The sequence below is a fragment of the Marinobacter sp. genome, assembly GCF_033722735.1.
GTDB lineage: Bacteria > Pseudomonadota > Gammaproteobacteria > Pseudomonadales > Oleiphilaceae > Marinobacter.
This window is the reverse complement of the sequence record NZ_JAWVYN010000014.1, coordinates 1-104119: the sequence shown is the minus strand read 5'-3', so window position 1 is coordinate 104119 and position 104119 is coordinate 1. Positions and strand designations below refer to the sequence as shown.

Sequence of the window (104119 nt, the reverse complement as noted above, 5' to 3'; positions counted from 1 at the left end):
GTTCTGCTGGCGCTGCGCCCGGTTCAGCCCGGATTGACTGGGGGCGGAGCGAATCCGTCGGGCCAGGGTAATGGACCAGGGGATCCCCAGGCGCCGGCTGAGCTTCTCGGCGATGTCCTCGGCCTGGTTGAAGCCCCGGCGACGTTGTCGGCTGCGGTGCATCGGGCTGGGGACCAGGAGGTGCGGGCGGCGTTCCGGGCGGGCGGCCAGCTCCTGGTCGATGTGATCGACAAAACAGCGTATCAGGGCGTGCCCCAGGCTGAGCTGCCGGTGGTACTTGTAGCGGCCAATCATCTGGTCAACCGGGAAGCGGTAGGTCCAGGGCGCGATGGTCGCGCTGAACGGGGGCAGATCGGCCTGGCATTCCCCGCACAGGGAGTCCGGAGGTGCCGACAACGGCAACGGCAGGGCGCATCGGCAACAGCCGTGGTGATTGGCGGGCAAATCCCGCCGGCAGGCCTGGCATAACCCGCCGGCGGCGCTCGGGACTGAGCAGGCAACGCAGAGGGTGTGGCGGTCGATGGCGCTGTTAACCTTTGGTGTAAATTGGGTTGACAGCGAGAGCAGTCCCTTTATCATTTGTCTCCATCCATGAATCCGGGCGGCGGCATCCGTTGCCCCGAATGTTCAAAACGTTAACAGGACCCTCACATGACCGCCACCGCCACCGCCATCCGCCACGACTGGACCGTTGCAGAAGTTCGCGCGCTGCTGGAGATGCCGTTCAACGACCTGGTGTTCAAGGCCCAGAGCGTGCACCGGGAGCATTTCGACCCCAACGAGGTACAGGTGTCCACCCTGCTGTCCATCAAGACCGGTGCCTGTCCCGAGGACTGCAAGTACTGTCCCCAGAGCGGCCACTACAACACCGGCCTGGAGAAGGAAAAGCTGCTGGAGATTGAGAAGGTGGTGGCCGAGGCCCGCGCGGCGAAAGAGAAAGGGGCCTCCCGCTTCTGCATGGGCGCCGCCTGGCGCAGTCCGGCCAAGAAGGATATGCCGTACGTGCTGGACATGGTGAAACGGGTCAAGTCCCTGGGCCTGGAAACCTGCATGACCCTGGGCATGCTGAATGAAGACCAGGCCGGGGAGCTCGCCGAAGCCGGGCTGGACTACTACAACCACAACCTGGATACCTCCGAGAAATACTACAACCACATCATCACTACCCGTACCTACCAGGACCGGCTGGACACCCTGGACAACGTCCGCAAGGCCGGGATGAAGGTGTGCTGTGGCGGCATCATGGGCATGGGCGAAGACCTGAGTGACCGGGCGGGCCTGTTGGTGCAGCTGGCGAACCTGCCCCAGCATCCGGAGAGCGTGCCGGTGAATATGCTGGTGAAAGTGGAGGGCACGCCGCTGGATCAGGTCGACGACCTGGATCCGTTCGATTTTGTTCGCACCATCGCCGTGGCGCGGATTCTGATGCCGGCCTCCCACGTACGGCTGTCCGCCGGCCGTGAAAACATGAACGATCAGATGCAGGCCCTGTGCTTCCTGGCCGGCGCCAACTCCATTTTCTACGGGGAAAAGCTGCTGACCACGGCCAACCCGGAAGCCGACCATGACCGGCAGCTGTTCAAGCGTCTGGGCATCCGTCCCGAGCAGCGGGAACAGAGCCATACCGAAGAAGAGCAGGTGGAAGCCCTGGCGGAAGCAGTGGAGTATGAGCAGACCCGGCACATGTTCTACGACGCCACCCGCGAATCCGCCTGAGGGAGCTGACTTGCGCGATTTTGCTGGCGAGCTGGAAGCGCGTCAACGGGCTGGCCTGTATCGCACCCGTCGATTGGTGGAGGGCCCCCAGCAGCCGGCGCTCACCGCCGACGGCAAGCCGGTGTTGGCGTTCTGTAGCAACGACTACCTGGGCTTGGCCAGTCACCCGTCGGTGACGGCGGCGCTCACCGCTGCTGCGGCTGATGTCGGCGTGGGCGGCGGCGCCTCGCACCTGATCTGCGGACATCATGAGGCCCACCATCGCCTGGAACAACGGCTTGCCGATTTCACCGGCCGCAGCGCCGCGCTGTTCTTTTCCACCGGTTATATGGCCAACCTGGGTGTGATCTCGGCCCTGGCGGGCCGGGGCGACACCATTTTCTCCGATCGGCTCAATCATGCCTCCATCATCGATGGCTGTATTCTCAGTCGCGCCCGGGTGCAGCGTTACCCCCATAACAATGTCGAGGCCCTGGCGGACCGGCTGGCCAGCACCGCCGGCCACAAACTGGTGGTCACCGACGGGGTCTTCAGCATGGACGGCGACCTCGCACCGCTCAGAGAGCTCTCACGGCTCTGCCGGCAACACGACGCCCTGCTGGTGGTGGATGACGCCCACGGTGTTGGCGTGCTGGGGAGTCGCGGTGGCGGCAGCCTGGAACACCTGGGGTTGTCTGAGGACGAGGTGCCGCTGCTGATTGGCACGCTGGGTAAGGCGGTTGGCACCAGTGGGGCCTTTGTTGCCGGCCCCGAGCTGATGATCGACTACCTGGTCCAGAAGGCCCGGACCTACATCTACACCACCGCCATGCCGCCGGCCCTGGCGGCGGCCACCTGCGCCTCGCTGGACCTGATCGACGCGGAGCCCGAGCGACGCGACCACCTGCGGCACCTGATCCGCCGGTTCCGCGAGGAGGCCCAGGCCCTGGGCTACCCGCTGATGCCGTCGCAGACCCCCATCCAGCCGATCATGGTGGGGGACAACTGGGCGGCGCTGGAACTCAGTCGACGGCTGGAAGAGCAGGGCCTGCTGGTCACGGCCATTCGGCCACCCACGGTTCCGGAGGGCGAGGCGCGCCTGCGGGTGACGCTGAGCGCCGCCCATACCGATGCCGATCTGGACCGCCTGCTGGAAGGCCTGGTCAACTGCACGGATTTGCTTCAGGAGTGACGGTTTGAGCCAGGTTGAGCGCGCATTGCCTATCGTACTGGTTGCTGGCTGGGGCGTTCCCGCCGAGATGCTGTCCGGTTTGTTCGACGGGTGGCCATCGCCGGTGCATCTTGTCAGTCTGGACGCAGAGTTGGTGGGCGATAGTCCCGATGTCGAGACCCTGGCCGCCCGGCTCACCGACCGATATACCGAACCGGCCCTCTGGGTCGGCTGGTCGCTGGGAGGCCAGGTAGCCATGGCCGCCGCAGACCGGGCCCCCGACCGTGTGCAGGGCGTCCTTACCCTGTGCAGTTTTCCGCGTTTCGTCGCCACGGCCGATTGGCCCTATGGCATGGCGCAGGCGCAGTTTCAGCGATTCAGCGAGGACCTGCAGCGGGATGCCCGCCGGTGCCGACAGCGTTTCCTCACGCTCCAGGCGCTGGGGGACCCTGACGAGCTGGAGGCCAAGCGGGCGCTCAGGCCCTGGCTTCGAAATGAGGCTGGGTTTACCCCGCCGGTGTTGCAGCGGACTCTCGATTGGCTGGCCCACACCGATCAGCGTCGGCTCTGGCAGTCCCTGGAGCTGCCGGTGCTTCATCTTTGGGGGGAGTGCGACCGGGTGGTGAGCGGGGCGATGGCCGGGGTGCCGGTATCGTCGTCAGCCCGTGTGGCACGGGTTGCCGGGCTTACCCATTGGCCACGGGGGCATGCCCTGGATCGCTGTCGCCAGGCTTTGGTCCGATTTGTCGAACAGTGTCAGGAGGTGGCGTGATGGCGTTGGTTTCGCAATCGGATCCAATTCCCACTCCGGATTCGCCGGAGCCCATTGCCAGCAAGCGGGCCGTTGCCCGGGATTTCGGTGGCGCCTCTGCATCCTATGACAGTGCTGCGCGCCTGCAGAGGCATATGGGCACGCGACTGCTTGAGATGTGCCGTGGTGTGGCACCGGGGCACCTGCTGGATCTGGGGTGTGGTACCGGGCAGTTTGCCGAAGACCTGCAGGCCAGGTTCCCCGGCGCCAGGCTCACCGGGGCGGATCTGTCCGAGGCGATGGTGCGTTACGCGGGTGAGCACCGGCCGGCGGCGGCAGGCTGGCTGGTGGCAGATGCGGAGCAGTTGCCGCTGGCGGATCGGAGTTTGGACCTGGTGTTCAGCAACCTGATGATCCAATGGTGTGCCGATCCCCGGCCGGTGCTGTCGGAATGCTTGCGTGTCCTCAAGCCCGGCGGCCAGTTGGTGTGTTCCACCCTGGTGGCAGGAACCCTGCGGGAACTGGTCCAGGCCTGGCAGCGGGCGGATCCCGGCCAGGACCACGTCAACCGGTTCGAGCGGGCTGCCGATCTGGAGGGCATGGCGGCGGAGGTCTGTCCCGCACTCACCCTGAATTACGAGACGGTGACCCTGGACTACGACTCGCCGTTGCAGTTACTCGCCGAACTCAAGGCCCTGGGCGCGCAATACAAGGGGGAGGGGCGTCGCAGAACCGTGACGGCGCCCGGGCGAATTCGCCGGCTCTGCCAGGCGTACCCGTTGGAGCAGGGGCGGGTGTATGCCCGATATGAAGCGGCCTATATCCGCTGCCGCAAACCGATTGAATGAATGACTACACAGGCTGACAGAGAAGGCTTAGCTAGATGGCAAAAAAGACCTATTTCGTGACCGGCACCGACACCGGCGTGGGCAAGACCCTGGTGTCGGCGGCGATTCTGGAAGCGGCGAAAGTGGCAGGGCTGCGAACCCTGGCCATGAAACCCGTCGCCTCCGGTTGCGAGGACACCGACGACGGTTTGCGTAACGAAGACGCCGTGATGCTGATGGGAGCCATGACCGAGTCCCTCAGCTACGACCAGGTAAACCCCATTGCCCTCAAACCGGCCATTGCCCCCCATGTCGCTGCGGCCCAGCAGGAGCGTGTGCTTGGCGCAGAACGTCTGGCCGGTTTCTGTCGGGGCCTTCAGATGCGCCCCGGCGACCTGATGCTGGTGGAGGGTGCCGGTGGCTGGCGGGTGCCGCTGAACGATCGTGAAACCTATGCCCGGGTCCCCCAGTTGCTGGAAATGCCGGTGATTCTGGTGGTGCCGCTGCGGTTGGGCTGCATCAACCATGCGATGCTGACGGCTGAGGCCATTCGCAACGACGGCCTGAAGCTTGCGGGTTGGGTGGCCAACCGGCCGGATGCGGAAGCCATGAGTTGCGAGGGGGATACCCTGAATTATCTGATGGCGCACCTGGGGGCGCCCTGCCTGGGCGTGTTGCCCTGGCAACCCACGCCAGATCCCGGTGTGCTGGCAGAAGACATCCGGGTGGATGTTTTGATTGAAAATTGACCAGTAATGTGGCTTAATCAAGTCAAGTATTTGTCACTCGTGTGGTCATCGCCATGATTAACAACACCCTCGCAATCGGTATCCAGGGCATGCAGGACGGCATGCTGGGGATGGAAAATGCTGCCCGCAAAATTGCCCGCGGCGGTGTTGACGGTCCCCAGGGGGCGGCCACTGGTCGTGCCCCGCTGGTGGAGCCGATCATCGACCTGAAGCTCTATCAGCGCAGTGTGGAAGCCTCAGCCCAGGTGGTTAAGACTGCCGATGAGACCCTCGGTACCCTCCTCGATCTTATGGCCTGACGGGGCGATCCCGCCGGTCTGTCCCTGGTCCGTCCCCGAAGCATGAGGCGCATCGGGTCATGATGATCTCTCCTTCCATCCATCCTTCGCTCCCCTCGACGGCTGCCAAGGCCGGTGACGAATCGGCTTCCCCTCGCGACAGTACCGCCGCTACCCGTCGCCAGGAACAGGCGGAGTTGCAGGAGCTGGCCCGACTCAAAGCGCGGGACCGGGAAGTGCGGGCCCATGAGCAGGCTCATCAGTCGGTGGGTGGTCAATACGCCAGCGCTCCCAGCTACACCTACCAGCGTGGCCCGGACGGGGTGCAGTACGCGGTCGGTGGCGAGGTCAATATCGATATCGCGCCGGTTGCCGACAACCCACAGGCGACTATCGACAAGATGCGCACCGTCCGCGCGGCGGCATTGGCGCCGGCCGAGCCGTCCGGGCAGGACCGGGCGGTTGCCGCCGAGGCCATGCAGTTGATGATGCAGGCCCAGCAGGAGCTGGCCCAGGATCGGGAGGGCCTGAATCAACGGGAGAACGGGGACCCGTCCCGTGAACCCGGCGGCCTGGCAGCTTACCGTACGGTTTCTGGCCTGTCCGATCCGGACGCCGGAACTTCCTCCGATCCCTTCTTGACAATCGCTTAAAATCAATCGCTTAGCTTTCTAGATCGGTCCCGCAGTGACATTGCGATCGGAAACCGTTGCACTTGGCAACACAAAATTTGAATCCCGTGCTTGACAGATCTGTGCCTACAAACGTATGTTTCAAACACTTGTTTAACTGACGCCGCCGGTAGGTTATCGCCTGGCGTCTGAGCAAACCCAAAGGCAGAGTGCTGCGAGCTTGACCGCAGACCTAACCGATAAGCTGAGGTGGATTCCATGCCTGAATACAAAGCGCCCCTGCGTGACATCAAATTCGTAATGAGTGAGCTGCTGGACAGTGAGCAGCACTACGCCAATCTGGAAGGTGCCGAAGACGCGACTCCGGATATGGTCGACGCCATTATTGGAGAAGGTGCCAAATTCTGTGAACAGGTTCTTTCCCCTCTGAACGCGGTTGGCGACCAGGAAGGCTGTAAGCTGACCGACGAAGGCGTGACCACTCCGAAGGGCTTCAAAGAGGCCTACCAGCAGTACGTTGAAGGCGGCTGGCCTTCCATGACTGCCGATCCCAACTACGGCGGCCAGGGCCTGCCCAGCTCCATCGGCATCGTCATGAGCGAAATGGTGGGTACTTCCAACTGGTCCTGGGGCATGTATCCCGGCCTGAGCCACGGCGCCACCAACACCGTTGAGGCCCACGGTACCGAAGAGCAGAAGCAGACCTACCTCACCAAGCTGATCAGCGGCGAGTGGACCGGCACCATGTGTCTGACCGAGCCGCACTGTGGTTCCGACCTGGGCATCCTGCGCACCAAGGCTGAGCCCAATGCCGACGGCTCCTACAGCATTACCGGTACCAAGATCTTCATCTCCGCCGGTGACCACGACATGGCCGAGAACATCGTTCACGTCGTTCTCGCACGTCTGCCGGGTGCTCCGGAAGGCACCAAGGGCATCTCCCTGTTCATCGTACCGAAGCGCCTGCCGAACGAAGACGGCTCTGCCGGCGAAGCCAATGCCGTATCCTGTGGCTCCCTGGAGCACAAAATGGGCATCCACGGCAACGCCACCTGTGTGATGAACTTCGACGGTGCCAAGGGCTGGCTGATCGGACCTGAGAACAAAGGTCTGAACTGCATGTTCACCTTCATGAACACCGCCCGTATCGGTACCGCCATCCAGGGCCTGGGCGCTGCCGAGCTCGGCTTCCAGGGCTCCCTGGCGTACGCCAAGGACCGTCTGGCCATGCGCTCCCTGAGCGGTCCGAAGAACCCGGAAGGCCCGGCTGATCCGATCATCGTTCACCCGGACGTGCGTCGCATGCTGCTGACCCAGAAGGCGGTGTCCGAGGCAGCCCGTGCCCTGGTTTACCTGGCGGCTCAGCAGGCCGACATTGTCCATCAGGGCAAGACCGAGGAAGACAAGCAGACGGCGGATGCCATGCTGGGCTTCCTGACCCCGATCGCCAAGGCGTTCCTGACCGAGATCGGTTTCGAGTCCGCCAACCTGGGTATGCAGGTATTCGGTGGCCACGGCTTCATCAGCGAGTGGGGCATGGAGCAGAACGTTCGTGACGCCCGCATCGGCATGATCTACGAGGGTACCACCGGTATCCAGGCCCTCGACCTGCTGGGTCGTAAGGTTCTGATGAGCCAGGGCGAATCCCTGAAGCAGTTCACCAAGCAGGTTCACGTGTTCTGCAAGGAAAATGCAGACAACGAGCAGCTGAAGGAGTTCATCGAGCCGCTGCAGGCGATGAACAAGGAATGGGGCGACCTGACCATGAAGATTGGCATGAACGCGATGAAGAATCGTGATGAGGTCGGTGCCGCTTCCGTCGATTACCTGATGTACTCCGGCTACGCCGTGTTCGCCTACCTGTGGGCCCGCATGGCCAAGGTGGCTCTCGACGCCATGGCTGAAGGCACCACCGAGGAGGCCTTCTACAACGCCAAGGTTCAGACCGCGCGCTTCTTCTACAAGCGCATGCTGCCGCGGGCCAAGTCCCACGCCGAAATGGCGCTGGCCGGCGCGGATAGCCTGATGGATATTCAGGAAGATGCCTTCGCCTTCTAAGGTGAGTCTCAGGCACAAGGAAAAAGCCCGCTCCTAACGATGCGGGCTTTTTTTGGTTATTGGTCTGGTTTTCTTGCAGAGTTGCGGTGAGAGGAACCGGGCCTCGGTTGTCCGTGAGCCGGCAGCAAAAATTGGGTAGAATACGCGGCTACAATAATGATCAATATTCTCGGGCACACAGCTGAAGGGTGCACCAGATTACCGGTAGCGCCGTATTTGTTAGAGATTGAATTCTGGAGAGAAATAGATGGCTGATTATCAGGCGCCTTTGCGTGACATGCGTTTTGTCCTTAACGAAGTATTCGATGCGCCCGCGGTGTGGGCTTCCATGCCCCGGCTGGCTGAAAACGTGGATCCGGATACTGCCGACGCTATCCTGGAAGAAGCCGGCAAGATCACCAGTGGCGTGCTGGCGCCGCTGAACCGCGAGGCCGACGAGCAGGGCTGCCAGTGGAACGATGGCGAAGTCACCTCACCGGAAGGCTTCAAGGAAGCCTACCAGACCATCGTGGAAGGCGGCTGGAATGGCCTGGGTGGTAACCCGGAGTTTGGCGGCATGGGCATGCCCAAGATGCTGGTGGCCCAGTTCGAGGAAATGATGCAGGGTGCCAACATGGCATTTGGTCTGGCCCCGATGCTGACCGCCGGTGCCTGCCTGTCACTGAATGCCCATGGCAGCCAGGAGCTGAAGGAAAAATACCTGCCCAACATGTATGCCGGTGTCTGGTCCGGTGCCATGGACCTGACCGAGCCTCACGCCGGTACCGATCTGGGGATCATTCGCACCAAGGCCGAGCCCAACGAGGACGGTTCCTACAACGTCACCGGAACCAAGATCTTCATCACCTGGGGCGAGCACGACATGGCGGAGAACATCATCCACCTGGTGCTGGCCAAGCTTCCGGACGCTCCGGCGGGCCCCAAGGGTATCTCCCTGTTCCTGGTACCCAAGTTCCTGGTGAACGAAGACGGATCCCTGGGTGAGCGCAACAGCTTCAGCTGTGGTTCCATCGAGAAGAAGATGGGGATCAAGGCCTCCGCCACCTGTGTCATGAACTTCGACGGTGCCAAGGGCTGGCTGGTGGGCGAGCCCAACAAGGGGCTGGCGGCGATGTTCACCATGATGAACTACGAGCGTCTGGGGGTGGGCATCCAGGGCATCGGTGCTGCGGAGGCTTCCCTGCAGAGTGCCCGCGAGTATGCCCTGGAGCGGACCCAAAGCCGTGCACCAAGCGGCCCCCGCCAGAAGGACAAGTCGGCCGATCCGATCATCGTGCACCCCGACGTGCGTCGCATGCTGTTGACCATGAAGGGCTATGTGGAGGGCGGTCGTGCTTTCTCCACCTACGTGGCCCAGTGGCTGGATATCTCCAAGTACTCGGACGATGAGGAGCAGCGAAAGCACGCCGAAGGCATGGTGGCCCTGTTGACACCGGTAGCCAAGGCCTTCCTCACCGACCGCGGTCTGGATACCTGTATCCTTGGCCAGCAGGTGTTTGGTGGTCATGGCTTCATCCGCGAATGGGGCCAGGAGCAGCTGGTACGGGATTGCCGGATCACCCAGATCTACGAAGGCACCAACGGTATCCAGGCGCTGGACCTGATGGGGCGGAAAGTCGTGGCCAACCAGGGCAAGCTGTTTGAACTGTTTGCCGCGGACGTTGCCAAGTTCATCGAGGACAACAGCAACGACCAGGCCTTGCGTCCGTACCTGGAATCCCTGTCCGCCGCGCTGGAGCGTCTGTCCGACGTGACCGAAGATGTGTTGAGGCAGGCTGCGGAAACCCCCGACGCCATCGGCGCCGCCTCCGTGGATTACCTGGACCTGTTCGGCCTGACAGCCGTGGCCTACATGTGGGCCCGGATGGTCAAGGTGGCCGCGCCCAAGGCGGACGGCGACACGTCCGGTTTCTACACTGGCAAGCTGAAGACTGCGCGTTTCTACTTCGACCGCCTGCTGCCGAAGACCGTGTCCCTGGCTGAAGGGATTCGCAGTGGCAGTGATGCCATGATGGCACTGACCGACGACGAATTCTGAGGCGTCGGTGACCCATGGGGCAGGGTGAACAGGCCTGCCCCTGGATAGTGAAAAGTCGGGCCTTGGCCCGACTTTTTTTATGGGGGAATGTTGGTTTCCGGTATGGCCGACAAGGAGTCGGCGGGGATTGGTCGTGGCTGGAGCGCTAGAGCTGGGCCATCCGGGTTGGCTCCTGGATAAAGGGGTTAGGGTTGCCCTGCAGCTCGAGGATCCGTTGGTGGCGGGTCAGTTCGCCATCGTCCGGCGGGTCCAGCTCGCTCCAGTCCCGAAACACGCTGACCGCGCCCAGCCAGGGCAGGTCGTAGGTGCTCACCATATACGCCACCGTCCGGGCGACGTCGCCCTTGATCCGCTGTGGCGGCTCGATGAATTGGGTGCTTTGGCGAATGCCGCAGTCCCCCTGGGGGCTGGAACTGGCCAGTTGCTCAAACTTGGCATTTCGACGACGCATCTCGACACGGCTCTGTACCGGCACGATGTTGTGCAGGTCAGAGGCAATCTGCCGGTAACGGTCGTCTTTCTCACACTGGCGCGGCGTACCGCAGCGCAAGGCGTTGCGCACGTGGGCAAGCGGGTAAACATAGCCTTCGGAAATCAGGAAGCCTTTGCGGTCAAAGGCCTTGTTGCAGAAGAAGGTGTTCCCGCCGTTCACGTACAGTTCGCCCCAGAACTGTTGCTCGACCGTCTGGTCGGGATCGCTAAAGCGGTTGTTTTGACCGATAACCAGTGCTGGCATCAGCAGGAGGAGTGACACGACAATGAGCAAGTGTTTGTGTTTCATGGCCCTCTTTATACCCCGCAAACTGCTCTCTTGCAGCGGCTAATCGGGCCCCCCTGCAGTTCGTGTTGAACTGCACATACTGGATTGGATCGTACCGACTAGCCTCCCTGCAAAGATGACGCGTGGTTCATTTATGACTCAGTATGGCACACGCGTGCGCTGGCCCGCGTATCGGTTTGTAACCAATGGCAAAGGCGCGGGACCTACTTCAGCCGATCACGTAATTTCTCGTAGCGATCGCGCAGCTCGGTTCCCACTTTGTGAGCGGATTCACGAGCCTCCTGGGTGGCTTCGCTGGCGTCGTGAAGAATGCGGTCCAGCCGCTGGCGGAACCGTTCCCATTCAGCCTCCAGGTCGTCCCATTCGTCCCGGACATCTTCCCGGGCAAGGTGCAGCTGCACGCGGGCCTCGTCGCGGTACTGGCGTACTTTCTCAGCAATTTTTTTCAGGTCTTCTTGCAAATTCATAGCAACCTCCAACTCCATCATGGTTGGAATTTTAAGATGCTCCTTGGGGGGAATCCTTGTCAAGGGGAGGGCGTTACCGGCTCAGTTAAGACCGGTCAGCGGGTCAGGGGATTGGCGGCCATCAGATTGGCCAGGTCACGGAGGTAATGCCAGGGGGGCAGGGCGGCAAAGCCTTTGGCAGCACGGTCAATGTCGCTGCATAGCTCCAGCGCCTGGTAGAGTTGCGGCTGGCTGAGTCGTCGGGCCGCCTGTTCCAGGGCTCGGGCCCGTTGGGGCTGGCGGACTCCGCGTTGCTTGAGAAAGCCGCCGGCGGCCTCGCGGCGAGCGATGGCCCGCTGCAGTTCCAATGCCAGGTTCAGGTCGCGACTGAGGATGCTGAGCAGGCCCAGGGGGTTCTCACCCTCCTGCTCAATAAAGCCAATGATCCGGTGGGCGTTGCTGGTGTTGCCGGCAAGCAGTTCGGTCACCAGTTCAAAGACGTTGAAGCGGGCGCTGTCCTGAACGGCCTGCGCCACGGCCTCCTCATCGATGGTGTCACCCTTGCTGAACAGGGCCAGCCGCTCCAGCTCCTGGGCCGCGGCCAGCAGGTTGCCCTCCAGCCGCTCGCTCAGCATGTCCAGGGCGCCCCGGGTCAGGTTCAGGTTCTGGTTGCGGGCGCGTTGCTGTAACCAGGTGGGAAACTTGTCCGGGTCGATGGGCCAGACCGTGATGTGCACGCCCTTGTCCTGCAACAGCTTGTACCATTTTCGGCGCAGTTCGGCCGGGTCCAGCCGGGCGCTGATCAGTAGCAGGATGATGTCGTCTGGCGGCTCCGGAAGTACCCGCTCCAGGAGCTTTCGGCCGTCCCCCAGCTTGCCTGACGGCAGGTGGATTTCGATGCGTCGGCGTTCGGCAAAGAGTGACAGGGCACCAAATTCCTCGCCCACGGCGTTCCAGTCGAGCTGGTGGTCGGCGTGGTAGGTGACCCGGTCCTCGAACCCGGCGCCTCGAGCGGCGCTGCGAATCTGGTCACAGCACTCCTGGACTAGCAGAGGCTCGTCGCCGGACACCAGGTACACCGGCGCCAGGCCCTTTTTGAGCAGTTGTGGGAGCTGACCGGGCTGTGCCTTCACGGCGTCGTGCCCTGGTGTTGGTTGGCCGCGTCTGTCGCCTGTTGTTTCAGGGTATTGATGCGGGGTTCGGTCAGGGGGGTGAGGCGGAACAGGATCTGCTGTGCGAGGCGCTGGTAGAGGGTCTCCTCCACCTCCTGTTGCTCGCGTCGTTTGGCCAGCACATTGGCTTCATCGTAACGGAAGGTCTCGCTGCTGCGCACTTCCGCCTCCGCGACCAGCGGCAGATTACCGGCCGCCATGACGTCCATCCACACCCGCTGGCGCAGGTCATACTCCGCCGCCGAACCTTGCAGGGTGATCGCGCTGGCGCGCCGGCTCTGCTCGAAGCGGGTCAGCCGGAGCGTGTAGTCGGCCTGATCGCCCTGTGCCAGCTCAACGCCGCCGAGCTCGAGTTGATCTTTCACGGTGGCGCAAAGCGGAGCGGGAATGTCGTCACTGCAGGCCACCGCCAGTGGCTGGAGGGCGGCCGAAACCGGCGCCGCCCCCCGCAAGTGAAAGCCGCAAGCCGAGAGCAGGATGCTCAGGCCGACAATCGCCAGGGCGGTCGGAAGGCTGGGGCGATCGGTGGATCGCCCCATGTCAGTTGGCCACCACGTTGACCAGTTTGCCAGGCACCACGATGACCTTGCGCACGGTCTTGCCATCGGTAAAGCGGGCCACGTTCTCGTTCTCCAGCGCCAGTTTTTCCAGGGCCGCCTTGTCGATGTCGGCGGGGACCTCGGCCTTGGCGCGAACCTTGCCGTTCACCTGCAGGACCACCTGGATCTCGGTCCTGACCATGGCGCTTTCGTCGGCTTCCGGCCAGTCCGCGTCCACCACCGCCTGTTCGTGGCCCAGGGCCTGCCAGAGACTGTGGCAAATATGAGGGGCGATCGGTGACAGCAGCAGCACGGCGGTATCCAGTGCCTCCTGAATCACGGCCCGGCTTTGCGGTTGGTCGTCGTTGAGCTTGCCGATTTCGTTCATCAGCTCCATCACTGCGGCGATGGCGGTGTTGAAGGTGAGTCGCCGGCTGACGTCGTCACTGACCTTGGCGATGGTCTCGTGGGTCTTGCGACGCAGGGCCTTCTGAGCGCTGTTGAGGGCCTGGACATCCAGCGCCGGCACCTCGCCGACGGCCGTGTGTTCGCCCACCATGCGCCACAGGCGCTTGAGGAAGCGGTGGGCCCCTTCCACGCCGCTGTCGGACCACTCGAGGGACTGCTCGGGCGGGGCCGCGAACATCATGAACAGCCGGACGGTGTCGGCACCGTATTGGTCGATGATGGCCTGGGGATCGATGCCGTTGTTCTTGGACTTGGACATCTTGGTGACGCCGCCGGCAATCACCGGCTGGCCGTCCTCCTTGTGGACGGCCTTGATCACCTGACCCTTGTCGTCCCGCTCGATAGCGACGTCCGCCGGTGCGATCCAGACCTTGCCGCCCTTGTCATCCTCGCGGTAGTAGGTCTCGGCCAGTACCATGCCCTGGCACAGCAGGCGATTGAACGGTTCGGAGCTGGTGACCAGTCCCACGTCCCGCAGCAGCTTGTGGAAGAAGCGGGCGTAGAGCAGGTGCAGGATGGCGTGCTCGATGCCGCCAATGTACTGGTCCACCGGCAGCCAGTAGTTGGCGGCGGCCGGGTCCAGCATACCCTTGTCGTAGTTGGGGCTGCAGAAGCGGGCGTAGTACCAGGACGATTCCATGAAGGTATCGAAGGTGTCCGTTTCCAGCGTTGCGGGCTGGCCCTCGAAGGTGGTCTTGCACCAGTTTGGATCCGCCTTGATCGGCGACTTCACCCCATCCATTTCCACATCTTCCGGCAGCGCGACCGGCAACTGGTCGTCCGGTACCGGCCGCTCGGTGCCATCGGCCAGGGTCATCATCGGAATGGGAGCGCCCCAGTAGCGCTGACGGGACACGCCCCAGTCACGCAGCCGGTAGTTCACGGTGCGCTTGCCAATGCCCTTGGCTTCCAGGTCGTCGGCGATGGCGTCAAAGGCTTCTTCGCTGCTCAGGCCGCTGTACTTGCCGGAGGACACCAGGGTGCCCTTGTCGGTGAAGGCGGCTTCCTGGATGTCGATTTCACGGCTGTCGTTGGGGGCGATCACCTGCTTGATGGGCAGACGGTATTTGAGGGCAAATTCGTGGTCCCGCTCGTCGTGGCCGGGCACTGCCATCAGCGCACCGGTGCCATAGTCGGTGAGCACGAAATTGGCAATCCACACCGGAATCGGTTCCTGGGTGAGGGGATGGATGACCCGGAAGCCGGTATCGATGCCCAGCTTCTCCATGGTGGCCATTTCCGCTTCGGCCACCTTGTGGTGGTGGCATTCCTCGACAAACTCCGCCACTTCCCGGCTGCGTTCGGCGGCGGCCTTGGCCAGCGGGTGCTCGGCGGCAACCGCCATATAACTGACGCCCATCAGGGTATCCGGGCGGGTGGTGTAGACCGTCAGGCCGTCCTCATGGTTTTCCAGCTCGAAGGTCAGCTCGACCCCGACGGATTTGCCGATCCAGTTGCGCTGCATGGTCTTGACCTGTTCCGGCCAGTCTTCCAACTGATCGAGGTCGTTGAGCAGTTCCTCCGCGTAGTCGGTGATGCGGATGAACCACTGGGGAATCTTCTTCTGTTCCACCAGGGCGCCAGAGCGCCAGCCACGGCCATCGACCACCTGTTCGTTGGCCAGGACGGTCTGGTCCACCGGGTCCCAGTTCACGGTGGCCATCTTCTTGTACACCAGGCCTTTCTCATAGAGGCGGGCGAAAAACCACTGTTCCCAGCGGTAGTAGTCGGGATCGCAGGTGGCGAGCTCCCGGTTCCAGTCGTAGCCAAAACCCAGCTGCTTGAGCTGGTTCTTCATGTATTCGATGTTGGCCCGGGTCCACTTGGCCGGTGCGGTCTTGTTGCTGATAGCGGCGTTCTCAGCCGGCAGCCCAAAAGCATCCCAGCCCATGGGCTGCATCACGTTCTTGCCTTGCATGCGCTGGTAGCGGGAGATGACGTCGCCGATGGTGTAGTTGCGGACGTGGCCCATGTGCAGCTTGCCGCTGGGGTAGGGGAACATGGACAGGCAATAGTACTTGGGTTTGCCCGGCTCTTCCTTCACGGTGAACGTGTCGTTGTCTTCCCAGTACTTACGGGCGTTCTGTTCAACGTTGCTGGGGCTGTAGTGCTCGTCCATTCCTGCCATTACCGAAATTACCTTGTGTGGAAAAAAGAACCCTGTATCAAAAAAGATCCGCCGAGGGGCCGAACATTCTAACGTACCGGGGACGCGACAGGTAGTCTGCCAAATTTCGAAAGCTGTGCCAGACTCAAGGAAAGTGATGGCGAACCCGCACGGATCGGGTTCCATCAGGCGTTGACCCGGTTGAGGAAACGGTATGACCAAACCAGCACGCAGTCATTTGTCGGGGCAGGCCCTGTCGGTCTATGACCGGATGTTGAAAAGGGTGCAGAGTGGTCTCAGCGACGCCGAGGAGATCACCCTGGATGGTCTGAACGAGGAGATCGGCAAGGCCGTGGAAGTGGAGTACGCCCTGGAGGAGATGACCCGGGAGGAGGTGGACCTGCTGTCGGCCTACCTGAAGCGGGACCTGCAGCACCTGATGCATTTTGTGGATGAGACCGGGGAGGGCCTGGCGGAGTGGCTGCAGCTGGATATCTCACTGATCGAGCACCAGTTGGCGGATATGCTGTTCTCGGTGGCCGACAAAACCCGCCTGGATACCCTGGAGCTGAACCAGAAACTGGCCAATGACGACCTGAGCCATTACATCAGCGGTGAGGTGGCCACCGCCGGCATGTTCAAGTGCCTGAACTGCGGCCACATGAAGTGTCTCACCGCCACCAGTCACATCGAGCCCTGCGAGGCCTGCGGCTCCCACTACTATGAGCGGGTCACCAGCCGCTGGCCGAAGGAGGATTAGCGCCCGGAGGATCAGGCGTTTTTGGGGATCACCCGCTCCCGGGTAAACACGATCAGGATCGCCGCCAGGGTCAGCACCGGCCAGGAGCCGGACTGCATGTAGGGCGTATCCCCGGTGGCGGTATAGACCTCGCCACGCAGGGTGGCGCGGGTAAACTGGGGAATCGAATCGGTGATCTCCCCCCGGTGATTGATGATGGCGGTCACCCCGTTGTTGGTGCCGCGGATCATGTAGCGCCCGGTCTCCAGGGCCCGCATGCGTGCGATCTGCAGGTGCTGCAAGGGCCCGATGGAGTCGCCAAACCAGCCATCGTTGCTGATGGTGATCAGCAGTCCGGCCCCACGGGCATTGGCGGCGACGAAGTCCGGGTACGCCACCTCATAGCAGATGTAGGGCATGACCAAGGCGTCCCCCGCCCTCAGGGGCGCCTGCTGCTCCGGGCCGCGGGAGAATTCCGACATCGGCAGATCGAAGAAGCCGATCAGGCCACGCAGCCACTGTTGCAGGGGCACGTACTCGCCGAAGGGCACCAACCTTTGCTTGTGGTACATGCCATCGCCGTTGCCCAGGGCCATGATGCTGTTGTGGAAAGTGAAGTCTTCCAGGCGGTCGCTGAAGCCGTACCAGGGGATGCCGGTGATCAGGGTGCTGTCCGGCGCCAATTCGCTTTCGATGTGTTGGAAGATCGCCCCGGCCTGGTCCTGGGTCAGCGGAATGGCGGTTTCCGGCCAGAGGATCAGGTCCCGTTGCCAGTTGTCGCGGGTCAGTTCCAGATAGGTGACGATTTGTTCCTTCAGGTGGTTGGGGTCCCACTTGATCAGTTGCGGCACGTTGCCCTGCATGGTCGCCACCGACAAGGGTGAGCTGGCGAGGGTTGTCCAGTGGGTGCTCTTCAGGGCGGGGCCGGTGATCCAGGGCAGCAGGGCGACGGCAACCAGGGTGCCGGCGGCCATATGGCGCCGCTGCCGCACCAGCCAGAACAGGGCGTAGAGGCTGGCACCGCTGAACAGCACCCAGAAGGTGAGGCCGTGCACCCCGACCAGGGGCGCAAAGCCGGCCAGCGGTCCGTCCACCTGCGCGGTGCCCAGGTACAGCCAGGGAAAGCCGGTGAGCAGCCAGCCGCGCACCCAGTCCCCCAATAGCCAGACGGCGGGAAACAGCAATAAGCGCCGCACGGCGCTGTGTTTGGCGAGCTTGCCCCAGCACAGGAAGGCCAGGCCGTGGAACAGGGCCAGCCCGGTGACGAACAGCACGGTCAGCAGGATCGCCACCGGGATGGAGGTGTTGCCGTACTCGCTGATGCTGATGTAGACCCAGGACGCGCCGCTGCCAAACAGCCCAAACCCCACCAGCCAGCCGGCCCGGAACAGTCTGTTGGCGGGCAGCGGCAGGGCCAGCAGCAGGATCAGTGCGATGGACACGGGCCCCAGCCACCACCAGTTGAAGGGCGAAAAGGTGAGGGTCTGCAGGATCCCGGCCGCGACCAGCAGGAGCGGGGGCAGCCAGCGGTGCCGGGCCAGGCGGTTGTCAGGAACCACTGCGCGTCACCTGCAGCAGCCGGATCACCCGGTTATCGGCGTTGGCGATGGTGAAGGTCAGATCGTCCACGGTAACGGATTCGCCGCGCCGCGGCAGGTGGCCGAATTCCTTGAGGATGACGCCGCCGATGGTGTCGAACTCCTGTTCGTCGAGCTCGGTCTTGAAGAACTCATTGAAGTCTTCAATGGGGGTGACGGCCTTGACCGCGAAAATGCCATTGCCGCGGGCTTTGATGTGGGTTTCCTCGTCAAAGTCGTGCTCGTCTTCGATCTCGCCGACAATCTGCTCCAGCACGTCTTCGATGGTGATCAGGCCGGCCGTGCCGCCGTACTCGTCCACCACAATGGCCATGTGGTTGCGGGTTTCCTTGAATTCCTTGAGCAGCTGGTTCAACCGCTTGCTCTCCGGCACGAAGGTGGGCGGACGCAGCACCTCGCGAATCCGGTTCCAGTTCAGCTCGTTGTTCAGGGCCAGCGGGAGCAGGTCCTTGGCCAGCAGGATCCCGATCACGTCGTCCTGGCTGTCGCCGATCACCGGGAACCGGCTGTGGGCGGACTCGATGATCTCGGAGAGGAAGGCCTTGGGTTCCTGGGAGGCCTTGACGGTCACCATCTGGGAGCGGGGGATCATGATTTCCTCGACCCGCATGTCGATGACCTGCATCGCCCCTTCGATGATGCTCATGGCATCGGAATCGATGACGCTTTGCGCCTCGGCATCGCGCAGGATTTCGAGAATGTCCTCGGCGGACTCGGGTTCGTTGGAGAAAGCTTGGGATATGCGTTCCAGCCAGGACTTGCCGCCCTGGCTGCGACTCGACTGATCGTCGCTCATGAGTCTGGTTCCGTTTCCTCTGTTTCGTAAGGATTGGCGTAACCCAGCTGGTTGAGCAGCCGGATCTCGAGGCCTTCCATGACCTCGGCGTCTTCTTGCCGGATGTGGTCGTAGCCCTGCAGGTGCAGGATGCCGTGCACCACCATATGGGCCCAGTGAGCCTGGAGGGGCTTGTTCTGTCCGCGGGCTTCGGTGCGGACCACCTCCGCCGCGATCACCAGATCGCCGGCCAACGGCACCGTTATACCGGCTGGGGCCTCAAATGGGAAGGACAGCACATTGGTTGGCCCGGTTTTGTCCCGGTACTGCTGGTTCAGCCCGGCGCTCTCCTCCAGGTCCACAATGCGGATGGTTACTTCCGAGTCGTGGTCCTGCAGCCAGGCGGCGTTGGCCCAACGGCCCAGGGCGGCATCGTCCGGCAGGCCCGGCGTGTCTACCGCCCGCTGAACGTCAATGATCAGGTTGCTCATGGTGCGCCACCGCTGCCATCGTCGAAGGCATCATAGGCTTCCACGATCCGCTGCACCAACGGGTGCCGGACCACGTCCTTGGCCTCGAACCGGGTAAAGCCGATGCCCGGCACCTTGCTAAGCACGCCCACCGCATGGATCAGTCCGGAGTTCTGGCCCCGCGGCAGGTCCACCTGGGTGGTGTCGCCGGTGATCACCGCGGTCGAGCCGAAGCCAATCCGCGTCAGGAACATTTTCATCTGTTCCCGCGTTGTATTCTGACTCTCGTCGAGAATGATGAAGGCATTATTAAGGGTGCGCCCCCGCATGAAAGCCAGCGGCGCAATTTCGATCACGCTCTTCTCGATGAGTTTGGTGACCTGGTCGAAGCCCAGCATCTCATAGAGGGCGTCGTACAGTGGCCGCAGGTACGGGTCCACCTTCTGGGCCAGGTCGCCGGGGAGAAAGCCCAGCTTCTCGCCGGCTTCCACCGCCGGGCGCACCAGCAGGATGCGCTTGACCTGCTCGTCTTTCAGCGCCTCCACGGCACAGGCCACGGCTAGCCAGGTCTTGCCGGTGCCGGCCGGGCCAATGCCGAAGTTGATGTCGTGGGTGCGCATGTTGTGGACGTACTTCTGCTGGTTGCCGCCACGGGGCTTGGCCTGCAGCTTGGGAGTCTTGATGACCATCAGGCTGCCGTCATAGGGCTTGTCTTCCGGCAGCCGTTCCAGGCCGGACTCACGGATGAACAGATGCACGGTATCCGGCGCGATGTCGTCGCTGCCTTCGGTTTCCCGGTAGAGGTGGCGGATGACTTCCGAGGCGGCGGCCACATGGTCGGCTTCGCCTTCGATGCGGAAGTGATGGCCGCGCCGGCCGACCCGGACCTCGAGACGCTTCTCGATGTGTTTGAGGTGTTCATCGAACTGGCCACAGAGGGTGGCGAGCCGGCGCTGGTCTACGGGATGCAGGTCAAACTGCTTGATGTCGGTGGTATTCAATCAGTCCTCTTCGTCTTTGCTGGTGCTCCGAGGGGCGGAGTATGCATGTGAGGCGGCGACCGCCAAAGTCGGTTTCGCTCGGGGCAGAATGCGGTGTGCCATGCCCATGGTGCCGATCAGGCCCGGGCAACGCCAGGGCGGATGCGGTCCGGCGAACCCGACCGCATCCGGCGTCCAGAGGTTCGATGCTGAGCATTAGTATAGCGCTGAGTCGACCGGCACGCCCCGCAAAGAATTTGGCAATGCTTCCCGGATTTCCACATCAATGAAGTGGCCGACTACCTCGGGGTTGTCGTGGCGGAAGTTGACGATGCGGTTGTTCTCGGTGCGACCGGCGTACTCCCCCGGGTCTTTTTTCGACAGGCCGGTCACGAGGATCCGCTGGGTGGTGCCCACCATCTTGCGGCTGATGTCCATGGCCTGCTGATTGATGCGCTGCTGGAGGATGCTCAGGCGCTGCTTCTTCACCTCCATCGGGGTATCGTCCGGCAGGTCGGACGCCGGCGTGCCCGGCCGGGCGCTGTAGATGAAGCTGAAGGACACGTCGAAGCCGATGTCGTTGATCAGTTTCATGGTGTCTTCGAAGTCCCTGTCGGTCTCGCCCGGGAAGCCGACGATGAAGTCGGAGGAAAAACTGATGTCCGGCCGGATCTTGCGCAGCCGGCGCAGCTTGGACTTGTACTCCAGGGCGGTGTGGCCCCGCTTCATCTGGGCGAGGATGCGGTCGGAGCCGCTCTGCACCGGCAGGTGCAGGTGGCTGACCAGTTCCGGCACCTGTTCGTAGACGTCGATCAGCGCATCGGAGAATTCCACCGGGTGGGAGGTGGTGTAGCGGATGCGGTCAATGCCATCGACGGTGGCGATCAGCGTGATCAGTTCGGCCAGATCCATGGTGTCGCCATCGAAGGTCTCGCCCCGGTAGGCGTTGACGTTCTGGCCCAGCAGGTTGATTTCGCGCACGCCCTGGTCCGCCAGGTGGGCGACCTCGGCGATCACATCGTCCACCGGTCGGCTGACCTCCTCACCGCGGGTGTAGGGCACCACGCAGAAGGTGCAGTACTTGCTGCAGCCTTCCATGATGGAGACAAAGGCGGACGGGCCCTCGGCGCCGGGGGAGGGCAGGTTGTCGAATTTCTCGATCTCCGGGAAGGTGACATCCACCACACCCACACCATCGCCCTTGGCGCGGACTTCGGTAATCATGTCCGGCAGCCGGTGAAGGGTCTGCGGGCCGAACACCATGTCCACGTAAGGCGCCCGGTCGATGATGGCCTGACCCTCCTGGCTGGCCACGCAGCCACCCACCCCGATGATCAGGTCCGGTTTGGTCTTTTTCAGGCTTTTCCAGCGACCCAGCTGGTGGAAGACCTTCTCCTGGGCTTTTTCCCGGATGGAGCAGGTATTGAGCAGCAGGATGTCCGCCTCTTCCGGGGTATCGGTCATCTCGACTTTCTCGCCGGTGCGGAGCAGATCGGCCATGCGGGATGAATCGTACTCGTTCATCTGGCAGCCGTGGGTCTTGATGTAGAGCTTCTTGGCCATGATTCTCAATGTGCGTAGGTGAATGGTCGCGTTACCGGTTTAAGCCGGGGGCGATCGGCCAGCGAACGCACGTGCCCTCAGGCAGCTGGGGCGTGTCGCTGGCGGCTATGAAAAGCAACTGGCTATTATAACGGCCTGCTCAAACCGCAACCAGCATTTCGTCCGGTTAGTTGCCGCAAATCCCGCAGGCCAGAGGCTGTGGTATCATTGGCCGCCCTGGAAGTCACTGAGAAGTATCGCCATGACCCCGGAGCGCCTTGCCCGCATCAAGCAGATCCTGGACCGCCGGCAGCCGGACCTCACCGTGCTGACCGACCAGGTGCACAAGCCCCGCAACCTGTCGGCCATCATTCGGTCCTGCGACGCGTTTGGTCTGGCCAATATGCACGCCGTGTGGCCGAAAGAAGGCTACCGGGCGTTTCGCAAGACCGCCGGTGGCAGCTTCAACTGGGTGACCACCCATACCCATCCCACCATGACCGATGCGGTCGCCACCCTGAAGGCCCAGGGCCACAGGCTCTATGCGGCCCAACTCTCCGACCGTGCGGTGGACTACCGTGATGTCGACTACACCGTGCCCTGTACGGTGATCATGGGCAACGAGGTGGACGGCGTCAGTGCCGACGCCGCCGAGCAGGCGAACGAACACATCGTCATTCCGATGATGGGGATGGTGGAGTCGCTCAATGTCTCAGCGGCCTGCGCCATCATCCTGTCCGAGGCCCAGCGCCAGCGAAAGGCGGCGGGCCTCTACGACCGACGGCGATTGCCGGAGGACGACTACCTGAGGCTGCTGTTCTGTTGGTGCCAGCCCACGGTGAAGCGCTATTGTGATGATCGTAACCTGCCGTATCCGCCGTTTGACCCGGAGACCGGCGATCTGGTTGACGGCGTGGGGTGGATGGAAGCGGTGCGGCGGCAGCGGCATCCGCATCTGGTGGAAGAATCCTGCGAAAAAATGAGGGAAAAAATGGGGTCAGAACTGAAGTTCTGACCCCATTTTTTCCCCTGACTCTATTTTTTTACTCCCGTCCCTCCAAATACCGCTGCAACTGCTCCCGCAGCGCCTTGGGCAGCCGGGTAATGGTTAGGGCGTCCTTGTCGCGGTCGTAGTACACCGCCTGGTTGACCAGGTCGGAGGAGAACGACACGCTCATGCCGCCGCCGGAGCCGGCGATGCGTACCAGTTTCTTCACCTTGCGATGATCCGGGTGCAGTAGCCCGCTTTCCGGCAGCTCGGCGGACTGCTTGGCGAATTCCTTGAAGCGTTCCGGCTGGCTCTCGTCCAGGTAGCCCGACAGGGCCTCGATGGCCACAGGCTCTCCCAGCGCGTGCTGTTCCTTGCAGAATTCGTAGGCGCGATTACGGACCTTGCCGGCTTCTTCCGGCTCGGCGTGCTTGGCGAAGGCTTCGACGGCATCCAGGAAGGTCAGGGTCTCCTTCTCCACATCAATCTGGTTGGTGAAGCCGCACAGCTTGATGAACAGCTCGCCCGGCTCGCCGGTGCCGCGACCGTGCACCAGGGTGAGGTAGTTCTCGGCGGGGGCCTCGCCCAGCCAGTCGTCCAGTTCGATGCGCACCGCCAGGTTGAGGCGGGACAGGCTCAGCACCTCGGTGGCGTCCAGGGCCTGTTCGGCGTCGAAGCGCATGGCGCTGTCGTTCTCGACGATCAGCAGGTACACCACCTCGGAATCCGCCAGGGCCTCGTGCACGATCATCAGGTGGCCGTCATGCTCCTCCTGGCAACCGGTCAGCAGTTCCTGCCACTGGCCGAACAGTCGGTCGGTCAATGACTCAAAGCTTTGCTTGTCGTCGAGGTAGTCCTTGAGCCAGCCGCAGAAGGGGGAGTCGCCGATGTCGTCGGAAAAGCGGCCGTACTTCTTGCCGGGTTTGCTGTTGAACAGGCGCTTCATCTGCTTGTGCAGGGCCTCGTAATCCCCGCCGGGCTCTTTCAGGGGGGCTCCGCTGCGCAGATTGGCTGGCTGCCCCGGCTGGAATTGACTGGCAAAGGCGGTGCGAAGGTACTTGATGGCCATGAAAGAATTCCCTGGTTGGTATGACGGAAAAAGCCCCGGCCCGGGAGGTCTCCCTGGGGTCGGGGCTTCTATCATAGCCGTTGAGTGGGTAAAAGGGAGGGTGTGTAGCCTCGCCTATCGACTCGCCGGCTGTTATGGGCGCCGGAGGCCTAGATCCGCTGTTCCCGAAGCAGCTCCTGCACCAGCTTGCCCACGGCCGCCGGAATGTCCGCCTCGGAATCCGCCTCGGCATGGGCGGTGGCGACATCGGTACCCAGATTGACTGCGATGGCGATCAGGCCGTGGGCCATGAGCAACTGGGCGGTGCGACGACGGTCGTCGGCGTTGCTGGCGTCGTCCTCGTCCAGGACCACCGAGGTCTTGCCCTGGTCAAACAGGGCCCGCTCGACGGCCAGGGCCAGCGCCGGTGCCTGCTTGCCGTTACAGGCGATGATGGCCGGGCGCTGGGCCAGGCGTCGGCTGCGTTCCTCGCTGGTGACCGGGTCCATGGATTCGGCGCCATCGGCATTGCCGGCAATCATGCCCGCACCGATGGTGACGTTGGTCAGCCGGTCAATCACAATGAAGCTGCCGGTGGCGTGATTACGGCCATAGGCGTCGTAGGCCACCGGCTGGCTCAGGGTGAGTTCGCACAGGCCGATCTCGTTGAGCTGCAGGGCCGACGGGTCGGGCTGCTGCTCCAGGGTGTTGACGTCGGTCTGGTGGTGGATCTTCTTGACCGTACCCGACGTGAAGGTGGGGCCCAGCTTGATGTCATACAGGCGGCCGGTTTCCAGGGGGGCGTCGGTCATCCAGACGATGTTGGCGTTGAAGCGGTTGCCCACCTCGGGCTCGTCTTCGGGCTTCACCAGCATGTCGCCACGGCTGATGTCGATTTCGTCGTTCAGGGTCAGGGTGACGGCCTGGTCGATGTACGCCTCGTCCAGGTGGCCCTCGAACGAGACGACCTCCTTGACGGTGCTGGTGCGCCGGGACGGTAGCGCCATGACCTCGTCACCCGGACGGATGACGCCGGAGGCGATGGTACCGCAGAAGCCACGGAAATCGAGATTGGGGCGGTTGACGTACTGCACCGGGAAGCGGAAGTGCTCCAGGTTCTTGTCCCGGGAAACCTCCACGGTTTCCAGGATTTCCATCAGCGGCTGGCCGGAGAACCAGGGCGTGTTCTCGCTGCGGCTGACCACGTTGTCGCCCTCCAGGGCGGACATGGGCACAAACCGTACGTCTTTCAGGCCAAGCTGATCGGCGAACGCCAGGTAATCCTGCTTGATTTCCTCGAAACGCTCCTCGCTGTAATCCACCAGATCCATCTTGTTGATGGCGACCACAATGTGGCGAATGCCCAGCAGGGAGGCGATGTACGAGTGGCGACGGGTCTGGGTCATCACGCCGTGGCGGGCGTCGATCATCAGGATCGCCAGCTGCGCGGTGGAGGCGCCGGTGGCCATGTTGCGGGTGTACTGCTCGTGCCCCGGGGTGTCCGCGATGATGAACTTGCGCTTGTCGGTGGAGAAGTAGCGGTAGGCGACATCGATGGTGATGCCCTGTTCCCGCTCGGCCTGCAGGCCATCCACCAGCAGGGCCAGGTCTAGCTTCTCGCCGGTGGTGCCCATCTTGGCGCTGTCCGACTTCAGACTCGCCATGTGATCTTCGTAGATCATCTTGGTGTCGTGGAGCAGGCGGCCGATCAGGGTGGATTTGCCGTCGTCAACGCTGCCGCAGGTCAGCAGCCGCAGCAGCTCCTTGTTTTCGTGCTGTTTCAGGTAGGCCTGAATATCTTCAGCGATGAGGTCTGACTGATGTGACATGAATAAATTCCTTAGAAATAACCTTCACGCTTTTTCTGTTCCATGGAGCCGGCGGAGTCGTGGTCGATAACCCGGCCCTGACGCTCGGAACTGGTGGCCAGCAGCATTTCCTGAATGATGTCCGGCAGTGTCTTGGCTTCGGACTCGATGGCGCCGGTCAGGGGGTAGCAGCCCAGGGTGCGGAAGCGCACCGACTTCATCATCGGCTTTTCGCCTTCCTTCAGCGGCATGCGGTCATCGTCCACCATGATCAGGGTGCCGTCTCGCTCCACCACCGGTCGCTCGGCGGCGAAGTACAGCGGCACGATGTCGATGTTTTCCAGGTAGATGTACTGCCAGATGTCCAGCTCGGTCCAGTTGGACAGTGGGAACACCCGGATGCTCTCGCCCTTGTTGATCTTGCCGTTGTAGATGTTCCACAGCTCGGGGCGCTGGTTCTTGGGGTCCCAGCGGTGGTATTCGTCACGGAAGGAGTAGACCCGTTCCTTGGCGCGGGACTTCTCCTCGTCGCGGCGGGCGCCACCAAAGGCGGCGTCGAACTTGTACTTGTCCAGGGCCTGCTTCAGGGCCTGGGTCTTCATCACATCGGTGTGCTTGGCACTGCCGTGGGTGAAGGGACCAATGCCCTGTTTTACCCCGTCCTCGTTGATGTGCACGATCAGATCCAGACCGTACTTGCTGACCTGCTTGTCGCGGAATTCAATCATGTCCTTGAACTTCCACGTGGTATCGACGTGCATCAGGGGGAACGGTGGTTTCCCCGGCGCGAAGGCCTTGCGGGCAAGGTGGAGCATGACCGCCGAGTCTTTACCGATGGAGTAAAGCATGACGGGATTATCGAACTCAGCTGCCACTTCCCGAATGATGTGGATGCTTTCCGCTTCCAGCTGTTTGAGGTGAGTCAGATTGTAACTGGTCATCGTAAGGTTTTACCGATTGCCGTGGGCGTATGAATCCGGCAACTATACCAGAGTTGGGGTAGGCATAAGAAGGTGATCAACTAGAGTTTGGGGGCATAACAATATGCTCCCTGGCAACGTTTTTGTTTGACCTGGAGCGGGGGGCTGCGTGGTGGGGGAAGGCCCGGTCAGAGCCGGGGAAGGGGTTAACCCAATGACGTGGCGAGTAGGCGGCTGACGTATTGGTCCAGGTAGTCGTAGCCGTTGTCCCGGAATTCGCTGAACTGCACGCCCAGGTGAAATTCGTCCCGGGAGACCCGGCGCAGGTGCACGATGTGGCCATCGGCGCAGACGGAGACGGTCTGTGCGGCAACCACCGGCACGGCAAAGCGGGTGGACACCTGAATCCATTGACCGGGCGCCGGGGCTGTCTGGCCCGGGATCAGCTGGCGGACGGTCTCCAGGTTGCATCGCAGCATGACGCCGGTGCGGGACAGGTTGGCGGCTTCGCAGCGCAATTCCTCACCGGCCGGGTTGCTGACGGTGACTTCCAGCTCAACATCGACCCGCTGTTGGTTGCGTAGGTTGGGCTTGCTGGACGATGCTCTCATGGCAACTTGCCTGGTCAAAATTGGCTGCGATTGTATGGCCTTTCCCATGGTACAGAATCCCGGCTTGAAAACTTGGCTAAGCTCCTGAAAGTTTAGTGGTTTAAAAAATGAACAGCAAGTCATGTGTCGTGTTTGTGGTCGGCTTTGTGATGGGGTTCGTGCTTCCGGTGTCGGTGTAATGCCCGGATAAAGGTGATTTTTCATTGGGATGGCCCGGGCTGCTGCGTTAAAATGCCGCTCTATTTTTGAACAGCGTCCCTGATGAATTATGACTAACAAGCCAGATACATCCGCCACCGGCAGCGGTAAAGTCGGTTTTATCAGCCTCGGTTGTCCCAAGGCCCTGGTGGACTCCGAGCGGATCCTGACCCAGTTGCGCCAGGACGGCTACGATGTGGTGCCCACCTACGAAGACGCGGATGTGGTGGTGGTGAATACCTGTGGCTTCATCGATGCGGCCAAGCAGGAGTCGCTGGATGCCATCGGTGAGGCCATCAGCGAGAATGGCAAGGTCATCGTGACCGGGTGTATGGGGGTGGAAGAGGAACGCATTCGCGAGTCCCATCCCGGCGTGCTGGCCGTCTCCGGTCCTCATGCCTATGAGGAAGTGGTCGGAGCCGTGCATGAATACGTGCCGCCAAAGAAAGATCATGACCCCTTCGTGGATCTGATGCCCCCCCAGGGCATCAAGCTGACGCCGCGTCATTATGCCTACCTGAAGATTTCCGAAGGCTGCAACCACCGCTGTACCTTCTGCATCATTCCCTCCATGCGGGGGGATCTGGTCAGCCGTCCGATCGGGGAGGTCATGGACGAGGCCAAACGGCTGGTGGACGCCGGGGTGAAGGAGTTGCTGGTGATTTCCCAGGACACCAGCGCCTACGGCGTCGACATCAAGTACCGCACCGGCTTCTGGCAGGGGCGGCCATTGAAGACCAAGATGCAGGCGCTGTGTGAGGCGCTGGGCGAGCTGGGGGTGTGGGTGCGATTGCACTACGTCTATCCCTATCCCCACGTGGATGACGTGATTCCGCTGATGGCCGAGGGCAAGGTTCTGCCGTACCTGGATATCCCTTTCCAGCACGCCAGCCCCAAGGTGCTCAAGGCCATGAAGCGGCCCGCTCACGACAGCAAGACCCTGGAGCGCATTCGCAAGTGGCGGGAGATATGCCCGGAACTGACCATCCGCTCCACCTTTATAGTGGGCTTCCCGGGGGAGACCGAAGAAGACTTCCAGTACCTGCTGGACTGGCTGGACGAGGCCCAGCTGGACCGGGTGGGTGCGTTCAAATACAGTCCGGTGGACGGTGCCCCGGCCAACGAGCTGGACGGCGCGGTGCCGGAAGAGGTGAAAGAGGAGCGTCTGGCGCGGTTCATGGCCAAGCAGGCCGAGATCTCGGCGGCCCGGCTGCAGGCCAAAATCGGCAAGACCCTCGAGGTCCTGATCGACGAGGTGGACGAGGAGGGCGCCATTGGTCGCTCCAAGGCGGATGCGCCGGAGATCGACGGCATGGTGTATCTCAATGGCGAGACCGGGCTACAGCCCGGGCAGCTGGTGACTGCCGTGGTTGAACATGCCGATGAGCATGATTTGTGGGCAGTGCTTGCCGATTCGTAACAGCGCCAATAAAGACCGAGTCAGGGTGACCTGACTCGGCCGTTCGAGCTTCCTTAGCCTTCGAGTTTCTTCTTGAGAATCTCGGTAAACAGCTTCGGGTTGCCCTGGCCCTTCGAAGCCTTCATCAGTGGCCCCATAAAGCCGCCCATCAGCTTCTTGCGTTTCTTCTCGTCGGCTTCCTGGTACTGCTGGATCTGATCCGGCATGCCGGCCAGCACCTCATCCACCATCTTCTCCAGTTCGCCGGTGTCGGAGACCTGTTTCAGGCCCTTGGCGTCGATGATGGCGTCGACCTTGTCGTTCTCACCGGTCCACAGGGCTTCGAACACTTTCTTGGCACCGGCGGAGGAGACCGAATCGTCGGCGATGCGGACGATCAGGTCGCCCAGTTGGGCGCCGCTGATGGGCGAGTCGACCACTGCTTTGTCTTCCGCATTCAGGCGGGCGGAGAATTCGCCAAGCACCCAGTTGGCCGCCAGTTTGGCGTCCTTGCCGCGATCGGCGGCAGCCTCGAAGAACCGGGCCAGGTTGGCATCGCCACTGAGCAGGCCGGCGTCGTAGTCGTTGAGGCCATACTGCTCCTTGAACCGCGCCTTGCGGGCGTCCGGCAGTTCCGGCAGGCGGCTGCGGCACTGCTCGATAAAGGTGTCGTCGATCTCCACCGGCAGCAGGTCCGGGCAGGGGAAGTAGCGGTAGTCGTTGGCTTCTTCCTTGGTCCGCATGGAGCGGGACTCGTCCCGGTCGCCGTTGTACAGGCGGGTTTCCTGAACGATCTCGCCGCCGTCCTCCAGGATCTCCATCTGCCGCTCGATTTCGTGGGCGATGGCCTGTTCCATGAAGCGGAAGGAGTTGAGGTTCTTGGTCTCGGTGCGGGTGCCGAATTCCTCCTGGCCCTGGGGCTTGAGGGAGATGTTGACGTCGAATCGCATCGAGCCCTGGGACATGTCGCCGTCGCAGATGCCCAGTGAGGTCACCAGGCTGTGCAGCTTCTTGGCGAAGGCCACGGCCTCCTCGGCGCTGCGCATGTCCGGTTCGGTGACCACCTCAATCAGTGGGGTGCCGGCACGGTTCAGGTCGATGCCGGACATGCCATGAAAGTCCTCGTGGAGCGACTTGCCAGCATCTTCCTCCAGGTGGGCATGGTGGATGCGGATGGTCTTGGTGCTGCCGTCCGGCAGGTCGATCTCGACGTGGCCGGGGCCGACGATGGGTTGGGCCAGCTGGGTAGTCTGGTAGCCCTTGGGCAGGTCCGGGTAGAAGTAGTTCTTGCGCTCGAACACCGAGCGCCGGCCGATCTCCGCATCGATGGCCAGGCCGAACATCACCGCATAACGGAAGGCCTCCTCGTTGGGGACCGGCAGGGTGCCGGGCATGGCCAGGTCGACCGCGTTGGCCTGGGTGTTGGGCTCGGCACCGTAGGCGGTGCTGGAGCCGGAAAAGATCTTGGTCTTGGTGGCGAGCTGAACGTGGATTTCCAGCCCGATTACGACATCCCATTGCATGGTGCTTGGTCTCCTGTTTGCCCGCTTATTCCGGTGTACGCTGATGCCAGTCGGTCACTTGCTGATACTGGTGTGCCGCATTCAGCAGGCGGGCCTCGGAAAAGTAGTCGCCAATGATCTGCAGGCCCACCGGCAGGCCGTCAACCAGTCCCGCTGGCAGCGACAGTGCCGGCAGTCCCGCCAGGTTCACCGCGATGGTGAAGATGTCCTCCAGGTACATGGTGACCGGGTCGTTGGCCTTCTCGCCCGTGGCGAACGCCGGCGATGGGCAGGTGGGGCTCATCAGTACATCGACGTCCTTGAGGGCGTTGACGAAGTCCTGCTGGATCAACCGGCGCACCTTCTGGGCCTTGAGGTAGTAGGCGTCGTAGTAGCCGGCGGAGAGGGCGTAGCTGCCCACCAGGATGCGCCGTTTGACCTCCGCGCCGAAGCCTTCCTCGCGGGTGCGGGTGTACAGGTCCAGCAGATCCCGGGGATCTTCGCAGCGGTAGCCGTAGCGGACACCGTCGAAGCGGGACAGGTTGGCGGAGGCCTCCGCCGGTGCAATCACGTAGTAGGCCGCAATGGCCAGGTTGGCGTTGGGCAGGGACACTTCCTTCACCGTGGCGCCGAGTTGCTCGTATTCGGCGATGGCATCTCGGATGGTCTGCGCCATGGCCGGACTGAGCTGGTCGGTGAAGTACTCCTTGGGCAGGCCGATTTTCAGCCCCGTCAATGGCTCCTGGAGGGTGGCGGTGTAATCCGGCACGGCCCGGTCGATGCAGGTGGAGTCCTTGGCGTCGTAGCCGGCCATGACGTTAAGCATCATCGCGTTGTCTTCGGCGGTGCGGGCCATGGTGCCGGCCTGGTCCAGGCTGGAGGCGAAGGCAATCATGCCGTAGCGGGAGACCCGGCCATAGGTGGGCTTCAGGCCGGTCACGCCGCACAGGGCCGCCGGCTGGCGGATCGAGCCGCCGGTGTCGGTGGCGGTTGCTGCTGGTGCCAGGCGGGCTGCCACTGCAGCGGCAGATCCACCGGAGGAGCCGCCCGGCACCAGGTCGCTACCCCAGGGGTTGGTGGCGGCGCCAAAGTAACTGGTTTCGTTGGACGACCCCATGGCGAACTCGTCCATGTTGGTCTTGCCCAGGCAGACCGCGCCGGCGTCACGGAAGTTGGCAGTGACGGTGGCGTCGTAGGGCGGCACGAAGTTTTCCAGCATTTTCGAGGCGCAGGTGGTGCGTACGCCGTTGGTACAGAAAATGTCCTTGTGGGCAAACGGTATTCCGGTCCAGGGCGTGGCATCGCCCTGGCGGCGTCGTTCATCGGCCTTGCGGGCGTCGGCCAGCGCCTCATCCTCGCACACGGTAATGAAGCTGTTGTACTTGCTGTCTTCCTGTTTGATGCGGTCGAGGAAGTGCTGGGTCAGCTCGACGCTGGAGACCTCGCCGGCCGCCAGGTCGCGGGAAAGTTCGGCTACGGATTTGTTATGCATTGCGGGTTCCTGGAGAAACTGGGTTTAGTCAATCACTTTGGGGACCAGGTAGAGACCGGCTTCGGTGGCCGGGGCGATGGCCTGAAACGCCTCGCGCTGATTGGTCTCAGTCACTTCATCGGCGCGGAGTTTCTGCACCGCGTCCAGAGGATGCGCCATGGGCTCGGTGTTCTCGGTATTGGCGCTCTGGAGCTGATCCACCAGGTTGAGGATGTTGCCGAGGTCTTTTTCCAGCTCAGAGACCTGCTGCTCGTCCACCCGGATACGAGCCAGCATGGCAACTTTTTCGACGTCTTCGCGGGAAATGGTCACGCATTGTCTCCCAGGTAAATGAAATGTCTGTAAGGTCCGATACTTGCGCCGGGTCGAGGTGGAATGAATGGCCCACTCGCCCCGGACGGCTGATAGCGGGCCGGGCAAAGGGGGTATGGTAACAGATTCGGGGTACATCGCGAGGGGCAGTTGGCCCGCAAATTGCCTCGCCAGGCCCTCTCGCGCCTTGCCTGTGGGGGTGCTCACTGCTAAAGTTGCCGCATCATTTCTGCGACTGCACTTCTCAGGTTGAAAAAACACGAATGTTGATTAAAAAAATCCGAGGTCTATTTTCCAGCGATCTGTCCATCGACCTGGGCACCGCCAACACGCTTATCTATGTTCGCGACCGCGGCATTGTGCTGGACGAGCCGTCCGTGGTGGCCATCCGCACCAACAATGCCCAGAAGTCCGTTGCGGCGGTGGGGACCGAGGCCAAGCGGATGCTGGGGCGGACGCCTGGAAACATTACCGCCATCCGGCCGCTCAAGGATGGTGTGATCGCAGATTTCGTGGTGACCGAGAAAATGCTCCAGCATTTCATTCACAAGGTCCACGAAAACAGCTTTATTACGCCGAGCCCTCGGGTACTGGTGTGCGTGCCCAGTAAATCCACCCAGGTGGAACGCAAGGCCATTCGCGAGTCCGCGCTGGGCGCCGGGGCCCGTGAAGTGTTCCTGATTGAAGAGCCCATGGCCGCGGCCATCGGTGCCGGACTGCCGGTGGAAGAGGCCAGCGGTTCGATGATTGTGGACATTGGCGGTGGTACCACGGAAATTGCGATCATCTCCCTCAACGGCATTGTCTACGCCGAATCCGTGCGGGTGGGCGGTGACAAGTTCGACGAAGCGATCGTCACTTACGTGCGTCGCAACTACGGTAGCCTGATTGGTGACACCACCGCCGAGCGCATCAAGCACGAGATCGGCTGCGCCTATGAGGGCGTGGAGATCCGCGAGATCGACGTGCGCGGCCGTAACCTGGCCGAGGGTGTGCCCCGCGCCTTCACCCTCAACAGTGAGGAGATCCTGGACGCCCTGCAGGAATCCCTGGCGCAGATTGTCCAAACCGTGAAGAGTGCGCTGGAGCAGTCACCCCCCGAGCTGGCCTCGGACATCGCCGAGCGCGGCATTGTGCTGACCGGTGGCGGCGCCCTGCTGCGTGGCCTGGACAAGCTGATCAGCGAAGAAACCGGCCTTCCGGTGATCATCGCCGAGGATCCGCTGACCTGCGTTGCCCGGGGGGGCGGCAAGGCCCTCGAGGTCATCGACCGCAGCGGAATCGGAATGTTTTCCCCGGAGGGGTAACGGTGCTATCGGCACAATTCCCGATGCCTGCCGACCCACAGCCGCCGCAACTGTTCCGTCAGGGTGATTCGTTGACGCCACGGAACACTTGCGGCGGTTGTCGTATCTACACTGGTCAAGACGGGAGGAGGAGTTCCCATTAAGACCATTTTTGTTCAGGGGCCCATCCCCGGCTTTCGTCTGTTTCTGGTTATTGTGGTTTCGGTTGCGCTGATCGTGGCCGATGGCCGGGTGGACCAGGTGCAGGCCGTACGCAGTGCCATCGGCACTGGACTGGCTCCGGTGTACTGGCTGGGTAACGCGCCATCCCAGTTCAGTGACTGGGTCTCGGGCCTGTTCACCACCCGCGAAGACCTGCTGGAAGAGAACGACGCCCTCAAGGCCCGCCTGTTGATCCTGGAGCGGCGGGCGCTGAAGTATGCCGCGCTGGCCGCAGAGAACAACGAGCTGCGCCGGCTGATGAACTCCTCGGATGTGCTGGACGATCGGGTGATTGTGGCCGAGGTGGTCAGTGTCTCCCCGGATCCGTTTTCCCATGAGGTGGTGATTAACAAAGGCAGTCGTGACGGGGTGGAGGTCGGCCAAGCCATTCTGGATGCCACCGGTTTGATGGGGCAGGTCCAGCAGACCAGCAGCTTTACCTCCCAGGTGCTGCTGATTTCCGATAGCAGTCACGCGGTGCCGGTGGAAGTGGTGCGCAACGGCTTACGTGCCATCCTGCTGGGTAACGGCAACATCAATACCCTGGAGCTGGTTCATGTGCCGGACACCGCCGATATTCGGGAGGGCGACCTGCTGGTCAGCTCCGGCCTGGGCGGTCGCTTCCCCAAGGGCTACCCGGTGGCTGAGGTGGTCTCCATCCGCAAAGATCCCGGGGAGCCGTTCATGCAGATAGAAGCCTCGCCCAAGGCAGAGCTGAGCCGCAGTGAGATGGTGCTGGTGGTGTTCAGTCAGAACCAGCAGGCCATCCAGCAACCGTCGCAGGGGGCGGGCGAAGAGGAAGCGCCTGGGGCGCCCGCTGAGCCGGGAGGGCAGGACTAATGCTGTCGGTCATCAGTTACCCGGTCTTTGGAATCAGCATTCTGGTCGGGCTGGTGCTCAGCATCTCCCTGTTTCCCCTGGACTGGTTCGAGTTCCGGCCGGAATGGCTGGGTTTGCTGGTGTTTTACTGGACGTTCCGGGCGCCTGCCCAGTTCGGTATCCTGTTGGCGTGGTGTCTGGGGCTGCTGCTGGATGTCCTGGAGGCCACTCCGTTAGGGGTTAACGCCGTGGCCATGGCAATGATCGCGTTCCTGGTGCTGACCATTCACCAGCGCCTGCGGATGTTTCCCATGCCCCAGCAATGTGCGATGGTGTTCCTGCTGTTGGGCATCAACCAGATGCTCGTGCATTTTATCAAGCAGATGCTCGGTGCGGACGACGCCGGTTTCAGTTACCTTTGGCCGGCGCTGACCAGTGCGGTCATTTGGCCACCGCTGTGCGTGTTGCTGGACGGTCTTAATCGAAAACTGGGATAGGAAGTTCCCATGTCGTTGATTGTACTTGCTTCGGCGTCTCCCCGGCGCGCGGAGCTGCTCACCCAGATGGGGGTGGGCTATACGGTTTCTCCCGCCCACATCGATGAAACTCCCCGGCCGAACGAGGCTCCAAGTCAGTACGTCCAGCGAATGGCGCGGGAGAAGGCGCTGGCCGTTTACCGGGACGACGATGGTATTGTGGTCGGGGCGGATACCAGCGTGGTGCTTGCGGAGCGGATCCTCGGTAAACCCAACTCAGCGGCGGAGGCAGTCGCGATGCTGCAGGCGCTGTCCGGCGCCCACCATCAGGTGCTGACGGCGGTGGCCGTTGCCACCCGGGGCGAATGCCGGGTCAAGCTGGTGACCACCGACGTCAGGTTTCGGGCCCTGTCGGGGGAAGAGATCGAGGCCTATGTGGCCACCGGCGAACCCATGGACAAGGCCGGCAGCTATGGTATCCAGGGCCTGGGCGGTATATTCGTGGATCATATCCGCGGCAGTTACAGTGCGGTAGTGGGCCTGCCGCTGCAGGAGACCGCAGAGCTGCTGGCGGCGGCCGGTCTGCCGGTGTGGCAGGCCTGGCGTAGGAATGCCTGAACCAGAATGACAATAATGTGAGCAAGACTGAGAACGGAGAGACTCAATGAGCGAAGAAATCCTGATCAACGTGACACCGGTCGAAACCAGGGTAGCTCTGGTGGAGAACGGTATGCTTCAGGAAGCCTACATTGAGCGGACCAGTCGCAAGGGCATTGTTGGCAATATCTACCGGGGCAAGGTGGTGCGGGTGTTGCCGGGCATGGAAGCGGCATTCGTCGATATTGGCCTGGAGCGGGCGGCGTTTATCCACGCCTCGGATGTGGTCAACGGCCAGAGCAATGATGATGAGGCGAGCGACGCCCCCAAGACCGTACCGGATATCCGGTCGCTGCTCCGGGAAGGGCAATCGCTGGTGGTGCAGGTGACCAAAGACCCCATCGGCACCAAGGGGGCGCGCCTGACCACCCAGCTGTCGATTCCCTCCCGTTACCTGGTGTTCATGCCGGGGGTGAACCACATCGGCATTTCACAGCGGATTGAAGACGACAACGAGCGGGCTCGCCTCAAGGGCATCGTTGAGGAAGAAGCCGCTGCACAGGGCGAAATCCAGGGTGGCTACATCATTCGCACCGCAGCGGAATCGGCGCCGTCGGAAGACCTGATCGGCGACATGAAATACCTGCACCGGCTCAGTCACTCCATTCATGACCGCATCGGCCGGGTCGACGCGCCCTCGGTGGTCTACCAGGACCTGCCCCTGTTCATCAGAACCATCCGCGACCTGATCCGCCCCCAGACCGAAAAGGTCCGCATCGACAGCCGTGAAAGCCACCAGCGGGTAGTGGAGTTTGTCGAGGAGTTTGTGTCCGAGTTTGCCGACAAGGTGGAGTACTACCCCGGAGAACGGCCCATCTTCGATCTTTACAGTGTCGAGGACGAAATCCAGAAGGCGCTGAGTCGCAAGGTCCAGCTCAAGTCCGGAGGCTATGTCATCATCGATCAGACCGAGGCGATGACCACCATCGACATCAACACCGGGGCTTTCGTGGGCCACCGCAACCTGGAAGAAACGATCTTCAAGACCAACCTGGAAGCGGCTCGCGCCATCAGCCGGCAACTGCGGTTGCGTAATCTCGGCGGCATCATCATCATCGATTTCATCGACATGGAAGACAGCGAGCACCAGCGTCAGGTCCACCGGATGCTGGAAAAGATGCTGGAGCGGGATCACGCCAAAACCAAGATCACCGGCGTCTCCGAACTGGGGCTGGTGGAAATGACCCGTAAGCGCACCACCGAGAGCCTGGGGCAGGTGCTGTGCGAGCCCTGCCCGGTCTGCGATGGCCGGGGCTTCCTCAAGACCGCCGAGACCGTCTGCTACGAGATCTTCCGGGAGATCTTGCGGGTCAACCGGGCGTACGAGGCCGAGAGCTACCTGGTCATGGCGTCCCAGAGCGTGGTGGATCGCCTGCTGGATGAAGAGTCTGACAACGTTGCCGATCTTGAAACGTTCATCAGCAAGACCATTCGTTTCCAGGTTGAGCCGTTCTACAGCCAGGAACAGTACGATGTGGTATTGCTCTGAGGTGAGGCTGCAGCACCCTGGCGGAAACCATGTCCGGACGTAACCCCGTGGACACCGACGGTGGGCGCCCGCTGACGGTACTCCAGCGGCTGGCGGGCCTGGTGTGGTGGCTGGTGGTCACGGCACTGGTGTTGCTGGCGCTGTACGCCGGTCTGGGTCGTCAGGTGACCCAGAACATTGACAGCTACCGGGAACGTATCGAGCAGACCCTGTCCACCCAGCTCGGTTATGCGGTGACCATCGATTCCCTCAGCGCCCGCTGGAATTGGCTTGACCCAATCGTTGAGGCAAAAGGCATCCAGGTCCACGCCGGGCCCGACCCGTCCGCTGACCTGCTGGCGCAACTGCGTTTCCTGAATATCCGGCTTGACAGTCTGACCTCGTTGCTGCGACGGCGGGTGGTCTTCGGCGAGTTTGCCGCCGATGGCCTGGAGCTGACCCTGGTCCAGTCGGAAGACGGTCGCATCCGCCTTCAGGGCATGAAGCCGGCCGCCCCCTTGTCCCCGAACCAGCAGCCCCAGGAGGGCAACTGGTTCACCCGCGCCGGGCAGTGGGTATCCAATCCCTCGGTGCGCATTACCCGGGTGAACCTGGCGGTGCGTACCCCGGATGGCCAGCAGAAGAACATCGACATTCCCCAGTTGGACCTGAACTACACGCGGGGGCTGTTCTCCGCCTCCGGGCGGGCCATGCAGGCGGGGACCACCCAGCAACTGGCCAGTTTTACCCTGTTGGGGTTGCATTTCTTCCGCGGTGATTTCACCGGCCAGCTCCACGTTGGCGTCAGCTCTGGCCGGCTGTTCGACGGCCTGGTGGGCAATTACGGCTGGCGAGGGGTGAGCATCGAGGGATTTGATGTCGGCGGCCAGGCCTGGCTCACCTTCCGCAACGGCTTGCTGGAACAGATGACCGGCCACCTGGAGGTGCCCTTCCTGCAATTGCGGGCCCAGCAGGAGCCCCTGGCGCCGGTGGAAAACCTGGCGCTGGAATTTGGCTGGCGGGCACGGCAGCCGGTAGAACGAAACAGCCTGCTGGGCGGGGAGCTGCACCTGCGCAACATCCGCTGGCAGTGGCTGGAGGATCGGGCGGAGGGGTTCGACCTTCGCCTGACCCATCACAATCAGGCCATCAATGCCTATGCCGACGGCGTGCCCCTGGGACCTCTGGGCCGGCTGGCCGGCAGACTCGGCATCCTGCCGGAACGGGCGAGTGCGGCCCTGCAGGGTTATCAGCCCGAGGGACGCCTCGACGATCTCCGGTTAACGATCCCCACCGGCCCGGAAGGACCGGCGTTCGGATTGCTGGCCTCACTGAATGACGTGAGTGTCCAGGCCCATCGTGGCGCGCCGGAGATTACCGGTGCGGTGGGCAGGGTTTCTGCCAACCGCTACGGTGGCACCGTCGATGTCTCCGGGCCGGACATCACTCTGGGTTTTCCCCTGTTGTATGAGGACCGCTGGCACCTGAACCAGGCCCAGGCGAGGGTGTCCTGGCGAGTGGATGGGCCCTTGATCCGTGTGTTCTCGGACACCATCCAGCTGCAATACGGCGAACAGACCGAGCTGGAGGGTGCCTTTGATCTGCGTCTGGACCGGGAAGGGGAGGATAACCTGGGGCTCAGGGTGGCGGTGCGCAATGGCACTGCCGATATGCTCGCCAGCTTCGTGCCGAGCAAGAAGGTCAAGCCCGAGCTGTATCAGTGGTTGACCCAGGCCATACCCCATGCCCGCATCGAGCAGGGGGTGTTCTTTGGTCACGGCCAGGTTAACCGGGGCGCGCCCAGGCGCTCCTTCACCACGTCCATGGCGTACAGGTTCAGCGAGGGGGTGGTGCGCTACGCCGACGAGTGGCCCGAAGTACGGGAAGCCCGTGGCACCGTCGTGGTCCACGATGGGGCGACCGAGGTACGGCTGGATTCTGCCCAAACCGGTGGCCTGGCGGTCGCGGACACCTTGGTGCGCGCCGCGATCGAGGAGGCGGGCGTCACGGTCCGGGTAGAGACCAAGGCCGAGGTACCGGGGACGGCGGTTACCTACTGGCTGGCGAACACGCCGTTGGGTGAGCTTTCCGGTCTGGGTGCCGATACCGTCGAGGTGGCCGGCCAGTATCAGCTCGACCTGGGCCTGACGATCCCCCTCTCCGGCGAGCGTGAGGTTGGCGTGAGGCTCGCCGCGACGACGTCCAATGGTCAGGTCCATTACCCGGCTGCCGGTCTGGATTGGAGCCATCTCGCCGGTCGGGTGGAGTTTGACAGTGCCACAGGCTTTCAGGGCCCCCACCTCGCCGGACGCTTCATGGGGCAGCCAGTCACGTTGGGACTGGAGTACAGTCCAGAGCGTCACCGGTTCGTGCTGTCCCAGGCGGGGGAGCTGGGCGTCAGCAATTTCTTTGACCTGCTTTCGCAGCCACCTCCCAGGGGAGCCGGAATCGCCGGCAGGTTCACCTACAGCGCACGATTGGGCCTGGCCCGGGGGGCTGCCCCGGAGTTGTCGCTGTATAGCAGCCTGCTGGGGACGGAAATTGACTGGCCGGAGCCCATCGGCAAGCCTGCCCGGGAGTTCGCGCCGGTGAAGGCGGTCCTGGCGCCGGGAGAAACCGGTCAGTTGCTGCTGTCCGGGGTCTGGCAGGACCGGCTGGCGTTTCGCCTGGCCTGGAGCGAGGGCGTGTTTGACCGGGGGCACCTGGTGTTTGGCTCCCAGTCCGCGGAACTGGTGGCGGCGCCGGGGCTCACCCTGTCCGGGCGGGTACCGCGTGTGGACGTGGACGAGTGGAGCGATCGCTGGGGACGGCTGAGTCCCGGGGAGGAGGGGAAGGTCTCAACGGCATACGGCGAGGGAGTCGATCAGTGGCTCAACTCGATTACCCTGTCCATCGACCAGTTGGGGATGCTCGGCCAGACGTTTCCCAACGTGCAGGTCACCGCCCGTCCGGAACCGGGACGTTGGCACATTGATACCCGTTCCGCGCGGGCAACTGGCCGGATCACCCTGCCGCTGGATAAGTCCGAGGGGGTGGATGTCCGCCTGGAATCGCTCACCCTCATGGGTAACGACAGTGAGGCAACGGCTCAACCGACCCTGACCGCCGCCCAGCAGGTGGATGCCTTTCGGGCCATGGCCATGGAGGGGTGGCCGAACGTCAGGATCAGGATCAAGACCCTGCAGATGGATGACCGCCCCCTGGGCAGTTGGTCGTTCACCCTGCGACCGCGGGCCCAGGCCCTCCAGATCGACGCCCTGACCGGCAAACTGGGGTCCCTCAATTTCAGCGGAGAGATGTGGTGGGACATCCTCGACGGTAGCCAGGTTACCCGGCTGACGGGCGAGGTGTCGGGGCAGGACCTTGGCGACATGGCGCTGTTGGTCGGAGCCCAGGCGCCGTTGAAGAATGAGAGCAGCCAACTGGTTCTGGACCTGACCTGGCCGGGCCGGCCGGACGATTTCCAACTTGCCCGGCTGGAGGGTGAAGTAGGCATACGGCTCGATGACGGCGTTATTCTGGAGCGGAACAACACCGCTCAGTTATTCCGGCTGTTCAACATCCTGAATGCTGACACCGTTTGGCGTCGGTTGAAGCTGGATTTTTCCGACCTGTATGAGGCGGGGGTGGCCTTCGATGCGATCTCGGGGACCGCCCGGCTTGAGGACGGCGTTCTGAACTGGGCGCCGGAACTGCAGATCGTCGGGCCTTCGGGGGCCTTCAAACTGTCCGGTTCCACCAACCTGATCGACGAATCCCTGGATATGCGCATGGTGGTGGTGCTGCCACTCACCCAGAACCTGCCCCTGGCGGCCCTGTTGATGGGGGCCTCGGCACCCATCGGCGGAGCCCTGTTCGTGTTGGACAAGGTGCTGGGTGATCCGTTGAGCCGTCTTACCAGCGCCACCTATAGTGTTAAGGGCAGTTGGGACCAGCCGGAGGTCAGCCTGCGAAGCGTCTTTGATACCGGTAATTGATGTTCAACCTGGATACACCGGAGGTCGGCATGGATAAAGACAGGTCACACACGGCGGCCACCGTGGCCGCCATTCAGATGGTCAGCGGCGCAGACCTGCAGGCCAACCTGCAGGAGGCCGGGGATTTGCTGGCCGCATCGGCGAAGGCCGGCGCCCGGGTGGTGGTGTTGCCGGAAAACTTCGCGGTGCTGAGAACGGCGCAAATGGTGGCTCAGGGCCAAAGGGAGTGTGAGGGGGTGGGGGAGATTCGCGCCTTCCTGGCGCAGCAGGCCCGACGGTTGGGAGTGTGGATCGTTGGCGGCTCGCTGCCGCTGGCGAATCGAACCGACGGTTCGGGCATTGACGGTCGGGTACGGGCCAGTTGCCTGGTCTATGACGACCGCGGGCAGGAGGTCGCCCGCTATGACAAGATCCACCTGTTCGACGCCCGGGTGGACGATGCCCATGGCCAGTATCGGGAATCGGACACCTTCGAACCCGGTCAGGACCTGGTCACTGTGGACACCCCCGCCGGTGTACTGGGGCTGGCAATCTGTTACGACCTGCGCTTCCCCGAGTTGTTCCGGGCATTGCGGGCGAAGGGTGCGGAATGGGTGGCCCTGCCCAGCGCCTTCACCTACCTGACCGGCGCGGCGCATTGGCATGCGCTGATCCGCGCCCGGGCCATCGAGAACCAGGTCTGGATGGTGGCGGCCGGTCAGGGAGGGCACAATAGCTCACGCCGGCGTACCTACGGTCATTCGATGATTGTCGACCCCTGGGGGGCGGTGGTGGCTGAACGGCAGAGTGACGGCCCGGGGTGGGTGAGTGGCGAGCTCACCCTCGAGCGGTTGGCGGAAGTACGCCAGCAGATGCCGGTGTGGGAGCATCGACGGTTGTAGCTTAAGGCTGCTCGCCCTCGTCGATGCACTCCCGCAGGTAGCGGAACAGTTTCTTGCTCTGCCCGGTGTTCTTTTCCTTCTGTGCGTCCCGGCGAGCGTTGCGGGCGAGGTTGCGCAGGTGCTGGATGTCGGCGCCGGGGCAATAGTCGATGAATTCGGCCAGCGCCCCGTCACCTTCGTTGATCAGGCGGTCGCGCCAGCGTTCCGCCAGGTGGTGGCGGCGGGTGTGCTCTTCGCTGCCGGCGTGGAAGGCCTCGATGGCCCGGCGAACGGCGTCGATGTCCTCTTCCTGGCGCATCACCTTGCCGATGTACTGCAGGTGCCGCCGCCGTGCTTCCTTCTGCCGGATGCGCCGGGATTCCTCGATCGCCCGGTGCAGGGTGTCGCTGATGGGGAGGGTGTTGAGCTGGTCGGTGCTGAGCGCGAGCATCTGCTTGCCCAGGTCCTGCAGTGCCAGCATCTCCCGCTTGAGCTGGGACTTGCTTTTCCCCCACTCCAGTTCGGAGTCGTCCTGATGTTCGTCGAATTCAGACATAGTGGTTATCTTCAGAGAGGGTGGAGATCGTCGGGTCAGGCGTACACAAGGGTTGCCAGCCCCAGAAAGGACATGAATCCTACCACATCGGTGACCGTGGTGAGTATCACGCCGCCGGCCAGGGCCGGGTCAATGTTGCGGGCTTTGAGGAACAAGGGGAGTAGGGTGCCGACAATGGCGGCGGCCAGCAGGTTGATGACCATGGCGGCGGCAATGATGGCGCCGATCATCGGATCCCGGAACCAGACGGTGGCCGCGGTGGCGACCACCACCGCCCAGAGCAGGCCGTTGAGGGCCCCCACCAGGAACTCCCGGTTTAGCAGCCAGCGGACGTTGGCGCCGCTGATCTGACCCACCGCCATGCCACGGATCACCAGGGTGAGGGTCTGGCTGCCGGCAATCCCGCCCATGCTGGCAACAATCGGCATCAGCACGGCCAACGCCACGACTTTCTCGATGGTGCCCTCGAACAGGCCGATCACTGCCGCGGCGATAAACGCGGTAATCAGGTTGATGCCAAGCCAAACCGCGCGCCGGCGGGAGGTCTTCATCACCGGGGCAAAGGTGTCCTCTTCTTCGTCCAGACCGGCCATGCTCATCAGGGAGTGATCAGCGTCGTCCCGGATAACGTCCACCACGTCATCGATGGTGATTCGGCCCAGCAGGTTGCCGTCTTCATCCACCACCGGGGCGGATATCAGGTCGTAGCGTTCAAACAGGGTGGCCACCTGGGTATCGGACAGGGTCACCGGGATCGGCTCGATGTCGGTGTCCATCACTTCCCGCACGGTGGTGGCGGGGTTGGTGACCAGCATCTTGGTGATCGGCAGCATACCGATAAACTGGTCCTTCCGGCTGACCACAATCAGGCTGTCGGTCATCGGTGGCAGTGAGCGGTGGCGGCGCAGGTAACGCAGTACCACGTCGATGCTGATGTCCGGGCGCACGGTGATGGTGTCCGTGTTCATCAGGCCGCCGGCGGTGTCCTCCGGGTAAGCGAGGACTTCCTCGACCCGCTGACGGTCCTGCTCGTCCATGGTGTCCAGGACTTCCTGGATCACGGTATCCGGCAGTTGCTGCAGCAGGTCGGCCAGGTCGTCGGACTCGAAGTCCTCGACGATATCGGCGAGCTCCTGGGCGTTCAGCTGGCTAAGGAAGTAACCACGGATATCGTCACTGAGGTACTGGAGGACTTCCCCTTCCAGGCTCTTGTCGACCAGGTTCCACAACAGCGCCCGCTGGCGGGGCGGGGAGGACTCCAGCAGGTGGGCAATGTCGCTGGGGCTCAGGCCGCCATTGAGGATACGTGCCACCTGTTTCAGGGCACCACTGTCCAGGGCCTCTCCGAGGGAGCGGAGGCGCTGGCGAGCCTGGCTTTGTTCCAGAATATCCGTCATCGGTCACCCAAACAGGCTGAGGGTTACGTCGTCTTTCCCGGTTCCCGTCGGCACCCCGTTGGGTTGGCGGAAACTCAAGTATTATAGCGGACTTACATTGCGGTAGTGAGAAAGAGTTATAAGTGAATGCCGCGAGCGGCTCACTCCCCCTCACCAAAATAGTTGTTGATCAGTTCGAGGAGTCTGTCCAGCGCCTGTTCTTCGTCCGGTCCGTCCACAATCAGCTCGACCTTGGTGCCCTGGCTGGCGGCCAGCATCATCACCGGCATGATGGCTTTGGCGTCCACTTCCCGGTCATCCTTGACGATCTGGATGGTACTTTCAAATTCCGACGCGGTGGCGACGAGCTTGGCCGCCGCACGGGCATGCAGACCAAGCTTGTTGATGATGGTGACGGGCTTGCGAATCATAGGGGGGTCAGGACTCGACGGGTTTCAGGTGGGGCAGTTCCGTATGGCGAACCTGGACATTGTTGTAACGCTGGGAGAAAAACTCGCCAAGTTTTTCGCAGACATACACGGAGCGGTGCTGGCCGCCGGTGCAGCCGATGGAAATAGTCATGTAGCTCCGGTTGCTCTCGCTGAACGAGGGCAGCCAGCTCTCCAGAAACCGGGTCAGGTCGTCCACCATTTTCAGGGTTAACGGCTCATTTTCCAGAAAATCGATGACCGGTTGGTCGACCCCGGTGTACTTGCGCAGGCTGGTATCCCAGTAGGGATTGGGCAGGCAGCGCACGTCAAAGACGTAGTCCGAATCCACCGGGACGCCGTGCTTGAAGCCGAAGGACTGGATCAGCAGCGCCAGTTCCTGCTCGCGTCGGCCGATCACCCGCTGCTTGACCATGTCCCGGAGCTCATAGATGGACAGCTCGGTGGTGTCGATAAACAGGTCCGCCAGCCGGGCAATGGGTTCCAGCAGGTGCTTTTCGCTGTCGATGGCCTCTTTGAGGGAGGTGCGATCGTCGCTCAGCGGATGCTTGCGCCGGGTCGCGTGGAACCGCTGCAGCAGCGACTGGTCGGTGGCATCCAGGTAGATGGTCTCGACGGTGGCGCCGGTTTGGCAGAGGTGATGGTGGATCTCTTCGAAGTTGGCAATCTCATCGGAGAGGTTGCGGGCGTCGATACTGACCGCAATCTTCTTGAGCCGGGCCGTGCTTGCCTGGGACGTGGCTTCCCGAGTCAGCGGGAACAGCAGGCCGATGGGCAGGTTGTCGATGCAGTAGTAACCCAGGTCTTCCAGAACATGCAGCGCGGTACTCTTACCGGATCCGGAACGACCACTCACAATGATCAGTTTCATAACCCCTTACCCCTGAAAAGACGTTCGCTACTGACTGGCTCCGATCATGCGTTTATACAGGGTATCGCTATCCGTGCACTGGCGTAGCTGGTCACAGAAGTTGTGATCGTTGAACTTCTCGGCCAACTGGCTGAGCAGCTCCAGGTGTTCGCTGGTGGCCTCTTTCGGGACGATCAGGGTGAACAGGAGGTCCACCGGCTGATTGTCGATTGCATCGAAGGCCACCCCTTCCTCCAGGGTTACCAATACGCCAATGACCTGCTCGCATCCCTCCAGGCGACAGTGGGGGATTGCAATGCCCTGACCAATGCCCGTGCTGCCCAGCCGCTCGCGGGACACCAGGTTGTTGAAAATCTGGCTGTCACTAAGTTCTGGATATCGCCGCTGAATTTCCTCGGAGATATATTCCAGAATACGCTTTTTGCTGCTTCCTGGCACGCGGCACAGTGTGAGCTCCGGTGTCAGGATGGTGTCTATGGTGAGTGTAGTGTCCGTCATGAATCGACAGTTTATCCGTTAAAAAAAGGCTGCGGTACGTGGCACGTACCGCAGCGCGATCAGTCGTAATGGCGCCCCCGAGAGCCAGAGGTAAAGCGGAATGAATCAGGGGCCCATCATCATTAGCAGGCAAGGCTACCGTTTAGCGCGCGCCGTTTCCATGCTTGCGATCGATATTTTTTTCCTTGTGTTTCAGGATCTGTCGATCCAACTTGTCCACCAGCGCGTCAATGGCCGCGTACATGTCCTCGTTTTCAGCCTTTGCGTGAATCTCACCGCCAATCACATGCATCGTGGCTTCCGCCATCTGGCGCACCTTCTCGACTTCCAGAGTCACCTGACAATTACTGATGTGGTCAAAGTGGCGTTCAAGCTTTTCGAATTTGCCAGATACATACTCTTTGAGAGGAGGAGTCAGTTCGACATGATGACCTGAAATGTTGAGTTGCATAGGCGTCTCCTATTGTCAGCTTGCCAGCAATACCCATCACTGGCGGGGCTGCGGCCGCCGCGGCGGCCGCGTGTTATCCCTTTACACCAGAGCCCAACCAGCGGGAACTCCGTGACGCTCTGGTCTACACTAATCGTTTTCGTTCGTTGGACGGCGGAATCTGCATGGCCTCGCGGTACTTGGCGACGGTCCTGCGGGCAACCTTGATACCCTGTTCTCCTAGCATGGCGGCAATCTTGCTGTCGCTCAACGGTTTTTTCGGCGTTTCTGCGGCAATCAGCTTCTTGATCATGGCGCGAATCGCGGTGGACGAGCACTCGCCGCCTTCGTCGGTGCTGACGTGACTTGAGAAGAAGTACTTCAGCTCGAAGATGCCCCGGGGCGTATGCATGAACTTTTGCGTGGTGACCCGGGAGATGGTCGACTCATGCATTTCCACAGCCTGGGCAATATCCGACAGGATGAGGGGCTTCATGGCCTCTTCGCCGTGATCGAGGAAGCCCTGTTGATGCTCAACGATGCGGGTAGCCACCTTCAGCAGCGTCTCGTTGCGGCTCTGAAGGCTCTTGATGAACCATTTGGCTTCTTGCAACTGATCCCTCAAATACGTGTTGTCTGCACTGCTGTCTGCGCGCCTTATAAGAGAAGCATAGCTTGCATTGACGCGAATGCGCGGTGCAATTTCAGGATTCAGTTCAACACGCCAGCGTCCGTTGTGTTTACGGACGATCACGTCGGGGATGACGTAGTCGGGCTCGGCCTGATCGATACTGCTGCCGGGACGCGGGTTGAGCTGGGTGATCAACGCCAGTACTTCCTTGAGCTGGTCTTCCTTGAGGCGGCTACGGCGCAGCAGTTGGGCGTAGTCCCGGTTTCCCAGCAAGTTGATGTAGTGGGTGATCACCAGGCGGGCCTGGGGCAGCCAGGGGGTGTCCGTGGGCAGCTGGTTGAGCTGGATCAGCAGGCATTCCTGCAGGTTGCGGGCGAACACGCCGGGCGGATCGAAATGTTGCAGCCGTCGCAGCACCGCTTCCACTTCGTCCAGCTCGACCGGGTCGTCGTCGGTTTCGTCCATCAGGCCGGAATGGATGTCCGCCAGCTCAGAGCTGAGGTAGCCCTGGTCGTTCACGGCGTCCAGCAGTGAGTGGGCAATGGCCTGGTCGCGCTCAGTCATGGGCGTCAGGTTGAGCTGCCACTCCAGGTGGTCGTGCAGGGTTTCCGTTGGCGAGTTGCGCGTTTCGAAATCGGTGTCGTTGTCGTCGTCTGCCCGGGATGCCGGCGCAGGGGAGGGCTGGTAGATATCGTCCCAGGCGGTGTCTACCGGCAGGTCGTCGGGAATGCTCTCGGAGGCGTTGTTGTCCGCCTGCCATTCGTCGGACGGTTCTTCGTCCCAGTTGCTGTCGGCGTCCGTTGCAGTGGCGCTGTCGTCGTCCTGGTCCTCCCGGGAGTCGTTGTTGTCGCTGGATTCTTCGGCCTCCTGGCGATCATCGTCTTCCTGGGTTTCCAGCATCGGGTTGGAATCCAGTGCCTGCTGAATCTCCTGTTGCAGGTCCAGGGTGGACAGCTGAAGCAGTCGAATCGCCTGTTGCAACTGGGGCGTCATGGTCAGACTTTGACCCAGTTTCAGCTGAAGAGAGGCTTTCATTACCATGATTTAACTTCCGTCACCTACTCGCTCCCAGTGCCTGTCTGGCCTCGTCGTGACTCACGGTTGTTGCGAAAAAAGTCTTGTGTGTTGGCTACTTGCCGCGACAAGCAAGTTTTCTGCCGAGTGTACTTGCTTGTGACTGGCAAAACAATCTGACAAGTGTATGACAATCCTCCGCAAGCTCATGGTAAAAATCAATGGGATTACAGTCTGAATTCGTTGCCCAGGTACACTTCCTTGACCTGCTGGTTGGCCAGAATGTCCTCCGAGTGGCCCGAGGCGATGATGTGGCCACCGCTGACGATATAGGCATTCTCGCAGATATCCAGGGTTTCGCGAACATTGTGGTCGGTGATCAGGACACCGATGCCCTTGTCCCGCAGATGGCGAATGATCTGCTTGATGTCGCTCACCGAGATCGGGTCCACCCCGGCGAAGGGTTCGTCCAGCAGGATGAACGCGGGCTCCATGGCCAGGGCGCGGGCAATCTCGACCCGTCGGCGTTCACCACCCGACAGCGCCATGCCCAGGCTGTCGCGGATGTGGGTGATGTGGAACTCTTCCAGCAATTCCTGCAGCTTGGCCTCGCGCTCACTGCGCTTGAGCCCCTTGCGGGTCTCCAGGATGGCCATGATGTTGTCGCGAACGGTGAGCTTGCGAAACACCGAGGCCTCCTGGGGCAGGTAGCCGATTCCCTTGCGGGCACGGCCATGCATGGGCAGGGGGGTGATGTCCTGCTCATCGATGGTGATGCGGCCATTGTCCGCCGGCACCAGGCCAACGATCATGTAGAAGCAGGTGGTCTTGCCTGCGCCGTTGGGTCCCAGCAGGCCGACAATCTCGCCACTGCGAATTTCCAGTGACACGTCCAGGACGACCTTCTTGTGTTTGTAGCTTTTTGCCAGGTTGCTGGCTCTGAGTACTGCCATGGGATGCCTTGCCTAGTTACGGGGTTCTGTCAGCGGGCGATTGCGGGGCTGGATCACCATTTCCACCCGGCCCTGGCCGTTGTTGCCGTCGGCGGACCCCTCTGCGGTCACCACCCGATTCTCGGTATCGTAGTGAATCCGCTCGCCCCGGAACAGGTTGCCACCCTGTTCAATGACCGCTTCCCGCTCCAGGGTCAGGCGATGATCCGGCGCCGAATAGGTGATGATGTGGGCGCGGGCATCGGTGGCTTCGCCGAGCGTGTTGGAGGGCTGGAAGTAATGGGCCGGTTGGCCGGTGGCTTCGATCCGGTTAAGGCCGCTCTCGCCCCGGTAGAGCACCACCCGGTCGGCGGTCAGTTGGGTGTTGAGCTGGGTAACCACCACATCGCCGGTGTAGGTGGCGATGCCCTGGCTGTCGTCCAGGCGCGCGCTGTCGGCGTTGACGGTGATGGGGGCGTCGGAGTCGAGGTCGAACGCCGACACCGGCGGCGCCAGCAGGGCGCACGCGGTCAGCGTGGCCAGGATGACGGAGCGTCCGGCTCGGTTACCGGGCTTGGGGTTGCGCAGGCTCATATTGTCCTTCTACCTGTGATTTGAATTCCACGATGCGGTCGTCGATCCAGGCGGTCATGCCGGTGGCCCGGGTGGTGTTGCGGCCATCGGTCATGGTGACCCGGTCGTCGGTGTGAACGGTTCGCTGCCGGTTGTCCAGGACCAGGCTGTCGGTTTCCAGGGTGGCGTCCCGGCCATCGGCAATGGGGCGGGTCACCAGGACCTCGCCCGACAGGCGTATCCGGTCGGCGTTCTCGCGGAAGGTGCCACGTTTGGCGGTCAAGTGCCAGGCCGCGCCGGATTTCCTGTCGATCAGGGTGGCGTTGGGCTCGTTCATGATGGCCGTGTGGTCGGCATCAAACTGCTCGATACGGGGGCTGCTGATCATGGTAGTGAGATGGCCCTGTTCGTTGAACGCCCGGTAATGGCCGTTAATCACGAAGCCGTCCGGCTCGGAGGGCCCGCGCAGGGACTCGGCGTCCGGCGCGGGGATGCGCTCGTCCGATTGCCACAGCAGCGCCACCAGAACCAGTACGCTGACCAGGAGCGCCAGCGTTCGGACCCAGGGCCGGGACAGGGCATCGGCCAGGGTCATTCGCCGGGCTCCAGTTCAAAGGCGGTCAGTGCCGCGTACAGTTGCCCCTGGGCCTGCAGTATCAGTTCGCAGGCTTCCCGCACGGCGCCGCTGCCACCCGGGGCCCGGGTGCAGTAGTCTACCCGCTGGCGCACGTACCAGTGGCCATTGGGCACGGTGAGCCCGAGTCCGGCGTACTGGATGGCGGACAGGTCCGGCAGGTCGTCGCCCATGTAGGCAATGGCCTCCGCATCGATGTGCAGGTTGCCGCTCAGTTCCTGCAGGGCGATGTGCTTGTCCTCCCGGCCCTGCATCAGGTGGCGGATCCCCAGGTCGGTCATGCGTTTCTCGGTCAGGGGCGAGCTTCGCCCGGTGATCACCGCCACCTCTACGCCGGTCTGCATCAGCATCTTGATGCCCAGGCCGTCGAGGATGTTGAAGGCCTTCAGTTCGTCGCCCCTGGCGCTGAACAGCAGGGTGCCGGCGGTCATTACGCCGTCCACGTCGAGGGCCAGCAGTTTGATGCCGGCGGCCTTGGTCAGGGCTTCCCGGGGCCAGCTGGGTGCGTTAGCCGTGGTCATCAGATCACCCCCGCGCGCAGCAGATCGTGCATGTTGATGGCGCCGGTCAGGCGGCCGGCCCGGTCAATAACGGGCAGGGCATTGATCTTCAGCTCTTCCATGATATTGAGGGCCTCCGCGGCCAGCTGGTCTTCGTGGATGGTCTTGCCATTGCGGGTCATCACGTCACAGATCGGCGTGCTGTGGATATCGATCGGACGGTCCAGGGTCCGGCGCAGGTCGCCATCGGTGAAGATGCCCGTCAGGTTGTCCTGCTCGTCCACCACCGTGGTCATTCCCAGTCCCTTCAGGGAAATCTCAAGCAAGGCGCCGCTCAGCGGCGTGCCCTCGGCCACCTTGGGAATGCGGTCGCCGCCGTGCATGATGTCGGAGACCCGCAACAGCAGGCGTCGGCCCAGGCTCCCGCCGGGGTGGGAAAAGGCAAAGTCCTCGGCGCTGAAGCCCCGGTGTTCCAGCAGGGCCACCGCCAGGGCGTCCCCCATCACCAGGGTGGCGGTGGTGCTCGAGGTCGGTGCCAGTCCCAGGGGGCAGGCTTCCTTGGCCACGCTGACGTCCAGGTTGGCCTCGGCCTCCCGTGCCAGCACGGATTCGGCGTTGCCGGTCATGGAGATCAGGGGCGCCCCCATGCGCTTGATCAGGGGTAAAATGGTAAGCACTTCGCTGGTGCTGCCGGAATTGGAGATGGCCAGGACCACATCCTGTCCGGTGATCATGCCGAGGTCGCCGTGGCTTGCCTCGCCGGGATGGACGTAGAAGGAAGGGGTTCCGGTGCTGGCCAGGGTGGCAGCAATTTTCTTGCCGATGTGGCCGGATTTGCCCATGCCGGTGACTACCACGCGGCCCTTGCAGGCCATGATCACTTCGCAGGCGTGAACAAACTGTTCATCGATGCGCTGGGTGAGGGCATCGATGGCATCCCGTTCGATGGCGATCGCCTGGAGTGCGGAGTCTTTGTACTGTTTGCTCATAGTTGAACTGTTTACTCTTGGTTGCTGCCGAATCCGGAGACTGTCCCTTCGCTGTTCAGAGGCGGAGTATACCACTTTCCTGTAAAACGGCCTTGGTCCTGTCGGCAGGCTTACCGTTTGGATAATTTCCGGTGTGTTGATTGAGCTTGGCGGCCAGTTCGAATACTGTACTGCTCCAAACGGCCTCCGATGCCAGCCAGTACCGGGATGGCGAGGGAGGGTCACCAAGCCGATGCCAGCACAGAGCAGGTCCATGGATTCTGACCCCTACATCAGTCTCGAGCACATCACCTTCTCCCGTAACGGGCGGCGTATTTTCGACGATGTCTCCCTGGCCATTCCGCGGGGTCGTATCACCGCCATCATGGGGCCCAGTGGCACCGGCAAGACCACGCTCCTCAGGCTGGTCGGCGGCCAGTTGCGGCCGGAGCATGGCCGCATCACGGTGGCCGGGCAGGACGTGCCGAACCTTGGGCGCAAGGCGCTTTACCGCTTGCGGGAGAAGATGGGCATGCTGTTCCAGAGCGGCGCCCTGTTCACCGATCTCAGTGTCTACGAGAACGTGGCTTTCCCGTTGCGGGTGCACACCCGGCTACCCGAGGACATGATCCGCGATATCGTCCTGATGAAGCTCCACGCGGTCGGCCTGCGTGGTGCCCGGGACCTGATGCCGGCAGAATTGTCGGGCGGGATGACCCGGCGCGTGGCGTTGGCTCGCAGTATCGCCCTGGACCCGGAGCTGATCATGTACGACGAGCCTTTTGCCGGCCAGGATCCCATTGCCATGGGGGTGTTGGTCAAGCTGATCCGGGATCTGAACAGTACCATGGGCCTGACCAGTGTGCTGGTGTCTCACGACGTGCCGGAGTCCCTCAGCATCTGCCACTTCGCCTGCATCATTGCCGATGGCCGCGTGATTGGCCAGGGCACGCCCGAGGCGCTGCGCAATCATCCCTCCGAGCGGGTGCAGCAGTTCCTCCAGGGGCAGCCGGACGGCCCGGTGCCGTTCCATTATCCCGCGCCGGATGCCGCAGCAGACTGGTTGGTTGCCGGGGGTGGCAATGATTGAGCGCATTCGTGGGCTAGGCGCGCAGGGCGTCGATCTGATGCGAACCCTGGGGCGTTCCGGCCTGTTTCTGTTTGGGGCGTTGGGGGGAGTGCCTCGCCCGGCGGTGGGGCTGCCCCTGCTGATTCGCCAGCTCTACGTGGTAGGGGTGTTGTCGCTGGCGATCATCGTTGTCTCCGGGCTGTTCATTGGCATGGTGTTGGGGCTGCAGGGCTATACCATCCTCAGCGATTACGGTAGTGAGGACGCCATCGGTCAGATGATCGCGCTGACCCTGGTGCGGGAACTGGGGCCGGTGGTGACCGCGTTGCTGTTTGCCGGCCGGGCCGGCTCTGCGTTGACGGCGGAAATCGGTCTGATGAAGGCCACCGAGCAGTTGTCCAGTATGGAAATGATGGGGGTGGATCCCCTGCGCCGGGTGGTAGCGCCCCGGTTGTGGGCCGGCTTTATCGCCATGCCCCTGCTGGCGGTGATTTTCTCGTCCGTGGGTATCTGGGGCGGGATGCTGGTGGGTGTAGACTGGCTGGGAGTGTTCGAGGGCGCGTTCTGGAGCAACATGCAGCAATCGGTTAATTTCGTGGACGACGTGCTCAATGGGCTGATCAAGAGCCTGGTGTTTGGCTTCTTCTGTACCTGGATTGCGGTGTTCCAGGGCTACGACTGTGTGCCCACGTCCGCCGGGATCAGTTCGGCCACCACCAAGACCGTGGTCTATTCATCGTTGGCGGTGTTGGGGTTGGATTTTGTCCTCACCGCGGTCATGTTCGGGAGTTTTTGAGGGAGCATCATGGTTCAGCGAACAACGGAATTCGTCGTGGGTTTGTTTATGGTGGCCGGGTTTGCGGCGCTGGTGTTCCTCGCGCTGCAGGTCAGCGGCCTGACGCCCGGCGGGGCCACCGATACCTATACCGTCTACGCCCGCTTCAACGACGCCGGTGGTCTGGCCGCGCGTGGCCGGGTGTCCATGGCCGGGGTGACCGTCGGGCGCATCCGGGAGATCACGCTGGACCGGGAAACCTTTCAGGCCCGTGTGGCCATGGATATCGACGCCAGCGTCGACAATATACCCACTGACAGTTCCGCGATAATACGTACATCCGGACTGCTGGGGGAACAGTACATTGATATCTCGGTGGGGGCGGATGAAACCGCCATGCAGGAGGGGGATGCCTTCTACTCCACGCAGTCGGCGCTGAATCTGGAGCGCATGATCAGTAATTTTGCCTCCGGGCGTTAAGGGCCGGGGTGCTGCGGTTTGATGGGGTCCGAAGCTGGATCTTCTGATTTGGAAACAAGGGGAATGGAAATGGTGTTTTTCAGGAAATGGTTCTCGGTCATCTCGGCGCTCATGCTGGCGTTTGCGCTGTCGGCGCCGGCCAGCGCCAGTGAAGAATTGCGGGAGTATGTCGACGAGAATACCCAGAAGCTGGTGCAACGGCTGAACAGCGAGCGTGGCCTCTACGAGGCGGATCCCGAGGCGTTCTACCGGGGTATGGAAGAGGCGCTGTCGGACTTTGTCGATTTCCGCCGGATTGCCGCCCGGGTCATGGGCCGGTACGCCCGTCAGGCCACGCCGGACCAGCGGGATGAGTTTGTCGCCAAGTTCAAGCGCAGCCTGTTCGAAAGTTACGCCCAGGCTCTGGTTGAGACCGAGGAGTTCAGCATCGAGGTCAAGGATGCGGTCATCAATGCCAACAACGATTCCCGTGCGGCGGTGCAGTTGGAAGTGATTTCCTCCTCTGGCAACCGTTATCCGGTCACCTATTCCATGTACCTGAAAGAAGGTCAGAACTGGATGATGGAAAATGTGATCGTCGAAGGGGTTAACATCGGTCTGGCGTTCCGTGACCGCTTCAGCCAGGAAATGGAGGCAAATCGAGGTGACATCCAGGCGGTGATTGACGGCTGGAGCGATGCCGTGAAGGACGTCAATATCGAGGGTGAGGCAGGCGAGTCGTGAGCGAGCGGCCCGGCAGCGCCTCCTCCGGGGTTGAGCCCGTGCTCTCCCTTCGTGAGAGTGTGTTGAGTGTTTCCGGGCGCCTGGGGCCGGAAGCCGTGCTGGCCCTGCGTAGCGACGGGGAGCGCAAGATCGCTTCCGGCAGCGGACCGTTGCAAATCGATCTGTCGGGCGTGGTCGGAGCCCACAGTGCCACACTCTCCCTGCTGTTGTGCTGGTCCCGCCATGCGGACGAGTGCCAGCGCCCGCTGTCGTTTACCGGTGCCAACGAGCAGCTCATGGCGTTGGCGGCCCTGGGCGGAGTTCAGCCGCATCTTTTCGCGCGCAGTTAGGCGGTACCCGCCAATTCACTCCGTCCCCGGGTCTGTCTTGCGGCCAAGGCTGACCCGCACTCCAATATTGGTTACAATTCCGCTCCTGAATGACTTACACCCTGAGGACTGTTGTTATGGAAGCCCACGAAGTCGCCGAGCTGGTGAAGACGGCACTGCCGGACTGTGAAATCGAAGTGCAGAGCGAAGGCAATCACTACCTGGTGATCGCCGTGGGAGACCGGTTTGAAGGTCTGTCTCCGGTCAAGAAGCAACAGCTCATTTACGGTGCCCTGAATCAGCAGCTGGCCGATGGCACCATTCACGCCTTAACCATCAAAGCATTCACGCCGGCCCAATGGGCGGAGCGCCAGGGCTGAGGCTGGCCCGAACTGACAGGGAAAACAATTGTGGACAAACTTCTGATTCGTGGCCGCAAGCCGCTCGACGGCGAAATTCGCATTTCTGGCGCCAAGAACTCCGCATTGCCGATTTTGGCCGCCACGCTGCTGGCGGACGAGCCGGTGACGGTGGGCAACCTGCCGCACCTGAATGACATCACCACCATGATCGAGCTGCTCGGCCGCATGGGCGTGGAGCTGATGATCGACGAGAAGATGAGCGTTGAGGTGCACGCCAACACCATCAAGCACTTCCACGCCCCCTACGAGCTGGTCAAGACCATGCGTGCGTCGATCCTGGTGCTGGGCCCCCTGGTGGCCCACTTCGGCGAAGCGGAAGTGTCCCTGCCCGGTGGCTGTGCCATCGGCAGCCGGCCGGTTAACCTGCACATCCACGGCCTGCAACAGATGGGCGCCGATGTGAAAGTGGAGAATGGCTACATCAAGGCCAAGTCCAACGGCCGCCTCAAGGGCGCGCACATCTTCATGGATACCGTGACGGTGACCGGTACCGAGAACCTGCTGATGGCGGCGGCGCTGGCGGAGGGCAAGACCATCCTGGAGAACGCCGCCCGCGAGCCGGAAGTGGTGGATCTGGCCGAGTGCCTGATTGCCATGGGCGCCGACATCCGGGGCCATGGCACCGCCACCATCGAGATCCACGGCGTGGAGCGCCTGCACGGCTGTCACTACGACGTGCTCCCGGACCGGGTGGAGACCGGCACTTACCTGGTTGCGGCAGCCGCCACCGGCGGTCGGGTAAAACTCAAGGATACCCGGGAAGACCTGCTGGAAGCGGTGTTGCTCAAGCTGGAAGAGGCCGGGGCGCACATCGGTACCGGCAAGGACTGGATCGAGCTGGATATGAAAGGTAACCGTCCCCGGGCGGTCAGTCTGCGTACCGCGCCTTACCCAGCGTTTCCCACCGACATGCAGGCCCAGTTCGCGGCCATGAACACCGTGGCGGAAGGCACCGGTACCATCGTCGAAACGGTGTTCGAAAACCGCTTCATGCACCTGCAGGAACTGATCCGAATGGGCGCGGATGTGACCCTGGAAGGCAACGCTGCCATCATCAAGGGAGTGGACCAGCTCACCGGCGCTCCGGTGATGGCGACCGATTTGCGGGCGTCTGCCAGCCTGGTCATCGCCGGCCTGGTGGCCGACGGCGATACCGTCGTGGATCGCATCTACCACATCGACCGTGGTTACGAGTGCATCGAAGAGAAATTGCAGCTGCTCGGTGGCAGCATCCGCCGGCTGCCGGCGTGACCAATCAAGCGGAAAGGCTCATGACTGATACCATCACGATCGCACTGTCGAAGGGGCGAATCCTCAAGGAAACCCTGCCATTGCTGAAGGAGGCGGGGATCGAGCTGATCGACGATGTCGAGAAGTCGCGCAAGCTGGTGTTTCCCACCACCGATCCCGACGTACGGGTGCTGATCATCCGTGCCACGGACGTACCCACCTACGTGCAGTATGGCGGTGCCGACCTGGGGGTCACCGGTAAGGACGTGCTGATGGAGCACGGGGGCGAGGGACTGTACGAGCCCCTGGACCTGAACATTTCCCGTTGCCGGCTGATGACCGCCGGTCCCAAGGGGCAGACGCCTCCGCAGGGACGATTGCGGGTGGCCACCAAGTTCGTCAACCTGGCGCGCCGCTACTATTCCGCCCAGGGGCGCCAGGCCGACATCATCAAGCTGTACGGCGCCATGGAACTGGCCCCAATCCTCGGGCTGGCGGATGAGATCGTCGACATCGTCGATACCGGCAACACCCTCAAGGCCAATGGGCTGGAACCCCGGGAACTGATTGAGCACATCAGCACCCGCCTGGTGGCCAACCGAGCCTCCATGAAGATCAAGCACGCGAAGCTCCACCCCATCATCGAGAAGATGGGCGCTGCCGTGGCGCAGCGCCGTGTTGCCGCAACCGCTTAACTGAAAAACATTCATTCCTGTGTGCAGGACGATACCATGACCGAACTCGCCATTACCCGATTGTCAGCCCGCCAGGCGGATTTCGACGCCGCGCTTTCCCAGCTACTGGCCTGGGACGACAGTGTCGATCATCAGGTAAATGAGTCGGTTCGTCATATCCTGCATGAGGTGCGCACGCGGGGCGACGCCGCCGTCCTCGAGTTCACCGCCAGATTTGATCAGGTTGACGCCAGCTCGCTCGCAGAGCTGGAAATCTCCGGCGAACGCCTGCAGCAGGCGCTGGAAGCGATCCCCCAGGACCAGCGGCTGGCGCTGGAGCAGGCCGCACAGCGGGTGCGGGATTACCACGAGCGCCAAAAGCAGGACTCCTGGCAGTACCAGGAAGCCGATGGCACCGTGCTTGGCCAGAAGGTGACGCCGCTGGACCGTGCCGGTCTGTATGTGCCTGGCGGGAAGGCCGCGTACCCGTCGTCGGTACTGATGAACGCCATCCCCGCCAAGGTGGCCGGGGTCGGTGAGGTGATCATGGTGGTGCCGACGCCGGCCGGTGTGGTGAACGACATGGTGCTGGCCGCCGCGGCCATTGCCGGTGTCGATCGGGTGTTCACCATTGGCGGTGCCCAGGCGGTGGGTGCGCTGGCCTATGGCACGGACACGGTGCCCCAGGTGGACAAGATTGTCGGTCCGGGCAACATCTTCGTCGCTACCGCCAAGCGGGAAGTGTTCGGCACCGTGGGTATCGACATGATCGCCGGCCCCTCGGAAATCCTGGTGATCTGCGACGGCAAGACCGATCCGGACTGGATTGCCATGGACCTGTTCTCCCAGGCCGAACACGACGAGCAGGCCCAATCGATCCTGATCTGTCCCGACGCCGACTACCTGGACCGGGTGGAAGCCAGCATCCGCAAGCTGCTCCCCACCATGGAACGGGCGGACATCATCGCCACCTCCCTCGGCAGCCGGGCGGCGCTGATTGAGGTGGCTGACCTCTCCGAGGCGGCACGGGTAAGCAACCGCATCGCCCCCGAGCACCTGGAGCTGTCGGTGGAAGATCCCCAGGCGCTGGTGGCGGAGATCCGTCACGCCGGGGCCATCTTCATGGGGCGCTACACCGCCGAGGCTCTGGGCGATTACTGTGCCGGTCCCAATCACGTGCTGCCCACCTCGGGCACCGCGCGCTTCTCGTCGCCGCTGGGGGTGTATGACTTCCAGAAGCGGTCGTCCATCATCGGCTTCTCCGCGGCGGGGGCCAGCGACATGGGCAAGGTGGCGTCGGTATTGGCTCGCGGCGAAGGCCTGACGGCCCACGCCCGGTCCGCCGAATATCGCATCAAGCCGGACGGGGAGTAAGGTCATGAGCAAGTTCTGGAGCCCGCTGGTGGCAGGGCTGGTGCCCTATGTGCCGGGCGAGCAGCCAAAGGTTGAGAACCTGGTGAAACTCAACACCAATGAGAATCCCTTTCCGCCGTCTCCCCGGGCCGTGGCGGCCATGCAGGCGGCGGTGGGCGAGAGCCTGAGGCTCTATCCGGATCCGGAATCCGAGCTGCTCAAGCAGACTATCGCCGACTATTACCAGGTCCAGACCGATCAGGTCTTCGTGGGCAATGGCTCGGACGAGGTGCTGGCGCACATCTTCTATGGCCTGTTTCAGCACGGCGAGCCGGTGCTGTTCCCGGACATCAGTTACAGTTTCTATCCGGTGTACTGCGGCCTGTATAACATCGAGAGCCGCACCGTTCCGTTGACTGACGAGTTCCAGATCGACCCGGCGGATTACCGTGGCCCCAACGGTGGCATCATTTTCCCCAACCCGAATGCCCCCACCGGCCTCTATCTGCCGCTGGCGCAGGTGGAGGAGTTGGTGGCGGCCAATCCCGAGCGGGTGGTGGTGATCGACGAAGCCTACGTGGATTTCGGTGGCGAGACCGCCATCGCCCTGGTGGACCGTTTCCCCAATCTGCTGGTGACCCAGACCCTGTCCAAGTCCCGTTCGCTGGCCGGCATGCGGGTGGGCTTTGCCGTGGGGCACCCCGACCTGATTGAAGCCCTGCAGCGGGTGAAGAACAGCTTCAACTCCTACCCGCTGGACCGGGTGGCGCAGGCCGGTGCCGTGGCCGCCTTCGAGGACGAGGCCTATTTCCGGGAAACCTGCGACGCGGTGATGGCCGAGCGGGAGCGGGTGGCCGAGGGGCTTGCCGAGCTGGGCTTCGAAGTCCTGCCCTCCCGGGCCAACTTTGTCTTTGCCCGTCATCCCGGTCATGCCGGGGCGGATTTGGCCCAGGCTTTACGGGCCCGGAACGTGATCGTCCGCCATTTCAACAAGCCACGCATCAGCGAGTTCCTGCGCATCACCATCGGCGCGGTAGAGCAGAACGACGCTTTACTGAGTGCGTTGCGGGAGGTGTTGTAACGTCATGGCCGCCCGCAACGACATCATGCGAGCCCTGAACGACTGGCTCTCACTGGAGAACTTCCAGGATTACTGCCCCAATGGCCTGCAGGTGGAGGGCACTGCCGAGGTGAACCGCATCGTGACCGGTGTGACGGCTTCCCAGGCGCTGGTCGACGGGGCCATCGAGCAGGGTGCCGAAATGGTGCTGGTCCACCATGGCTACTTCTGGAAGGGGGAAGACCAGGCAATCCGGGGGATGAAGCGAGCGCGCCTGAAGGCGCTGCTGGCACATGACATCAACCTGGTGGCCTACCACCTGCCCCTGGATGACCACCCCGACTATGGCAACAACCGCCAGTTGGCGCGCGTACTGGACATCCAGAACCCGGTACCGCTCGACGGGCTGGTGTGGCAAGGTGAGCTGCCGCAGCCCATGACCGCCGACGAGTTTAGCGAGCATTTAGCAAGGCGGTTGAACCGGCCGCCCCTGCATGTTGGCAACGGGCCGGAGCGGATTTCCCGTATCGGCTGGTGCACTGGTGCGGCCCAGGGCTACATCACCAAGGCGCTGGCAGCCGGGTTGGATGCTTTTGTCAGTGGGGAGATTTCCGAGCCCACCACGCACACCGCCCGCGAGTGTGGTATCCATTACTTTGCCGCCGGCCACCACGCCACCGAGCGGTACGGAGTGCAGGCCTTGGGCGAGGCGTTGGCCAGGGCCTTTGGGATCGAGCACCGGTTTATCGACTGCGACAACCCGGTGTGATGCAGGCCACCACTAGGATGGGGTGAGCGATGTGGCGGATGCGACGGGTGAGTGTCATCGCATCCGACGCTCAGGACCGTCAGGCCTTCTCCTGGGATTTGGCCGACAGCCCGAAATCCTCCGCCAGGGTTCCCTTTTCCTCCGGGTCGCTCTTGGGGGCATAGTCCCGCGGCGGTTCCACACCGTCGTCCCGGGATTCTTCCAGGCGCGCCCGGGTCGCCTCGCGATCGAGTTCTTCCAGCCAGTCCTCGTCGTTGCACAGCCGGTTGGCGCCGCGGGCCATGTGTTGGTTGACGTCGCGGTACGCATCGTTGAAGCGGCGCAGCAGGTGGGCCGACTCCATGAAGTGCTCATTGACCTGGGCTTGGTAGCGGGTGTATTCGCTGCGCAATTCGTCAATCTGCTGTTCGGCCCGGCGCTGGCGCAGGGTGGAACCTTGCCCCGAGCGGCCGATGAAGACGCCTATCAAGAGGCCTGCAATGAGCGCGACAATGGCTGCCAGAATCAGGTTAGTCATATGCTGCATAGTCCTTTGTCATGAATACCAACGCCGGTGGTAATAGGCCTGGCTGTGCCAGACGCAGTTATTATTCTGTCGGCGAAACGCCTGTGACTGAGTATAACGCCGGATTGGGCTGTCGCCCATGGCGATTTGCTGAGCCAATCGTCGTATTGCCACTGCGCTGGCCCGGGGTACCGTAGCGAAAAAAGGCAAAATCAGGGACAATAGCCGGCCGATAAGCGCCAACATCCGAGTGTTCGAGGCCTTTCGCCGCCATCGAACGGCGGCCTGAATGGGGCCGATCCGGCCCACACCGGATGAACATTACCATCCGCACATACCTGCGGGTAGCCGCGCCACAACAAGATTAGCCAGCAGCGAACTCACAGTAATCACCAGAGCAAGGTTGAATCGCTCCGGGCCAATGTCGGCCAGAGCCGCACGCGATCTTTGTACGAGTCACCAATTTCGGGAATTCCTAGATGACACCTTGGGAACGCTACCAGCAAGACCTGACACGTCCTGATTTTCATAAAGACCCGGCGCAGGAAGATGCCGTTCGGCGTCTGCAGTCACTCTACGACAAACTGGTGGCGGCTGAAAGCCAGCGCCAGAAAACCATGGTCCGGCTGCGACGCAAGCTCAACAAGGGACGGCAAGAGCCGGTCAAGGGGCTCTATTTCTGGGGCGGTGTCGGTCGTGGCAAGACCTACCTGATGGATACCTTTTATGAGGCACTGCCGTTCGAGCGGAAGATGCGGGTGCACTTCCACCGCTTCATGCAGCGGGTGCATAACGAACTGAAAACCCTCAAGGGCGAGAAGAACCCGCTGGAGATCGTGTCCAAGCGTTTCGCCGACGAGACCTGCGTCATCTGTTTCGACGAGTTCTTCGTCTCAGACATCGGCGACGCCATGATCCTCGCCACCCTGATGGATGGCCTGTTCAGTCGCGGTGTGACGCTGGTGTGCACCTCCAACATCGTGCCGGACGGGCTGTACAAGGACGGTCTGCAGCGGGCCCGGTTCCTGCCGGCGATCGAGCTGGTCAAAAGGTACACCGACGTCGTCAACGTGGATGGCGGGGTGGACTATCGACTGCGTACCCTGGAACAGGCCGAGCTGTACCATACGCCACTGGACGCCGGGGCCAACGACAGCCTGGCTCGTAGCTACGAAGGCTTGGCCCTGGAAGCGGGCAGCCACACCCTGGAGCTGGAGGTCAACGGCCGCAAACTGCGGGCCCTCCGTCATGCCGACGACGTGGTCTGGTTCGACTTCGAGGAACTGTGTGACGGCCCCCGCAGTCAGAACGACTACATCGAACTGGCGCGGGAGTTTCACGCCATCATCATCAGCAACGTGCCGGTGCTGGGGGGAGACAAGGACGACCAGGCGCGCCGCTTCATCAACATGATCGATGAGTTCTATGACCGGAACGTGAAGGTGATCATGTCGGCGGCAGCGCCGATTACCGAGCTTTACGCCGGCGGGCGCCTCAGTTTCGAGTTTGAACGCACCGAATCCCGACTGCTGGAGATGCAGTCCCACGAGTACCTGGAAGCGCCCCATAAGCCCTAGGGTGGCAGGTAGTCCCATAAAAAAACGCGACAGACATTGCCGCCGGTTTATGGCAGGCCGGACGGTTAACTTAGCCAAGAGGTCCATTGAATCATGAGCAACAACGTAGTCATTGTCAGCGGCGTGCGTACGCCGATGGGTGGTTTTCAGGGTAGCCTGAGTGCCGTTTCCGCCATTGATCTGGGTGCCACCAGTGTCGCTGAGGCGGTGCGTCGCGCTAACATCGAGGCGTCCGACGTTCAGGAAATCATCCTCGGCAACGTGCTGCCCGCCGGTTTGAAGCAGGGCCCGGCGCGCCAGGTGATGCGCAAGGCGGGACTGCCGGACAGCACCGGAGCCACCACCATCAACAAACTGTGCGGCTCCGGCATGAAAGCCACCATGTTGGCCCACGACCTGATCATGGCCGGCACCAACGACATCATGGTGGCCGGAGGCTTCGAGAGCATGTCCAACGCGCCCTATCTGCTGTTGAACGCCCGTAAGGGTTACCGCATGGGGGCCGGGGACACCGCCCAGGATCACATGTTCCTGGATGGCCTGGAAGACGCCGAGACCGGTCGCCTGATGGGGGCCTTTGCCCAGGATATGGCGGACAAGAAGGGCTACACCCGGGAAGACATGGACAACTACGCCATCAATTCCCTGAAGCGCGCCCAGAGCGCCATCAAGGAAGGGCTGCTGAAAGACGAGATTGTTCCGGTAACCGTCAAAACCCGCAAGGGCGAGACCGTGGTGGAGGAGGATGAACAGCCGCTGACCGCCAACCTGGACAAGATTCCGACCCTGCGTCCGGCGTTCAGCAAGGACGGTACGGTGACCGCGGCCAATGCCTCTTCCATTTCCGACGGTTCTTCCGCGCTGGTGTTGATGAGCGAAGCGGAAGCCGAGCGCCGCGGCCTCAAGCCGCTGGCCCGGATTGTCGGCCACAGCACCCATTCCCAGCACCCGTCCGAGTTTACCTGCGCGCCGGTGGGCGCGATCAACAAGCTGTTCGAAAAGACCGGCTGGAGCAAGGACGAGGTGGACCTGTACGAGATCAACGAGGCCTTTGCCATGGTCGCCATGATGCCGATTCGTGAGCTGGGCCTGGATCCGGACAGGGTCAACGTCCACGGCGGCGCCTGTGCCCAGGGCCACCCGGTCGGCTCCACCGGTTCCCGCCTGCTGGTGACTCTGATGCACGCGCTGCTGCGTTATGGCAAGAAGAAGGGCGTGGCGTCACTGTGTATCGGTGGCGGTGAAGCCACCGCCATGGCGATCGAACTGCTGTAAGCCGGCGTCCGAGCGTTGAGGCGAAAAGGGTGTAGCGGGTGAAACCGCTACACCCTTTTTTTTGTGGGCTTGCGGAACAAAGGGGGCAAGGGCGGGATCGCAGCGCCCCGCTGGTTGCCTCGCGGATTGTTGTCTATAGTGTCTCGGGTGAGGGAACCAGCGGAAAATCATACTTTTGACTGATCAAAGCGTCTGTCCCCGTTAGCTATAGTGCGAACATCACGAGCGCTGTGCGTGAAGCCTCGACTCTCGTGACCAAAAATAATCCGAGAGCACTGAAAACAAAGTCGCGACTCAGAACAACAATGGAGTAGCCTTCCAATGACAAGAAAAACTCATCAACGGCAGACCTGGGCCAAACTTCCTTTGGCGGTGGCTGTTGCAGCTGGCATGTCCGGTCAGGCGTCAGCATTTTCATTCTATGTTGGGGACGTGGAAGCCTCTTTTGATACCACCCTCTCCGCGGGTGCGACCTGGCGTACCGAAGACCGTGACAGGCGGTTGATTGCCCAGGGTAACCTGGGACCGGAATTCGCCAATACCACCGAGGGCGCCTCCACCAACAACTACGACGACGGTAACCTCAACTTCGATAAGGGTGACACCGTCTCCAAGATCGTTAAGGGCACCAGTGAGCTGTTCCTCAGTTACGACGTCAACAGTGATTACCTGACTCGCGTCGGCGGCTTCGTTCGTGGTCGTTACTGGTACGATTTTGAGCTGAAGGACGAGATGCGGGCCGAGGACGACGTGGGTCAACGCCGGGAGCTGAACGACGAGGCCAAGGACAACGCCTCCGGCGCCGAATTTCTCGACGCCTACGTGTTCTCCGACTGGTACCTGGGCAACATCCCCTTGAGCGTACGTTACGGTAACCAGGTGGTCAGCTGGGGTGAGAGCACCTTTATCCAGGGCGGCATCAATACCATTAACCCGATCGACGTCCAGGCGTTCCGGGCACCGGGCTCCCAGCTCAAGGAAGCCCTGCTGCCGGTGGAAATGCTGTACATGTCTGCCGGTGTGACCGAGAACATCACCTTCGAGACCTTTGTCCAGACCGACTGGGAGCCAGTGCGTCCGGATGATTGCGGCACCTTCTTCTCCACCAACGATTTTGCCGCCGACGGTTGTGGACCGGTTCTGCTGGCCGGTCAACTGCCAGACTCGATTGCCTTCGCCAACGAACTGATTGCGCCTCGCGTCGGCGACCAGGAGCCGGACGAAAAAGACCAGTTCGGGGTGGCGATGCGCTGGTACGTGCCCGAGCTGAACGATTCCGAATTCGGTTTCTATTACATCAAGTACAACAGCCGGCTGCCGTACGTCAGTGGCGTGGTCAACGATCCCGACAACGGCGTGGCGTTTCCGTCCTACTTCATCGAGTACCCGGAAAACATCAACCTCTACGGTATCAGCGTGAACACCACCACCCCCGGTGGCTGGTCCCTGGGTGCCGAATACAGCTTCCGCGACAACCTGCCGCTGCAGTGGAACGCCTTTGAGCTGATTCTGGGCGGCCTCCAGCAAGTCAATCCGGTTACCGGCGATCCGGCCAGCCTGCTGCAGGTGCAGCGCGAGCAGGAGGCGGGTGCCCCCATCGGCGGCGGCGCACTCTCCGGCCAGGAAGTTCAGGGCTGGGATCGCTTCAAGGTTTCCCAGGCCCAGTTCACCCTGATCAAGTTCTTCGACCAGGTGATGGGTGCCAGCCGTCTGTCGTTTATCGCAGAAGCCGGTGCTACCTATGTGCATGACCTGCCAGAACTCGACGAAGCGCGCTACGGCCGGTCCGGTACCTTCGGTGTTGGCGTTCGTGAAGGCGGCGGATGTGAAGCACTCAACATCAATGACAGCTACTGCACCAACGACGGCTTTACAACCTCGTTCTCCTGGGGCTACCGGGCTCGCTTCGTCTGGGATTACACCAACGCCTTTGCCGGCATCAACCTCCAACCACAGCTGGCCTGGAGCCACGACGTCAAAGGTTATGCCCCGCAGCCGGGTGGCAACTTTAACGAAGGCAGCAAGGCGATTGGCCTCTCGTTGACCGGTACCTACCAAAACCAGTACACAGGAACGATTGGTTACACAAACTTTTTCGGCGGCAAACCGTATAACGAGAAAACCGACCGTGATTTTGTGAGCGCGAGCGTGTCTTACGCGTTTTGATCGGCCCGAATTCGTTAACGAGGTAACTTAAATGAGATTGACTAAGAAAGTTCTGGCTACAGGTGTTCTCACAGCGTCACTGATGGCGAGCAACGCCTATGGCGCGGTGTCTGCAGCGGAAGCCGCCAAGCTGGGCGATACCCTGACGCCGATCGGGGCCGAGAAGGCCGGCAATGGCGATGAAATCCCGGCGTGGGACGGCGGCCTGGACCAGATTCCGGCAGGCTACAAGGGTGACGGCATCTACGTGGACCCGTTCCCCAATGAGCAACCGCTGTTCACCATTGATCAGAGCAACGTCAGCGAATACGCCGACCGGCTGTCCGCAGGACAGGTGGCGATGATCAACAAGTACAGCGATTACGTGATCCCGGTGTATCCGACTCACCGTACCGCCGCGTACCCGGATGACATTGAGCAGGAAACCATCGAGAACGCCACCAAGGTGGAGTTGATCAAAGGCGGTAATGGTCTGGGGAACTACCAGAACGCCACGCCGTTCCCGATTCCCCAGAACGGCTTGGAGGTCATCTGGAATCACATCACCCGTTATCGGGGTGGGTCGGTTGCCCGTAATGTCGGCCAGGTGACGCCGCAGGAGAACGGTGCCTACAGCGTGGTGAAGTTCCAGGATGAGCTGACCTGGCGGGCCTTCCTGACGGATTACGATCCCGAGGAAGATGCCAACGTGCTGTTCTACTTCAAGCAGGCCATCACCGCTCCGGCCCGTCTGGCGGGTAACGTGCTGCTGGTTCACGAAACCATCGACCAAGTGGCGGAACCCCGTCGTGCCTGGGTTTACAACGCCGGTCAGCGTCGGGTACGTCGTGCGCCGCAGGTGGCCTATGACGGTCCGGGTACCGCCTCGGATGGTATGCGGACCTCCGACAACTTCGACATGTACAACGGGGCTCCCGACCGCTACGACTGGGAGCTGGTGGGCAAGAAGGAAATGTACATTCCGTACAACTCCTACCAGCTGGTGGACCGTGACCTCTCCTACGATGACATCATCAAGGCGGGCCACATCAACCAGGAGCTGACCCGATACGAGTTGCACCGTGTGTGGCATGTGCGCGCTACCCTCAAGGAAGGCGAACGCCACATCTATGCCCAGCGCGACTTCTACATCGACGAAGACAGCTGGCAGGCCTCGGTGATTGATCACTACGACGGCCGTGGCGAGCTGTGGCGTGTGGCCGAAGCCCACAACATGTACTTCTACGACCAGCAGGTGCCCTGGTACGCCATTGAAGTACTGTACGACCTGCTGTCCGGTCGTTACCTGGCACTGGGTCTGACCAATGAGGAGTCTAATCCCTACACCTTTGGTGTTGAGCGTTCCTCCCGTGAGTACACCCCCTCCGCACTGCGTCGGGCGGGTACCCGCTAAGTCGTTATCGAAACGGCAGTCAGAGAAAGCAGGCCTCCGGGCCTGCTTTTTTTATGTCCGGCGTGGCGCGCGCGGAGTGGAGCACCGTCATGGGGGCGGCTTGAGCGCTTGATATTTGTCGTGTTGGCGGTGGTTTACCTGTCAAAGATTTTGCAGTTTGGGCCTTTTCTGGTTTAATCTTGCCCGCAATCATACTAAAGGCGTACCCGAAGCCGGTCGCCACTCTGAGGTCATCCTCCTGATCAACACTTCGACGCCCGCCTGGACACCAAAGAGTGACTCCGGATTTGGCGTAAACGACGGGGCAACTTGTGAACGCGTTTGACAGTCATGCGGCGGCTAACGATGAGGGCCTGGCCGGGGCCCGCGAGCGCAAGCCAGGTCGGCTTGTCATGGACCTACTCCGGAACCGGGTGCAGATGCCGCGGCCGGTTGCGGGGCATTTTCGCAGACACGAACTGCTCACCCAGTTACGCAGGGCGGTGGCGCCCGGTGGCATCCTTCACCTTGAGGCCCCCTCCGGGTACGGCAAGACCTGCGAGTTGGCTGCGGCGCTGAGTGAGGACGAGGCCGCCAGTCTCCAGGTCAGTTGGGTAAACCTGAGCGAGCGGGACAACGATCCCGTTCGCCTGTTGGCGTTACTCCATGTGGCATTGCGTTGTGACGGCGAGTCCGAATCGCTGCAGCTGTCCATGGAAAGCGGGCAGTTGGTGGATGCCCTGGACATGTTGCTCGTGCAGTACGCGGGCGGTGAATCCGCCACTTCACCCAGGGTGTTGGTTCTCGATGGCCTGGACCAACTCACCAGCTCCGTGGCCATTGCGCTGGTGAGCCGTCTGCTGGACCAGCTGCCTGACTCCCTGTCCCTGGCGATGACGTCCCGCCAGGCCTTGCCGTTTGAAACCCATGCCTACGAACTGGATGGACGCTTCAGTCGACTCACCAGTGAGCACCTGGCTCTCACCCGGGAGGAGACACTGGCGTTTTTTCAGCCCCTGCTGGACCGCGACCTGGTCACCCAGGTAGCGGTGGAGCAGCTCTACAGTCTGACCGAGGGATGGTTGACCCCCTTGGCCCTGTACCGGCTGGAGATTGAAACCCACGGCGAATCCCGCCTTCCCATCCAGGAGGCGCGCAGTGTGGTGGCTTTCCTGAGTGGAACCGTCTTTGCAACACTGAGCCCGGCCCAGCGGCGGTCACTGATGGTGATGTCCGAAATGGAAGTGGTCTCGGACGAATTGTTTCAGGCGATTGCCGACGGCAAATGTGACCCTCACCTGGTTCCCTCGAAGGCCGCCCTGGCTGGGCTGCCGATCCTGTGTGTGCCCAATCGTGGACGTTGGTTCCGGGTCCTTCCCCTGGTAAGGGAATGGCTGCTGAGCGCTCCTGCCGATGGGCGTGAAGCCCGGGCCACCCTGGCCAGTGACTGGTTCAGCCGGCAGGGGCAGTTTACCGAAGCCCTGCGCTATGCCCTGATGTGCCACGACACGGAGCGAGCCATTGGCGTTGCGTCCGAGGGGTCTGAGGACCTCCTGATCAGCCAGGATACCGCGTCACTGTTGACCTTGCGTAAATCGCTTCCGGTGGGATTGATTCAGCGTAGCCCCCGGCTCCGGGTCGTCTACAGCTGGGTTCACGCCATCGGCGGGCAGTTCCAGGAGGCCCGTAGCCTACTCGACGGGCTCGCCGCCGCCGAACAACAGGCATTGAGGGGGCGGATCAGTGCCCTCAAGGCGTTCCTGCTCAGCGGCGAGGGTGAGGTCCAGGCGGCGCTGGCGGAGGCGAGTGCAGCACTTGACTCTGACGAGCTGTCCGGTCACGGCAGGCTGGTGACGCTGCTGGTGAAATCCGGGGCGCTTTGTGCTTTGGGGCGCTTCGCCGAAGCGCGGGCTGCCAACCGGGAGGCCGCCCGGCTGGCCCGGGAAGCAGGAGATGCGGGGTCGGAAATCCTGACCGTTTACGCCCACGCCCGCATTGAATTGGCCAAAGGGTCATTGAAACACGCCGAGCAACTGCTGCGTACCGGGCTGGATACCGCGGTGAGTGAACCGGTGCGCCCGCCCCGGGTGGGGGAAGGGCGGTTGATGATCAACCTGGCCCTGGTGCTGTGGCACCGGGGGCGAATTGCCGAAGCCGACCGGCTGCTGACCCGGATCATCCGCCAGGCGGATCAGGCCCGGGATCTGGCCCTGTTGCTGGCGCTGGCACTGCGGGTATTGATCTGCAAGTCCCAGGATCGCCTGGATGAGGCGTTTGCCTGGATAGGCGTGGCCGAGCGTACCATGCACGCCTGGCAGGTGGACGACGCCGTGTTTGTCCCGGTACTGGAAGCGCTGAAGATCAGTTGCTGGCTCGCCAAGGGACAGCGGGAGAGCGCGACTCATTCCATGGCAAAGCTGGCCCCCTATCGCAATCAGCACCGGGTGCTGGAGCTGTTTCCGATGATGCCGGGCCTGCTTGATGCCCTGGACGTGCGCTTGGCTCTCGCCGAAAAGCGTGTGGGTGAGGTCCGTGAGCGATTGCTGGCCGCGCTTGCAAACCATACCGATGGCAACACCCATTTTGGTCACCTGTTGCACCTGAACCTGCTCAAGGCGGCCGCCTGTTTCCGCCAGGGCGACAAGGCCCGGGCGTTTGACAAGCTCAAGCAGGTGATCGAGATGGCGGAACCGGAACACTACATCAGCCCGTTCCTGGAGCTGAAGGGCGAGATTCGGGAACTGGTAACCCAGGGACTGGCGGGGACGGGGCGTTCGCCGCTGCGGGATTCCCTGCGGGAACTCTTTGGCCTGGCGGTCGAGCCGGTGTCGGAACACCGGGCCACTGACCTGCCCGAACCCATCAGCGACCGGGAATTTGGCGTGCTTGAGCTCATCGCCCAGGGGCTGTCCAACCAGGACATCGCCGACCGGCTGCACATCTCCCTGCACACCGTGAAAACCCACGCGCGGCGGATCAACGCCAAGCTCGGCGTCAAATCCCGCACCCAGGCGATTGTCCGGGCGAGGGAATTGGGGGTGTTATAGCCGAAATGCGTTGCGGTTCGTCCTCACTGGCGCACTTGTCGTGTGGATTGAATTATTATGCTATCGGGATCAGACTATACCAATTATTGGTATAAAGGAGGTGGGGCCATGCAAAAGAACACCAGCATCACTTTAGGCCAGCATTTTGATGCGTTCATTGCAGAACAGATCAAAAATGGCCGATACAGCTCAACTAGCGAGGTCGTCCGTGCAGGACTGCGTCTGCTTGAAGAGTCTGAAACCCGCCTGAACACACTTCGCAAACAGCTCAAGGAAGGCGAAGATAGTGGTTTTGAAGACTACTCTTACGACTCATTTATACGAGAGCTGGATAACGAAGGGCGCTGATGCCATATTTTAAGCTTTCCAGGAAGGCCAAAGCTGACCTCAAGTCTATTGCAGCATACACGGAGCGTGAATGGGGCAGGGATCAACGAAACCATTACATTCTTCAGTTCGATCAGTGCTTTCACCTTTTGGGTGGAAATCCGAACCTGGGGCAGCCCTGCGACGAACTACGCCCAGGGTACAGACAATACCCTCAGGGAAGCCACATCATCTTTTATCGGCTAAACAACAAGGAAATTGTTGAGATTATCCGTATCCTGCACAAAGGCATGTTACCTGAGGTGTATCTGATTTAAGACCTAATGCGTGGCCCTCAGTTATCGCCGTTCTCGGTAGATTGCAGAGCCGCATAAGGAGCTTGGATTAGGGGACAGCTCTGAAATCTGTCCCCGGGTGGAGCGGAATCAGGACGCCTCCGGCACCTGATCCGCGTTGACAGGCTCGTCCACCGGCTGCTTGAGCTGCTCGATCAGGGCGTCCTTATGGGCCCACAGTTCGCTGACCCAGGCCTGGAACGCTTGCTGGATGTCCTTGTCGTTCTGGTAGTCCATGCCCAGGAACTGGTGCGGAATTTCCAGGGTGCGGATGTCGATGACGATGCGCTTGATGCGGCCGCATAGGTAATCCCAAAAGCCGGACCGACCCTCCGGGTAAACGATGGTGACATCCAGCATGGTGTGGAGGGTTTCGCCCATCGCCCCCAGCACGAACGCGGTGCCACCGGCCCGGGGTTTGAGCAGGTTGCGGTAGGGGGACTGCTGGGCTGCGTGTTTGGCCGGGGTCAGCCGGGTCCCTTCCATAAAGTTGAACACCGTGACCGGGGTGTAGTGAAATTTCTCGCAGGCCTGGCGCGTGGTCTCCAGGTCCTTGCCCTTGAGCTCCGGACGCTTGGCGATTTGCTCCCGGGTGTAGCGACGCATGAACGGGAAGTCCAGCGCCCACCAGGCGATGCCCAGCAAGGGGACCCAGATCAGTTCCTTCTTGAGGAAGAACTTGAGCAGGGGGATCTGGCTGTTCAGGGCGTATTGGATGGCGGGAATGTCCGCCCAGCTCTGGTGATTGCAGGTGACAAAATACCAATGATCCCGCCGCAGCCCCTCGAGGCCGCGAATGTCCCATTCCACCTTGTGCAGCACGTCGCCCACCAGGTTGTTGAAGCCGATCCAGATGTAGGCGATGTTGTTGAGCACGACCGTGCAGGCCTTGCGTACGCCGTCAAAGGGCAGAATCAGCTTGATCAGGGCGAAGACAATCAGCACAGGAAACAGGCACAGGGTGTTCAGTAGGATAAGCAGCGCCGCAATCGTGCCTTTGACGGGCGCCGGCAGGAAGTTCAACATGCTTCGGGTCTCTCCAGATGGTGTTTTCTATGCGCCTGCCGGATGGTCAGCCTTCGTGGGCCGGACCGGGTTGCGTGGCGGTTGTCGTCGGTGGCATCAGGCTCCGTTCTTCACTGGCAACGGCGATGTGTTGCAGGGTCTCCCCCGAGGGGGAGGCCAGTAACCGGGCAAACTGACGGTCAAAGTAGCCCAGGTTGTTGAAGCGGATCATACCCTGAATTTCTTTCACGTAGGCGTCACCGCGTTCGGAATACCGGAGCAGTCCGTTGGCCATCGTCAGCCCGTCGGGCTTCTTGCCCGCTTGCCGGGCCTGGGCCCGGGTTTGCCTCAGGTCGCGATAGGAGCGGTGACGGTTGAGGTTCTCGATGTAGGCGCGCACCGAACCATAGGGGGAGGCGAAAGCAGCCACCTCGTGACTCTGGTCATCCCCCCGCCGCCGGGGGACCAGGCCGCAGCCGGCGGAGAAGCACCACTGGCCGAACAGGTTGTTCCCCTGCCGGGCAAAGCGGGAGGTGCCCCAGGCGGATTCATTGGCGGCCTGCGCCATCACCAGGGACGGCGGAATGGCGTCCAGCTTCTGTTTCAGGGCGGTAAAGTTCTCGGCGCTGCCCACCGCTGAGTCGACCCGCAGCCGCTCGCTCTGTGCCTGCAGCCACGCCCGCTCAGCCTCAGACAGGGTATCCTGCTGCGACAGTTTGAGCAGGTACTGGCGGGCCATCAGTACCCGGCTATTGGCGAGCACGATGCGGGGGTAGAGGAAAGCGAAGAACGCGGCCTTCTTCTCCGTGGTATCACGATAGCTAGAGAAGTCCGGGAGTGGCTCGCGGGACCACTCGGGCAGCGGCGGAAGCTGGCCCGTGGAAATGCCGTAGCGGCCGCCCACTTGGTCGGTAAGCGGTGAGTACAGGCTTCCCCAGAGGGCAGCGGCAACCAGCGGCAACAGCAACAGCAGGGCGCGAACAACCAACGACATACAACCTCGCGTCATTAACGACATGCGAGGAAGTATAACAGGTTGTGCCCCGGTTGATGGACTGGCCGTACTATCGGCCCCATTGGCCGTATCGGGTTAACGAATGGCCAGACGGGACGCTATGGAAGGCGGGTCGCCATGAGCAGGCCAAGGCGCTGGGGGGTGCCGGTGTCTACCAGCCGCAGAAACAGGGATTCCTGGTCCGCGCTGACGAAGCCTTCCAGCGTGAGTGCGCCGTCGGTCAGGCGGACCTGACCATTGCCCAGGTCGGTGTAGCTGAGTGCGATGTCGGTCTCAGACAGGGCCGAAGGGGTGCCGACCTCCACCGGGGCAACGGTGTGTGTGACGGAAAGACCGCTGGTGGACAGGATGGCGGTGGTGGCAGAGGTCAGCGTCAACGTTGCGTCCTGATAGTGGGTCAACTGGTTGCTGTTGTCCGCCAGGGCCAGGGAAAGTCCCTGAACCCGGTAACTGCCGCTTGAGGGGGCTGCGCCGGAGGCCTGTTCCGCGGCGACGACCAGCCCATCGCCGATTTCCGAGTCGTCCAGGTTGAACGCCATCAGCTCGCCGTCGGGGGTGCTGGCGCCGATGCCATGGCTGTCCAGGTTGAGCCGGCCGATTTGCTGGGGGCCGCTGCTTAGCTGGGACTCCCGCAGGGTCAGGCTGTGGCCGCCGGCGCGGGCACTGACCTGGGCGCTGACGGTACCGCTGCCATCTCGGCTCAGCTGCTGGGTGGCCAGGCTGCGGGTGACGGTGGTGCCGGAGACGATCCAGGTGCCGAAGGCCGCTTCCGCCACGAATGGGGCCGTGGCAGCCTGGTTCAGCTCCAATCCCAGGGTCAGCACGTTGTAGGTCTTGCCGTTCAGGGTATCGAGGCTGAAATCCTCGGCCCGGGCCAGATTCAGGTCGAGTACGGAAAGGTAGTGGTCTTCCAGGGTTTGCTGGCGCTTGAGCTCATCCCCCTGCGTCTCCAGTGCGATGGCCTTGCCGGCACTGAAGTAGCCGGCCAGCACCTGGCTGGGCGCCGCACTGCCGCCCCGGACATAGGCATCCAGGAAAAACGGATTGCGGGTCCAGCCCACAATCCGGGAACTGTCCCGACCGGTGATGCTCTGGTACAGCGCTCGACCGGTGAGCAGTCGCACGTCATCCTGAAGGGTGGCAGCGCCCGGTGCCGTGGCGTGGGTATTGAGCGCCCAGGTTTCGCTTCCGCGGGAGAAGAAGTCGTTGCCGGCGGTTTGCATCAGCGTTTCGCGACGGTAGGGAATGTCGCTGGTGAGGGACGTCACATTGATATCGAAGACATCAAAGGAGGTCAGGGTAAGGGCGGGGAACACAAAGGCACTGCCGTACTCGTCCTGCAACAGTTCTTCCTGGGCGATACGAACCCCCCACTGGCCGGGGCCATCCAGACTGGGTTCGTGAAAGCTCTGGCCCAACTCGATGCCGAGCAGCACGCTGTTGAAGTCCACGGAGGAGGCGGCGATCTTACCGGCGGAGGTGCGGTCGAGCAGCGCGTAATCCGCCATGTCCGCGGTGTAGCTGGCAAAGTCTGTACGTTCGCCAAGGAAGGCCACCGCGCCATCGCCGTCTAGGTTGGCAGGTATGTCGATTTCAAAGTCGTGAACCTGGTCGGCCAGGGTGGACCAGACGTACTTGTTCAGGCACAGGGCATCCTCGGTGCTGTTCACGCAGCTCATGATCTGGTCAAACTGGGCTGCGGTATAGTCCGCCAGGACCTCGCTGACCAGGTACTCGGAGAACGGATTGACCTTGATATCCCGGTCTTCGTCGGCGGCCAGGGAGCGGTACAGGGTATTGCCGGTGACGGCTTCGATAATCACGTTGGGCCCTATGGGCTGGCCCTCGGCGAAGGTGACCACGTAGCGGCCATTGCCCTCGGCACGGATGTCCGCGTCCACTGACGCCAGGCGGCTGAGGGTCTGGTTTGATCGGTACACCTCGAGGCGCTCGGGCTCGACGATGCGCAGGTTGCGGCGGGTGACTTCGCCCTGCGGGGCGACGGCTTCCGGCACTTCCAGGGTGACCCTGATTTCATTCTTCGCCAGCCCGGAACTGTTGTTGGAGTCGCCGGTGGTGCCGGACTGGAAGTCATCCAGGGCATTGGTGGCCGGGGGGAAGGTGTTGGGCCTGCTGGCGGCCTCGTCAATGGAGTCGTCGCTGCCGCCACCGCAGGCGATCAGTAACAGGGAGGTGGCGAGTACCGTAGGCAGGGAAACGCGTTTCAGCCGCATGCCGGAGATTCCATTCCGTGATTTCGAGTAGATGGAGCGTCAGTTTAGCAGGCAGGGCAGGGTGAAACAGTGAGTCAGCACACGAAAAGCCGGTGACGGGGGCCGCCACCGGCACTGTATCAGAAGTAGATCTTCAGGCCGGCCAGCACGCCCTCGTCCAGATTGACGTCACCGCTGACGTCTTCCAGGTCAGTGTTCAGGTACCGGTAGCCGGCGAACACTTCGGCATTGCGAATAATGCGATAGCTGCCGCGCAGCTCGATGCTGGTAAGGTCCTCAGAGTCGCCAAAGGACAGGATGTCCGGCGCAAAGTGGGCGGAGCCTGTGAACGAGAGCCCGGGAACGTCAGGAACGTTCAGCGTAGCGTAGCCGCCGAGGCCAAGCGCACCGCCGTCAGCGGGAGAGTCATCCCAGTAGATGCCACGAACGCCAACCCCGGCAGTGGTCGGCAGGTTACCAATGGCGGTACGGCCCTGGGCGTGGAAGTCGAGGTTGGTGATGTTGCGGCTGCCTTCATGGTAGGTATGGCCGATACCCAGTTGCAGCTCGGACTGGGTCTCGAACAGGTTCACCTGGCCCTTGACGGAATCGTCGGTCAGGCTGAGGTCGACGTCGCCGGCCATCACAGGGGCAGCAGCCAGGGACAGGGCAACAAGCGGAATACGGCAGTACTTCATGCGGGTACCTATCGGTTGTGTTAAGTCGCTGAATTGGTTGCGATCGAAAACGTTGACGCCATGGTAGCGGGCCACCCCAGGGCACTCAACTTACAATGGGGTAAGGCAAAACCCAATGGGGTAGGGCGGTGACAGTTAATGTTCGGGTGAACCGTGTTCCCCCTGGTCCAGGTCGTCAGGGTTCACATTCTCGGCGGGTACCCGGTACTCCTCATTGGCCCAGGCGCCCAGGTCGATCAGTTTGCAGCGTTCGCTGCAGAACGGCCGGTAGGGATTGGCGGTATCCCATTCAACGGCTTTCTTACAGGTGGGACAGTCAACAATCATTCAGGAAACTACCTTCATCTAACAGACTACCTTGCACAACGAACGGCCATCGGTTACGACATGACCTTGCAGTATTGCTCCAGCACGGCGCGCAGCATCTCTATATTGACCGGTTTGGCCACAAAGGAGTTCATGCCCGCTTGCCGGCACCGTTCTTCATCCTTCTCCATGGCGCTGGCCGTCAGGGCGACCACCGGAATGGGGGAGCGCTGCTCCCGGCGCTCCCAGTCCCGCAGGCGGCGCGTTGCCTCAAAGCCATCCACCTTGGGCATCACACAGTCCATGAAGATGATGTCAAAGGGGTGCCACATCCACAGGCTGGCAGCGGCCTCGCCGTCGTTGGCGGTCATCACATCACAGCCGAGCTTTTCCAGCAAGCGCCGGGTAAGGGTTCGGTTCACCGGGTTGTCTTCCACCAGCAACACCCGCATGCGCCCGCCCGGCAGGTGCTGACGGCGGGTGGTTGGGGCGCCGGACTGCAGGGAAAAACGGGTCAGGAACTGGCGTTCGTCCTTGCTGGCGTCCAGGAACAGCTGATGGAGGATGGGACTGAGGCAGGACTCCCGCAGGGACTTGCTGAGGAAAGCGTCCGCCCCGGCCTGGCGGAAATGCTCGGCGTCCCCCCGTTGAGGGTTGGACGAGAGAATCAGCAGCCGGGTGCGGGCCCAGTCGGGGTTACTGCGAACCTGACGGCACAGCAGGTCGCTGTCCATGTCCGGCACAAAGCCGTCCAGCACCACGGCGTCGAAGGGCTGCTGGCTGTCCGACGCCTGACGCAGGGACGTCAGGGCCTCGCCGGCGGATTTTACCGCTTCGATGTCGAGCTCGTAGCGTGACAGCATCTCCAGGGTGATCTTGCGGGACAGCTCGTAGGAATCCACCACCAGTATGCGTTTGCCCTTCAGCATGCGGGTATCGGGACGAACCCGGGTAGCGCCGTCCGGCGCGAGGGGCAGCGACAGTTCCACCCAGAAGGTACTGCCTTCCCCCGGCTGGCTCTCCACATCCAGGGTGCCATCCATCAGGGACACTAACTGGCGGCAGATGGCCAGCCCCAGGCCGGCGCCCGGCGACTGGCGCTGGAACCGCTGGCCCAACTGGACGTAGGGTTCGTACACCAGCGGCAGGTCTTCCGGATTGATGCCCACCCCGGTGTCTTCCACCGCCAGGCGCAGGCCGACCCGGTCATCCTGCCGGCCCAGCACCTCGATGCTGATCAGTACGTGTCCGGAGTCGGTGAACTTGATGGCGTTGGAGGTGAGGTTGAGCAGGATTTGGCGAATCCGTACCGGATCGCCCTCCAGGCCAAAGGGCAGGTTCTCATCCACCCGCAGTTCCAGGGCCAGGCCTTTTTCCCGGGCGCGGTTGCCCAGCATATGGACCAGGTCGTTGAGGGTTTCCCGCAGGTCGAAGGGGATGGGTTCAAGCACCAGCTTGCCCGCTTCGATACTGGAGATGTCCAGCAGGTCGTTGATGATGGCGGAGAGGTTTTCCGCCGCGCCCTGCAGGGTTGATACGTACTCTCGCTGCTCCTGGTCCAGCTGGGTGTCGTTCAGCAGGCTGGCATAGCCCAGTACCGATTGCAGCGGGATACGCAACTCGTGGCTGACGTTGGCCAGGAACTGGTTCTTGGCGTGGTTGGCCTTGATGGCTTTGTCCCGCTCCCCCTGGGACTGGATGGTGGTCTGGCGCAGGTTGCGGGTGTCTTCCAGCAGCTGCAGGCGCATGGTGTTCAGCGCCTGCTCCATCTCGCTGAGTTCGTCCGGGTGCTTGAGGGGCTTGCGTTTGAGCTTGAGCGGTTCGATCAGGGCATCCAGGTTCAGGCGTGCGGCATACCGCGACATGGTTTCCAGGTGCCGGGACAGGGTAAAGCGCACAATCACCAGCAATCCCAGTGTGCCCAGCATCACTACGAAGGACTGGAACAGCAAGATCAACAGCGCCCGTTCCATGAGTTGCTGATAGGCCACTTCCACCGACGAGGTGAGGGTCAGGGAGCCCAGCGACACTGGTTTGTTCAGCTGCGGGCCTTTGTAGACCAGTGGGAAGGACTGGGTGATCACCCGGCCTTCCGGATAGCTACCGGCGCTGAAGACGTCGCCTTCGGGGACCCGGACTTCCGCATGGGCGATGTCCGGCAGGTTGAGGATGGCGTCGATGGTGTTGGCCACCTCGCTGTAGTTCAGCAGCCAGAGGTTGTTGCTGAGCGTGCCGGATATCAGGTCTGCGGCTTTCTGCTGGGAGGTCTTGAGCTCGTCGGTGCGGCTGTCGAGTTCGCCGACCATCTGCAGGCCCGTGGCCAGGATGGACACTACCATGCTGAACAACAGCACATAGATGAGCAACCGAGCCGCCAGTGGACGGACGCCCATTTTTTTCAGCAAGTTGGTTAACGGCAAAGCACGCTTTCCCTGTGTTTATTCGAATCCTGAAGCATGGCTGTCTATTTCCTGAGCGGAAGTTTAACAGACACTTAGGACCTCGACACCCTTTGCCAGGGGGGACGAACGTGCCAATTCCGAATCGGAGGCGGAGCCGCCAACAAACCGAAAGCGTACGTTAAAGTCGTACAGGTGTGCCCCGTAAATGCGGTCCTCATCCCTGCCGCGGCGGAACGAGGGGCGGGGGTCGTAGCTCACCACGTCCTCGATCAGCGCCCGGAAATCCGGATAGCGCTCCGGGTCCAGGCTGGCCAGCTGTTGCTGGGCCTCGCGGCTGAAGTGTACCGGCAGGCGGTCGGTGGGAGGAGTGTCCGCCCAGCCCAGGGCGGCCTCGGGAACCGCGTCGGCGAAGGGCAGGTAGGGCTTGATGTCGAGGATGGGGGTGCCGTCGATCAAATCGTGGTCGCGAATGCGCAAAATCAACTGTTTGCCTTCCCGCCGCAGGCCCTCGTTGCACACCACCGACAGCCCCAGGCTGTTGGGACGGAAGGGCGAGCGGCTGGCAAACACGCCGATCTTTTTATTGCCGCCCAGCCGGGGAGGACGCACCACGGGACGCCACTCCTCCCGCACCGCCTCATGGAACTGGAAGGTCAGCCAGAGGTGACTGCTGGACTCCAGCCCCCGGAAAGCGTCCTCGCGGTCAAACGGCGGCTGAACGATCAGGTCCGCCCAGGCGTGCCGGGTCAGGCCGGGCTGCCGGGGCACGCCGAACTTGTCCCGAAAGCAGGATCGGGTGAGGGCAATCGGCGTCAGGGTAAGGGCTTCGGCGGCGGGTCTGGAACGGTGTCGGCTCATCAGTCGAGGTTTCTGGAGAAGTACATTTCAATGCGAAGAATCAGAGAGGAACGGTCCTTGAAACTGGCGTCCCTGGGAAACTCGATGGCCGGAATCAGCTCGCCAAAGAGCCAGCTATGATACAGGCGATACCGATAGGTGACATCGGCAAAGTAACTGGTGGTGCGCCAACTGGGCTGGCTCTCGCCAAGAATGCCCAGGCGCGGGTTGATGGTGGCCCGGTTGTTCAACCGCTTGAACGTGTTAAAGGTCTGGGACATGACAAATTTGCGGTCCTGGTGCACCCATTCCAGTTCGGAGGAGGCGAGGAATTTCCAGCCCTTGCCCAGCTCCCGGCCAAAACTGAGCCGGGTACGCTCGCCCCAGCCGGTCTGGTGAAAGTAGTAGAAACGCTGGTCCGCGTGAAGGGCCCAGTCCTCGTCCAGCTGCCAGCGCTTGCTGGCCTTCACCCGCCAGAAGGCATCGGGAGGAAGACGCAGACGGACGCCCACATCGTTGCTGAGGTTGATGGCGTCGCCCACCTCGGTGAGGAACCGCAAGGCGCCGGTGGCATCGGTCTCGGTGCGTTGGTTGTCGGTGAGCTGGCGATTCCGGCGACGTTCTTCGAGGGGAATCAGCTCGTCGCTCTCACTCTCGATGACCAGCCGCAGTTTCTCCTCCAGAGTGGGAACATCCAGGCGAAAGCGGCCCTCCGGTTCCAACTGCAAAGGGTCGCCATGTTCGGACTGTGTCGCGAAGCCGATACGTATGTAGCTCTCATTGTCTGGCAACGCGCTGTCGCTGCCGGAGAGGGTTCGGTCGGCCCATTCGCCAAAGCCCTGTACCAGCCGGGAGCTGCTGCGTTGGCTGCCCAACACCCAGTTGGAGAACTGCAGCCAATAGGAATCCTCTGGTTCCTGCCAGTATTCCTCTGGGGTGAACGTGTAGAAATCCAGGGGCAAGGACTCGACCGAGAGGGCCTCGGTAATACTGGGGTCCTGAACCGAAATGATGGAGTCCGCCAGGCCGGAGGCTGGGGCGGTCGCTAGCCAAAGCAGGGCGTAGATTGTGAGTTGATGTCTATGCAAATGCCACCAGGAACTGATTGTGCAGCGTCTCGACCCGACGCCGGACGTCGGCCAACGGAACATTATTATCGATCACTTCGTTGGCTTTTTTAAGTCGCTCATCCCGGTGCATCTGGGCGGCGATGATGCGCTCGACCTGGTCCCGGTCGTTGTTGTCGCGGGCCACCGTGCGTTCGATCTGGGTCTCCACGGGTACGTCCACCACCACAACCCGACTGACCAGCTGATACTGGTCGGTTTCCAGCAATAGGGGGGAGACCAGCAAGGTGTATGGCTGATCGTGGTTCTCCGGCGTCAGCTGCCGGACCAGTTCCTCGCGGATCAACGGATGGAGCAGCTTCTCCAGCCACTCCCGTTGAGCGGGGTCTTTGAAGACGATGGTGCGCAGGGCGGCGCGATCCAGGCGGCCCTCATCGGTCAGGATCTCCGCGCCGAAGTGCTCCCGAATGTTCGCCAACGCCGGCTGCCCCGGTTCCACCACCTGGCGGGCCACGTCATCGGCGTCCACCCAGTGCACGCCCAGGTCGCCAAACAGTTTCGCGACCGTGGACTTGCCACTGCCGATCCCGCCGGTCAGTCCAACAATAGTCGTCATACCGTCACCTTAAACTCCGAGGTAACCCAGCCACCAACCCTGCAGTTCTTCACCAAACCACAGCGCCAGCAGCCCAGCGCCGGCAAGGTAGGGCCCAAACGGAATCGGCACTTCCCGCCCATGCTGGCGGAACACAATCAGCCCAATGCCCACCACGGCACCCACTACGGAGGACAGCAGAATCACCACTGGCAACATCTGCCACCCCAGCCAGGCACCCAGCGCCGCCAACAGCTTGAAATCGCCGTGGCCCATGCCCTCCTTGCCGGTCACCAGCTTGAACAGCCAGTACACCGACCACAGCGACAGGTAACCGGCAATGGCCCCCCAGAAGGCGCTGTTGAAATCCGTCAGCACCCCGTAGTAATTGAGGATCAACCCCAGCCAGAGCAGGGGATAGGTAATGCTATCCGGTAGCAGCTGCGTGTCCAGGTCAATACTGGTCAACGCGATCAGGGCCCAGACCAGCAGCAGCGCCCACAGGGTGGCCGCAGACGGCCCCAGCAGCCACACCGTGAACACCGAGAGCAGCGCCGTCAACGCTTCCACGATGGGGTAGCGGGCCGAGATCGGGGCCTTGCAGGCGGAACACTTGCCCCGCAGTGCCAGGTAGCTGATCACCGGAATGTTCTCCCAGGGCTTGATCTCATGGCCACAGGACGGACAGGTGCTATTGGGCGAGGCCAGGGTGATCTTCTGGGGCTCGGCGCGCTGCTTTTCCGGCACCTCCAGGAATTCCTCGCACTGGCAGCGCCAGTCCTGCTCCATCATCTTGGGGAGGCGCAGGATGACGACGTTCAGGAAGCTGCCGATACAGAGGGAGACTGCTGCGATAACGGTGAAAAGCATCCAGGGAGAATCAAGAATTGGTTCGATAAGCTGCATGGATTGGTTCGTTGATGGTGAGATAAGAGAAGGAGAGCCTGTTCAGGCTCTCCTTGATTTCATGATCGGTAATAGAAACACCTTTTAGTTTCTATCAATATTAGCCAACCACTTGACCCATCTGGAAGATGGGCAGGTACATGCCGATGATCAGGCCACCGACCAGCACCCCGAGTACCGCCATGATCATGGGTTCCATGAGGGCGGTCAAGTTATCGACCATATCATCGACTACCGCTTCATAGTGATCAGCAACCTTCTCCAGCATCGAGTCCAGGTTGCCTGATTCTTCGCCAATAGCGGTGAGCTGTATAGCCATAATCGGAAAAACGTCGGCTTGTCTCATTGCGGCCTGAAGTTGGGTACCGCTTGAAACTTGATCCCTGATACCGTTGATGGCGTCACGATAGACTGCATTACCGGTAGCTCCCGCTACGGACTCGAGCGCTTCAACCAGTGGTACGCCAGAGGCGAAAGTGGTCGAGAGAACTCGTCCGAACTTGGCCACCGCCGATTTATCAAGGATTTCCCCTACGATGGGAAGTTTCAGAATGTATTTGTCGACCATATCCGAGAATTTCTGTGATCGACGCTTGCCTTCTCTGAAGGCGAAAATAACGGCCACAAAACCAAGTAGGGCGATGAACCACCATTTCTGCATCCATTCGGATATATTTATAATGAATTGCGTAAATACAGGCAGCTCGGCGCCAAAGCCTTGGAACAGGCTCTCGAATTGAGGTACCACTTTTACAAGCAGGATGGCTGTTACCACAATCGCGACAACAATGACCGCGATAGGGTAGGTCATGGCCTTCTTGACTTTCTTCTTGAGAGTCTCGGTCTTTTCCAGATAGGTAGCTATCCGGTCTAACAGTTGCTCCAGCGCCCCCGCCTTTTCGCCAGAGTCCACCAGGTTGCAATACAGGTCGTCAAAATGACGGGGGTGGCGACGAAGGGCATTGGCAAAACTGGTGCCCGACGCCACGTCGTTGCGGATGGCAGAGATGAGCTCCCTTAATCCCTGATTCTCCAACCCATCGGTTACGATATCAAAGCTTTGTACAAGCGGAACGCCAGCTTTCATCATTGTTGCCATTTGCCGAGTAAACATGGCGATATCGAACGGCGTAATTTTTTTGCTACCACCAAAGAGCGGTTTGGGTTTTTTACGAACCTTACTGGGGAGGATGCCTTGCTTCCGTAGCTGGGCCTTCACCACAGCTAGATTGGAGCCTGACACTTCACCCTTTGTTTTGTTGCCCTTTTTATCTTTGCCCTCCCAGACAAAGACTTGGAGTTGTTCTGCTTTTTCAGCCATGCTTAATCCTTCGTCACCCGGTTCGCCTCTTCAAGGCTGGTCACACCCTGAATGACTTTTTTAAGGGCGGATTGCCTTAGATTGGCGAAGCCTTCAGACTGTGCCTGTTCTGCAATTTTTATGGAGCTGGCCTCTTCCATAATCATGTTGGCCAGCCTGTTGGTAATCGGTACTACCTCGTAAATACCGACGCGCCCTTTGTATCCTCCATTGCATTTATCACAGCCCTTGGGGCGGTACAACGTGAAGCCTGTATCAATTTGTTCCTCTGTGAACCCTTCGGCCAATAGCGTCTCTCTTGGGATTTCGGCCGGTTGTTTGCAGGAGTTGCACAACCTTCGCCCGAGTCGTTGGGCGATGATAAGACTAACCGACGTTGCAATATTGAATGCCGGCACGCCCATGTTCATCATCCGGGTGAGGGTTTCGGCAGCACTGTTGGTATGCAGGGTGGAAAGCACAAGGTGGCCGGTTTGAGCGGCCTTGATGGCAATGTTGGCAGTTTCCAGGTCTCGAATCTCACCCACCATAATGATATCCGGGTCCTGACGCAGGAATGCCCGCAACGCTTCCGCAAACCCTAGGCCGACTTTGTTGTTGACGTTGACCTGGTTGATGCCTTCCAGGTTGATTTCTGCCGGATCTTCCGCGGTGGATATGTTTCGTTCAGGTGTATTGAGAATGTTCAAGCCCGTGTAGAGGGATACAGTCTTACCGGAACCCGTAGGCCCGGTCACCAGGATCATGCCTTGCGGCTGCTCCAGTGCATCCAGATACAGTTGTTTCTGGTCTTCTTCATACCCCAGAACATCGATACCAAGCTTCGCCTGGCTTGGGTCCAGAATCCGCAACACGATTTTCTCGCCCCATAGGGTGGGGAGGGTATTTACCCGAAAATCGATGGCCTTGGTTTTGGACAGCTTCATCTTTATACGGCCGTCCTGCGGCACCCGGCGCTCGGAAATATCCAGCTGCGCCATGATCTTGACCCTGGCGGCGATCTTGGGCGCCAATTTGATCGAGGGTTTCGAGATTTCCTTCAATATGCCGTCGGTTCTGTATCGGACTCGATAGACCTTCTCGTAGGGTTCGAAGTGAACGTCCGAGGCTCCGCCGCGGATTGCATCCAGCAACATCTTGTTCACGTACTTGACGATTGGGGCGTCATCTACTTCTGAGGCGGTTACAGTGCCCTCATCTTCGTCCGCTTCGCCTCCCTCTGTTTCAACGCCTTCCAGATCGGCGTCTTCCAGGTCCCCCATAGTGGTGTCGGTGGCTTCAAAGTATCGCTCGATTGCCACTCTTAAAACGGCATCATCTACCAGCACCGGATCCGTACTCAATCCGGTGTTGAACTTGATCTCGTCCAGCGCCTGAATGTTGGTGGGGTCGGACACCGCTATAAATAGCCGGTTACCGCGCTTGTACAAGGGCAGCGCGTTGTGCTTGCGAATCAGCTTCTCGTCGACCAGGTTCTCCGGCATCATTTCCGGCAGAAAGGCATTCAGGTCCAATACCGAAACCCCGAACTCCATCGCAGCCGAGAAGGCCAGGCCTTTACTGTCAGCCAGTTCGTGCTGTACCAGATACGTAATGAGTGGAATTCTGTTGTTCGACGCCTGAATGAAGGCATTCTTGGCGTCTTCCTCGCTTAGAAGACCGTCCTCAACGAAGCGTCGAGCCAGGCCGGTTAAGGTGACGCTGGAACTTTTGTTTGTCATAAAGTATGAAAAATTTTCTCTAAGTAGCTGATGCGCAGTTTATATTGAGTATCAGTGAGTGTAGTTGGGTGGCCCCTGTTTGAAAAGCCATGCGGGTATAGGTGCTGTCTGGTCTACAAGCTGTTACTCAAGGGCGTGCTGGGTGACCAAATTTGTCAGTTACTGACCCAGCGTGCGAGAAGAAACCATCTGTAGATCAATTGCTAACGCGAGCGGGTGCAGACTAGGTCGCTGAACAATAAGGTATTTTTAACATTTTCTTGCAATTGGCATGCTCAATGCTACAGTCTTGTCAGGCCGCTCCTCGTGGGGCGTGACTGACAAAAATTGCGGAGAGATAAAGTATGAAAAAAGTTCAACAGGGTTTTACTTTGATCGAACTGATGATCGTTGTTGCGATCATTGGTATTCTGGCGGCAGTAGCAATTCCTGCGTATCAGGATTACACCATTCGTGCGAAGGTGAGTGAGGTTCTGACCATCGCCAGCGCGGCCCGTACTAGTGTCGCTGAGTACTACATTAGTACTGGTGACTATCCTGCTTCAACAACTGCTGCTGGCATTAACACAGATGCGGGCCAGAGCGATTACGTGTCTGCCATCGCCTTCGCGACTTCAAGTGGCGGTACTCGCCTGACTTACACGCTGGACAACCTGGGTGGTGATGCTGACGGTGATACCTTCGAATATTTTGTGTCCGGTTCCGGTTCTGGCGTAACCGTCAACTGCACCGGCGGTACCTTGGACGACAAGTATCGTCCGGCTAACTGCCGCGAATAATGTTCGCTTATAGCTTTTAAGCGAAGTTTCAAGGAAAAGCCCTCTTCGTGAGGGCTTTTCTTTTCCATGAAGAATACAATCTCAGTATTGAGTCAGGCATTGGGTTTATGAACCGATCTCTCCAGAATCAGCACTCCATTCTAGTTTCTCTGTGCCTCATGGTACTTCTTGTTTTGGGGTGGACGGCTTTTTCGCCAGGTCTTTCCGGTCCATTTATGTTGGATGATTTTGACAACCTGGGGGCTCTGGAGGTCGGCGTAACGGATATACGATCATTTGAGGAATACATGTCCATGGGCAATGCTGGCCCGCTGGACCGTCCCATATCCAAGCTGTCTTTCCTGTTGAATGACAACGCCTGGCCGTCAGACCCGGAGAGCTTCAAGCGAACCAACCTTTTGATTCATTTGCTCGTTGGAGTCCTGGTTTTCATCGCTGCTCGACAAGTTTCCCGAATCTTCAGGAAATCTGATTCAGCAGATTGGATTGCGATCGTATGTACTGGAATCTGGCTACTTCACCCCATTCAGGTATCCACGGTACTGTATCCAGTCCAACGAATGGCGCAACTGTCTGCGCTATTTGTCCTTGCCGGAGTCTGTTTTTACTTTTATATGAGGTGCAGGGTTAAGGAGTGGAATTTTCGCAGGCTTTCTATTCTGAGTGTGGGGCTTGGCGTATTTGGACTTCTGGCCGTCTTTAGCAAAGAAAATGGTGCGTTGCTGCCAATGTTCATTGCTGTAGCCGAGCTCACGATATTTTCGAAGTTCGACAGCGACAGGCTTTTTGCTTGGTGGCGAAGGCTCTGCATCTGGTTGCCCTCACTGATAATTCTTGCATATCTGCTTTATATTCCCCGTTGGATGGGCGGCTACACCTATCGGGAATTCACCTTAGTCGAGCGAATTATTACGGAACCCGTAATCCTGTGGGATTATCTGTTTTCAATGTTTTCCCTACAGGTGCATGGATTGGGCCTGTTCCAAGACGACTACCCCATCTATTCAAGTTTATTAAGCCCTGCCGCGGGGGCGGCGGCGTTATTAACAGCGTTGGCCTTGGTTGGGGCGCTTCTTCTAAGGAAAAAATACCCCGTATTATGCTTTGGCGTCCTTTGGTACTTTTCCGGTCATTTGGTGGAATCGACCACAGTCGCACTTGAGCTGTATTTTGAGCATAGAAATTATGTTTCGATGTTTGGTGTGACCTTGGCTTTTGCCTACTTTGCCAAGGCTGGCTTCGAGAAGCTATCTACTGAATTCGCTCGATTTTATGGTGTCTTTCTGCCGGCGTTGATCATGATTGTTGGGGCAATTACATACGGCTATTCAACCGAATGGGGCGACGAGAACCGTATACTGACTATCTGGGCAACTGAGCATCCGTACTCACCTCGCGCACAACGCACCTATGCGCAGCACTTGGCGAACATGGGGTATCCTGAGGCAGCACTTGATTCCCTTGATGTATCACATGATTCCTTCCCACATGACCTTAGTATTCCAATAATGTCGATGGGTATTTCGTGCGCATTTAACCGGGAACAAAGGTATGAACCAGAAGCGCTGCTGGAACAATTTGACGCTTATCAATGGACTGATGGGCTGCGCCCCGCTGCGAGTCACCTTAGCGAAATGATGTGGCCGACAGGCTGCGAACACCTGGCGGAGGGTGTGGCGAGCTTGCTCGGTAATGCAGTCCGTTTCGAAGGTGCTCGGGTGAGCGGAATCGCAGCTTTATTGGTTATCGCCGGTGACATACGTAAAAGAGCTGGTGATGGCGATGGGGCTCTAAGCCTCTATTTGAAGGTTGATGATCTCAAGCCCTCGGTTGATTCCGCCACGAGAATTGCCGGACTGTTTTTGGGGGCGGGCAACTATCCTGAAGCGAGAAGAGCTCTCGAGGTTGCCATAGAAAGGGATTCAGTATCAGGAATTAGCGAGTCAAAGATGGAAGAATATAAAAGGATATTTGCTCTTATTGATGGAAAAATGAGTGAAAATCCTCAATAAGCTAAATCCATTTCAAGGGGACGTCTAGCGTGACAAGTGTATCGGTGATCATACCTGCCAAGAACGAATCTGGAGCGATAGGCCAGGTTGTGGACAAGGTATGCCATACCCTGCCAGATGCTGAAATTATTGTTGTGGATGATGGATCCACGGATGATACAGGGCCCATAGCCGAGGCCGCTGGCGCCAGGGTTGTGCGACACCCGTATTCCATGGGTAATGGTGCCGCAATCAAATCTGGCGCCAGGGCCGCGAAGGGGTCGGTGTTTGTGTTTATGGACGGAGATGGACAGCATGATCCGGCTGATATTCCACGTCTACTTCGTCGGCTAGACGAAGGTTATGATCTGATTGTTGGCGCCCGCCAGAGGGGCTCCCAAGCCAGTGTCGGCAGAGGTCTGGCCAATACTTTTTATAATCGCCTCTCGAGCTACATGACAGGCCAGCAGATTGAAGACCTGACGTCAGGCTTTCGAGCGGTTCGTGGGGCCAAGTTCAAAGAGTTTATGTCATTGTTGCCTAATGGCTTTTCCTATCCGACGACAAGCACCATGGCATTTTTTCGAGCCGGCTATTCAGTTGGCTATGAGCCAATAGATGTAGCAAAAAGGGTTGGAACGAGTCACATTAGTTTGGCTAAAGATGGTCTAAGGTTCCTACTAATAATCTTCAAGATTGGCTCTTTATATTCCCCGCTGAAACTCTTTGTCCCAATAAGCTTTCTAACCTTTATGACCGGTCTTGGTTACTATATGTTTACGTTCTTCGACCAGGGTAGGTTTACTAATATGAGCGGGCTGTTATTTACGACCTCCGTCTTGATTTTTTTAATGGGTCTCGTGTCCGAGCAAATCACTCAGTTAATGTATCGAGACTCGGCTTTAGATCGATCAAGTGGCGATAATTCGGTGGAATAATGAATGAAAGTTCTGATCGATATATGTCATCCCGCTCATTTTCATTTTTTCAAAAAGCCTATTGATATCTTGGAAAGTCTCGGCCATGAGGTTGTGATTACCAGTCGCGACAAGGAAGTGGCAATCAAGCTCATTGAGGAGAGTGGGAGGGAACACCAATGTCTTTATCATAATGTCGGAGAAGGTATTTGGGGCCTAGCAACAGAGTTGCTAGGCAGAAACTTTGCGCTTTATCGATATATTCGTAAAGAAAAACCGGATGTAATGGCGGCAATTGGGGGAATTTTCGTTGCTCAAGTTGGGGCGTTCACTAGGATTCCGTCCATCGCTTTCTACGATACGGAAAATGCTAAACTACAGAACTTATTTACTTATCCATTTGCCTCGGTCGTATCTGTTCCTGATTGTTATCAAGGGCGAGTCCCTCCCCACACAGACCGTTATAAGGGCTATCATGAGCTGTCATATTTGCATCCGGATTCTTTTGAGGCTTCTCGAGAGATCGCTGTTGATAGCGGATTGAGCCCAACTGGCGATACCTTCCTAATAAGGGTGGTTTCCTGGAAAGCAAATCATGATATAGGTGAAGAAGGGTGGAGCCAAGAGCTTTTGGAAAAAGTAGTGATTTTCTTGTCACAGCGAGGAAAGGTTATTGTCTCCTCTGAGGGGCCATTACCAGAAAAGCTTGAACGTTTCGCATATTTGGGCAACCCCTCAAACCTGCACCATGTAATGGCATTTTGCCGGCTGTTTGTGGGGGAGAGTGCAACTATGGCGTCTGAATCAGTTGTATTGGGAGTACCCGCGATCTATGCGGCAAACACTGGGCGTGGATATTGTGATGAGCAAGAGCATAAGTACGGTCTACTGCGGAACCTAAGGACACTTGATTTTAAAGAACTCGAGACATTAATAAGAGAGCTTTTGTTAATTGATGACAATGAAGTGAAACGTAGGTGGCAGAGCATGTTGGATAATATGATCGATGTCCCAAACCATGTGGTCAACTTGATATTGCAGGCTGGAGAAAATATTAGTGAACTAAGGCGGGAGCTAAATCATGCCCGACGATAAAAGGGGGGTGGAAGTTTCAGTTATTATCCCAGTATATAATGCAGAAAAAGACCTCCCTGACCTTTTCATATCCATTGCTAACCAATCTTTCGATCAAGAAAAATTTGAGTTAATTTTCGTTGATAACGGTTCATCGGATAGCTCTTTGGAGCTTTTGAAGTCATTTGAAGCTCAGTGGGAAGGCCGCTCAAAGATTGTGTTAGAGCATCTAATAGCCGGTTCGTACGCCGCAAGGAATAAAGGGTTGAGAGTAGCAGAAGGCCGGTTTGTAGTATTTACCGATGCAGATTGCCTACCAAGACCTAACTGGTTAAAGAACATTGTGTCATTCTTGTCGTCACACCCTCCCGATACGGTAGGGGGCGGGGAAGTGGAGTTATTCGCTCAAAACTCAACGCAGCCGACTGCGGTTGAAAAGTTTGAAATCATTTTTGGCTTCCCTCAGGCCTTAAACATCGAACGACGAGGTTATTCTGTAACAGCAAATCTTTTTTCTCACCGGGAAGTATTTGAGAAAGTAGGCTTGTTTGATGCGCGACTACGCTCAAAAGGTGACTATGAGTGGTGCCAAAGAGCAACGTTGGCAGGTTGTCGTTTGCTCTTTGTTCGCAATGTCCAGGTACAACACTCTGCTCGTAGCTCCTTGAGAGAACTAGTGACTAAAACTCGGCGTGTAACAGGAGGTCAGACTGTTCTGAAAGGATTAAATAATACTCAGCCAAAAATCGAAAGCATGAGTGTTTTAAAGCAAATAAAAATGGTTATTGAAAATAAAAGATTTTCATCAGCGGTTGATAAAATTCAGATTTTGCTTGTAGCAGCACTGGTTTTTACAGCCAAAGCTATTGAAAAGGTTCGCTTGGGACTTGGTGGATCTGCTGAACGGCGATAATAAAAATATTTTTTTAACTTATTGATCATTAATGAAATCGACTCTGGCCTTAAAGCAATAAATGCAACTCAATTTTTGTTAATTGCTTGCTTAACCGAATTATTATTTATAAGTTTTTTGAATTATGCTTAGTCAAATAAAAGAACTTTATGCTCTTCTTACAAGCGACCAACGTAGGAAGCTTCTCCGACTACAGGTGTTGGTAGTTTTAATGTCGTTTTCAGAAATTGCAAGCGTCGCCTCTATTGGCCCGTTTATGGCAATAGTGGGTGATATTACGCAACTCTATGGAAACGGCTATATAGCCAAGGCTTATCAAGCAAGCGGGGTTGGAGAACCTTACGAATTTTTAGTGTTGATTGGGATAATTATTCTATTTATTCTTCTTTTTACTGCAGCATTGTCAATGTTTACCATTTGGCGTTTATCGATGTATGGAGCAAGAGTTGGTGCGGATCTAGGTAGTAGGCTCTATCGTTATTATATGTATCGTCCATGGATGTTTCATGTTGAGAATAGTAGCGATTTGCTTACGAGTCGCATAGCTCAGGAAACACAAAGGGTTACTAATCAAGTTATAAACCCATTGATGCATATGAATGCAAAGTTCGTCATGGCGACCTTTATGGCAACGGCCATGTTTTTTTATAATCCTTTTGTCGCTTTGTTGCTGTTGGCGTTGTTCACAGTTTCCTATGTGACGTTGTTCAGTATTGTTCGAAGGAAATTAGGAAGTAATGGTAGAAAAATTAGCGACTCCCAACAAATGCGTTACAAGTTATTAGCTGAAGGGTTTGGGGGTATCAAGGATATTTTGCTACTCGGGCGCCAAAGGCATTTTACAGAGCAGTTTGAAAAGGAATCTCGAAAATTTGCGATTTCTGTAGGTAGCAACCAAACATTGTGGCAAGCACCTCGCTATGCATTGGAGTTGGTAGCATTTGGTAGTGCAATAATTTTGATTCTTTATCTCCTTGTTGCATATAAGGGAGACACTGGAAAAATTCTTCCTTTACTTTCTGTTTACGCCTTGGCCGGATTAAAAATACTGCCTGCGTTCCAACAAGTCTACTCGAGCTTGTCTCAAATAAAAGGAAATGTTTCAGCGTTAAGATCCATAAAAAGTGATTTAGCAGCAGCTAGAAAAATTGTGAGTTCATCAAAAGATCTCTACTATAGACTTACTCCAAAGGCAGAGATCAAGCTAGATCATATTGTGTTTCAATATCCTAATAAAATGGAAGCAGCGCTCAACGAGATTAATATCACTATTCCTGTGAACAGGATAGTTGGTATTGTTGGCGCCTCTGGATCAGGGAAGTCAACGCTAATAGATCTGTTACTTGGCTTGATTCAGCCAAGTGAAGGTTCATTTCTGATCGATGGAAAGCTTCTAACGGGAGTTGAGGTTAAGGCTTGGCAAAATAGCGTAGGGTTCGTGCCCCAATCGATTTTCTTGTCCAACGGATCGGTATGGGAGAACGTAGCATTTGGAGTTCCGATCTCAGAAATAGATCAGCAAAAAGTTATACGTGCTTTAGAGCTATCTCATCTAAGCGATTTAATTTCTACTCTTCCCCAAGGGTTGGATACTATCGTTGGGGAAAGAGGGGTTTTTCTTTCAGGAGGGCAGCGTCAACGGATAGGTATTGCCCGAGCACTGTATCAAAATCCCGATATATTGGTATTAGACGAGGCCACTAGTGCGCTTGATGGCATTTCGGAAAAATTGGTAATGGATTCAATACATAGAATCTCTGGGCAGAAAACTATAATAATAGTCGCGCACAGATTGGCGACTATCAAAGAGTGCGATGTGATTTTTTTACTGGATAAAGGGCGTGTATTGGACAGTGGTACCTTTGATGAGCTTTCAGAAAGAAATGCTATTTTCAAAGAAATGGCCAATCGAACGTAAATATGAGTAAAATCAGAGGAAGGAGCTGAGTCATGCAAATGCGACAACTTAAGATCGCGGTGGTTTCTGGCCGATATCCTGCTACCCCTCTATTTTCATATGAGAATCACAAAGCATACTGTGATAAATGGGGGCTTTATTATATCAACTGTTCATGGCCTGGTAGGCATTCCAGTAAGTTCTTCAACAAAATTGAATATGTATTAGAGTATATTGATTTATTTGATTACATATTCTGGATGGATGATGATGCATTTTTTGTTGATTTTAGCTTTGATCTAACGAATTACCTGCCTAAGGGTGATAGTTTTTTAAGTATTTGTTCAAGTCCTTCATATAAGAAAATAAAAACTTACGTGAGCTCTGGGCAGTTTTTTATTAAATGTGACAATTTGGGAAAAGAGTTTCTTCAAGATGTATATAATTCAGATCGGGTTGAGGTAAAAGAGTGGTGGGGCAATAATGAGCGCGAGGTTGGCTACTACACCGATGGTGACCAGGATGTAATGGTCTACCATTTGAGGGTTAATGAGAAATACAGCCATTATTTTGATCTACATGACTACACCGATTTCAATTGTAGACTGGAAGACCTCTTCAATAATACTAAAAAGATCTTTCTTGTACATTTCGCCGGAGCTACCGGATCTAAAAAAGCCGAGTGTCAAAAGGCAGCAAAGATTCTTAATCGGCGCGAGAATTTGATTCCTGGAAATGAGTCCTTTGGCTTCAATGATAGCGTAAATGATGGACGACCTAATCTACTTTTTGTCTTTTATAAATGGCTTAGGTCTCGGATAAAATTCCGGGTTTCGTAATTAGGGCAACAAATTATATGGGCGGTGTTAATTTCTATGGTTACTGTAGTAAATTGGAATCCACGCAGGAAGCTATTTAGAAAAAAGCCCTGGTCTTATATTCCCTTATACAAAAGACCTAATAATTTTGGTGATCTTATAGGCCCAGTTGTCGTTGACGGAATGCTTAGGGCGTTGGAGTTATCTCCTAAGCAAGGAGTGAGAGGGGACCAAAGACTGCTGACCGTAGGCTCTATACTTCACTTGGCTCAAAGTGGGGACGTCATATGGGGAAGTGGTGTTAATGGGAAAATACCTGATAGACGTCACCGGTTTTCAGAGATTGATGTGAGAGCAGTACGTGGACCTTTAACTAGGGACTTTCTCCTCAAGAGGTCTATCCCATGTCCGGAAATTTTCGGAGACCCGGGTATTCTTTTAGTTAAGTTTTATTCTGAGTTGTTTGGTGTTCCTGATGACAAAGAGTATGACCTAACTATCATCCCAAACTTGAACGATTATGATATTTGGAAGGGTGTTAAAGAGGTAGTTGATCCAACTTCAGGACTAGATGGTATTGCTCGTCGTATAGCTAGCAGTCGGTTTGTTGTAGGGACGTCATTACACGCTATAGTTTTAGCTGAGTCGATGGGTGTACCCGCACGGCTACTACCGAGTCCCAATGAATCGGATTTTAAATACGAAGATTATTACTTGGGAACTGGGCGAGGGGGGTATCGCATAGCAAATAGTATTAGCCAGGCCTTAGATTTGGGAGGCGAACCTAGCTACGATGTATCTGAAGTAAGTGATCGACTTATAGGCGCCTTCCCAAAAGATCTTTGGCTTTAACGGGAAGGTTTTGAGGTTTTAAATTATAGCTGTAATTTAAGGGCTAATATTAAGATGCTTCCAGCGATTAAGTATAGACCGGAAATTGACGGATTGAGAGCAATTTCTGTTGCTTCCGTCGTTTTTTATCATGCTGGATTTGATGTTCTTTCCGGTGGCTATTTGGGAGTTGATGTTTTTTTTGTGATAAGCGGTTTTTTGATTACATCAATAATAATTAAAGAGTTTCAGGAAGATTGTTTTACTCTTGTTAGCTTTTACGAACGTCGCGCGCGCAGAATTATTCCCGCCTTAATTCTGGTTGCTAGCGTCTGTATCCCATTCTCAATAATATTAATGCTTCCGGATGAGTTTTTTTTATTTTCTAAGGGATTGGTTTCGGTTGCAACGTTTAGCTCCAATATCCTATTTTGGCTCGAAGAGGACTACTTTTCTCCAAATGTAGAGCTTAACCCGTTAATTCATACGTGGAGTCTTGGTGTCGAGGAGCAGTTTTATTTACTATATCCGCTAGTATTTTTATTAGTCTGGAGACACCGTCCTAGCTTAGTAAAGTTAATCGTAATTTTTTTTACCATTATTAGTTTCGTTCTGGCCGAGTATATATATTCGTTTGATCAAAGCGCCGCTTTCTATTTGTTTCCAGCTAGAGCTTGGGAGCTTGGGGTTGGTTGCATATGTGCATTTTTTTTCTGTGAGGGGAAGGTTCGGGCGAACGGTTTCTTGGCATCGCTTGGCTTTGTCTTTATCATAGCTTCAATATTCATGTATGATAAATACACCCCTTTCCCGTCATATTATACTTTGTTGCCAGTAGTGGGCGCAGCATGCATTTTATGTTTTGCGTCACACGATAATTTGGTTGGTCGGATTCTTTCGCTAGGTATCATTACTAAAATTGGATTGATTAGTTTTAGTATATATCTTTGGCATCAACCTGTTTTTGCATTTGTTAGGATTTATAATCCGGATTTCTTAGGCGGTGCGAATAGTTTAATATTGATAGCATTTGTTTTTCTATTGTCATATTTAAGCTACTTATATGTCGAAAAGCCTTTTAGGGTTGGAGGCTTAGGTTTATCCCTTATGACCCGAGATGTTTTTGTTTTTTCTACATTAGCGGCATTAGTCTTGATCAGTATTGGCGTTGTAGGATTAACCACTAACGGTCTTCCACAACGGTATGGGAGTGTGATTAACAAAATCGCTGCTTCGGCTGATGATAGGTCCAAATATCACCATTGTCAGTCTCATCCTGGTGATGTTGTACCTGAAAATAATTTGTGTATTTTGGGAGAGCCAAATAATACTAAGATTGCGCTGCTAGGCGACTCGCATTCCGCTGCAATTAGTCAAGCTCTTGCGGATGCAGCTGGTAAAGCAGGTGTTGGAATTATCATGCGATCATATTCAGGTTGTTTTCCCGCCTCTCAACTTAAGCAAAGGGAAGAGAGAAATTGTCATGAGGTTAATGAGAACAACTATCGATACGTTGTTCGTAAGGGTATTGACACTGTAATAATATCGGCTCGTTGGGCCTTATATTACCATGATACTAGATATAATAACGGCGAAGGCGGAGTTGGGTACGGTCGAATACTGGATATCGGGCCACTTAATGGGGAGTTTTCGTCGGTAGAAGATAAAAAACTAGCTATACTCAATTCCTACAAGGCTACAGTAAGCCGCTTTTTGGATTCTGGTGTTAACGTTATTTTGTTATGGGATGTCCCAGAAGCAGGTTGGGACGTGCCACAGTATCTCTCGCGATTTTACCAAAAAAATGGGGCCTTATACCCGGATACAGGTTCCGTAAGTTTTAGTCGCTACCTTAGTAGAGTGAGAGATATTGTTGAAGTTTTTGAAACAATAAGCAGCCATGTTGATGGCGCAAAACTTGTGCATGTTAAGCCATCGGATCTTTTATGTAATACGGATGTTCCCGGCCGATGCATTGTTCATAGAAATGGTAAGCTATTGTATTTTGATAGTAACCACTTAACGAACTATGGAGCTAAAGATATTGCAGATAAAGTTATATACGAATTTTTAGATTTATAAGAAGGTTTTTATATTATTTTGACATTCTAGGGGTATGGTTTGAAAAAGGTTCTATACGTCCCGTCTCCTTCTGAGGCTGTCGAGAACAAGTATACAAAGATAATGTATGGCTTTCTTGGCCTATTAGATGATGTCTCCATTTTCGTCCTCCCCAAAGGAAGGTTGAATAAATTACTGTTTCTTATACGGTCGATGACAGTTGATCGTTTTTCTTATGTTATTATTAATTGGCATGAAAATTTGATGGCCAAAAATGGGAAGATTTATTTCCTGGGTGTCTTAAAATTTTTTGTCCTATTTTTTGTTTTTAGAATGTCTTCTCGCAGAATTATTTATGTTCGCCATAATTTCTATCCGCATGGGATGCGAGGGTTATCAAAGCATGTGGCGTCCCGTTTTTCTGATATTATCGAAGCTTGGTCAACCATTAAAGTTTGTCATTCGCCCCATTTGGTTGAAAAAGGTTACAGTTATGTCCCTCATCCATTGTATCCTGTTTCCGAAAGTGATTGTCGGTTTGGGCCGGAACATCAACAGGATTATTTTGTTGTGTTTGGATCAATTGATAGATATAAAAAGATAGAATATATTCTAGAAGTTTGGCCGCCTAACATTTGTTTGGTTATTGCAGGCGTATCTAAGGACGACTCTTATCTTTCTTTTCTTAAAGAGTTAGCTAAGGATAAAGATGTGAAGTTTTACTCAGAATACCTGCCTGAGACGGTTGCACAAGGTTTACTTAAAAAATCCCGAGGGTTGATTTTGCCACACCAAAGTGATGAGATGATTGTTAGTGGAAGTTTTTTCTACGCGGCATCTGTTGGAGTTTCCACCTTTGCGTTGGATTCGCCTTTTCTATCATGGATGCAGAACGTCGAACATTTTAGTGGGATAAAGGTTTTTGATAACGAAGAGGGGTTAGTAAAGTATTTGGGACAACTTACAGGTGGTGGTAGAACCTCTGAAGGATCCCGTATAAGGTTTGAGGCAAATAAAATGTTTGGAAAATCAAAAGTGCTCGAATCATGGAATAAATTACTAATAATCCGCTGATTACCGCCCGATTTCCTGCTGAATTGTTTTCAATTCGGAATGAACTGTGTGGGCGCAATGGGGTTCTACCCCGTTTCCACGGACGGTTTTAAAACGGTGGACAGCTTCCGGTCCTGAGCAGCAACTCTACGCCGCATCCTGGGATTATGGAACCGTTCGATGTAATCGAATACGTCAGCCCTTGCCTCATCCAGGGTTCGATAGCGTCGGTGATGGACACGCTCGCGCTTGAGTATCCCGAAGAAGCCCTCGCAGGCCGCATTGTCTCCACAGTGCCCGACCGCGCTCATGCTACTTACAACACGATTGCTGCCAAGGAAGCGTTGATAATCGCCACTGGTGAATTGACTGCCGCGATCTGAATGCAGAATGACAGGCACTTTTCCCTGACGCTGCCAGACAGCCATCTCAACCGCTCTGATGACCATATGGCGATCCTGGCGATGATGCATCGACCAGCCCACCACCAGTTTGCTAAACAGATCCAGAACCACACACAGGAAGAGCTTTCCTTCCTGAGTCGGTATTTCAGTGATATCGGTAACCCATTTAGTGTCCGGCTCCAGCGCTGAGAAGTTCCGCTCCAGATGATTCTGGATGCCGGGTGGTCGGTAGGATGGTCGGCCAGCGCGGCCTCGCTTCTTTCTGGGCCAGCCCTGGATGCCATGCTTTGCCATCAGACGAGCCACTCGATTCAGGCTGACGGACGCGCCTTCAGCGACCAGATCCTCATGCATACGTGGCGAGCCAATCATGCCTCCGCTGTCGTCGTGAATCTCTCGGATACGGACCAACAGAAGCTGATTCGTACTCGACCTGACGGACTGTGGGCGGGACACCCAAGCGTAATAGCCACTGGGTGACACCTTCAGACATCGACACATCAAGCGTATTGGGAAATGACTGCGACAATGCTGAATCGCCTGATACCTCAGGACGACTCCTTTGCGAAGAACACTGCCGCTTCGCGCAAAAAATCACGCTCCTTCTTCACGCGGGCGAGCTCCCGCTTGAGGCGGGCGACCTCTTCATCCCTGGGCGAACCAGAACCCTTGAAGGCCTTATCGGTCTCGGCATCGGCTTCTCTACGCCAACGAGACAGTAGATTGGGATTGATGCCTATCTCCAAGGCCACCTGCCGACAACTGATGCCAGGCTGACGAGTCAGAGCGATGGCTTCGCGTTTGAATTCTGGGCTATATTTTCTGCGTTTGGTCATGAACACTCCTTTGGCATATTGTGCCTCTTTTTAGAAGTGTCCGCAGTAACGGGGTAGAACCCAGTTCGCTCAAATTTCATCGCTATGGAGTAATCGATCCTAATTGAAGATGTGCTCGATAGTTAGCACTTTTCTTGTTGAAGGCTATGCTTGGGTTTGAGTCTAGGTCGTGTAGCGATCTTCAAGAAGCTACGAGTAGCTTTTCATTGATCTGCTGGGGTCAACCTTCAACTCCAACATGCGGTAAGGGGTTGTTTCACTGCGAAAGTTAGGTTGACTAAAGTCAAATGTTAGGCTCCTCGTATACTAGCTATTCAGTTCGCAGGGCGTGCTGTGATAATGAGCCGGGAGTGTAACGTATGAGGTCTCAGCGCCATAATGTGCTCAGCAGGTTGGGTAGAGCCTGTTTATCGATTGTAGCTGCAAGTTCGTTTCTTACCGCCTGCTCCAACAACAGCAGCGGCTCCAGCTCCATCACTCCCGAGGGCACTTCCGAAGGCATCGCCTACGACGGCTACCTGTTCAGGGCGCTGGTCTGTATCGACAGGGATCTGGATAAAGTGTGTGACGCCGCTGAACCGTCTGACGTTACCAGAGCTGGCGGTGTCTTCGAGATCGATGACCTGACAGATGCGGAACTCCAATGGCCCCTGATTCTGGAGCCGACCGAGGACACGGTGGACGAGGACGGCAACACGCAAGTCGATGACAACCTCAAGTTCACCGCTCCGCCTGGCAGCCAGGCGATCAGCGCGCTGTCCACCATCATTCAGTCACGAATAGAGTCTGCCTTGGCGGCCGGCTCGACCGCCTCGCTGGCAACGCTCAGGCAGCAGGCAAACAGTCAGCTGGCCCAGGAACTCGATGCAGGTAGTATCAACCTCACCAACTTTGACCCCATCGCCACCAAAACGTCTGGCCTGGCGGACAACGTTACCCGGGAACTGGCGGCAAAAATACACCTGGTTAACCAGATCCTCACCGAACAGATCATCATACTGAAGCCCCAGGCCGAGTCCCTGGCCCCTGACAACCCCAGAGCGGCGTTCGGTGCGGTGATCAAAAAGCTCAATGCTGCGGCGGTCAAGAATGCGGTGGATAACGACCTTCGGGTATTTGCCATAGAGGACAGGATTGTTGCCACACGGAATCAGATCGTAAGTGATTCAACGCCCTCGGTGCCGACCTTGCTGGAAATCCAGGAGCAAGCAGCCGAAGACGAGTTGGCTGAAGACGCCTACCGGCAGCGGGTGAACGACGACCCCACCGGCGGCACCGGCACCAGCGGCGGTTCGGGAACCGAGTGATACAAAAGGGTGTGGGCCCGAACTATTGATTTCCCGGCAAGGATAGCGGGCATCTCCAGGGACGGAGGTGCCATCGGCCGGCGTTCCGGTGTTATCATGGCGCCAATCTCCATAGCCAACCAGAGCAGGACGCCGACCTTCATGGAATACCAATCGCTCCTCCAGGATGTCATCCGCATTGCCGATCAAGCCAGCCAGAAGGTGATGGACATCTACCGGTCCGACTTCAAGGTGGAATACAAGGCCGATGAATCCCCCATCACCGCCGCAGACCTGGCCTCCCACAGGGTGATCGTCGAGGGCTTGCGCAACCTCAGCCACGACATCCCCATTCTCTCCGAAGAGGCGGCCAGTGCCCCCTGGAGTGAGCGCCGTCGTTGGCACCGGTTCTGGCTGGTGGACCCCATCGATGGCACCAAGGACTTCACCCAGCGCACCGGCGAGTTCACCGTCAACATCGCCCTGGTGGAGCACGGCGAGCCGGTACTGGGCGTGGTCACCGCGCCAGCCCTCAAGGAAGCCTATTGGGGCGTGAAAGGCCAGGGCGCCTGGAAGCGGGACCGCACGGGCCGCGTCCGCCGCATCAGTGTGGTGGTGCCCAAGGCCGAGAAACGCATTGTGGCCAGCAAGAATCACCTGAACGACGAAACCCGCGCCTTCATCGAGAAGATCGGCGAGCACCAGTTGGTACAGGCCGGCAGTTCCCTCAAGTTCTGCAAAATTGCCGAAGGCCATGCGGACATCTACCCACGCCTGGGCCCCACCTGCGAGTGGGACACCGGAGCCGCCCATGCGGTGCTCGCCGCCGCCGGTGGCAAGGTGGAAACCCTAGACGGCCAGCCCCTGCGCTATGGCAAGGAAGACGTGCTCAACCCCTACTTCGTCGCCTCCGCCAAGTGGTATCGATGAGTTGGTACGTGCTTCAGCATAAGCCGGCCCAGGGCGACCGCGCCCTGGACCACCTGCAACGGCAAGACATCCCCTGTTTCTACCCCAAGGTCAAGGTGGAGAAGGTACGTGCCGGCAAGCGGGTGAGCCGGTTGGAGCCCCTATTTGCCGGCTACTTGTTCGTGCACCTGCACCAGGATGACCCACGCTGGGCCAAGCTGCGCTCGACACGAGGCGTGCTCCGGGTGGTCGGCTTTGGCAATCAGCCCGCGGCAATCGGCGACGAGGTGATCCAGCGGTTAAAGCAGGGGCTCTCCCTGGTGGAGGAGCAGGGCGGCATCCGCGCCGGCCAGCCCGTTGAGCTGGACGACGGCCCCTTCCGGGGCTTGTCAGCGGTGTTCCAGGCCTTTGACGGCGATGAGCGGGCCATCGTGCTCATTGAGTTCATGCAGAAACAACAGCGGGTGACCGTGCCGGTTACCACCCTTCGGCCAAAGTTATAAGCCTAATTTATGGACGAATGGGCTAAACGCACGCGATTTAACAGCATTTGACGGGTAATTTGCGGCAATCGAACGGCCCAGGCTGGCCTGAAGCTTGCTCGTAACAATCCGTCAGGTAGAATTGCGTCACAACTTCGCAATTGGTTTGTTGCAATTTGGTTCAAGCCAAGATCTAGCACCTGACAGGGATCCGTCGGGGAAGGCTCGTCCTGCCCAACAACCCTGCCTGAAAAAGTTCTATTGTCTATGACCTCAAAACACTGGGCCCTGGTTAGTGGGGCGGTAGCGTGCCTGAAGGCGGCCGCCATTGGCGGGGTTCTGCTTGGCCCCGAGAGTACACAAGCCGAGCCTTTCACTCGGGAGTTGGCGTTTCCCGGCTACAGCGGTTTCCTGAACGTTCCCTCCTCCACGGTGCTCCCGCGGGGGCAGGCAGACGTCCAGTGGTCCGACCAGGGGTTCGTAAACGGACGTTATAGGTACAATCAGAACGTCTCCGGCGCCTTCGGCGTGTTTCCTTACGTTGAGGTCGGTGGCCGGGTGATCTGGGATGAAACCCATAGCAACTGTTACACCGAGGGCTGCGGCATTCGCGACCTCTCCGCCAACGTAAAGCTGCAAGTTCCTCTCATTCCTCAAGACTGGTTTACCCTGGCGGCGGGCATCCAGGATCTGGGCGGGGAAACCGACGACTTTGAAGCGGTCTACCTTGCTGCCGGACGCCAATTTGGCCCGCTGGAAGTCACGCTGGGCTATGGGGACCCCAAGTCGACCGTGCCCAGGTACCTGGACGGTGCGTTTGGTGCGGTCTCGTTCAAGCCATTTCCCTGGCTCAACTTTATGGCCGAGCATGATAGCCAGGACTTCCGGGTCGGGGCCGGAGTGACCTCGCCGCAAGGCTGGTTGCCCGGCGGGCTTCAGGTAAAGGGCAAGGTCATGGCCTATGATCGCGGCGAATACGCAGATGATCGCCGCTTCGCCTCCATCGGAATCAGCATTCCGTTTGGCAATGCGGGCACACGACCCCAGTTGGCGCAGGGGGCACCAGGACCGGGCCCAGTCCCCGGTCGCGAGTCACCGGCTTCCGCAAGTACAGGACTGTCTGCACGCCCGACAGCCCTGGAGCAAAAGCCGACCGAAGCCAACACCTCAACCCATAATACGGATGTGGCCCGTATTATGGGCGTGCAACTGGTGGAAGCCGGTTACGAACGGGTGAGTACTGCCAGCGTGGGCGATACGTTGCACGTGCGCTGGGAGAACAATCTGTACAACCGGGATGAGCGGGATGCGCTGTACGACGTCGTTCGGCGGGCACAGTCGGTCTCCGGCGCTCATAAGCAGGTTCAGCTTACCCTGTTGAACCAGGCCATCCCCGTGGTTAGCCGAACGGTATCGCTGGAGGGAGAGGACGCGCTTTACACCCTGGGTGCGGCGTTCGCCCCGGGCGGGATCCTGCAGCGTGGTAACGAGCCGGAACCGGACTGGCAATTTGAGGGCAGCTACGGCCCAACCTGGAAGCCGCGCCTGACCTTCAGGCCCAACATCAGCTCCGGGGTGGCCACCGAATACGGGGTGTGGGATGCATCCGTTGCCCTGGGGACCGAGCTGTCTGCCTCCCTGTGGCCTGGGGCCTTGGTCTCCGCCAGTTACAACGCCGAGTTCTACAGCAGCGAAGACTTTGAGCGCGGTGGCGTGTTCTACAACGATCGCCAGCGCACCGACCTGATCGAGGCGGAGATCCAGCAGACCCTTCGCCTGCTGCCGTGGGCCTACACCGCTGTTCATGCCGGCCGCTACGCCTTCGACTACCGGGGTGTGCTGAATGAAACCATGGTCCTCACCCCGGGAGGGCATCACAGCCTGGCCTTTGTGGGCGGCTACTTCCGCCATCAGGATCTGGATGACTTCACCCGCCGCCAGGCCCTGGCGCGCTACTCCTACTACAACCCCAACTGGGATGTGCAACTGGATGTCTACGGCGGCCAGTTCTTCGCCGAAGACACCGGCGTGCGGGTGGACAGCCGCTTCTGGTTCGGTGACTACGCCCTGACATTGCAGTACAAGAACACCGACGCTGAGTTTGTCAGCCTGGGCTGGGTGATCCCGCTGACGCCTGTAAAAGACCGTCAATTCAAATACCTGCAGTTGCAGGGAGATGCCGACTGGTCGTACAGTGTGCAAACCCGCATCAATGAGGACAAAAACATCACCAGCTTTGGTGGAGCGGCCATCGTTCAATCGGCCAACCCGCTTCGGGAGGTGTACTTTAACCGGGGAAGACTTTCCAATCACTGAGCGTTCAACGCTGCATGTTGTTGCCTTTTCAGCCTGAATGCCTATAGTGGCCAAAGCCAGCGGAGCGCTTTGTCCGGCAACGTGCATGGCTGTACAACCTCATGACACAAAAGCAAAAACAAACCGGCCAACTGGCCAATGAATGGAACTGAGATCACCAGGAGCGAGAGGAAAACCATGACTCAATATTCAAAAGGAAGCATCAAGCACAAGCTGGCCGCCATTGCGGTAGTGTCTGCCGCCGCCGCATTCACCGGCTGTTCCAACAACAGCAGCTCAAGCTCTTCCACCCCGGAAGGTAGCTCCGCAGGGGTTACCTATGACGGGTACCTGGTCGGCGCCCTGGTCTGCGTAGACCGCAACCTGAACAAGGCCTGCGACGACGGCGAACCGAACACCATTACCGAGGAAGGTGGTGAGTTCCAGATCGACAACCTCAGCGATGCCGATCTCCAATACCCGCTGGTGATGGAAACCACCGCCAGCACCATCGACGAAGACACCTTCCAGGCCGTCGGCGCCGGCTTGACCTACCTGGCCCCCGCCGGCAGTAAGGCCGTGAGCGGTTTCTCCACCATCATCCAGTCCAAGATCGAACAGGCCCTGGCTGCAGGCTCCACCGCCTCCCTGGCGGAGCTGAAGAAGCAGGCTGCCGACGAGCTGGCCGATGAACTGGGCGTGAGCGGTGTCGATTTGACCGACTATGAC

At 59.3% G+C, this 104119-nt stretch carries 96 protein-coding genes; 52 read left to right on the top strand and 44 right to left on the bottom strand.

The genetic code is table 11. The annotated features are described in order from the left end of the window. The coding region (locus R3175_RS11970; protein WP_318944510.1) for a ComF family protein at positions 1 to 579 on the bottom strand (579 nt) is incomplete at its 3' end. A 72-nt stretch (positions 580 to 651) separates the two neighbouring features. Between R3175_RS11970 and bioB the strand changes: the two genes are divergently transcribed. From bioB to R3175_RS11925, 9 genes are all read left to right on the top strand, one after another. Further along, positions 652 to 1716 (top strand): biotin synthase BioB, encoded by a 1065-nt coding sequence (bioB, locus tag R3175_RS11965; protein WP_318944509.1) that lies wholly within the window; start codon positions 652 to 654, stop codon positions 1714 to 1716. 10 nt (positions 1717 to 1726) lie between these two features. Beyond that, positions 1727 to 2887 (top strand): 8-amino-7-oxononanoate synthase, encoded by a 1161-nt coding sequence (bioF, locus tag R3175_RS11960; RefSeq protein WP_318944508.1) that lies wholly within the window; start codon positions 1727 to 1729, stop codon positions 2885 to 2887. A 4-nt stretch (positions 2888 to 2891) separates the two neighbouring features. After that, positions 2892 to 3638, top strand: a complete 747-nt coding sequence (locus R3175_RS11955; protein ID WP_318944507.1) for an alpha/beta fold hydrolase — start codon at positions 2892 to 2894, stop codon at positions 3636 to 3638. Continuing rightward, positions 3638 to 4465 (top strand): malonyl-ACP O-methyltransferase BioC, encoded by an 828-nt coding sequence (gene bioC / locus R3175_RS11950; protein ID WP_318944506.1) that lies wholly within the window; start codon positions 3638 to 3640, stop codon positions 4463 to 4465. The genes R3175_RS11955 and bioC overlap by 1 nt, the downstream gene beginning before the upstream one ends. A 35-nt stretch (positions 4466 to 4500) precedes the next feature. Then, positions 4501 to 5193: a dethiobiotin synthase gene (gene bioD / locus R3175_RS11945; RefSeq protein WP_318944505.1), complete on the top strand. Its 693-nt coding sequence runs from the start codon at positions 4501 to 4503 to the stop codon at positions 5191 to 5193. 53 nt (positions 5194 to 5246) lie between these two features. Beyond that, positions 5247 to 5492, top strand: a complete 246-nt coding sequence (locus R3175_RS11940; protein ID WP_318944504.1) for a flagellar basal body rod C-terminal domain-containing protein — start codon at positions 5247 to 5249, stop codon at positions 5490 to 5492. 59 nt (positions 5493 to 5551) lie between these two features. Next, positions 5552 to 6124 (top strand): putative metalloprotease CJM1_0395 family protein, encoded by a 573-nt coding sequence (locus R3175_RS11935; protein WP_318944503.1) that lies wholly within the window; start codon positions 5552 to 5554, stop codon positions 6122 to 6124. Positions 6125 to 6361: 237 nt separating this feature from the next. Next, on the top strand, positions 6362 to 8161 hold the full coding sequence (locus tag R3175_RS11930) for an acyl-CoA dehydrogenase C-terminal domain-containing protein (RefSeq protein WP_318944502.1): 1800 nt from the start codon (positions 6362 to 6364) through the stop codon (positions 8159 to 8161). A gap of 247 nt (positions 8162 to 8408) precedes the next feature. After that, entirely contained in the window at positions 8409 to 10199 is a 1791-nt protein-coding gene (locus R3175_RS11925; RefSeq protein WP_318944501.1) for an acyl-CoA dehydrogenase C-terminal domain-containing protein, read from the top strand. A 145-nt stretch (positions 10200 to 10344) separates the two neighbouring features. Here the strand turns inward: R3175_RS11925 and R3175_RS11920 are convergent, their stop codons facing one another. From R3175_RS11920 to leuS, 5 genes are all read right to left on the bottom strand, one after another. Then, positions 10345 to 10980 (bottom strand): endonuclease, encoded by a 636-nt coding sequence (locus R3175_RS11920; protein ID WP_318944500.1) that lies wholly within the window; start codon positions 10978 to 10980, stop codon positions 10345 to 10347. A gap of 203 nt (positions 10981 to 11183) precedes the next feature. Next, on the bottom strand, positions 11184 to 11447 hold the full coding sequence (locus tag R3175_RS11915) for a hypothetical protein (RefSeq protein WP_318944499.1): 264 nt from the start codon (positions 11445 to 11447) through the stop codon (positions 11184 to 11186). A 95-nt stretch (positions 11448 to 11542) separates the two neighbouring features. Further along, entirely contained in the window at positions 11543 to 12559 is a 1017-nt protein-coding gene (gene holA, locus R3175_RS11910; RefSeq protein WP_318944498.1) for a DNA polymerase III subunit delta, read from the bottom strand. Next, the gene (gene lptE, locus R3175_RS11905) at positions 12556 to 13137 is read right to left on the bottom strand and encodes an LPS assembly lipoprotein LptE (protein WP_318944497.1); all 582 of its coding nucleotides are present in this window, start codon (positions 13135 to 13137) and stop codon (positions 12556 to 12558) included. The genes holA and lptE overlap by 4 nt, the downstream gene beginning before the upstream one ends. A gap of 1 nt (position 13138) precedes the next feature. Further along, the gene (gene leuS / locus R3175_RS11900; protein WP_318944516.1) at positions 13139 to 15724 is read right to left on the bottom strand and encodes a leucine--tRNA ligase; all 2586 of its coding nucleotides are present in this window, start codon (positions 15722 to 15724) and stop codon (positions 13139 to 13141) included. Between the two features lie 202 nt (positions 15725 to 15926). Here leuS and R3175_RS11895 point away from each other — a divergent pair, with 202 nt between their 5' ends. After that, positions 15927 to 16472, top strand: coding sequence for a zinc ribbon-containing protein (locus R3175_RS11895; protein ID WP_318944496.1), 546 nt, complete (start codon positions 15927 to 15929; stop codon positions 16470 to 16472). A gap of 11 nt (positions 16473 to 16483) precedes the next feature. Here the strand turns inward: R3175_RS11895 and lnt are convergent, their stop codons facing one another. The 5 genes from lnt to miaB all read right to left on the bottom strand — a co-directional run bounded on the left by lnt (position 16484) and on the right by miaB (position 21837). After that, on the bottom strand, positions 16484 to 18010 hold the full coding sequence (lnt, locus tag R3175_RS11890; RefSeq protein WP_318944495.1) for an apolipoprotein N-acyltransferase: 1527 nt from the start codon (positions 18008 to 18010) through the stop codon (positions 16484 to 16486). Then, entirely contained in the window at positions 18000 to 18845 is an 846-nt protein-coding gene (locus R3175_RS11885; protein WP_318944494.1) for an HlyC/CorC family transporter, read from the bottom strand. Before R3175_RS11885 ends, lnt begins: the two co-directional genes overlap by 11 nt. Then, positions 18842 to 19315 carry an rRNA maturation RNase YbeY gene (ybeY, locus tag R3175_RS11880; RefSeq protein ID WP_318944493.1) on the bottom strand — a complete coding sequence of 158 codons (474 nt, stop codon included), beginning with the start codon at positions 19313 to 19315 and terminating at the stop codon, positions 18842 to 18844. The genes R3175_RS11885 and ybeY overlap by 4 nt, the downstream gene beginning before the upstream one ends. Continuing rightward, entirely contained in the window at positions 19312 to 20295 is a 984-nt protein-coding gene (locus tag R3175_RS11875; protein ID WP_318944492.1) for a PhoH family protein, read from the bottom strand. Before R3175_RS11875 ends, ybeY begins: the two co-directional genes overlap by 4 nt. A 195-nt stretch (positions 20296 to 20490) precedes the next feature. Then, positions 20491 to 21837 (bottom strand): tRNA (N6-isopentenyl adenosine(37)-C2)-methylthiotransferase MiaB, encoded by a 1347-nt coding sequence (gene miaB / locus R3175_RS11870; protein WP_318944491.1) that lies wholly within the window; start codon positions 21835 to 21837, stop codon positions 20491 to 20493. 241 nt (positions 21838 to 22078) lie between these two features. Between miaB and trmH the strand changes: the two genes are divergently transcribed. Then, positions 22079 to 22831 carry a tRNA (guanosine(18)-2'-O)-methyltransferase TrmH gene (gene trmH, locus R3175_RS11865; protein WP_318944490.1) on the top strand — a complete coding sequence of 251 codons (753 nt, stop codon included), beginning with the start codon at positions 22079 to 22081 and terminating at the stop codon, positions 22829 to 22831. Positions 22832 to 22859: 28 nt separating this feature from the next. Here trmH and R3175_RS11860 read toward each other — a convergent pair whose 3' ends face one another. The 4 genes from R3175_RS11860 to R3175_RS11845 all read right to left on the bottom strand — a co-directional run bounded on the left by R3175_RS11860 (position 22860) and on the right by R3175_RS11845 (position 27191). Continuing rightward, positions 22860 to 23873, bottom strand: a complete 1014-nt coding sequence (locus R3175_RS11860; RefSeq protein WP_318944489.1) for a nucleoid-associated protein — start codon at positions 23871 to 23873, stop codon at positions 22860 to 22862. A 149-nt stretch (positions 23874 to 24022) separates the two neighbouring features. Beyond that, complete coding sequence (cysN, locus tag R3175_RS11855) at positions 24023 to 25681, bottom strand: sulfate adenylyltransferase subunit CysN (RefSeq protein WP_318944488.1); 1659 nt, start codon at positions 25679 to 25681, stop codon at positions 24023 to 24025. An 11-nt stretch (positions 25682 to 25692) separates the two neighbouring features. Beyond that, positions 25693 to 26601: a sulfate adenylyltransferase subunit CysD gene (gene cysD, locus R3175_RS11850; RefSeq protein ID WP_318944487.1), complete on the bottom strand. Its 909-nt coding sequence runs from the start codon at positions 26599 to 26601 to the stop codon at positions 25693 to 25695. Between the two features lie 185 nt (positions 26602 to 26786). Beyond that, entirely contained in the window at positions 26787 to 27191 is a 405-nt protein-coding gene (locus tag R3175_RS11845; protein ID WP_318944486.1) for a PilZ domain-containing protein, read from the bottom strand. 268 nt (positions 27192 to 27459) lie between these two features. Between R3175_RS11845 and rimO the strand changes: the two genes are divergently transcribed. Then, positions 27460 to 28809, top strand: a complete 1350-nt coding sequence (gene rimO, locus R3175_RS11840) for a 30S ribosomal protein S12 methylthiotransferase RimO (protein WP_318944485.1) — start codon at positions 27460 to 27462, stop codon at positions 28807 to 28809. A 53-nt stretch (positions 28810 to 28862) separates the two neighbouring features. Here rimO and gatB read toward each other — a convergent pair whose 3' ends face one another. From gatB to gatC, 3 genes are read right to left on the bottom strand one after another with little or no spacing between them, the layout of a single operon-like run. Further along, complete coding sequence (gatB, locus tag R3175_RS11835; protein WP_318944484.1) at positions 28863 to 30311, bottom strand: Asp-tRNA(Asn)/Glu-tRNA(Gln) amidotransferase subunit GatB; 1449 nt, start codon at positions 30309 to 30311, stop codon at positions 28863 to 28865. 25 nt (positions 30312 to 30336) lie between these two features. After that, positions 30337 to 31782 (bottom strand): Asp-tRNA(Asn)/Glu-tRNA(Gln) amidotransferase subunit GatA, encoded by a 1446-nt coding sequence (gene gatA, locus R3175_RS11830; RefSeq protein WP_318944483.1) that lies wholly within the window; start codon positions 31780 to 31782, stop codon positions 30337 to 30339. A 24-nt stretch (positions 31783 to 31806) separates the two neighbouring features. Further along, on the bottom strand, positions 31807 to 32094 hold the full coding sequence (gene gatC / locus R3175_RS11825) for an Asp-tRNA(Asn)/Glu-tRNA(Gln) amidotransferase subunit GatC (RefSeq protein ID WP_318944482.1): 288 nt from the start codon (positions 32092 to 32094) through the stop codon (positions 31807 to 31809). A gap of 266 nt (positions 32095 to 32360) precedes the next feature. On the opposite strand from gatC, the gene R3175_RS11820 reads away from it, so the two are divergent. From R3175_RS11820 to R3175_RS11790, 7 genes are all read left to right on the top strand, one after another. Next, positions 32361 to 33401 carry a rod shape-determining protein gene (locus R3175_RS11820; protein ID WP_318944515.1) on the top strand — a complete coding sequence of 347 codons (1041 nt, stop codon included), beginning with the start codon at positions 32361 to 32363 and terminating at the stop codon, positions 33399 to 33401. 195 nt (positions 33402 to 33596) lie between these two features. Further along, positions 33597 to 34442 carry a rod shape-determining protein MreC gene (gene mreC, locus R3175_RS11815; RefSeq protein ID WP_413231769.1) on the top strand — a complete coding sequence of 282 codons (846 nt, stop codon included), beginning with the start codon at positions 33597 to 33599 and terminating at the stop codon, positions 34440 to 34442. After that, positions 34442 to 34918 carry a rod shape-determining protein MreD gene (mreD, locus tag R3175_RS11810; RefSeq protein ID WP_318944481.1) on the top strand — a complete coding sequence of 159 codons (477 nt, stop codon included), beginning with the start codon at positions 34442 to 34444 and terminating at the stop codon, positions 34916 to 34918. Before mreC ends, mreD begins: the two co-directional genes overlap by 1 nt. 9 nt (positions 34919 to 34927) lie before the next feature. Further along, entirely contained in the window at positions 34928 to 35515 is a 588-nt protein-coding gene (locus tag R3175_RS11805) for a Maf family protein (protein ID WP_318944480.1), read from the top strand. A 46-nt stretch (positions 35516 to 35561) separates the two neighbouring features. After that, positions 35562 to 37043: a ribonuclease G gene (gene rng, locus R3175_RS11800; RefSeq protein WP_318944479.1), complete on the top strand. Its 1482-nt coding sequence runs from the start codon at positions 35562 to 35564 to the stop codon at positions 37041 to 37043. A 29-nt stretch (positions 37044 to 37072) separates the two neighbouring features. Then, a complete protein-coding gene (locus R3175_RS11795; RefSeq protein ID WP_318944478.1) occupies positions 37073 to 40999 on the top strand; it encodes a YhdP family protein in 3927 nt (1308 codons plus the stop codon). Between the two features lie 29 nt (positions 41000 to 41028). Further along, positions 41029 to 41880 carry a carbon-nitrogen hydrolase family protein gene (locus R3175_RS11790; RefSeq protein WP_318944477.1) on the top strand — a complete coding sequence of 284 codons (852 nt, stop codon included), beginning with the start codon at positions 41029 to 41031 and terminating at the stop codon, positions 41878 to 41880. Position 41881: 1 nt separating this feature from the next. On the opposite strand, the gene yjgA is transcribed toward R3175_RS11790, so the two are convergent. The 12 genes from yjgA to R3175_RS11730 form a co-directional block, all read right to left on the bottom strand. After that, on the bottom strand, positions 41882 to 42415 hold the full coding sequence (gene yjgA, locus R3175_RS11785; protein ID WP_318944476.1) for a ribosome biogenesis factor YjgA: 534 nt from the start codon (positions 42413 to 42415) through the stop codon (positions 41882 to 41884). A 35-nt stretch (positions 42416 to 42450) separates the two neighbouring features. Next, positions 42451 to 43812 (bottom strand): magnesium transporter, encoded by a 1362-nt coding sequence (gene mgtE / locus R3175_RS11780; protein ID WP_318944475.1) that lies wholly within the window; start codon positions 43810 to 43812, stop codon positions 42451 to 42453. A gap of 140 nt (positions 43813 to 43952) precedes the next feature. Beyond that, positions 43953 to 44222: an HPr family phosphocarrier protein gene (locus tag R3175_RS11775; protein WP_318944474.1), complete on the bottom strand. Its 270-nt coding sequence runs from the start codon at positions 44220 to 44222 to the stop codon at positions 43953 to 43955. A 7-nt stretch (positions 44223 to 44229) separates the two neighbouring features. Then, positions 44230 to 45111: an RNase adapter RapZ gene (gene rapZ / locus R3175_RS11770; protein ID WP_318944473.1), complete on the bottom strand. Its 882-nt coding sequence runs from the start codon at positions 45109 to 45111 to the stop codon at positions 44230 to 44232. Between the two features lie 27 nt (positions 45112 to 45138). Beyond that, the gene (gene ptsN / locus R3175_RS11765; RefSeq protein WP_318944472.1) at positions 45139 to 45609 is read right to left on the bottom strand and encodes a PTS IIA-like nitrogen regulatory protein PtsN; all 471 of its coding nucleotides are present in this window, start codon (positions 45607 to 45609) and stop codon (positions 45139 to 45141) included. Positions 45610 to 45751: 142 nt separating this feature from the next. Continuing rightward, positions 45752 to 46060, bottom strand: coding sequence for a ribosome hibernation promoting factor (gene hpf / locus R3175_RS11760; protein ID WP_318944471.1), 309 nt, complete (start codon positions 46058 to 46060; stop codon positions 45752 to 45754). A 124-nt stretch (positions 46061 to 46184) separates the two neighbouring features. Then, on the bottom strand, positions 46185 to 47705 hold the full coding sequence (locus R3175_RS11755; protein WP_318944513.1) for an RNA polymerase factor sigma-54: 1521 nt from the start codon (positions 47703 to 47705) through the stop codon (positions 46185 to 46187). 206 nt (positions 47706 to 47911) lie between these two features. Then, the gene (lptB, locus tag R3175_RS11750) at positions 47912 to 48637 is read right to left on the bottom strand and encodes an LPS export ABC transporter ATP-binding protein (protein WP_318944470.1); all 726 of its coding nucleotides are present in this window, start codon (positions 48635 to 48637) and stop codon (positions 47912 to 47914) included. Between the two features lie 12 nt (positions 48638 to 48649). After that, positions 48650 to 49210, bottom strand: coding sequence for a lipopolysaccharide transport periplasmic protein LptA (gene lptA / locus R3175_RS11745; RefSeq protein ID WP_318944469.1), 561 nt, complete (start codon positions 49208 to 49210; stop codon positions 48650 to 48652). Next, positions 49182 to 49784, bottom strand: coding sequence for an LPS export ABC transporter periplasmic protein LptC (gene lptC, locus R3175_RS11740; RefSeq protein WP_318944468.1), 603 nt, complete (start codon positions 49782 to 49784; stop codon positions 49182 to 49184). Before lptC ends, lptA begins: the two co-directional genes overlap by 29 nt. Beyond that, entirely contained in the window at positions 49781 to 50344 is a 564-nt protein-coding gene (locus tag R3175_RS11735) for a KdsC family phosphatase (RefSeq protein WP_318944467.1), read from the bottom strand. The genes lptC and R3175_RS11735 overlap by 4 nt, the downstream gene beginning before the upstream one ends. Next, positions 50344 to 51312: a KpsF/GutQ family sugar-phosphate isomerase gene (locus tag R3175_RS11730; protein WP_318944466.1), complete on the bottom strand. Its 969-nt coding sequence runs from the start codon at positions 51310 to 51312 to the stop codon at positions 50344 to 50346. The genes R3175_RS11735 and R3175_RS11730 overlap by 1 nt, the downstream gene beginning before the upstream one ends. Before the next feature lie 253 nt (positions 51313 to 51565). On the opposite strand from R3175_RS11730, the gene R3175_RS11725 reads away from it, so the two are divergent. The 11 genes from R3175_RS11725 to R3175_RS11675 all read left to right on the top strand — a co-directional run bounded on the left by R3175_RS11725 (position 51566) and on the right by R3175_RS11675 (position 60154). Then, positions 51566 to 52381, top strand: a complete 816-nt coding sequence (locus R3175_RS11725; RefSeq protein ID WP_318944465.1) for an ABC transporter ATP-binding protein — start codon at positions 51566 to 51568, stop codon at positions 52379 to 52381. Beyond that, complete coding sequence (mlaE, locus tag R3175_RS11720; RefSeq protein WP_413231767.1) at positions 52374 to 53156, top strand: lipid asymmetry maintenance ABC transporter permease subunit MlaE; 783 nt, start codon at positions 52374 to 52376, stop codon at positions 53154 to 53156. Before R3175_RS11725 ends, mlaE begins: the two co-directional genes overlap by 8 nt. A gap of 9 nt (positions 53157 to 53165) precedes the next feature. Next, positions 53166 to 53615, top strand: coding sequence for an outer membrane lipid asymmetry maintenance protein MlaD (mlaD, locus tag R3175_RS11715; RefSeq protein ID WP_318944463.1), 450 nt, complete (start codon positions 53166 to 53168; stop codon positions 53613 to 53615). Between the two features lie 63 nt (positions 53616 to 53678). Beyond that, on the top strand, positions 53679 to 54338 hold the full coding sequence (locus R3175_RS11710; protein WP_413231766.1) for a phospholipid-binding protein MlaC: 660 nt from the start codon (positions 53679 to 53681) through the stop codon (positions 54336 to 54338). After that, positions 54335 to 54667, top strand: a complete 333-nt coding sequence (locus tag R3175_RS11705) for a lipid asymmetry maintenance protein MlaB (RefSeq protein WP_318944462.1) — start codon at positions 54335 to 54337, stop codon at positions 54665 to 54667. The genes R3175_RS11710 and R3175_RS11705 overlap by 4 nt, the downstream gene beginning before the upstream one ends. Positions 54668 to 54783: 116 nt before the next feature. Further along, positions 54784 to 55026 (top strand): BolA family protein, encoded by a 243-nt coding sequence (locus R3175_RS11700; RefSeq protein WP_318944461.1) that lies wholly within the window; start codon positions 54784 to 54786, stop codon positions 55024 to 55026. A 30-nt stretch (positions 55027 to 55056) separates the two neighbouring features. Beyond that, the gene (gene murA, locus R3175_RS11695) at positions 55057 to 56319 is read left to right on the top strand and encodes a UDP-N-acetylglucosamine 1-carboxyvinyltransferase (protein ID WP_318944460.1); all 1263 of its coding nucleotides are present in this window, start codon (positions 55057 to 55059) and stop codon (positions 56317 to 56319) included. Positions 56320 to 56339: 20 nt separating this feature from the next. Continuing rightward, on the top strand, positions 56340 to 56993 hold the full coding sequence (hisG, locus tag R3175_RS11690) for an ATP phosphoribosyltransferase (RefSeq protein WP_318944459.1): 654 nt from the start codon (positions 56340 to 56342) through the stop codon (positions 56991 to 56993). Between the two features lie 36 nt (positions 56994 to 57029). Beyond that, entirely contained in the window at positions 57030 to 58346 is a 1317-nt protein-coding gene (hisD, locus tag R3175_RS11685) for a histidinol dehydrogenase (protein WP_318944458.1), read from the top strand. 4 nt (positions 58347 to 58350) lie between these two features. Beyond that, positions 58351 to 59406, top strand: a complete 1056-nt coding sequence (gene hisC, locus R3175_RS11680) for a histidinol-phosphate transaminase (RefSeq protein ID WP_318944457.1) — start codon at positions 58351 to 58353, stop codon at positions 59404 to 59406. A gap of 4 nt (positions 59407 to 59410) precedes the next feature. Further along, a complete protein-coding gene (locus R3175_RS11675) occupies positions 59411 to 60154 on the top strand; it encodes a Nif3-like dinuclear metal center hexameric protein (RefSeq protein ID WP_318944456.1) in 744 nt (247 codons plus the stop codon). 79 nt (positions 60155 to 60233) lie between these two features. On the opposite strand, the gene R3175_RS11670 is transcribed toward R3175_RS11675, so the two are convergent. Continuing rightward, entirely contained in the window at positions 60234 to 60671 is a 438-nt protein-coding gene (locus R3175_RS11670) for a YhcB family protein (protein WP_318944455.1), read from the bottom strand. A gap of 467 nt (positions 60672 to 61138) precedes the next feature. On the opposite strand from R3175_RS11670, the gene zapE reads away from it, so the two are divergent. The 7 genes from zapE to R3175_RS11635 all read left to right on the top strand — a co-directional run bounded on the left by zapE (position 61139) and on the right by R3175_RS11635 (position 70740). Further along, complete coding sequence (gene zapE / locus R3175_RS11665; RefSeq protein ID WP_318944454.1) at positions 61139 to 62236, top strand: cell division protein ZapE; 1098 nt, start codon at positions 61139 to 61141, stop codon at positions 62234 to 62236. Positions 62237 to 62329: 93 nt separating this feature from the next. Beyond that, a complete protein-coding gene (locus tag R3175_RS11660; RefSeq protein ID WP_318944453.1) occupies positions 62330 to 63511 on the top strand; it encodes a thiolase family protein in 1182 nt (393 codons plus the stop codon). A 321-nt stretch (positions 63512 to 63832) separates the two neighbouring features. Then, a complete protein-coding gene (locus R3175_RS11655; protein ID WP_318944452.1) occupies positions 63833 to 65677 on the top strand; it encodes a DUF1302 domain-containing protein in 1845 nt (614 codons plus the stop codon). 31 nt (positions 65678 to 65708) lie between these two features. After that, positions 65709 to 67070: a DUF1329 domain-containing protein gene (locus R3175_RS11650; protein WP_318944451.1), complete on the top strand. Its 1362-nt coding sequence runs from the start codon at positions 65709 to 65711 to the stop codon at positions 67068 to 67070. Between the two features lie 311 nt (positions 67071 to 67381). Then, positions 67382 to 70096 carry a LuxR C-terminal-related transcriptional regulator gene (locus tag R3175_RS11645; RefSeq protein ID WP_318944450.1) on the top strand — a complete coding sequence of 905 codons (2715 nt, stop codon included), beginning with the start codon at positions 67382 to 67384 and terminating at the stop codon, positions 70094 to 70096. A gap of 108 nt (positions 70097 to 70204) precedes the next feature. Continuing rightward, complete coding sequence (locus tag R3175_RS11640; protein ID WP_318944449.1) at positions 70205 to 70444, top strand: type II toxin-antitoxin system ParD family antitoxin; 240 nt, start codon at positions 70205 to 70207, stop codon at positions 70442 to 70444. Next, complete coding sequence (locus R3175_RS11635) at positions 70444 to 70740, top strand: type II toxin-antitoxin system RelE/ParE family toxin (RefSeq protein WP_318944448.1); 297 nt, start codon at positions 70444 to 70446, stop codon at positions 70738 to 70740. The genes R3175_RS11640 and R3175_RS11635 overlap by 1 nt, the downstream gene beginning before the upstream one ends. A gap of 108 nt (positions 70741 to 70848) precedes the next feature. Here the strand turns inward: R3175_RS11635 and R3175_RS11630 are convergent, their stop codons facing one another. From R3175_RS11630 to pilB, 12 genes are all read right to left on the bottom strand, one after another. Beyond that, complete coding sequence (locus tag R3175_RS11630) at positions 70849 to 71784, bottom strand: acyltransferase (protein WP_318944447.1); 936 nt, start codon at positions 71782 to 71784, stop codon at positions 70849 to 70851. A gap of 46 nt (positions 71785 to 71830) precedes the next feature. After that, complete coding sequence (locus R3175_RS11625) at positions 71831 to 72757, bottom strand: glucosaminidase domain-containing protein (RefSeq protein ID WP_318944446.1); 927 nt, start codon at positions 72755 to 72757, stop codon at positions 71831 to 71833. A gap of 119 nt (positions 72758 to 72876) precedes the next feature. Continuing rightward, complete coding sequence (locus R3175_RS11620) at positions 72877 to 75012, bottom strand: hypothetical protein (protein WP_318944445.1); 2136 nt, start codon at positions 75010 to 75012, stop codon at positions 72877 to 72879. A gap of 119 nt (positions 75013 to 75131) precedes the next feature. Then, positions 75132 to 75689, bottom strand: a complete 558-nt coding sequence (locus R3175_RS11615) for a YfaZ family outer membrane protein (RefSeq protein ID WP_318944444.1) — start codon at positions 75687 to 75689, stop codon at positions 75132 to 75134. Positions 75690 to 75824: 135 nt separating this feature from the next. Beyond that, positions 75825 to 76016: a DNA gyrase inhibitor YacG gene (yacG, locus tag R3175_RS11610; RefSeq protein ID WP_318944443.1), complete on the bottom strand. Its 192-nt coding sequence runs from the start codon at positions 76014 to 76016 to the stop codon at positions 75825 to 75827. 53 nt (positions 76017 to 76069) lie between these two features. Next, complete coding sequence (locus R3175_RS11605) at positions 76070 to 78388, bottom strand: response regulator (RefSeq protein ID WP_318944511.1); 2319 nt, start codon at positions 78386 to 78388, stop codon at positions 76070 to 76072. A 90-nt stretch (positions 78389 to 78478) separates the two neighbouring features. Further along, positions 78479 to 79255 carry a tRNA (N6-threonylcarbamoyladenosine(37)-N6)-methyltransferase TrmO gene (gene tsaA / locus R3175_RS11600; protein WP_318944442.1) on the bottom strand — a complete coding sequence of 259 codons (777 nt, stop codon included), beginning with the start codon at positions 79253 to 79255 and terminating at the stop codon, positions 78479 to 78481. Then, a complete protein-coding gene (locus R3175_RS11595) occupies positions 79255 to 80322 on the bottom strand; it encodes a hypothetical protein (RefSeq protein ID WP_318944441.1) in 1068 nt (355 codons plus the stop codon). Before R3175_RS11595 ends, tsaA begins: the two co-directional genes overlap by 1 nt. Then, on the bottom strand, positions 80315 to 80917 hold the full coding sequence (gene coaE / locus R3175_RS11590; RefSeq protein ID WP_318944440.1) for a dephospho-CoA kinase: 603 nt from the start codon (positions 80915 to 80917) through the stop codon (positions 80315 to 80317). The genes R3175_RS11595 and coaE overlap by 8 nt, the downstream gene beginning before the upstream one ends. A 9-nt stretch (positions 80918 to 80926) precedes the next feature. Continuing rightward, a complete protein-coding gene (locus R3175_RS11585; RefSeq protein WP_318944439.1) occupies positions 80927 to 81802 on the bottom strand; it encodes an A24 family peptidase in 876 nt (291 codons plus the stop codon). A 100-nt stretch (positions 81803 to 81902) separates the two neighbouring features. Then, positions 81903 to 83123, bottom strand: coding sequence for a type II secretion system F family protein (locus R3175_RS11580; RefSeq protein WP_318944438.1), 1221 nt, complete (start codon positions 83121 to 83123; stop codon positions 81903 to 81905). Positions 83124 to 83125: 2 nt separating this feature from the next. Beyond that, positions 83126 to 84844 carry a type IV-A pilus assembly ATPase PilB gene (gene pilB, locus R3175_RS11575; protein WP_318944437.1) on the bottom strand — a complete coding sequence of 573 codons (1719 nt, stop codon included), beginning with the start codon at positions 84842 to 84844 and terminating at the stop codon, positions 83126 to 83128. Positions 84845 to 85188: 344 nt separating this feature from the next. Between pilB and R3175_RS11570 the strand changes: the two genes are divergently transcribed. The 10 genes from R3175_RS11570 (at position 85189) to R3175_RS11525 (ending at position 97199) form a co-directional block, all read left to right on the top strand. Beyond that, positions 85189 to 85623: a pilin gene (locus R3175_RS11570; protein WP_318944436.1), complete on the top strand. Its 435-nt coding sequence runs from the start codon at positions 85189 to 85191 to the stop codon at positions 85621 to 85623. Positions 85624 to 85670: 47 nt separating this feature from the next. Beyond that, positions 85671 to 87635, top strand: coding sequence for a hypothetical protein (locus R3175_RS11565; protein WP_318944435.1), 1965 nt, complete (start codon positions 85671 to 85673; stop codon positions 87633 to 87635). Between the two features lie 29 nt (positions 87636 to 87664). Then, positions 87665 to 88552: a glycosyltransferase family 2 protein gene (locus R3175_RS11560; protein WP_318944434.1), complete on the top strand. Its 888-nt coding sequence runs from the start codon at positions 87665 to 87667 to the stop codon at positions 88550 to 88552. A gap of 3 nt (positions 88553 to 88555) precedes the next feature. Then, a complete protein-coding gene (locus R3175_RS11555) occupies positions 88556 to 89626 on the top strand; it encodes a DUF354 domain-containing protein (protein WP_318944433.1) in 1071 nt (356 codons plus the stop codon). Next, positions 89613 to 90518 carry a glycosyltransferase gene (locus R3175_RS11550; RefSeq protein WP_318944432.1) on the top strand — a complete coding sequence of 302 codons (906 nt, stop codon included), beginning with the start codon at positions 89613 to 89615 and terminating at the stop codon, positions 90516 to 90518. The genes R3175_RS11555 and R3175_RS11550 overlap by 14 nt, the downstream gene beginning before the upstream one ends. Before the next feature lie 211 nt (positions 90519 to 90729). Then, on the top strand, positions 90730 to 92436 hold the full coding sequence (locus tag R3175_RS11545) for an ABC transporter ATP-binding protein (protein ID WP_318944431.1): 1707 nt from the start codon (positions 90730 to 90732) through the stop codon (positions 92434 to 92436). A 32-nt stretch (positions 92437 to 92468) separates the two neighbouring features. Further along, positions 92469 to 93254, top strand: coding sequence for a hypothetical protein (locus R3175_RS11540; RefSeq protein ID WP_318944430.1), 786 nt, complete (start codon positions 92469 to 92471; stop codon positions 93252 to 93254). 36 nt (positions 93255 to 93290) lie between these two features. Then, on the top strand, positions 93291 to 94085 hold the full coding sequence (locus tag R3175_RS11535; protein WP_318944429.1) for a polysaccharide pyruvyl transferase family protein: 795 nt from the start codon (positions 93291 to 93293) through the stop codon (positions 94083 to 94085). Positions 94086 to 94139: 54 nt separating this feature from the next. Then, positions 94140 to 96146, top strand: coding sequence for an acyltransferase family protein (locus R3175_RS11530; protein ID WP_318944428.1), 2007 nt, complete (start codon positions 94140 to 94142; stop codon positions 96144 to 96146). Between the two features lie 39 nt (positions 96147 to 96185). After that, positions 96186 to 97199: a hypothetical protein gene (locus R3175_RS11525; protein ID WP_318944427.1), complete on the top strand. Its 1014-nt coding sequence runs from the start codon at positions 96186 to 96188 to the stop codon at positions 97197 to 97199. 65 nt (positions 97200 to 97264) lie between these two features. Here R3175_RS11525 and R3175_RS11520 read toward each other — a convergent pair. Then, positions 97265 to 98418 (bottom strand): IS3 family transposase gene (locus tag R3175_RS11520; protein WP_318944426.1). Its coding sequence is split into 2 segments (ribosomal slippage): positions 97265 to 98178 and positions 98178 to 98418, totalling 1155 coding nucleotides; the frame shifts between segments, so codons are not numbered across the junction. Positions 98419 to 98777: 359 nt separating this feature from the next. Between R3175_RS11520 and R3175_RS11515 the strand changes: the two genes are divergently transcribed. From R3175_RS11515 to R3175_RS11495, 5 genes are all read left to right on the top strand, one after another. Further along, on the top strand, positions 98778 to 99725 hold the full coding sequence (locus R3175_RS11515; protein WP_318944425.1) for a hypothetical protein: 948 nt from the start codon (positions 98778 to 98780) through the stop codon (positions 99723 to 99725). Positions 99726 to 99866: 141 nt separating this feature from the next. Beyond that, positions 99867 to 100634 (top strand): 3'(2'),5'-bisphosphate nucleotidase CysQ, encoded by a 768-nt coding sequence (cysQ, locus tag R3175_RS11510; RefSeq protein ID WP_318944424.1) that lies wholly within the window; start codon positions 99867 to 99869, stop codon positions 100632 to 100634. After that, entirely contained in the window at positions 100631 to 101116 is a 486-nt protein-coding gene (gene rfaH / locus R3175_RS11505; protein ID WP_318944423.1) for a transcription/translation regulatory transformer protein RfaH, read from the top strand. The genes cysQ and rfaH overlap by 4 nt, the downstream gene beginning before the upstream one ends. Positions 101117 to 101362: 246 nt before the next feature. Continuing rightward, complete coding sequence (locus R3175_RS11500; protein WP_318944422.1) at positions 101363 to 103411, top strand: YjbH domain-containing protein; 2049 nt, start codon at positions 101363 to 101365, stop codon at positions 103409 to 103411. A 177-nt stretch (positions 103412 to 103588) separates the two neighbouring features. Further along, the coding region (locus tag R3175_RS11495) for a hypothetical protein (protein ID WP_318944421.1) at positions 103589 to 104119 on the top strand (531 nt) is incomplete at its 3' end.

What these genes read in the sequence shown, in the direction of transcription:
- bioB (WP_318944509.1), top strand. Translation starts at nt 652, where the DNA reads ATGACCGCCACCGCCACCGCCATCCGCCACGACTGGACCGTTGCAGAA.
- bioC (WP_318944506.1), top strand. Translation starts at nt 3,638, where the DNA reads ATGGCGTTGGTTTCGCAATCGGATCCAATTCCCACTCCGGATTCGCCG.
- bioD (WP_318944505.1), top strand. Translation starts at nt 4,501, where the DNA reads ATGGCAAAAAAGACCTATTTCGTGACCGGCACCGACACCGGCGTGGGC.
- R3175_RS11940 (WP_318944504.1), top strand. Translation starts at nt 5,247, where the DNA reads ATGATTAACAACACCCTCGCAATCGGTATCCAGGGCATGCAGGACGGC.
- R3175_RS11935 (WP_318944503.1), top strand. Translation starts at nt 5,552, where the DNA reads ATGATGATCTCTCCTTCCATCCATCCTTCGCTCCCCTCGACGGCTGCC.
- R3175_RS11930 (WP_318944502.1), top strand. Translation starts at nt 6,362, where the DNA reads ATGCCTGAATACAAAGCGCCCCTGCGTGACATCAAATTCGTAATGAGT.
- R3175_RS11925 (WP_318944501.1), top strand. Translation starts at nt 8,409, where the DNA reads ATGGCTGATTATCAGGCGCCTTTGCGTGACATGCGTTTTGTCCTTAAC.
- R3175_RS11920 (WP_318944500.1), bottom strand. Translation starts at nt 10,980, where the DNA reads ATGAAACACAAACACTTGCTCATTGTCGTGTCACTCCTCCTGCTGATG.
- R3175_RS11915 (WP_318944499.1), bottom strand. Translation starts at nt 11,447, where the DNA reads ATGAATTTGCAAGAAGACCTGAAAAAAATTGCTGAGAAAGTACGCCAG.
- lptE (WP_318944497.1), bottom strand. Translation starts at nt 13,137, where the DNA reads ATGGGGCGATCCACCGATCGCCCCAGCCTTCCGACCGCCCTGGCGATT.
- leuS (WP_318944516.1), bottom strand. Translation starts at nt 15,724, where the DNA reads ATGGACGAGCACTACAGCCCCAGCAACGTTGAACAGAACGCCCGTAAG.
- R3175_RS11895 (WP_318944496.1), top strand. Translation starts at nt 15,927, where the DNA reads ATGACCAAACCAGCACGCAGTCATTTGTCGGGGCAGGCCCTGTCGGTC.
- R3175_RS11885 (WP_318944494.1), bottom strand. Translation starts at nt 18,845, where the DNA reads ATGAGCGACGATCAGTCGAGTCGCAGCCAGGGCGGCAAGTCCTGGCTG.
- ybeY (WP_318944493.1), bottom strand. Translation starts at nt 19,315, where the DNA reads ATGAGCAACCTGATCATTGACGTTCAGCGGGCGGTAGACACGCCGGGC.
- miaB (WP_318944491.1), bottom strand. Translation starts at nt 21,837, where the DNA reads ATGGCCAAGAAGCTCTACATCAAGACCCACGGCTGCCAGATGAACGAG.
- trmH (WP_318944490.1), top strand. Translation starts at nt 22,079, where the DNA reads ATGACCCCGGAGCGCCTTGCCCGCATCAAGCAGATCCTGGACCGCCGG.
- R3175_RS11860 (WP_318944489.1), bottom strand. Translation starts at nt 23,873, where the DNA reads ATGGCCATCAAGTACCTTCGCACCGCCTTTGCCAGTCAATTCCAGCCG.
- cysN (WP_318944488.1), bottom strand. Translation starts at nt 25,681, where the DNA reads ATGTCACATCAGTCAGACCTCATCGCTGAAGATATTCAGGCCTACCTG.
- cysD (WP_318944487.1), bottom strand. Translation starts at nt 26,601, where the DNA reads ATGACCAGTTACAATCTGACTCACCTCAAACAGCTGGAAGCGGAAAGC.
- R3175_RS11845 (WP_318944486.1), bottom strand. Translation starts at nt 27,191, where the DNA reads ATGAGAGCATCGTCCAGCAAGCCCAACCTACGCAACCAACAGCGGGTC.
- rimO (WP_318944485.1), top strand. Translation starts at nt 27,460, where the DNA reads ATGACTAACAAGCCAGATACATCCGCCACCGGCAGCGGTAAAGTCGGT.
- gatB (WP_318944484.1), bottom strand. Translation starts at nt 30,311, where the DNA reads ATGCAATGGGATGTCGTAATCGGGCTGGAAATCCACGTTCAGCTCGCC.
- gatA (WP_318944483.1), bottom strand. Translation starts at nt 31,782, where the DNA reads ATGCATAACAAATCCGTAGCCGAACTTTCCCGCGACCTGGCGGCCGGC.
- mreD (WP_318944481.1), top strand. Translation starts at nt 34,442, where the DNA reads ATGCTGTCGGTCATCAGTTACCCGGTCTTTGGAATCAGCATTCTGGTC.
- R3175_RS11805 (WP_318944480.1), top strand. Translation starts at nt 34,928, where the DNA reads ATGTCGTTGATTGTACTTGCTTCGGCGTCTCCCCGGCGCGCGGAGCTG.
- rng (WP_318944479.1), top strand. Translation starts at nt 35,562, where the DNA reads ATGAGCGAAGAAATCCTGATCAACGTGACACCGGTCGAAACCAGGGTA.
- R3175_RS11795 (WP_318944478.1), top strand. Translation starts at nt 37,073, where the DNA reads ATGTCCGGACGTAACCCCGTGGACACCGACGGTGGGCGCCCGCTGACG.
- R3175_RS11790 (WP_318944477.1), top strand. Translation starts at nt 41,029, where the DNA reads ATGGATAAAGACAGGTCACACACGGCGGCCACCGTGGCCGCCATTCAG.
- yjgA (WP_318944476.1), bottom strand. Translation starts at nt 42,415, where the DNA reads ATGTCTGAATTCGACGAACATCAGGACGACTCCGAACTGGAGTGGGGG.
- mgtE (WP_318944475.1), bottom strand. Translation starts at nt 43,812, where the DNA reads ATGACGGATATTCTGGAACAAAGCCAGGCTCGCCAGCGCCTCCGCTCC.
- R3175_RS11775 (WP_318944474.1), bottom strand. Translation starts at nt 44,222, where the DNA reads ATGATTCGCAAGCCCGTCACCATCATCAACAAGCTTGGTCTGCATGCC.
- rapZ (WP_318944473.1), bottom strand. Translation starts at nt 45,111, where the DNA reads ATGAAACTGATCATTGTGAGTGGTCGTTCCGGATCCGGTAAGAGTACC.
- ptsN (WP_318944472.1), bottom strand. Translation starts at nt 45,609, where the DNA reads ATGACGGACACTACACTCACCATAGACACCATCCTGACACCGGAGCTC.
- hpf (WP_318944471.1), bottom strand. Translation starts at nt 46,060, where the DNA reads ATGCAACTCAACATTTCAGGTCATCATGTCGAACTGACTCCTCCTCTC.
- R3175_RS11755 (WP_318944513.1), bottom strand. Translation starts at nt 47,705, where the DNA reads ATGAAAGCCTCTCTTCAGCTGAAACTGGGTCAAAGTCTGACCATGACG.
- lptB (WP_318944470.1), bottom strand. Translation starts at nt 48,637, where the DNA reads ATGGCAGTACTCAGAGCCAGCAACCTGGCAAAAAGCTACAAACACAAG.
- lptA (WP_318944469.1), bottom strand. Translation starts at nt 49,210, where the DNA reads ATGAGCCTGCGCAACCCCAAGCCCGGTAACCGAGCCGGACGCTCCGTC.
- lptC (WP_318944468.1), bottom strand. Translation starts at nt 49,784, where the DNA reads ATGACCCTGGCCGATGCCCTGTCCCGGCCCTGGGTCCGAACGCTGGCG.
- R3175_RS11735 (WP_318944467.1), bottom strand. Translation starts at nt 50,344, where the DNA reads ATGACCACGGCTAACGCACCCAGCTGGCCCCGGGAAGCCCTGACCAAG.
- R3175_RS11730 (WP_318944466.1), bottom strand. Translation starts at nt 51,312, where the DNA reads ATGAGCAAACAGTACAAAGACTCCGCACTCCAGGCGATCGCCATCGAA.
- R3175_RS11725 (WP_318944465.1), top strand. Translation starts at nt 51,566, where the DNA reads ATGGATTCTGACCCCTACATCAGTCTCGAGCACATCACCTTCTCCCGT.
- mlaE (WP_413231767.1), top strand. Translation starts at nt 52,374, where the DNA reads ATGATTGAGCGCATTCGTGGGCTAGGCGCGCAGGGCGTCGATCTGATG.
- mlaD (WP_318944463.1), top strand. Translation starts at nt 53,166, where the DNA reads ATGGTTCAGCGAACAACGGAATTCGTCGTGGGTTTGTTTATGGTGGCC.
- R3175_RS11710 (WP_413231766.1), top strand. Translation starts at nt 53,679, where the DNA reads ATGGAAATGGTGTTTTTCAGGAAATGGTTCTCGGTCATCTCGGCGCTC.
- R3175_RS11700 (WP_318944461.1), top strand. Translation starts at nt 54,784, where the DNA reads ATGGAAGCCCACGAAGTCGCCGAGCTGGTGAAGACGGCACTGCCGGAC.
- hisG (WP_318944459.1), top strand. Translation starts at nt 56,340, where the DNA reads ATGACTGATACCATCACGATCGCACTGTCGAAGGGGCGAATCCTCAAG.
- hisD (WP_318944458.1), top strand. Translation starts at nt 57,030, where the DNA reads ATGACCGAACTCGCCATTACCCGATTGTCAGCCCGCCAGGCGGATTTC.
- hisC (WP_318944457.1), top strand. Translation starts at nt 58,351, where the DNA reads ATGAGCAAGTTCTGGAGCCCGCTGGTGGCAGGGCTGGTGCCCTATGTG.
- R3175_RS11675 (WP_318944456.1), top strand. Translation starts at nt 59,411, where the DNA reads ATGGCCGCCCGCAACGACATCATGCGAGCCCTGAACGACTGGCTCTCA.
- R3175_RS11670 (WP_318944455.1), bottom strand. Translation starts at nt 60,671, where the DNA reads ATGACTAACCTGATTCTGGCAGCCATTGTCGCGCTCATTGCAGGCCTC.
- zapE (WP_318944454.1), top strand. Translation starts at nt 61,139, where the DNA reads ATGACACCTTGGGAACGCTACCAGCAAGACCTGACACGTCCTGATTTT.
- R3175_RS11660 (WP_318944453.1), top strand. Translation starts at nt 62,330, where the DNA reads ATGAGCAACAACGTAGTCATTGTCAGCGGCGTGCGTACGCCGATGGGT.
- R3175_RS11655 (WP_318944452.1), top strand. Translation starts at nt 63,833, where the DNA reads ATGACAAGAAAAACTCATCAACGGCAGACCTGGGCCAAACTTCCTTTG.
- R3175_RS11650 (WP_318944451.1), top strand. Translation starts at nt 65,709, where the DNA reads ATGAGATTGACTAAGAAAGTTCTGGCTACAGGTGTTCTCACAGCGTCA.
- R3175_RS11640 (WP_318944449.1), top strand. Translation starts at nt 70,205, where the DNA reads ATGCAAAAGAACACCAGCATCACTTTAGGCCAGCATTTTGATGCGTTC.
- R3175_RS11635 (WP_318944448.1), top strand. Translation starts at nt 70,444, where the DNA reads ATGCCATATTTTAAGCTTTCCAGGAAGGCCAAAGCTGACCTCAAGTCT.
- R3175_RS11630 (WP_318944447.1), bottom strand. Translation starts at nt 71,784, where the DNA reads ATGTTGAACTTCCTGCCGGCGCCCGTCAAAGGCACGATTGCGGCGCTG.
- R3175_RS11625 (WP_318944446.1), bottom strand. Translation starts at nt 72,757, where the DNA reads ATGTCGTTGGTTGTTCGCGCCCTGCTGTTGCTGTTGCCGCTGGTTGCC.
- R3175_RS11620 (WP_318944445.1), bottom strand. Translation starts at nt 75,012, where the DNA reads ATGCGGCTGAAACGCGTTTCCCTGCCTACGGTACTCGCCACCTCCCTG.
- R3175_RS11615 (WP_318944444.1), bottom strand. Translation starts at nt 75,689, where the DNA reads ATGAAGTACTGCCGTATTCCGCTTGTTGCCCTGTCCCTGGCTGCTGCC.
- yacG (WP_318944443.1), bottom strand. Translation starts at nt 76,016, where the DNA reads ATGATTGTTGACTGTCCCACCTGTAAGAAAGCCGTTGAATGGGATACC.
- R3175_RS11605 (WP_318944511.1), bottom strand. Translation starts at nt 78,388, where the DNA reads ATGGGCGTCCGTCCACTGGCGGCTCGGTTGCTCATCTATGTGCTGTTG.
- tsaA (WP_318944442.1), bottom strand. Translation starts at nt 79,255, where the DNA reads ATGAGCCGACACCGTTCCAGACCCGCCGCCGAAGCCCTTACCCTGACG.
- coaE (WP_318944440.1), bottom strand. Translation starts at nt 80,917, where the DNA reads ATGACGACTATTGTTGGACTGACCGGCGGGATCGGCAGTGGCAAGTCC.
- R3175_RS11585 (WP_318944439.1), bottom strand. Translation starts at nt 81,802, where the DNA reads ATGCAGCTTATCGAACCAATTCTTGATTCTCCCTGGATGCTTTTCACC.
- R3175_RS11580 (WP_318944438.1), bottom strand. Translation starts at nt 83,123, where the DNA reads ATGGCTGAAAAAGCAGAACAACTCCAAGTCTTTGTCTGGGAGGGCAAA.
- pilB (WP_318944437.1), bottom strand. Translation starts at nt 84,844, where the DNA reads ATGACAAACAAAAGTTCCAGCGTCACCTTAACCGGCCTGGCTCGACGC.
- R3175_RS11570 (WP_318944436.1), top strand. Translation starts at nt 85,189, where the DNA reads ATGAAAAAAGTTCAACAGGGTTTTACTTTGATCGAACTGATGATCGTT.
- R3175_RS11555 (WP_318944433.1), top strand. Translation starts at nt 88,556, where the DNA reads ATGAAAGTTCTGATCGATATATGTCATCCCGCTCATTTTCATTTTTTC.
- R3175_RS11550 (WP_318944432.1), top strand. Translation starts at nt 89,613, where the DNA reads ATGCCCGACGATAAAAGGGGGGTGGAAGTTTCAGTTATTATCCCAGTA.
- R3175_RS11545 (WP_318944431.1), top strand. Translation starts at nt 90,730, where the DNA reads ATGTCGTTTTCAGAAATTGCAAGCGTCGCCTCTATTGGCCCGTTTATG.
- R3175_RS11540 (WP_318944430.1), top strand. Translation starts at nt 92,469, where the DNA reads ATGCAAATGCGACAACTTAAGATCGCGGTGGTTTCTGGCCGATATCCT.
- R3175_RS11535 (WP_318944429.1), top strand. Translation starts at nt 93,291, where the DNA reads ATGGTTACTGTAGTAAATTGGAATCCACGCAGGAAGCTATTTAGAAAA.
- R3175_RS11530 (WP_318944428.1), top strand. Translation starts at nt 94,140, where the DNA reads ATGCTTCCAGCGATTAAGTATAGACCGGAAATTGACGGATTGAGAGCA.
- R3175_RS11515 (WP_318944425.1), top strand. Translation starts at nt 98,778, where the DNA reads ATGAGGTCTCAGCGCCATAATGTGCTCAGCAGGTTGGGTAGAGCCTGT.
- cysQ (WP_318944424.1), top strand. Translation starts at nt 99,867, where the DNA reads ATGGAATACCAATCGCTCCTCCAGGATGTCATCCGCATTGCCGATCAA.
- rfaH (WP_318944423.1), top strand. Translation starts at nt 100,631, where the DNA reads ATGAGTTGGTACGTGCTTCAGCATAAGCCGGCCCAGGGCGACCGCGCC.
- R3175_RS11500 (WP_318944422.1), top strand. Translation starts at nt 101,363, where the DNA reads ATGACCTCAAAACACTGGGCCCTGGTTAGTGGGGCGGTAGCGTGCCTG.